104 protein-coding genes and 1 other RNA gene (2 of these 105 cut by a window edge) are annotated in these 114239 nt (G+C 64.5%); 43 read left to right on the top strand and 62 right to left on the bottom strand.

Annotated elements, in window-relative coordinates; genetic code table 11:
* From pabB to grpE, 5 genes are all read right to left on the bottom strand, one after another.
* Positions 1-1295, bottom strand: partial view of an aminodeoxychorismate synthase component I gene (pabB, locus tag LDZ26_RS01895; RefSeq protein ID WP_244847929.1) — the 5' portion only. 505 nt of this gene lie to the left of the window's left edge; 1295 of the gene's 1800 nt are visible here — the first part of the coding sequence; it begins with the start codon at positions 1293-1295; its stop codon lies off the left edge, out of view.
* 22 nt (positions 1296-1317) lie between these two features.
* Positions 1318-2454 (bottom strand): molecular chaperone DnaJ, encoded by a 1137-nt coding sequence (gene dnaJ, locus LDZ26_RS01890; protein ID WP_244847928.1) that lies wholly within the window; start codon positions 2452-2454, stop codon positions 1318-1320.
* Positions 2455-2723: 269 nt separating this feature from the next.
* On the bottom strand, positions 2724-4676 hold the full coding sequence (dnaK, locus tag LDZ26_RS01885) for a molecular chaperone DnaK (RefSeq protein ID WP_244847927.1): 1953 nt from the start codon (positions 4674-4676) through the stop codon (positions 2724-2726).
* A 179-nt stretch (positions 4677-4855) separates the two neighbouring features.
* Positions 4856-5251, bottom strand: a complete 396-nt coding sequence (locus tag LDZ26_RS01880) for a thioredoxin family protein (protein ID WP_244847926.1) — start codon at positions 5249-5251, stop codon at positions 4856-4858.
* Positions 5252-5270: 19 nt separating this feature from the next.
* Positions 5271-5873 carry a nucleotide exchange factor GrpE gene (grpE, locus tag LDZ26_RS01875; protein WP_244847925.1) on the bottom strand — a complete coding sequence of 201 codons (603 nt, stop codon included), beginning with the start codon at positions 5871-5873 and terminating at the stop codon, positions 5271-5273.
* A 361-nt stretch (positions 5874-6234) separates the two neighbouring features.
* On the opposite strand from grpE, the gene LDZ26_RS01870 reads away from it, so the two are divergent.
* Positions 6235-6396: a hypothetical protein gene (locus tag LDZ26_RS01870; protein ID WP_175939501.1), complete on the top strand. Its 162-nt coding sequence runs from the start codon at positions 6235-6237 to the stop codon at positions 6394-6396.
* Here the strand turns inward: LDZ26_RS01870 and LDZ26_RS01865 are convergent.
* From LDZ26_RS01865 to hrcA, 3 genes are all read right to left on the bottom strand, one after another.
* The gene (locus tag LDZ26_RS01865; protein ID WP_175939500.1) at positions 6368-6775 is read right to left on the bottom strand and encodes an RNA-binding S4 domain-containing protein; all 408 of its coding nucleotides are present in this window, start codon (positions 6773-6775) and stop codon (positions 6368-6370) included. The two genes, LDZ26_RS01870 and LDZ26_RS01865, sit on opposite strands and share 29 nt — an antisense overlap.
* A gap of 25 nt (positions 6776-6800) precedes the next feature.
* Entirely contained in the window at positions 6801-7868 is a 1068-nt protein-coding gene (gene hemH / locus LDZ26_RS01860; protein ID WP_244847924.1) for a ferrochelatase, read from the bottom strand.
* 138 nt (positions 7869-8006) lie between these two features.
* A complete protein-coding gene (gene hrcA / locus LDZ26_RS01855; protein WP_244847923.1) occupies positions 8007-9023 on the bottom strand; it encodes a heat-inducible transcriptional repressor HrcA in 1017 nt (338 codons plus the stop codon).
* Positions 9024-9209: 186 nt separating this feature from the next.
* Here hrcA and LDZ26_RS01850 point away from each other — a divergent pair, with 186 nt between their 5' ends.
* Positions 9210-10103, top strand: a complete 894-nt coding sequence (locus LDZ26_RS01850) for an NAD kinase (RefSeq protein WP_244847922.1) — start codon at positions 9210-9212, stop codon at positions 10101-10103.
* Between the two features lie 35 nt (positions 10104-10138).
* Positions 10139-11791 (top strand): DNA repair protein RecN, encoded by a 1653-nt coding sequence (gene recN / locus LDZ26_RS01845; protein WP_244847921.1) that lies wholly within the window; start codon positions 10139-10141, stop codon positions 11789-11791.
* A 466-nt stretch (positions 11792-12257) separates the two neighbouring features.
* On the opposite strand, the gene glnE is transcribed toward recN, so the two are convergent.
* Positions 12258-15050: a bifunctional [glutamate--ammonia ligase]-adenylyl-L-tyrosine phosphorylase/[glutamate--ammonia-ligase] adenylyltransferase gene (gene glnE, locus LDZ26_RS01840; RefSeq protein ID WP_244847920.1), complete on the bottom strand. Its 2793-nt coding sequence runs from the start codon at positions 15048-15050 to the stop codon at positions 12258-12260.
* Between the two features lie 198 nt (positions 15051-15248).
* Between glnE and LDZ26_RS01835 the strand changes: the two genes are divergently transcribed.
* The 3 genes from LDZ26_RS01835 to tldD all read left to right on the top strand — a co-directional run bounded on the left by LDZ26_RS01835 (position 15249) and on the right by tldD (position 22057).
* Complete coding sequence (locus tag LDZ26_RS01835; protein ID WP_244847919.1) at positions 15249-19520, top strand: YhdP family protein; 4272 nt, start codon at positions 15249-15251, stop codon at positions 19518-19520.
* A 60-nt stretch (positions 19521-19580) separates the two neighbouring features.
* The gene (locus LDZ26_RS01830) at positions 19581-20414 is read left to right on the top strand and encodes a carbon-nitrogen hydrolase family protein (RefSeq protein ID WP_244847918.1); all 834 of its coding nucleotides are present in this window, start codon (positions 19581-19583) and stop codon (positions 20412-20414) included.
* 176 nt (positions 20415-20590) lie between these two features.
* Entirely contained in the window at positions 20591-22057 is a 1467-nt protein-coding gene (gene tldD / locus LDZ26_RS01825; RefSeq protein WP_244847917.1) for a metalloprotease TldD, read from the top strand.
* Between the two features lie 7 nt (positions 22058-22064).
* Here the strand turns inward: tldD and LDZ26_RS01820 are convergent, their stop codons facing one another.
* Positions 22065-22388: a hypothetical protein gene (locus LDZ26_RS01820; protein WP_244847916.1), complete on the bottom strand. Its 324-nt coding sequence runs from the start codon at positions 22386-22388 to the stop codon at positions 22065-22067.
* Here LDZ26_RS01820 and aroG point away from each other — a divergent pair.
* On the top strand, positions 22387-23460 hold the full coding sequence (aroG, locus tag LDZ26_RS01815) for a 3-deoxy-7-phosphoheptulonate synthase AroG (RefSeq protein ID WP_244847915.1): 1074 nt from the start codon (positions 22387-22389) through the stop codon (positions 23458-23460). The genes LDZ26_RS01820 and aroG overlap by 2 nt on opposite strands.
* A gap of 143 nt (positions 23461-23603) precedes the next feature.
* Positions 23604-24854, top strand: a complete 1251-nt coding sequence (locus tag LDZ26_RS01810) for an IS256 family transposase (RefSeq protein ID WP_244847445.1) — start codon at positions 23604-23606, stop codon at positions 24852-24854.
* Here the strand turns inward: LDZ26_RS01810 and LDZ26_RS01805 are convergent, their stop codons facing one another.
* Complete coding sequence (locus LDZ26_RS01805; protein WP_244847914.1) at positions 24855-25445, bottom strand: cob(I)yrinic acid a,c-diamide adenosyltransferase; 591 nt, start codon at positions 25443-25445, stop codon at positions 24855-24857.
* 201 nt (positions 25446-25646) lie between these two features.
* On the opposite strand from LDZ26_RS01805, the gene LDZ26_RS01800 reads away from it, so the two are divergent.
* The 6 genes from LDZ26_RS01800 (at position 25647) to proC (ending at position 32791) form a co-directional block, all read left to right on the top strand.
* Positions 25647-27062 carry an FAD-binding oxidoreductase gene (locus LDZ26_RS01800; RefSeq protein WP_244847913.1) on the top strand — a complete coding sequence of 472 codons (1416 nt, stop codon included), beginning with the start codon at positions 25647-25649 and terminating at the stop codon, positions 27060-27062.
* A gap of 122 nt (positions 27063-27184) precedes the next feature.
* Complete coding sequence (locus LDZ26_RS01795) at positions 27185-28750, top strand: FAD-linked oxidase C-terminal domain-containing protein (RefSeq protein WP_244847912.1); 1566 nt, start codon at positions 27185-27187, stop codon at positions 28748-28750.
* 139 nt (positions 28751-28889) lie between these two features.
* Positions 28890-29978: a glycolate oxidase subunit GlcE gene (glcE, locus tag LDZ26_RS01790; protein WP_175939488.1), complete on the top strand. Its 1089-nt coding sequence runs from the start codon at positions 28890-28892 to the stop codon at positions 29976-29978.
* Positions 29979-29997: 19 nt separating this feature from the next.
* Positions 29998-31224 (top strand): glycolate oxidase subunit GlcF, encoded by a 1227-nt coding sequence (gene glcF, locus LDZ26_RS01785; protein ID WP_244847911.1) that lies wholly within the window; start codon positions 29998-30000, stop codon positions 31222-31224.
* A gap of 45 nt (positions 31225-31269) precedes the next feature.
* Positions 31270-31965 carry a YggS family pyridoxal phosphate-dependent enzyme gene (locus LDZ26_RS01780; RefSeq protein ID WP_244847910.1) on the top strand — a complete coding sequence of 232 codons (696 nt, stop codon included), beginning with the start codon at positions 31270-31272 and terminating at the stop codon, positions 31963-31965.
* Between the two features lie 13 nt (positions 31966-31978).
* Positions 31979-32791, top strand: a complete 813-nt coding sequence (proC, locus tag LDZ26_RS01775; RefSeq protein ID WP_244847909.1) for a pyrroline-5-carboxylate reductase — start codon at positions 31979-31981, stop codon at positions 32789-32791.
* A 191-nt stretch (positions 32792-32982) separates the two neighbouring features.
* Here proC and ubiA read toward each other — a convergent pair whose 3' ends face one another.
* The 7 genes from ubiA to recG all read right to left on the bottom strand — a co-directional run bounded on the left by ubiA (position 32983) and on the right by recG (position 40502).
* Positions 32983-33843 (bottom strand): 4-hydroxybenzoate octaprenyltransferase, encoded by an 861-nt coding sequence (gene ubiA / locus LDZ26_RS01770; protein WP_244847908.1) that lies wholly within the window; start codon positions 33841-33843, stop codon positions 32983-32985.
* A 116-nt stretch (positions 33844-33959) separates the two neighbouring features.
* On the bottom strand, positions 33960-34448 hold the full coding sequence (locus LDZ26_RS01765) for a Dps family protein (protein WP_175939482.1): 489 nt from the start codon (positions 34446-34448) through the stop codon (positions 33960-33962).
* Positions 34449-34619: 171 nt separating this feature from the next.
* On the bottom strand, positions 34620-34784 hold the full coding sequence (locus LDZ26_RS01760; RefSeq protein ID WP_244847907.1) for a hypothetical protein: 165 nt from the start codon (positions 34782-34784) through the stop codon (positions 34620-34622).
* Between the two features lie 53 nt (positions 34785-34837).
* Positions 34838-36328 carry a catalase gene (locus LDZ26_RS01755; RefSeq protein ID WP_244847906.1) on the bottom strand — a complete coding sequence of 497 codons (1491 nt, stop codon included), beginning with the start codon at positions 36326-36328 and terminating at the stop codon, positions 34838-34840.
* A 296-nt stretch (positions 36329-36624) separates the two neighbouring features.
* Positions 36625-36996, bottom strand: coding sequence for a DUF805 domain-containing protein (locus LDZ26_RS01750; RefSeq protein ID WP_244847905.1), 372 nt, complete (start codon positions 36994-36996; stop codon positions 36625-36627).
* Between the two features lie 198 nt (positions 36997-37194).
* The gene (locus LDZ26_RS01745; RefSeq protein WP_175939478.1) at positions 37195-38154 is read right to left on the bottom strand and encodes a hydrogen peroxide-inducible genes activator; all 960 of its coding nucleotides are present in this window, start codon (positions 38152-38154) and stop codon (positions 37195-37197) included.
* Positions 38155-38303: 149 nt separating this feature from the next.
* Complete coding sequence (recG, locus tag LDZ26_RS01740) at positions 38304-40502, bottom strand: ATP-dependent DNA helicase RecG (protein WP_244847904.1); 2199 nt, start codon at positions 40500-40502, stop codon at positions 38304-38306.
* 79 nt (positions 40503-40581) lie between these two features.
* Between recG and queA the strand changes: the two genes are divergently transcribed.
* The 5 genes from queA to secF all read left to right on the top strand — a co-directional run bounded on the left by queA (position 40582) and on the right by secF (position 46553).
* Complete coding sequence (gene queA / locus LDZ26_RS01735) at positions 40582-41625, top strand: tRNA preQ1(34) S-adenosylmethionine ribosyltransferase-isomerase QueA (RefSeq protein WP_244847903.1); 1044 nt, start codon at positions 40582-40584, stop codon at positions 41623-41625.
* A 49-nt stretch (positions 41626-41674) separates the two neighbouring features.
* The gene (gene tgt / locus LDZ26_RS01730) at positions 41675-42835 is read left to right on the top strand and encodes a tRNA guanosine(34) transglycosylase Tgt (protein ID WP_244847902.1); all 1161 of its coding nucleotides are present in this window, start codon (positions 41675-41677) and stop codon (positions 42833-42835) included.
* Between the two features lie 206 nt (positions 42836-43041).
* Positions 43042-43371, top strand: coding sequence for a preprotein translocase subunit YajC (gene yajC, locus LDZ26_RS01725; protein ID WP_159835259.1), 330 nt, complete (start codon positions 43042-43044; stop codon positions 43369-43371).
* A gap of 131 nt (positions 43372-43502) precedes the next feature.
* On the top strand, positions 43503-45584 hold the full coding sequence (gene secD, locus LDZ26_RS01720) for a protein translocase subunit SecD (protein WP_244847901.1): 2082 nt from the start codon (positions 43503-43505) through the stop codon (positions 45582-45584).
* An 18-nt stretch (positions 45585-45602) separates the two neighbouring features.
* A complete protein-coding gene (gene secF / locus LDZ26_RS01715; protein ID WP_244847900.1) occupies positions 45603-46553 on the top strand; it encodes a protein translocase subunit SecF in 951 nt (316 codons plus the stop codon).
* Between the two features lie 80 nt (positions 46554-46633).
* Here secF and LDZ26_RS01710 read toward each other — a convergent pair whose 3' ends face one another.
* From LDZ26_RS01710 to LDZ26_RS01700, 3 genes are all read right to left on the bottom strand, one after another.
* Complete coding sequence (locus LDZ26_RS01710) at positions 46634-47197, bottom strand: YceI family protein (RefSeq protein WP_370650657.1); 564 nt, start codon at positions 47195-47197, stop codon at positions 46634-46636.
* A gap of 73 nt (positions 47198-47270) precedes the next feature.
* Positions 47271-47834 carry a YceI family protein gene (locus LDZ26_RS01705; RefSeq protein WP_244847898.1) on the bottom strand — a complete coding sequence of 188 codons (564 nt, stop codon included), beginning with the start codon at positions 47832-47834 and terminating at the stop codon, positions 47271-47273.
* 130 nt (positions 47835-47964) lie between these two features.
* Positions 47965-48534 carry a cytochrome b gene (locus LDZ26_RS01700; RefSeq protein ID WP_244847897.1) on the bottom strand — a complete coding sequence of 190 codons (570 nt, stop codon included), beginning with the start codon at positions 48532-48534 and terminating at the stop codon, positions 47965-47967.
* Positions 48535-48945: 411 nt separating this feature from the next.
* On the opposite strand from LDZ26_RS01700, the gene LDZ26_RS01695 reads away from it, so the two are divergent.
* From LDZ26_RS01695 to LDZ26_RS01675, 5 genes are all read left to right on the top strand, one after another.
* Complete coding sequence (locus tag LDZ26_RS01695) at positions 48946-49605, top strand: paraquat-inducible protein A (protein WP_244847896.1); 660 nt, start codon at positions 48946-48948, stop codon at positions 49603-49605.
* Positions 49602-50291 carry a paraquat-inducible protein A gene (locus LDZ26_RS01690; RefSeq protein ID WP_244847895.1) on the top strand — a complete coding sequence of 230 codons (690 nt, stop codon included), beginning with the start codon at positions 49602-49604 and terminating at the stop codon, positions 50289-50291. The genes LDZ26_RS01695 and LDZ26_RS01690 overlap by 4 nt, the downstream gene beginning before the upstream one ends.
* Positions 50284-51945, top strand: a complete 1662-nt coding sequence (locus LDZ26_RS01685; RefSeq protein WP_244847894.1) for an intermembrane transport protein PqiB — start codon at positions 50284-50286, stop codon at positions 51943-51945. Before LDZ26_RS01690 ends, LDZ26_RS01685 begins: the two co-directional genes overlap by 8 nt.
* Positions 51942-52646 (top strand): membrane integrity-associated transporter subunit PqiC, encoded by a 705-nt coding sequence (locus LDZ26_RS01680; RefSeq protein ID WP_244847893.1) that lies wholly within the window; start codon positions 51942-51944, stop codon positions 52644-52646. Before LDZ26_RS01685 ends, LDZ26_RS01680 begins: the two co-directional genes overlap by 4 nt.
* Positions 52647-52864: 218 nt before the next feature.
* Positions 52865-53476, top strand: coding sequence for a glutathione S-transferase (locus tag LDZ26_RS01675; RefSeq protein ID WP_244847892.1), 612 nt, complete (start codon positions 52865-52867; stop codon positions 53474-53476).
* A gap of 45 nt (positions 53477-53521) precedes the next feature.
* On the opposite strand, the gene LDZ26_RS01670 is transcribed toward LDZ26_RS01675, so the two are convergent.
* From LDZ26_RS01670 to LDZ26_RS01655, 4 genes are all read right to left on the bottom strand, one after another.
* Complete coding sequence (locus LDZ26_RS01670) at positions 53522-54547, bottom strand: alpha/beta hydrolase (protein WP_244847891.1); 1026 nt, start codon at positions 54545-54547, stop codon at positions 53522-53524.
* Positions 54548-54807: 260 nt separating this feature from the next.
* Positions 54808-55365 carry a TetR/AcrR family transcriptional regulator gene (locus tag LDZ26_RS01665; protein ID WP_244848821.1) on the bottom strand — a complete coding sequence of 186 codons (558 nt, stop codon included), beginning with the start codon at positions 55363-55365 and terminating at the stop codon, positions 54808-54810.
* Between the two features lie 153 nt (positions 55366-55518).
* Complete coding sequence (mnmA, locus tag LDZ26_RS01660; protein ID WP_244847890.1) at positions 55519-56652, bottom strand: tRNA 2-thiouridine(34) synthase MnmA; 1134 nt, start codon at positions 56650-56652, stop codon at positions 55519-55521.
* A 31-nt stretch (positions 56653-56683) separates the two neighbouring features.
* Complete coding sequence (locus tag LDZ26_RS01655; RefSeq protein WP_244847889.1) at positions 56684-57166, bottom strand: NUDIX hydrolase; 483 nt, start codon at positions 57164-57166, stop codon at positions 56684-56686.
* A gap of 216 nt (positions 57167-57382) precedes the next feature.
* Between LDZ26_RS01655 and LDZ26_RS01650 the strand changes: the two genes are divergently transcribed.
* From LDZ26_RS01650 to LDZ26_RS01640, 3 genes are read left to right on the top strand one after another with little or no spacing between them, the layout of a single operon-like run.
* A complete protein-coding gene (locus LDZ26_RS01650) occupies positions 57383-58528 on the top strand; it encodes a Re/Si-specific NAD(P)(+) transhydrogenase subunit alpha (RefSeq protein ID WP_244847888.1) in 1146 nt (381 codons plus the stop codon).
* Positions 58529-58541: 13 nt separating this feature from the next.
* Positions 58542-58862, top strand: coding sequence for an NAD(P) transhydrogenase subunit alpha (locus tag LDZ26_RS01645; protein WP_175939459.1), 321 nt, complete (start codon positions 58542-58544; stop codon positions 58860-58862).
* Entirely contained in the window at positions 58863-60305 is a 1443-nt protein-coding gene (locus LDZ26_RS01640; RefSeq protein WP_244847887.1) for an NAD(P)(+) transhydrogenase (Re/Si-specific) subunit beta, read from the top strand.
* A 72-nt stretch (positions 60306-60377) separates the two neighbouring features.
* Here LDZ26_RS01640 and LDZ26_RS01635 read toward each other — a convergent pair whose 3' ends face one another.
* Positions 60378-60695, bottom strand: a complete 318-nt coding sequence (locus tag LDZ26_RS01635) for a hypothetical protein (protein WP_244847886.1) — start codon at positions 60693-60695, stop codon at positions 60378-60380.
* A 380-nt stretch (positions 60696-61075) separates the two neighbouring features.
* On the opposite strand from LDZ26_RS01635, the gene LDZ26_RS01630 reads away from it, so the two are divergent.
* The 10 genes from LDZ26_RS01630 (at position 61076) to LDZ26_RS01585 (ending at position 71555) form a co-directional block, all read left to right on the top strand.
* Complete coding sequence (locus LDZ26_RS01630; protein WP_244847885.1) at positions 61076-62377, top strand: class I SAM-dependent RNA methyltransferase; 1302 nt, start codon at positions 61076-61078, stop codon at positions 62375-62377.
* 115 nt (positions 62378-62492) lie between these two features.
* Complete coding sequence (locus LDZ26_RS01625) at positions 62493-63890, top strand: aminopeptidase P N-terminal domain-containing protein (RefSeq protein ID WP_244847884.1); 1398 nt, start codon at positions 62493-62495, stop codon at positions 63888-63890.
* Between the two features lie 10 nt (positions 63891-63900).
* On the top strand, positions 63901-65100 hold the full coding sequence (locus LDZ26_RS01620; RefSeq protein ID WP_244847883.1) for a UbiH/UbiF/VisC/COQ6 family ubiquinone biosynthesis hydroxylase: 1200 nt from the start codon (positions 63901-63903) through the stop codon (positions 65098-65100).
* A gap of 207 nt (positions 65101-65307) precedes the next feature.
* Entirely contained in the window at positions 65308-66399 is a 1092-nt protein-coding gene (gene dusB, locus LDZ26_RS01615) for a tRNA dihydrouridine synthase DusB (protein WP_244847882.1), read from the top strand.
* Positions 66396-66629 carry a Fis family transcriptional regulator gene (locus LDZ26_RS01610; protein WP_175939453.1) on the top strand — a complete coding sequence of 78 codons (234 nt, stop codon included), beginning with the start codon at positions 66396-66398 and terminating at the stop codon, positions 66627-66629. The genes dusB and LDZ26_RS01610 overlap by 4 nt, the downstream gene beginning before the upstream one ends.
* 64 nt (positions 66630-66693) lie before the next feature.
* Positions 66694-68259, top strand: a complete 1566-nt coding sequence (gene purH / locus LDZ26_RS01605) for a bifunctional phosphoribosylaminoimidazolecarboxamide formyltransferase/IMP cyclohydrolase (protein WP_244847881.1) — start codon at positions 66694-66696, stop codon at positions 68257-68259.
* Positions 68260-68358: 99 nt separating this feature from the next.
* The gene (ruvC, locus tag LDZ26_RS01600) at positions 68359-68901 is read left to right on the top strand and encodes a crossover junction endodeoxyribonuclease RuvC (RefSeq protein WP_244847880.1); all 543 of its coding nucleotides are present in this window, start codon (positions 68359-68361) and stop codon (positions 68899-68901) included.
* Positions 68902-68925: 24 nt separating this feature from the next.
* Positions 68926-69507, top strand: a complete 582-nt coding sequence (gene ruvA / locus LDZ26_RS01595) for a Holliday junction branch migration protein RuvA (protein ID WP_244847879.1) — start codon at positions 68926-68928, stop codon at positions 69505-69507.
* Positions 69508-69587: 80 nt separating this feature from the next.
* Positions 69588-70649, top strand: coding sequence for a Holliday junction branch migration DNA helicase RuvB (ruvB, locus tag LDZ26_RS01590; protein WP_175939449.1), 1062 nt, complete (start codon positions 69588-69590; stop codon positions 70647-70649).
* Between the two features lie 3 nt (positions 70650-70652).
* Entirely contained in the window at positions 70653-71555 is a 903-nt protein-coding gene (locus tag LDZ26_RS01585; RefSeq protein ID WP_244847878.1) for an oxygenase MpaB family protein, read from the top strand.
* Here LDZ26_RS01585 and LDZ26_RS01580 read toward each other — a convergent pair.
* The 3 genes from LDZ26_RS01580 to tyrS are packed head-to-tail and all read right to left on the bottom strand — an operon-like array spanning position 71552 to position 73915.
* Complete coding sequence (locus LDZ26_RS01580) at positions 71552-72199, bottom strand: histidine phosphatase family protein (protein WP_244847877.1); 648 nt, start codon at positions 72197-72199, stop codon at positions 71552-71554. The two genes, LDZ26_RS01585 and LDZ26_RS01580, sit on opposite strands and share 4 nt — an antisense overlap.
* Complete coding sequence (dtd, locus tag LDZ26_RS01575) at positions 72196-72654, bottom strand: D-aminoacyl-tRNA deacylase (protein WP_244847876.1); 459 nt, start codon at positions 72652-72654, stop codon at positions 72196-72198. Before dtd ends, LDZ26_RS01580 begins: the two co-directional genes overlap by 4 nt.
* Before the next feature lie 4 nt (positions 72655-72658).
* Complete coding sequence (gene tyrS / locus LDZ26_RS01570) at positions 72659-73915, bottom strand: tyrosine--tRNA ligase (protein WP_244847875.1); 1257 nt, start codon at positions 73913-73915, stop codon at positions 72659-72661.
* 274 nt (positions 73916-74189) lie between these two features.
* Between tyrS and LDZ26_RS01565 the strand changes: the two genes are divergently transcribed.
* Positions 74190-75320: an anhydro-N-acetylmuramic acid kinase gene (locus LDZ26_RS01565; RefSeq protein ID WP_244848819.1), complete on the top strand. Its 1131-nt coding sequence runs from the start codon at positions 74190-74192 to the stop codon at positions 75318-75320.
* A gap of 70 nt (positions 75321-75390) precedes the next feature.
* Here the strand turns inward: LDZ26_RS01565 and erpA are convergent, their stop codons facing one another.
* The 3 genes from erpA to rplM form a co-directional block, all read right to left on the bottom strand.
* On the bottom strand, positions 75391-75756 hold the full coding sequence (gene erpA / locus LDZ26_RS01560) for an iron-sulfur cluster insertion protein ErpA (RefSeq protein ID WP_175939444.1): 366 nt from the start codon (positions 75754-75756) through the stop codon (positions 75391-75393).
* A 198-nt stretch (positions 75757-75954) separates the two neighbouring features.
* Positions 75955-76347 carry a 30S ribosomal protein S9 gene (gene rpsI / locus LDZ26_RS01555; RefSeq protein ID WP_008351569.1) on the bottom strand — a complete coding sequence of 131 codons (393 nt, stop codon included), beginning with the start codon at positions 76345-76347 and terminating at the stop codon, positions 75955-75957.
* A gap of 10 nt (positions 76348-76357) precedes the next feature.
* Positions 76358-76786 (bottom strand): 50S ribosomal protein L13, encoded by a 429-nt coding sequence (rplM, locus tag LDZ26_RS01550; protein ID WP_159835229.1) that lies wholly within the window; start codon positions 76784-76786, stop codon positions 76358-76360.
* A gap of 577 nt (positions 76787-77363) precedes the next feature.
* On the opposite strand from rplM, the gene LDZ26_RS01545 reads away from it, so the two are divergent.
* A complete protein-coding gene (locus LDZ26_RS01545; protein WP_159835228.1) occupies positions 77364-77786 on the top strand; it encodes an OsmC family protein in 423 nt (140 codons plus the stop codon).
* A gap of 60 nt (positions 77787-77846) precedes the next feature.
* Here LDZ26_RS01545 and rnpB read toward each other — a convergent pair.
* From rnpB to pyrC, 3 genes are all read right to left on the bottom strand, one after another.
* Positions 77847-78260, bottom strand: an RNA gene (gene rnpB, locus LDZ26_RS01540) — RNase P RNA component class A.
* 12 nt (positions 78261-78272) lie between these two features.
* Positions 78273-79112 carry a DUF3025 domain-containing protein gene (locus tag LDZ26_RS01535; protein ID WP_370650624.1) on the bottom strand — a complete coding sequence of 280 codons (840 nt, stop codon included), beginning with the start codon at positions 79110-79112 and terminating at the stop codon, positions 78273-78275.
* Between the two features lie 11 nt (positions 79113-79123).
* The gene (gene pyrC, locus LDZ26_RS01530; protein ID WP_244847874.1) at positions 79124-80206 is read right to left on the bottom strand and encodes a dihydroorotase; all 1083 of its coding nucleotides are present in this window, start codon (positions 80204-80206) and stop codon (positions 79124-79126) included.
* A 217-nt stretch (positions 80207-80423) separates the two neighbouring features.
* Here pyrC and LDZ26_RS01525 point away from each other — a divergent pair, with 217 nt between their 5' ends.
* Complete coding sequence (locus LDZ26_RS01525; RefSeq protein ID WP_370650623.1) at positions 80424-81326, top strand: class II glutamine amidotransferase; 903 nt, start codon at positions 80424-80426, stop codon at positions 81324-81326.
* A 56-nt stretch (positions 81327-81382) separates the two neighbouring features.
* On the opposite strand, the gene LDZ26_RS01520 is transcribed toward LDZ26_RS01525, so the two are convergent.
* The 6 genes from LDZ26_RS01520 to LDZ26_RS01495 all read right to left on the bottom strand — a co-directional run bounded on the left by LDZ26_RS01520 (position 81383) and on the right by LDZ26_RS01495 (position 87120).
* On the bottom strand, positions 81383-82108 hold the full coding sequence (locus tag LDZ26_RS01520; protein WP_244847873.1) for an amino acid ABC transporter ATP-binding protein: 726 nt from the start codon (positions 82106-82108) through the stop codon (positions 81383-81385).
* The gene (gltK, locus tag LDZ26_RS01515; RefSeq protein WP_244847872.1) at positions 82105-82782 is read right to left on the bottom strand and encodes a glutamate/aspartate ABC transporter permease GltK; all 678 of its coding nucleotides are present in this window, start codon (positions 82780-82782) and stop codon (positions 82105-82107) included. Before gltK ends, LDZ26_RS01520 begins: the two co-directional genes overlap by 4 nt.
* Positions 82782-83522 (bottom strand): amino acid ABC transporter permease, encoded by a 741-nt coding sequence (locus LDZ26_RS01510; RefSeq protein WP_206467497.1) that lies wholly within the window; start codon positions 83520-83522, stop codon positions 82782-82784. The genes gltK and LDZ26_RS01510 overlap by 1 nt, the downstream gene beginning before the upstream one ends.
* 69 nt (positions 83523-83591) lie before the next feature.
* Entirely contained in the window at positions 83592-84485 is an 894-nt protein-coding gene (locus LDZ26_RS01505; protein ID WP_206467496.1) for a glutamate/aspartate ABC transporter substrate-binding protein, read from the bottom strand.
* A gap of 261 nt (positions 84486-84746) precedes the next feature.
* Entirely contained in the window at positions 84747-86039 is a 1293-nt protein-coding gene (locus LDZ26_RS01500; protein WP_244847871.1) for a Glu/Leu/Phe/Val dehydrogenase, read from the bottom strand.
* Positions 86040-86148: 109 nt separating this feature from the next.
* Entirely contained in the window at positions 86149-87120 is a 972-nt protein-coding gene (locus LDZ26_RS01495; protein WP_206467495.1) for a LysR substrate-binding domain-containing protein, read from the bottom strand.
* Positions 87121-87399: 279 nt separating this feature from the next.
* On the opposite strand from LDZ26_RS01495, the gene LDZ26_RS01490 reads away from it, so the two are divergent.
* The gene (locus LDZ26_RS01490) at positions 87400-88788 is read left to right on the top strand and encodes an MFS transporter (RefSeq protein ID WP_244847870.1); all 1389 of its coding nucleotides are present in this window, start codon (positions 87400-87402) and stop codon (positions 88786-88788) included.
* Positions 88789-88797: 9 nt separating this feature from the next.
* Here the strand turns inward: LDZ26_RS01490 and LDZ26_RS01485 are convergent, their stop codons facing one another.
* Entirely contained in the window at positions 88798-89001 is a 204-nt protein-coding gene (locus LDZ26_RS01485; RefSeq protein ID WP_244847869.1) for a hypothetical protein, read from the bottom strand.
* A gap of 94 nt (positions 89002-89095) precedes the next feature.
* Entirely contained in the window at positions 89096-90973 is a 1878-nt protein-coding gene (locus tag LDZ26_RS01480; protein ID WP_244847868.1) for an ABC transporter ATP-binding protein/permease, read from the bottom strand.
* Positions 90974-91204: 231 nt separating this feature from the next.
* Here LDZ26_RS01480 and LDZ26_RS01475 point away from each other — a divergent pair, with 231 nt between their 5' ends.
* On the top strand, positions 91205-91600 hold the full coding sequence (locus LDZ26_RS01475) for an acyl-CoA thioesterase (RefSeq protein ID WP_244847867.1): 396 nt from the start codon (positions 91205-91207) through the stop codon (positions 91598-91600).
* Positions 91601-91606: 6 nt separating this feature from the next.
* Here LDZ26_RS01475 and LDZ26_RS01470 read toward each other — a convergent pair whose 3' ends face one another.
* Both LDZ26_RS01470 and LDZ26_RS01465 read right to left on the bottom strand, forming a co-directional pair.
* Positions 91607-94729, bottom strand: coding sequence for an EAL domain-containing protein (locus tag LDZ26_RS01470; protein ID WP_244847866.1), 3123 nt, complete (start codon positions 94727-94729; stop codon positions 91607-91609).
* Between the two features lie 187 nt (positions 94730-94916).
* Entirely contained in the window at positions 94917-95396 is a 480-nt protein-coding gene (locus tag LDZ26_RS01465) for a nitrate reductase associated protein (protein WP_206467491.1), read from the bottom strand.
* Positions 95397-95544: 148 nt separating this feature from the next.
* On the opposite strand from LDZ26_RS01465, the gene fdhD reads away from it, so the two are divergent.
* Positions 95545-96372 carry a formate dehydrogenase accessory sulfurtransferase FdhD gene (gene fdhD, locus LDZ26_RS01460; protein WP_244847865.1) on the top strand — a complete coding sequence of 276 codons (828 nt, stop codon included), beginning with the start codon at positions 95545-95547 and terminating at the stop codon, positions 96370-96372.
* A gap of 21 nt (positions 96373-96393) precedes the next feature.
* Here the strand turns inward: fdhD and LDZ26_RS01455 are convergent, their stop codons facing one another.
* The 17 genes from LDZ26_RS01455 to LDZ26_RS01375 all read right to left on the bottom strand — a co-directional run.
* A complete protein-coding gene (locus LDZ26_RS01455; RefSeq protein WP_244847864.1) occupies positions 96394-96792 on the bottom strand; it encodes a lysozyme inhibitor LprI family protein in 399 nt (132 codons plus the stop codon).
* A gap of 58 nt (positions 96793-96850) precedes the next feature.
* A complete protein-coding gene (locus LDZ26_RS01450) occupies positions 96851-97615 on the bottom strand; it encodes an enoyl-CoA hydratase (protein WP_244847863.1) in 765 nt (254 codons plus the stop codon).
* Positions 97616-97672: 57 nt separating this feature from the next.
* Positions 97673-98872, bottom strand: coding sequence for an acetyl-CoA C-acyltransferase (locus tag LDZ26_RS01445; RefSeq protein ID WP_244847862.1), 1200 nt, complete (start codon positions 98870-98872; stop codon positions 97673-97675).
* A 24-nt stretch (positions 98873-98896) separates the two neighbouring features.
* Positions 98897-101335, bottom strand: coding sequence for a 3-hydroxyacyl-CoA dehydrogenase/enoyl-CoA hydratase family protein (locus LDZ26_RS01440; protein WP_244847861.1), 2439 nt, complete (start codon positions 101333-101335; stop codon positions 98897-98899).
* Between the two features lie 122 nt (positions 101336-101457).
* Positions 101458-103245 (bottom strand): acyl-CoA dehydrogenase C-terminal domain-containing protein, encoded by a 1788-nt coding sequence (locus LDZ26_RS01435; protein WP_244847860.1) that lies wholly within the window; start codon positions 103243-103245, stop codon positions 101458-101460.
* A 69-nt stretch (positions 103246-103314) separates the two neighbouring features.
* Positions 103315-104010, bottom strand: a complete 696-nt coding sequence (locus tag LDZ26_RS01430) for a TetR/AcrR family transcriptional regulator (RefSeq protein WP_244847859.1) — start codon at positions 104008-104010, stop codon at positions 103315-103317.
* Between the two features lie 257 nt (positions 104011-104267).
* Positions 104268-105548 (bottom strand): phosphatidylserine/phosphatidylglycerophosphate/cardiolipin synthase family protein, encoded by a 1281-nt coding sequence (locus LDZ26_RS01425; RefSeq protein ID WP_244847858.1) that lies wholly within the window; start codon positions 105546-105548, stop codon positions 104268-104270.
* Positions 105545-106021 (bottom strand): dihydroneopterin triphosphate diphosphatase, encoded by a 477-nt coding sequence (nudB, locus tag LDZ26_RS01420; protein WP_244847857.1) that lies wholly within the window; start codon positions 106019-106021, stop codon positions 105545-105547. Before nudB ends, LDZ26_RS01425 begins: the two co-directional genes overlap by 4 nt.
* A 102-nt stretch (positions 106022-106123) precedes the next feature.
* On the bottom strand, positions 106124-107926 hold the full coding sequence (gene aspS / locus LDZ26_RS01415; RefSeq protein ID WP_244847856.1) for an aspartate--tRNA ligase: 1803 nt from the start codon (positions 107924-107926) through the stop codon (positions 106124-106126).
* An 88-nt stretch (positions 107927-108014) separates the two neighbouring features.
* A complete protein-coding gene (locus LDZ26_RS01410; RefSeq protein ID WP_175939420.1) occupies positions 108015-108677 on the bottom strand; it encodes a DUF502 domain-containing protein in 663 nt (220 codons plus the stop codon).
* A gap of 133 nt (positions 108678-108810) precedes the next feature.
* Positions 108811-109167 carry an FmdB family zinc ribbon protein gene (locus LDZ26_RS01405; RefSeq protein ID WP_244847855.1) on the bottom strand — a complete coding sequence of 119 codons (357 nt, stop codon included), beginning with the start codon at positions 109165-109167 and terminating at the stop codon, positions 108811-108813.
* Positions 109168-109301: 134 nt separating this feature from the next.
* Positions 109302-109928: a methyltransferase domain-containing protein gene (locus tag LDZ26_RS01400; RefSeq protein ID WP_244847854.1), complete on the bottom strand. Its 627-nt coding sequence runs from the start codon at positions 109926-109928 to the stop codon at positions 109302-109304.
* Positions 109929-109956: 28 nt separating this feature from the next.
* Positions 109957-111531: a ubiquinone biosynthesis regulatory protein kinase UbiB gene (ubiB, locus tag LDZ26_RS01395; RefSeq protein ID WP_206467479.1), complete on the bottom strand. Its 1575-nt coding sequence runs from the start codon at positions 111529-111531 to the stop codon at positions 109957-109959.
* Positions 111532-111553: 22 nt separating this feature from the next.
* Positions 111554-112246 carry an SCP2 domain-containing protein gene (locus LDZ26_RS01390; protein WP_244847853.1) on the bottom strand — a complete coding sequence of 231 codons (693 nt, stop codon included), beginning with the start codon at positions 112244-112246 and terminating at the stop codon, positions 111554-111556.
* 152 nt (positions 112247-112398) lie between these two features.
* On the bottom strand, positions 112399-113388 hold the full coding sequence (locus tag LDZ26_RS01385) for a Tim44 domain-containing protein (protein ID WP_244847852.1): 990 nt from the start codon (positions 113386-113388) through the stop codon (positions 112399-112401).
* 25 nt (positions 113389-113413) lie between these two features.
* Positions 113414-114145 carry a bifunctional demethylmenaquinone methyltransferase/2-methoxy-6-polyprenyl-1,4-benzoquinol methylase UbiE gene (gene ubiE / locus LDZ26_RS01380; RefSeq protein WP_244847851.1) on the bottom strand — a complete coding sequence of 244 codons (732 nt, stop codon included), beginning with the start codon at positions 114143-114145 and terminating at the stop codon, positions 113414-113416.
* Positions 114146-114227: 82 nt separating this feature from the next.
* A protein-coding gene (locus LDZ26_RS01375) for a gamma-butyrobetaine hydroxylase-like domain-containing protein (protein ID WP_175939401.1) crosses the window boundary here: on the bottom strand, positions 114228-114239 show its end. It continues 399 nt past the right edge of the window; the window shows 12 of its 411 coding nt (coding positions 400-411); the start codon falls outside the window, past its right edge; its stop codon occupies positions 114228-114230.

Raw genomic sequence — 114239 nt, 5'->3', positions numbered from 1 at the left:
TGGGCATTCAGAGCGCGCTTGTCGAAGGGGAAGCCCAAATACGCTGCGCTCGCTTCGAGTCGCGCAACGTGACGCGAGTAGTGGCGCACGCCTTCGTCCCGCGTGGCGTACGTCGTCTCGAAGAGTTCGAAGCCAGGGTCCGCGCCGGTCAGGAAGCGCGCCTTCAGAAGACACTCCTCGTACTCGCTCTCGGCGATGCTATCCAGCACGATGCCCGCGCCGATGCCAAGCAAGCCGCGCTGCTGGTCCGCGTCGATCACCAGCGTACGGATGGCGACGGAGAGGCAGAAATCGCCGCTCCTATCGAGCCAGCCGATTGCGCCGGTATAAAGCCCGCGCGGCGTGCTTTCGATCTGATCGATGAGTTGCATCGTGCGGTACTTCGGCGCGCCGGTAATCGATCCGCACGGAAACAGCGCCCGCACGATCGCGGCGAACGACGTGTCGGGCGCCACGCGCGCCTCGACGGTCGAAGTCATCTGCCAGACCGACGCGTACGGCTCCACGGAAAAAAGCGCCGGCACATGCACGGAGCCCGTCGTCGCGACACGCGAGAGGTCGTTGCGCAGCAAGTCGACGATCATCACGTTCTCCGCGCGATTCTTCGGATCGCAGCGCAGCACGGCGGGGTCCGAGTCGCGCGGCGCGGTGCCTTTCATCGGCTTTGCGCGCAGCACGTCGCCATGCTTCTCGACGAAAAGCTCCGGCGAGCACGACACGACCGCGCGCCCATCCGGCAACGCGATGAAAGCGCCGTACCTGACGGGCTGCCGCTCCCGCAGCCGTCGATACAGCGCGAGCGGCGAACCGAAAACATCGAAATTCAGCCGGAACGTGTAGTTGACCTGATACGACTCGCCTTCTTCCAGCGCCTGCTTGATGGCAGCAATCGCGCGGTCGAATTCGTCGCGCGTGATGCTCGGCTGGATGCCGCCCACGCCCGCGACCGAAGGCTCGGCGCTTTCCGCATCCTGCGACGCCAGCCATTCGCTCGCCTCATCGCGTGACAGCAGCGCGCACGAGCGGAACATGAGCACGCGCAGCGCGTGATCGCCGCCGCGCCCGATGCTGCCGAACTGAAGGTTGCGCCCGAACTCGTAATCCGCGACGACGACTGCATGCAGTCCGCTTGTCAGATCGCGTTCGACGGCGGCGCAGACCGCATCGAGTTCGCGCCCGTCCTCGCACACATGCTCGTGCGAAAAGTCCGCGTACAAACGACTCGACCGCCTTTCGGCGGTCGCGTCGCAATCGTCGAGCAGCGCGAACACCGCGCTGCGTGCTTCGATCTTCATGGCAATGCTCGTATCGACTGCATCAGTCGAAGAAGCTCTTCACCCGGTCGAACCAGCTTTTGCTCTGCGGGCTATGCCGCGCGCCGCCTTCCGTCAGCGACTTCTCGAATTGCTTCAGCAGATCGCGCTGCTGATCGGTGAGCTTAACCGGCGTTTCCACCTGCACGTGCACGTAGAGATCGCCCGCGATGCTCGAACGCAAGCCCTTGATGCCCTTGCCGCGCAGGCGGAACGTCTTGCCCGACTGCGTGCCTTCGGGCACGGTGAAGCTCGCGCGTCCCGCGAGCGTCGGCACTTCGATCTCGCCGCCCAGCGCCGCCGTGGTGAACGGAATCGGCATCTGGCAATGCAGGTCGTCGCCGTCGCGCTCGAACACCGGGTGCTGCTTGATGTGGATTTCCACGTACAAGTCGCCGCTCGGTCCGCCGTTGATGCCCGGCTCGCCGTTGCCAGCGGAACGGATGCGCATGCCGTCGTCGATGCCCGCCGGAATCTTCACTTCCAGCGTCTTCGTTTCCTTCACCTTGCCCGCGCCGTGGCAGTTGCCGCACGGGTCGGGAACGTAGGTGCCGCTGCCGTGACACTTCGGGCACGTCTGCTGGATGCTGAAGAAGCCCTGCGACATCCGAACCTGGCCCTGGCCATGACACGTCGGGCAGGTTTCCGGCTTCGTGCCGGGCTTCGCGCCCGAGCCGTGGCAGACGTTGCAGTTGACCCAGCTCGGCACGCGGATCTGCGTGTCGTAACCGTGCGCGGCCTGCTCCAGCGTGATCTCCATGCTGTAGCGCAAGTCCGCGCCGCGATACACCTGCGGACCGCCGCGGCCGCCGCGCGCAGCACCGCCCGCGGCCTGCCCGAAGATGTCGCCGAAGATATCGCCGAACGCATCGGCAAAGCCGCCGAAGCCTTGCGCGCCCGCGCCCGCCATGTTCGGATCGACGCCCGCGTGACCGTACTGATCGTACGCGGCGCGCTTTTGCTGGTCGGAGAGCATCTCGTAGGCTTCCTTCGCCTCCTTGAAGTTCTCTTCCGCCTTCTTGTTGTCCGGGTTGCGGTCAGGGTGATACTTCATCGCGAGCTTGCGATACGCCTTCTTGATCTCGTCGTCGCTCGCGTTCTTCGCAACGCCCAGAACGTCGTAGTAATCCCGTTTCGCCATGTCGGTTCCATGCCGCCGCGGAGTGACCGCGACGGTTCCTCTCGAATGCTTCGGACCAAACGGCCCGCGCGTAACCTCTGACGCCTCGCTGCAAGAACCCGCCTTCAGCAAGACGCCCCAAAAAAACAATGTGCCCGGTCGAGCCGTTCGGCTCGCCAGGCGCGTTTCACGTCAGACGCTCAACGCGTCCTGCCGCCGTCTTCTTCGCGCGAAACTGCCCGCGAAAAGACCGCGAGCGCGTGAACGTTGCCATCCACGCGCTCTGCGGCTTAGTCCTTCTTCACTTCTTTGAAGTCGGCGTCGACGACATCGTCATGCTGCTGGCTCGCGCCAGCCGATGCCGCTTCCGCGCCGGCCGCACCGGCAGCCGCACCCGCCGCGCCTTGCTGCGCCTGCATGTCCGCGTACATCTTTTCGCCGAGCTTCTGCGATGCCGTAGCCAGCGCCTCGATCTTCGCTTCGATCGTCGCCTTGTCGCTCGACGTGTTCTTCAGCGCCTCTTCGAGGTCCTTCAGCGCGGCTTCGATCTTTTCCTTCTCCGAAGCCTCGACCTTGTCGCCGTACTCGGCAACCGCCTTCTTCGTGCTGTGGACCAGCGCGTCGCCCTGGTTGCGGGCATCGGCCAGCTCGCGCAGCTTGTGATCTTCTTCGGCGTTGGCTTCGGCGTCCTTCACCATCTTGTCGATTTCGGCATCCGTCAGACCCGAGTTCGCCTTGATGGTGATCTTGTTTTCCTTGCCGGTCGCCTTGTCCTTCGCGCCGACGTGCAGAATGCCGTTCGCGTCGATATCGAAGGTCACTTCGATCTGCGGCACGCCGCGCGGTGCGGGCGGAATGCCTTCGAGGTTGAACTCGCCGAGCAGCTTGTTGCCTGCGGCCATTTCGCGCTCGCCCTGGAACACCTTGATCGTCACGGCGCTCTGGTTGTCGTCCGCCGTCGAATACACCTGCGAGTGCTTCGTCGGGATCGTGGTGTTCTTGTTGATCATCTTCGTCATCACGCCGCCGAGCGTCTCGATGCCGAGCGAGAGCGGAGTCACGTCGAGCAGCAGCACGTCCTTGCGGTCGCCCGACAGAACCTGACCTTGAATCGCGGCGCCCACGGCCACGGCTTCGTCCGGGTTCACGTCACGGCGCGGTTCCTTGCCGAAGAACTCCTTCACCTTTTCCTGCACCTTCGGCATGCGCGTCATGCCGCCGACGAGAATCACGTCGTCGATTTCACCGACCTTCACGCCAGCATCCTTGATGGCGATGCGGCACGGTTCGATCGTGCGCTCGATCAGGTCTTCCACGAGCGCTTCGAGCTTCGCGCGGGTGATCTTCAGGTTCAAGTGCTTCGGACCGGACGCGTCCGCCGTGATGTACGGCAGGTTGATTTCGGTCTGCGCCGTGGACGACAGTTCGATCTTCGCCTTCTCAGCGGCTTCCTTCAGGCGTTGCAGCGCGAGCACGTCCTTCGACAGATCGACGCCCTGCTCCTTCTTGAACTCGCCGATGATGTAATCGATGATGCGCTGGTCGAAGTCTTCGCCGCCCAGGAACGTGTCGCCGTTCGTGGAGAGCACTTCGAACTGCATTTCGCCGTCCACATCCGCGATTTCGATGATCGAGATGTCGAACGTGCCGCCGCCCAGGTCGAACACGGCGATCTTGCGGTCGCCCTTTTCAGCCTTGTCGAGGCCGAACGCGAGCGCGGCTGCCGTCGGTTCGTTGATGATGCGCTTGACTTCCAGACCGGCGATGCGGCCCGCGTCCTTGGTTGCCTGACGCTGGCTGTCGTTGAAGTACGCCGGAACCGTGATGACGGCTTCCGTCACCGGCTCGCCGAGGTAGTCTTCAGCGGTCTTCTTCATCTTGCGCAGCACTTCCGCCGAGATTTGCGGCGGCGCGAGCTTCTGGCCGTGCGCTTCGACCCATGCGTCGCCGTTGTCGGCCTTGACGATCTTGTAGGGCATCAGGCCGATGTCCTTCTGCACTTCCTTCTCTTCGAAGCGGCGGCCGATCAGGCGCTTGACTGCGTACAGCGTGTTGCGCGGATTCGTGACCGACTGACGCTTGGCAGGCGCGCCGACGAGGATCTCGTTGTCATCCATATACGCGATGATCGACGGCGTGGTGCGCGCGCCTTCCGAGTTCTCGATGACCTTGACCTGATTGCCTTCCATCAGCGCCACGCACGAGTTCGTGGTGCCGAGGTCGATGCCGATGATTTTGCCCATTTTTATACTCTCCTAGCTTTGATCGCTTTGGCGCTGCGGCCGGGGAACGCCGGCTTTTGCGGCCGATTCAACGGGCCGAACGCCCAAAATTCATACCTATACGCAAGATAAGAGCGCCGGTTTCGTTTTCAAGACCCTGAATGCAATGCGGTCTATAACTTTTTGCGCTCCGGCTCGCGTCATTCCTTTGCTGCCGCCGCGCGGATTTTCTCGCGCGCCGCCGCGACCGCCGCCTCGAACTGCGCGAGACCGTGCCAGCCGGTTGCGCGGCCGAGCCGCTTGCCGCGGTGAAAGAAGAACCACGTCGGCACGCCGTGCAACATGAACCGGCGGCCTAGCTCGCGATGCTCGTACACATTGCTGTGAAACCACTTCAGTCCGAGCGCGCGAATGGCGTCGGGCTGGGCGAGCATCGCTTTTTTCGCGATCTCGCAGTTGAAGCAGTCGAGGCCCCAGAAGAACACGACGGCCAGTTCGTCGCCCGCCGACGCCAGCCCGGCGTCGAAGCCGGCGGCGTCCAGTTCCTGCATCTCGAAGACGGAGAAAGCGGTCGAATCGACGGGCACGTTGGCCATGATCGCGAACCTCGCGGGCTTACTTCGGCGCAGCGACGGTGACGAGCGCCGGACGCAGCACGCGGTCGGCGATGATGTAGCCCTTCTGCAGCACTGCAACGATGGTGTTCGGCTCCTGATCCGCCGGCACCATGGAGATGGCCTGATGACGATGCGGGTCGAACTTCTCGCCGACCGGATTCAGCGCGACGACGCGGCCCTTTTCCAGCGCGCCCGTCAACTGGCGCAGCGTCAGTTCGACGCCTTCGCGCACCTTGGCGAGATCCGTGGACTGGTCCGCGAGCGCGGCTTCGAGGCTGTCGAGCACCGGCAGCAGATTTTCGGCGAAGTTTTCGATGGCGAACTTGTGCGCCTTCGCCACATCTTCCTGGCCGCGGCGGCGTACGTTCTCCGTTTCCGCCTTCGCCCGCAGGAACTCTTCCTGCAGCGCGGCCACGCGGGCTTGCGCTTCGGCCAGTGCAGTTTCGGTGGCGTTCGTGCTGTTCGCGGCGGCTTCCGGCGCGGCAGTGCCGTCTGCCGAGGCGGCCTGCGTTGCTGCCTGATTGGAGTCGGCGGCCTGGCGCGCGTTTTCGTCGGCGGGCGTGGGGTTCTGGCTCGCTGAATTCTCTTGCGTGTTTTCCATGTCGCTGAGTGTCATTACCGTGATTGGATGGATCGGGAATGCCGCCGGCCATCGACGGCCGGCGCGCTTCCTCGCGCTAGCTGCCGAAATTGGGGCAGCGGAAAAGTTTTCAAGGCTTTGTCAGATCAAAATTGAACGTCAGTGTGCCAGTACGGCCGTGCGCGCAATAAGCGGTAACGGACGTTTTGCCGCATCGCGTAAATTGAGATTGAGGGAATGCAGCGGCTCACCTACACTTCGATCAAGCACCGCAGGACGCACGTTAACCCTAATCCTACGATTGCTTCAAACCGCTTGCGCGTCGCCAATTTCCTGATTCTCGCGCGGTCGTCCAGCCGCCGTTCCCGTTTCCGGGGGTACCATGAAACTGACCTTTGCCATCGCGGTGGTCGCCCTGGTACTCGTCGCGGGGACCACGACCATCTGCATGTCCGGCGCCCTGACCGCGCGCACCACCGAGTACGGCGGCGTTCACGCGACGGTCGAAGAATTCTTCAATCCGAACCTGAAAATCTGTCGATGATGCGGCGGTCGCGCTTCGTCGGCCTGCCCTGCATGCCGGCTGCCGGCTCACGAAACGTCTTGCGCCGTTCCGCTTCCGCCAGCCGCTTGGTCCGGCCTTCGTCCGTCTCGGCATAGAGCGTCTGCGCCACCGGCGCGGGCCCGCGCACGTCGCAGAGGCCCAGCACCTGCACCTGCCACACGATCCGCTCGATATCGATCTCGACGATATCGCCCACACGCACGTCCTTCGACGGCTTCACGTTCGCGCCGCCGATCCTCACGCGGCCTTTCTCCACTGCGTCGCTCGCGAGCGAGCGCGTCTTGAAGAAACGCGCGGCCCACAGCCATTTGTCGATGCGCAGGCGCGCGCCCGGTTCCGTCGTGATCTTGTAATTCATGGTGATTCTCGTGCGATGAGCGGTTTCAGGCCGCCACCGTCACCGGTTGCGTGGCCTGTACAGGCCATCCTTGCAGATGTTGTGCCGCGATCTCGCCTAGCGCCTTGATCCACGCCGGCGACGCGTTCAGGCAGGCAATGCGATGGAACTCCTTGCCGCCCGCCTGCAGAAACTCGTCGCGCACTTCGATGCCGATTTCCTCGATCGTTTCCAGGCAGTCCGCCGTGAAGCCGGGGCAGAACACGTCCACGCGCTTCACGCCGGCCGCGCCCAGTTCCGCGAGCGTCGGCGCGGTGTACGGCTGCAGCCACTCCGCGCGGCCGAAGCGCGACTGGAACGTCACGCGGCATTCCACGGGCGTGAGCCCCAGCGCGGAGGCGAGCAGCGAGCCGGTCAACTGGCATTGGTCGTGGTACGGGTCGCCGAGGTCCATGGTCCGCTTCGGCACGCCGTGAAAACTCAGCACGAGCTTGTCGCCCGAGGCGAAGTCCGGCTGGCCGTGCAGCCGCCAGTAGTCACGCACCTGCTCGGCGAGCGCCGCGATATACGCGGGATGGTCCGCGTAATGGCGAATGGTGCGGATCTCCGGCTGATTGCGCACGCGCTTGAGCGCGGTAAAGGCGTCGTCGAAAGCGGTGGCCGTGGTCGACGACGAATACTGCGGATACATCGGCACGAGCAGAATGCGATCGGCGCCTTCCAGCTTCAGCTGATTGAGCATGGCGCCGATGCCCGGCGTGCCGTAGCGCATCGCGTAATCGACGATGACGTGATAGTCGTTCGCCGCAAAAAGCCGCCGCAAGCCTTCGACCTGCCGCTCCGTATAGACGCGCAACGGCGAGCCTTCGGGCATCCACACCTGCGCGTATTTTTTCGCCGATGCGCGCCCGCGAAACGGCAGTATGATGCCGCGCAGAATGATTTGCCAGATGAACGCGGGAATTTCGACGACGCGCGGATCGCTCAGAAACTGCGCGAGATATTTGCGCACCGCTCGCGGCGTGGGCGCGTCCGGCGTGCCGAGATTGATCAGCAGCACCGCGACGCGATGCGAGGCGCTGGGCTGCGAGGGCAACTCGAGGTCGAAACGCATAGGGCAAGGCGGCCGAAAGTCATCGAAAGGTGACGGCCATTATAGCGGCGCGTTCCAGCACGCTGCATCGGCCGAACGGCCTAGTGGCGGCGCGTTCGACGGCGCGGCAAGATGACCGCAAAGGCGCGCTATTGCTGGCTATTGCTGGCTGAGCGACATCGACAGCAGGCGCGCCGTGATATCGACAATGGGAATCACGCGGTTGTAGGCCATGCGGGTCGGGCCGATCACGCCGAGCGTGCCGACGATCTTGCCGTTCACTTCGTACGGCGCGGTCACGACGCTCATCTCCTCGATCGGCACGAGATTCGATTCCCCGCCGATGAAAATCTGCACGCCCTGCGCGTGACTCGATACATCCAGCAATTGCAGGAGGCTCGTCTTTTGGTCGAAGAGGTCGAAGAGTTTGCGCAGCCGCGCCATGTCGGACGAAAGGTCCGCGACTTCGAGCAGGTTGCGCTCGCCGGAAATCAGCACGGTCTCGCCGGGATCGGTCTCGGCCGTGCTCGCGACGACCGCCGCTTGCATCAGCGTGGTCATGTCGCCGCGCAACTGGTCGATTTCCTCGCGCAGCCGGCGGCGCACTTCGTCGAAGGACAGGCCCGCGAAATGCGCGTTGATGTAATTGGAGGCTTCCGTGAGTTGCGAGGGCGAGTAGTCGCGCTGCGTGGCCATCATGCGGTTCTGCACGTCGCCTTCCGGCGTCACGATGATGAGCAGAATGCGCTTGTCCGACAGCCGCATGAACTCGATCTGCTTGAACATGTGGCTGCGGCGCGGCGTGAGGATCACGCCTGCAAACGAGGACAGACTGGACAACACGCTCGCCGCCGCCGCGACGATCTTCTGCGGCTCCTGGCCTTGCAGGCGCGTCTTGACGGCCGTGGTCATCGCCTCGTCCTGCGGGGCTTCGACCGTGAGCATGGTGTCGACGAACAGGCGGTAGCCGCGCGGCGTGGGAATGCGCCCCGCCGACGTATGCGGACTGGCGACGAGGCCCAAGTCCTCGAGGTCCGACATCACGTTGCGGATGGTGGCGGGACTCAGTTCGAGGCCGGAGTGCCGTGATAACGTGCGCGAACCGACCGGCTGACCTTCGGCGATGTAACGCTCGATCAACGTTTTCAGGAGGGTTTGTGCACGTGGGTCTAGCATGGGCAAATTTTAACGCAACGTGTCAAAGCGCGGCGACGGCTGCCGCCGCGGGCTCGCGCCGCTTCGCGGTGCGTTCGGCGGCGCGCCGATCGTTCAATGTCCGCTCCATTCTAGCGACAAACCGGACGCGTCAGAGACCGCGCGGCTCCGGTTCTTTTCGCCTTCGACCTATGGTGTAATGCCGGCATGGAAATTGGCCAATTCAAGACGGTCGCCCTGGTCGGGCGAACCAACACGCCCGGCATCGAGGCGCCGCTGCGATCGCTCGCGGAGCACATTGCGAACCAGGGCTTCGACGTGGTGTTCGAAGCCGGCACCGCGAAGGATGTCGGCGTGACCGACTATCCCGCGCTGTCCATCGCGGAGATCGGCGCGCGTGCGGATGTGGCCGTCGTTCTCGGCGGCGACGGCACCATGCTCGGCGTGGGCCGTCAGCTTGCGCCGTACAGAACGCCGCTCATCGGCGTGAATCACGGGCGGCTCGGCTTCATCACCGACATCCCGCTCAAGGAAATGCACGAACGCGTGCCGCAAATGCTCGCCGGGCAGTTCGAGCGCGAAGAGCGCAGCCTGCTGGAAGCGCGCATCGTGCGCAACGACAAGCCCATCTACCACGCGCTCGCGTTCAACGACGTGGTCGTGAATCGCAGCGGCTTCTCGGGCATGGCGGAACTGCGCGTGTCGGTGGACGGCCACTTCATGTACAACCAGCGCTCCGACGGGCTGATCGTCGCGACGCCGACCGGCTCCACGGCGTACGCGCTGTCTTCCGCCGGGCCGATTCTGCATCCGCAGCTGCAAGGCTTCGTGCTCGTGCCGATCGCCCCGCACTCGCTTTCGAACCGTCCGATCGTGCTGCCGGACGACTCGAAGGTCACCATTCAGATCATCGGCGGGCGCGACGTGAACGTGAACTTCGACATGCAGTCGTTCACCGCCGTCGAACTGAACGACGCCATCGAGGTGCGGCGCTCCCGGCATACCGTGCCGGTGCTGCATCCGGTCGGCTACAGCACGTACGCCACGCTGCGCAAGAAACTGCACTGGAACGAGCATCCTTCGCAGGACTCGTCTGTCTGACCGCACATCTTTGCCGAACCCTTCCCGAAGCGTCCATGCTCCGTCATCTCTCCATTCGAGACTTCGTCATCGTCGCCGCGCTCGACATCGAATTCGATTCGGGCTTCACGGTTTTTTCGGGTGAAACCGGCGCGGGCAAGTCGATTCTGATCGACGCCCTCGCCCTCACGCTCGGCGCCCGCGCCGATGCGAGCGTCGTGCGCACCGGCGAGCCGCGCGCGGACATCACCGCCGAGTTCGGCACGCACCCGCAAGTGGTTCGCTGGCTCGACGAGCACGCGCTCTCGCAGGACGGCGACTCGGTGATGCTGCGCCGCGTGATCGATTCGAGCGGCCGCTCGCGCGCATTCATCAACGGCACGCCGGCGACGCTCACGCAATTGCGCGAAGTCGGCGAAATGCTCGTGGATATCCACGGCCAGCACGCGCATCAATTATTGATGCGTCCCGACGCGCAGCGCGAGCTGTTCGACACGCACGCCGGCCTGGTCGATACGGCCGCCGCCGTGAATCGCGCGTGGCGGGCCTGGCGCGAAGCGCAGCAGGCCGTCGATGCCGCGCAAAGCCGCGACCGCGAACTGCAACTGGAGCGCGAACGCCTCGCCTGGCAACTCAGCGAGTTCGACAAGCTCGCGCCCCAGTCCGGCGAATGGGAGGAAGTGAGCGCGGAGCATCATCGGCTGTCGCACTCGGCGAGTCTGATCGACGGCGTGCAGAACGCGCTCGGCGCGCTGTCCGAATCCGATGACGCGATGATCTCCCAGCTCGGCGCCATCATTTCGAAGCTGCGCTCTCTCGCCGACATCGACCCGGCGCTCAACGACGTGCTCGCTTCACTCGAACCGGCCGAAATCCAGTTGCAGGAGGCGGCCTACTCGCTGTCGCACTATGCGCAGCGGCTGGAGCTCGACCCGGACCGGCTCGCGCAAGTCGAAAAGCGCATGGATCAGCTTCATTCGACGGCGCGCAAGTTCCGCCTTCAGCCCGAAGCGCTGCCGGAAGAACACGAAACGCGCCGCCGTCAGCTTGCCGAACTCGACGCCGCCGCCGATCTCGACGCGCTGAACGCCGCCGCCGCGAAAGCGAAAGACGCGTATCTCGCCGAAGCGAACGTGCTTTCGAAGGCGCGCGCGAAGGCCGCGAAGTCGCTCTCGAAAGCGGTCACCGAAGGCATGCAGGAATTGTCGATGGCGGGCGGCAGCTTCGAAGTCGCGCTCGTGCCGCTTGCGGAAGGCGGCGCGAATGGGCTGGAGCAGATCGAGTTCCGCGTTGCCGGTCACGCGGGCGTCGCGTTGCGGCCGCTCGCGAAGGTCGCGTCGGGCGGCGAACTGGCGCGTATCAGCCTCGCGCTCGCCGTCATCGCGAGTACCGCGAGCCCGACGCCGACGCTCATTTTCGACGAAGTGGACACGGGCATCGGCGGCGGCGTCGCGGAAGTCGTCGGGCGGCTCCTGCATCAACTCGGGCGCGACCGTCAGGTGCTGTGCGTCACGCACTTGCCGCAAGTGGCCGCGCGCGGGGATCAGCATTTTCAGGTGGCGAAGTCGTCCGACGATGCGGGCGGCACCGTCAGCACCGTGACGCCGCTCGACAAGGCAAAGCGCATCGAGGAAGTGGCGCGGATGCTCGGCGGTATCGAAATAACCGCGACGACGCGCAAACACGCGAAGGAGATGCTGGCGGCGTGAGTCTAGCAAGCGGCAGCGCGCTTTTCGCCTGCCGCTCACGCGCCGCCCGCGCGCTAGGCACGCGCGGCGCACGTCGCGCCGCCACTCGCCCGCCGCACGCACGCCTCTTAGTGTCAAGCAGGCGCTCCTCGCGCGCCTCTCTCGTGCCAAGCACGGGCCCCAACTTACGGTCGCCGAACACGCGCGGCGGACGTCGCCGGCATTCACCGCTGAACGAGTCCGGACGCGCGCCAACGAGGCGCCCCTCACATCGCGTCGCCGAACACACGCCGCTAGGCGCCGTCACCGCTTCATGCAGTACGCCCACGCCGGTCAGGTCGACGCGGGGTTTCTGCATGCGTTCGAGCCGCGGCGTGCGCTCCTACTTCCGGCCACGCCGGACCCGGGCCCCGCACGCGCCGCCCGCATCGCGTCACGCATGCGCCGTCCACATCGCGCCACCTCTCACGCGCCAAACACCCGCCGCTCACATCCCATCGCCAAACACGCGCCGCCAGAGGCCCGTCACCGCTTCGCGCTCCACGCGCACGACAGCCGGATCGACGCGCGCCTTCTCCATGCCGTCGAGCCGCAGCGTGTGCTGGAGCTTCCGGTAATACCGGTACGCCGCGCCGATCGTCTCCGCATCCGGCTCCGAAATGAGGCCGCTCTGCGCCGCGATCTTCAAGAGCGTGATATTCCCCGCGTTGCGCAAAAACGCGCGATGCGTCCGCGTGTGCAGGAGCACCCAGTACTGCACGATGAACTCGATATCGACCATGCCGCCGCGATCGTGCTTCAGGTCGAACAAATCGCTGCGATTGGGATGCCCCGCCGCCACGCGTTCCCGCATCGCGACGATTTCGAGCGCGAGCGCCGCCGCATCGCGCTCCATCACGAGCACGTCGGCGCGGATCGCTTCGAACTGCGCGCCGATGTCGGCATCGCCCGCGCTGAACCGCGCCCGCGACAGCGCCTGATGCTCCCACACCCACGCGGTATTGGCCGCGTCGCCCTCGCGTAGCTGATAGCGGCGAAACGAATCGAGGCTAGTGACCAAGAGGCCGGACTCGCCGTTCGGCCGCAGCCGCAAGTCCACGTCGAAGAGCGTGCCCGCGCCCGTCGCCGCCGTGAGCCACGTAATCAGGCGGCGCGCGAACATCGCGTAGATGTCGGAGGCGGCATCGTCGGGGTCGTCGTAGAGAAAGATCAGATCGAGATCCGACGCGTAACCCAGTTCCTTGCCGCCCAGCTTCCCATACGCGATGACCGAAAACCGCGGCGTCTCGCGATGCCGCTTCGGGAACTGCTTCCACACGGTTTCGACGGTCACGTCGAGCACCGCGTCCGCGAGTTCGGACAAGCGGTCGCTCACGTGCTCGACCGTCAGCCGCCCGGCCAGATCCAGCAGCAGAATGCGGAACACTTCGGCCTGATGCGCGTGGCGCAGCAAGTCCATCTGATGCTCGGCGTCCTCGGCGGCGGCGAGACGCGCATTCAGCGCGCGCCGGAATTCGGGCCAGTCGAACGGGCTGGAAATCGCTTCGTCGTCGAGCAATTCGTCGAGCAATTGCGGATGGCGGATCAGATAGCCCGCCGCCCAGCGCGACCCCGACAGCACCGAGAGCACGCGGTCGAGCGCCGCCGGATATTCGGTGAGCAACGCGAGGTACGCGCCGCGCTTCGCCGTGGCTTCGAGCAGATCGAAGAGACGCGCGATGGTATCCACGCGGCGCGCCGCGTCGATGGACTGCACGGCTTCCAGCGCGCGCTGCACGACGATGTCGAACCGGCCACGGCTTTGTTCCGGCAGCCCGGCATAGCGCGACGAGTTCCAGACGCCCGTCAGCCGCGCGAGCACCGGCGCCGGGTCCGCGAAGCCCAGTTCCATGAGACGCGCGGTGAGTTCGTCCTGGGCGGATTCGTCGGCGAGCGCGCCGCTCCAGATCCACGACGCCGCCGAATCTTCCGCCACGCCGCAGCCATGCTCGCCGCTTACCTTGTCGGCGAAGATCGCGTCGAACTGCTGCTCGACGAATTCGCGGTGAGCGTCGAGCTTCTTCATCAACGCGGCGTAATCCGCGAAGCCGAGCGACGACGCCAGCAGCGCGCGCTCCTCGTCGGCCACGGGCATGGCGTGCGTCTGCGCGTCGTTGCGATACTGCAGACGATGCTCGACCGTGCGCAGGAAGAGATACGCCTCGGTGAGCGCATGGCGCACATGTGGGGCGATGAGCCCGTTGGCCGCCGCGCGTTCGAGCACGGCGAGCGTCGGCCGGATACGAAAATCCGCTGCCTGCCCGCCGCGAATCAACTGAAACACTTGCGCGCTGAACTCGATCTCGCGGATGCCGCCGCGCCCGAGCTTGATGTCGTCGGCCTTGTCGGGTCGCATGGACGCGCGCCGTCGCGCTTCTTGCCGAATCTGCTGATGCAGCGAGCGAATCGCCGCGATCACGCCGTAATCGAGGTAGCGGCGGTAGACGAACGGCGTGGCGATCGCGTCGAGTTGCTTCGCGAGCCGCTGCGCGGACTCGCTTTCGCGCTCGGACACGAGCCGCGCCTTGATCCACGCGTAGCGCTCCCACTCGCGGCCTTGCACGTAGAAGTACTCTTCGAGCATGCCGAGACTGCACACGAGCGGTCCGGAATCGCCGTTCGGACGCAGCCGCATGTCGACGCGAAACAGGTAGCCGTCCTGCGTGATTTCCGCGAGCGCGCCGATCAGCCGCCGTCCGAGCCGCGTGAAGAATTCTTGCGTCGCGAGCGGCGCGCGCGTGCCGCCGGCGGTTTCGCCGTCGTCTTCGTAGACAAAGATCAGATCGATATCCGATGACGCGTTCAGCTCGCGCCCGCCGAGCTTGCCCATGCCGACGACGCCGAGCGTGAGCCGCTCGCCATTCGGCCCGCGCGGCTCGCCGAACAGCGTTTCGAGGTCCGCCGTCAGCACGGCGAGCGCTCGCTGGATGGTGACTTCGGCGAGATCGGTCATTGCGCCGGTGACTTCGGCGACATCGGCCGCGCCGCGCAGATCGCGCTCCATCACCGTGCAGAACACGTCCACGCGAAGGCGCCGCAGCGCGGTCTTGAGCGCGGCTTCGTCGAGCGCGCCGTTAGACGAAGCGCGCGCGCAGTGCGCATCGAGACGCGCTTCGATCCACTCGCGCGTAACGGGCGACTGCGCCCACTCCGCTACGTTCGACGCCAGTTCGGCGCGCGCGGCATACGCGCGGGCTGCATAAGTGGAGTAGCCGGAACTGCGCAGAGTCACATCGGTCATGAAGGGTTAGGCTCGCAGGTTGCTTTGCGTCGAGTGTTTCGGTGCGCGGGCGGACGCAGGCGGCACCGCCCGAAAGGCTCGCGCGGCGGGCCTTTGCGGGCGGTCCGGCGCGCGCGCGCCGCGAATGTCCGCGCCTTGCCCTGTGTTACATTTCAGCGTCGAACACGCAAAACTACCATATCGCCGAACAGCCGCAGCATGTCCGACAGCAGACGATCCGTCGACCCGACCGAAGTTGGACAAGCCGAGCCCAGCGGCAACGCCGAGCGCGTTCTGTCGCGCGTTCTCAAAGTCGTCCTCGTCATCGCCGCCGTGCTGTATTTTGCGGTCGCGTGCATCTATCTCGGCCTGCGCTATGTCGTGCTGCCGCAGATCGATTCGTTCAGGCCGCGCATCGAAGAAGCCGTCTCCACGCGCATGCACGCGCAATTGCGCATCGGCCGGCTGTCCGCGCGATGGTCGGGCATGCAGCCGACCATCGACATCGACAATCTTCGCATCGACGCCGCCGACGGCTCGCCGGGGCTCGCGGTGCCGCACGCGAGCGCGAGTATCGCGTGGCGCTCGCTCGTGCAGCTCAAGCCGAAACTGGCGGATCTGACCGTCGATGGCCCCGACGTGATCGCCGCGCGCAACGCGAAAGGCGAAGTCACGGTCGCGGGCGTTCCGATTCCGACGCATCGCACGGGCTCCAACGCGTTCACCACATGGCTGCTCGGCCAACAGCACATTCTGCTGCGCGACGGCACGCTGCGCTGGCGCGACGCCCAGCGCGGCGCGCCCGAGATAGCGTTCAAGCGGCTGCGGCTCACCGTGTTGAACGACGGCCTGCGTCATCGCGTGGCGCTCGCCGCGCCGCCCGACGGCGACGTGCTGCACGGTCCGCTCGACCTGCGCGCGGACTTCCGCCACGAGCCGTTCAGCGCGATGGGCGCGCCCGCGAACTGGACCGGCCGCGTGTACGTGTCGACCGGTCCGCTCGATCTGCCGACGCTCGCGCGCTACGTGAAGATGCCGTTCGCCATCTACGACGGCCGCGTGGAGAACCGCATCTGGGTCAACTTCGCGCGCGGGGAGTTGCAGAGCGCGAACGGCGACCTCGCGGGCGGCAACATCGCGCTGCGCGTGCGGGCGACGCAGCCGCGACTCGATCTTCCGGTGGCGCGCTTCGGCTGGACCGTCGACAAGAAGGACGGCGCGTACACGCTCAATCTGTCCGACCTGCGCGCCGAACTCGGCCAGCCCGCGCTGGAAGACGGCACGCCGGTCGCGCGCCTTCTGACCTCGCGCACGCTCAGCGCGACATATCGCCCGGCGGCGGTCAACGTCGGCCTGCTTTTCCGTATAACGGGCGATGAAGCCGATCTCGGCATCCTCGCTGAATTCACGCGCGCGCTGCCGGTTCCGGCGCGCGTGCTCAACGAACTCGTGCGCTTCAATCCGCGCGGGCAGATTGCCAATTTCACGATCTACACGGAACGCGCGCCGCCGCGCAGCGAGGAAGAAGTGAAGCGCCAGCGCGAAAAAGGCGACGCGAAGCTGCTGCACTATGCGTTCAAGGGCGAGTTGCAGGGCATCAGCGTGCAGGCGCAGGAGCCGCCGCCGGGACTGACCGCGAACAATCACCCGCGCGCCGGCATTCCGGGCATCGAAAACCTGTGGGGCGCGGTCGACGCGAACGAGTCGCAAGGCACCATCAGCATCGATACGAAGAACGCGGCCGTGACGATTCCCGGCGCGTTCGACGACCCGCGTCTCATCTTCGATTCGCTGCAGGGCCACGCCACCTGGACCGTCGCGGATGCCATCGCGCCGGGCGAGCTGCGCCGCGCGTTCACCATTCATCTGGACACGCTGCGCGTGAAGAACGCCGACGCCGAGGGCGAAGTCACCGCCGCGTACTGGAATCAGGGGCACGGCCGCGGCAATCTCGACCTGAAGGCGAAGGTCGCACACCTGAACGCGACGCACCTGGTGCGCTATCTGCCGACGAGCCTGAACGAACGCGTGCGCGTCTACCTCGGCCATGCGTTGCAGGCGGGCGTCGCGCGCAACGCGACGCTCGAAGTGCACGGCGATCTCACGCGCTTTCCGTACGCGAAGTTTCCGGATGCCGGCGTATTTCGCATCGAAGCGCCGTTCACCGGCGGCAAGTTCGATCCGACGCCGTTCCCGCCGCGCAAGATGGCCAACGGCTTGCCGAATTTCTGGCCGGCGTTCGAAGGCATCGACGGCACCTTCACGCTCGCGCAGAACAAGCTCGGCTTCGACATTCATCGCGGGCATTACAAGGGCGTCGCCGTGTCGCGCGTGATCGGACGTATCGACGATACGGGCAACCGCGAAACGAAGCTGTGGATCGACGGCCAGGCGCGCGGCCCGCTCGCCGACATGCTGCAATACGTCGATAACAGCTCGCTCGGCCTGATGGCGAAGCACGCGACGCGCAAGCTCGACGCGAAGGGCAACGCGTCGCTCGCGCTCACGCTCGGCATTCCGCGCTTCCGCCCGCCGCCGCCGCTGCCGCCGCTGCGCACGGAGTACAAAGGCTCGCTGACCTTTGCCGACAATGAAGTCGCGTATGCCAATCTGCCGCCGCTCACGCATTTGCGCGGCCGCGCGGACTTCGCGGCGAAGACCGTCGCGCTCGATTCGCTCACGGCGCAACTGCTCGGCGGCGACGTGCGCGCGGCAGGCGGCGTGCGGCCCGACGGCAGCTATGCGTTCGATGTGAACGGGCGCATCGGCACCGACGCCGCCGCGCGCTTCAACGGCCGCATGACGCCGCAGGTCACGCAGCTTCTGACGCGCATCGACGGCGCCGCGCCGTATGAACTGCACGTGCGCGGCGCGAAGAACGCGTTGCCCGACGTGCAGGCGAAAGCGGATCTCACGGGCGTCGGCATCGACTTGCCCGCGCCGTTCGGCAAGGCGAAGGGCGCGCCGATGCCCTTCGCGTTCAGCTTCGCGCCCGCGCCCGGCGTCGCATCGGATCTGCACGACGCGCGGCTCACGCTCGGGCCGCTCGCGGCGCATTACCAGTTGCGGCGGATCGGCCGGGCGGAAGTGAAGATCGACACCGAAAGCCCGGCCGCGCCGATGAACATGCGCGCGACCTTGCAGGCCGTGCGCGGCGCGATCGCCGTGAACAAGCCCGCCGACTTGCCGGCAGAAGGCGTGGCCGCCGACGTGGACCTGAATACGCTCGACGCCGATGCGTGGCGCAAGGTGTTCGCGGACGCGACGGCGGCACAAACGACGCCCTCCCCGCCCGCTTCGCCCATGAGCGACACCGCCCGCCAGTTCGTGCCGACGCGCGCCGCGCTGCACATCGGCACGCTGAAGCTCCTCGACCGGCGCTGGGAGAACATCGCCATCGACGCGCGCGAGGAGTCGAGCGATCGCAAGTGGCTCGCGAACATCGCATCGGATCAGGTGACGGGCAGCGTCGCGTTCACGCCCGGCGCGGTCAAAGGCGGCCCCGGCGCGGTGCAGGCGCGGCTCGACAAAGTGGCGATTCCCGACAAAGCGGACAACGCGCCCGCCGAGAAAGCGATGAGCAGGCCGCCGCGCAACATGCCGTCCATCGATGTGATCGTGAATCAACTTCTTCTGCGCGGCCGCGATCTGGGCCGGCTCGAAGTGAATGCGCACAACGAAGCCGTCGCCGATGAGCCGATCTGGACGCTCGACAAGTTGCAGCTCGCCAACCCGGACGCGACCTTCACCGCGAACGCCATCTGGCGCGCGCTGCCGGGCGCGCAGCCGCGACGCGGCGACGATGCCGCGCCCCGGCGCACGTCGGTCGATTTCAGGCTGGACGTGAACAACGGCGGGCAGTTCCTGGACCGCTTCGGTCTGCCGCATTCGGTCAATGGCGCGACCGGTTCGGTATCCGGTCACGCGGGCTGGAACGGTGGTCCGACCGCGGTCGATCTGCCCACGCTCGACGGCACGGTGGCGGTCGATTTGCGGCACGGGCAGATTCTGCGCGCGCCGGCCGCCGCAAAGTGGCTCGGCATTCTGAGCCTGCGCAGCCTCGCCAATCTGCTCACGCTGCATTTCGAGGATGTGGTCGGCAAGGGGCTGCCGTTCGAGAAGCTCACGGGCAATGCGCGCATCGCGAAGGGCATCGGCCGCACCGACGATCTTTCGATGATCACGCCGCCCGCGCGCGTGCAGGCGCACGGCTCAGTCGATCTGCCGAAGAAGACGCAGGATCTTCGCGTCAAGGTGATTCCGACGGTCGGCGCGGGCGCGGTGGCGCTCGGCGCGGCGGTCATCAATCCGCTGCTCGGTCTCGGCGCGCTCGCGGCCGACCTCGCGCTGTCGCAGTCGATCAAGAAAGCCTTCGCGGCCGACTATTCGATCACCGGATCGTGGACCAAGCCGGTCATTCAGCGCCTGCATGGCGATCAGGGTAAGATCGAATCACCCGCTGCCGTCGCGCGTCCGTCAGCCGCTCAATAAAAGCGGGGCGCCCGTCGAAACGTGCGGACGTCCTCTTTCGACCAACCCAGCGCCACGAACATGACCGAACAATCGAGCGAAAGCACCGTGCGGCCGTTCCAGGTCGCCGCGCTGCAAATGGTGAGCACGCCGGATCGCGACCGCAATCTGGCCGAGGCCGGGCGGCTCATTGCCGAGGCCGCGCAAGGCGGCGCGCAACTGGTGCTGCTGCCCGAGTACTTCTGCTTCATGGGTTTCAAGGACACGGACAAGCTCGCGATCCGCGAAACGCCCGGCGACGGCCCCATTCAGCAGTTTCTCTCGGACGCCGCGCGCAAACATGGCGTGTGGGTCATCGGCGGGACGCTGCCGCTGAAGTCGCCGGAAGCGTCGCGCGTGCTGAATACGTCGCTCGTCTTCGGTCCAGACGGCGAGCAGGTCGCGCGCTACGACAAGATTCATCTGTTCAATTTCGAAAAGGGCGAGGAATCGTTCGACGAAGCGCGCAGCATCGTGCCCGGCGCGGACGTGCGCACCTTCGAAGCGCCGTTCGGGCGCGTGGGCCTCTCCGTCTGCTACGACCTGCGCTTTCCCGAGCTGTATCGGAAGATGGGCGACTGCGCGCTGATCGTCGTGCCGTCCGCGTTCACGTACACGACCGGCAAAGCGCACTGGGAGACGCTCCTGAAGGCGCGGGCGATCGAGAACCAGTGCTACGTGCTCGCCGCCGCGCAAGGCGGCAAGCACGAAAACGGTCGCCGCACGTGGGGGCATAGCATGCTGATCGACCCTTGGGGCGAAATCGTCGCCGTGCGCGAGGAAGGCGCGGGCGTCGTCGCGGGCGCGATCGATCCCGAACGCATCGCGAGCGTGCGGCAGAGTTTGCCGGCGTATCGGCATCGGGTGATCGCGTAGGCGTTCCTGCGCCACGTCCCGATGTCCCGACGTGGCGCTGACGCGCCGCATCTCGAAAATAGGCTTTTTGACGGCCTTGAACGCGCGGAAGTGGTCCCGCACATGGCCTGAACGACGCGGACAGTAGGATTGTCCGAAATTCACCGAACACGCTGCATCAACGCAATAGGCACCGCATGAACATCATCGAACCCGGCATCCGCAACCTGGTCACGGCGAAGGACGTTCTCCTGACGCCGTACGGCCTCGACGAGGGTCTCATCACGCGCACGCTCGCGGAGATTTTCACGCATCGCGTCGATTACGCGGATCTGTACTTCCAGTCCACGCGCAGCGAAGCGTGGAGTCTGGAGGAAGGCATCGTCAAATCGGGCAGCTTCAGCATCGATCAAGGCGTCGGCGTGCGCGCCGTCTCGGGCGAGCGCACGGCGTTCGCCTATTCCGACGATCTTTCGCCCGATTCCATCCGTCAGGCCGCGCTCGCCACGCGCGCGATCGCGAAGGCGGGCGGCGGCAGGCACAAGATCAAGCCGGCGAGCACGCTCACCGGCGTCTCGGGCCGCGACCTGTACGTGCCCGCCGATCCGCTCCATTCGCTCGATGCCAACGCCAAGGTCAGGCTGCTCGAGCGCGTCGAACAGATGGCGCGCGGCCGCGATCCGCGCATCACGCAAGTGATGGCCGGGCTCGCGGGCGAATACGACGTCGTGCTCGTCGCGCGCAGCGACGGCGCGCTGGCGGCGGACGTGCGGCCGCTCGTGCGCGTCTCGGTGACGGTGATCGCCGAGCAGAACGGCCGGCGCGAGATCGGCACGGGCGGCGGCGGCGGACGCTTCGATTACGGCTATTTCACGGACGATATCTTGTCGAAGTACGTCGATGACGCCGTGCATGCGGCGCTCGTCAACCTGGAAGCGCGCCCTGCTCCGGCCGGTGCGATGACGGTCGTGCTCGGGCCGGGCTGGCCCGGCGTGCTGCTGCACGAAGCCGTCGGGCACGGGCTGGAGGGCGATTTCAACCGCAAGGGATCGTCGGCGTTCGCCGGCCGCATCGGCGAGCAGGTGGCGGCGAAGGGCGTGACGGTCGTGGACGACGGCACGCTGCCGAATCGCCGCGGCTCGCTCAACATCGACGACGAAGGCAACCCGACGCAGTGCACGACGCTGATCGAAGACGGCATTCTCAAGGGCTACATTCAGGATTCGCTCAACGCGCGCCTGATGAAGATGCCGGTGACGGGCAACGCGCGCCGCGAGTCGTACGCCGCGCTGCCGATGCCGCGCATGACGAACACGTACATGCTCAACGGCGACAAGGACCCGCAGGAAATTCTCGCGTCGGTGAAGAACGGCCTGTACGCGGTGAATTTCGGCGGCGGCCAGGTGGATATCACCAACGGCAAGTTCGTCTTCTCGGCGTCCGAGGCGTACATGATCGAGAACGGCAAGATCACGTACCCGGTGAAGGGCGCGACGCTGATCGGCAGCGGTCCGGAATCGCTCAAATACGTGACGATGATCGGCAACGACATGTCGCTCGACAGCGGCGTGGGCGTGTGCGGCAAGGAAGGCCAGAGCGTGCCGGTGGGCGTCGGTCAGCCGACTTTGCGCATCGAAAAGATGACGGTGGGCGGCACGATCTGATGCCGTTTTACCGCATCGGCGGCGGCGCGTTCGGAATGGTTCGCACCCGCCGATGCGGATTTCCCGCGTTCGACGCGTGGCCGCTTGTCAGCGCCGCCCGTTTGAGGTTATAAAGACGGTCACCCTTTTTGCAATGCGCCCTGTGCTCACCATGTCCGCCAAGTTTTATTTTTATTTCTTTTGGCATCTCAAGCCGCTGGCGGATCGAGAGGGGTGAGTCGTAGGTTGCAGATACGCAAAACCGAATTCCCGAAAAACCGCCAGCCAAGTCTGGCGGTTTTTTTTCGCCTTCCATTTTTTGCACAGAACATTGCCGTTGGAGAATCGCCATGCCCCCGCACAATACCGATGACGTTCGTATCCGCGAGTTGAAGGAGCTCGTCCCGCCCGCGCATTTGATCCGCGAATTTCCGTGCACGGAGCCGGTGTCCGATCTCATCTTCAACGCGCGGCAATCGATGCATCGGATTCTGCACGGCATGGATGACCGGTTGATCGTCATCATTGGGCCGTGTTCGATTCACGACCCGAAGGCGGCGCTGGAATATGCGGGGCGCTTGATCGAGCAGCGCAAGCGGTTCGCGGGCGAACTGGAAATCGTGATGCGCGTGTATTTCGAAAAACCGCGTACGACAGTCGGCTGGAAAGGGCTGATCAACGATCCGTACATGGACAACAGCTTCAAGATCAACGACGGATTGCGCGCCGCGCGAGAATTGCTCATGCATGTCAACGAGCTCGGGCTGCCGGCGGGGACGGAATATCTCGACATGATCAGCCCGCAATACATCGCGGACTTGATTTCGTGGGGCGCGATCGGCGCGCGGACGACCGAATCGCAAGTGCATCGGGAATTGGCTTCGGGGCTTTCGTGTCCGGTCGGATTCAAGAATGGCACTGATGGCAACGTGAAAATCGCGGTGGATGCGATAAAGGCCGCTTCGCAGCCGCATCATTTTCTTTCTGTGACGAAGGGCGGGCATTCGGCGATCGTTTCGACTGCTGGCAATGAGGACTGCCATATCATCTTGCGCGGCGGTAAAGCGCCGAACTTCGATGCGGCTTCGGTCGATGCCGCGTGCAGCGATATCGGCAAGGCGGGATTAGCGGCGCGGCTGATGATCGACGCGAGCCATGCGAATAGTTCGAAGAAGCATGAGAATCAGATTCCGGTTTGCGCGGATATCGGGCGTCAGTTGGCGGCTGGCGATGAGCGCATCGTCGGGGTAATGGTGGAATCGCATCTTGTCGCCGGGCGGCAGGATTTGAAGGAAGGGTGTGAGCTTACTTACGGGCAAAGCGTTACTGATGCTTGTATTGGGTGGGAGGAAAGCGTCGGGGTGCTCGAAGGATTGGCGGAAGCGGTAAAGCAGCGGCGACTGAAGAGAGTTGGCGGCAATTGATAACTAGCAGAGTCGGCACCGCTTCTCAATCGGTGCCGACTCTGCCGAGGTCCTAAGCCAGCTTCGCTTGTGCGATCTCAATCTCTTGCGGGGCCTGTCAGGAATTTTGTGTTTAAGGCATAACATGCTCCCAAGGAGAGTTTATGCCTCGCAAACCGAAAGCCCAGCCGGCGGCTCTGCCGGCGATTCCGGCCGAACTGCTTGAGCAGTTCGGCAACGGTCCGATGACGGCTGAAGCCATCAATGCCGCGACGCTGGCGCTCAAGAAGGCGCTGATCGAACGGGCGCTGGGCGGCGAGATGAACCATCATCTCGGCTACCCTCCCGGTGCTGCCAAGCCGGTCAACGCCACGAATCAGCGCAACGGCAAAGGGGCCAAGACGGTTCTGACCGAAGACGGTCCGATCCGCATCGAGGTGCCGCGTGACCGCGACGGCAGCTTCGAACCGATCCTGATTCCCAAGCACGAACGGCGCTTCACGGGCTTCGACGACAAGATCGTCGCCATGTATGCCCGAGGCATGACCGTACGTGAGATCCAGGGCTTCCTGCTGGAACAGTACGGCACCGATGTCTCGCCCGACTTCATCAGCTCGGTCACCGACGAAGTCATGGCCGAAGTAACCGCATGGCAGGCCCGGCCGCTCGAGCCGATGTATCCGGTCGTGTTTTTCGACGCACTGCGGGTCAAGATTCGCGAAGACGCCGTCGTGCGCAACAAGGCGGTGTACCTGGCGCTGGGCGTGCTGCCCGACGGCACGCGCGAGATCCTGGGCCTGTGGATCGAGAATACCGAGGGGGCCAAATTCTGGATGAAGGTATTCAACGATCTGAAGACGCGCGGTGTTCACGACATCCTGATCGCCGTCACCGACGGTCTGAAGGGCATGCCCGAAGCATTGGCGGCGGTGTTTCCGGCCACCACACTGCAAACCTGTATCGTCCATCTGATCCGCAACAGCCTCGATTACGCCAGTTGGAAAGACCGCCGAGGGTTGGCTGCCGCGATCAAACCGATCTATGCCGCGCCCAGCGCGGAAGCGGCCCAGGCCGAACTCGATGCGTTTGCTGATGGGCCGTGGGGCCAGAAATTCCCGACCGTCAGCAGCGCGTGGCGCAACGCCTGGGATCGCGTAATCCCGTTCTTTGCGTTTCCGCCGGGTGTGCGCAAGATCATCTACACGACGAACGCGATTGAAAATATCAACTCGCAGTTGCGCAAGATCATCAAGACCCGTGGTCACTTCCCGAGCGACGAGGCCGCCACCAAACTCATCTGGCTGGCCTTGCGCAACATCACCGCGAATTGGGGAAGTGCCGCGCATGACTGGAAGACGGCCATGAACCAGTTCGCTATCCTTTACGCAGATCGATTCGTTCGGCCCTCCGTGTAATTACTCAACCTGCCTTAGAACACGGAAATCCTGACACCCCCCTCTTGCGTGATTCCAGAGAATATCCTCCCCCCCATCCGCCCGATTCAAAACCCGCGCCAACACAAACAGCAAATCCGACAGCCGATTGACATACCTTCGCGGCGCGTCATTAACCCCATCAGCTTCGATACGCCCTAGAGCAACAATCGCCCGCTCCGCCCTTCGACACACCGTGCGGCAAACATGCGCCAAAGCCGCCGCCCTCGACCCGCCCGGCAGAATAAACTCCTTAAGCGGCGGCAAAGTCGAGTTGTAATCCGCGAGCCACGCATCCAACCGCTCTAAATGCGAATCCGAAATCATCGAATGCCCCGGAATCGACAACTCACCGCCCAGATCGAATAAATCGTTCTGAATCTGCGTGAGCGCATTGCGCACATCCGGCGGTAAAGCCTCGCACAACAACACGCCCAACGAAGAATTCAGTTCATCGACATCGCCGATCGCCGCAATGCGCGCATCGTCTTTCGAAACCCGGCGGCCATCGCCGAGTCCGGTGGTGCCATCGTCGCCGGTGCGCGTCGCGATCTTGCTGAGGCGGTTACCCATCACTGCTCCTGTGTCATCCAGAATCCAAAATGCGCCGAAAAGCCGCCGAAGCATTATAGGCAGCGCCCCTCGCTTACCCTGCGACGCCGCGCGCCGCGAGCGTCCCGCGCGTAAAATAAGACGGCGCCCTGCCGTGCGACCGTCGAACAGCACGCATGCCGCCCGAAGCACGAAATCGACAAAAATCCGCCGGAGACGCCCGTGAACCACCCCGCCTTGCCGCATGCCATCCGCCGGCCGTTTCCCGCCGCCCTGCTCGACGCGCTCAAGCAACACTTCGCCGAGCGAGTCAGCACGAGCCAGGCCGTGCGGGAACATCACGGCCGCGACGAATCCCCGTTCGATCCGCAATTGCCCGACGCCGTCGTGTTCGCGCGCAGCACGCAAGAGGTCCAGGCAATCGTCCGGCTGTGCGCCGAGCACGACGTGCCGATCATCCCGTACGGCAACGGATCGTCGCTCGAAGGGCATCTGCTCGCGGTGCACGGCGGCGTGTCGATCGACTTGTCGGAGATGAACAGCGTCGTCTCGATCAACGCCGAAGACCTGACCGCCACCGTGCAGCCCGGCATTTCCCGCAAGCAGCTGAACGAAGCGCTGAAGGACACCGGCCTCTTCTTTCCGATCGATCCCGGCGCGGACGCGAGCATCGGCGGCATGTCGGCGACGCGCGCGTCGGGCACCAACGCCGTGCGCTACGGCTCGATGCGCGAAAACGTCCTCGCGCTGACCGTCGTGCTCGCCGACGGGCGCGTCATCCATACCGGCACGCGCGCCCGCAAATCGTCGGCGGGCTACGACCTGACGCGGCTTTTCGTCGGCTCCGAAGGGACGCTCGGCGTCATCACCGAGATCACGGTGCGGCTCTACCCGCAGCCCGAGGCCATCTCGGCGGCCGTCTGCGCGTTTCCGTCGATGGGCGACGCGGTGCGCGCCGTCATCGAAACGATCCAGATGGGCGTGCCGATCGCCCGCGTCGAGTTCGTCGATAAGCTCGCCGTGCGCGCCATCAATCGCCATTCGAACCTGACGCTGCGCGAATCGCCGATGCTGTTCTTCGAATTTCAAGGCACCGAAGCCGGCGTGAAGGAGCAGGCGCAGACCGTGCAGGAGATCACCGCGCAGAACCACGGCACCGACTTCGAATGGGCGACGCGTCCCGAAGACCGCAGCCGCCTCTGGACCGCGCGCCACAACGCCTATTTCGCGATGCTGCAACTGAAGCCCGGCTGCCGCGCCGTGACCACCGACGTCTGCGTGCCGATTTCGCGTCTGGCCGAATGCGTCGAAGAAACGGAGAAGGACCTGCTGGGCTCGTCGCTGCCCTGCCCGATCGTCGGACATGTGGGCGACGGCAATTTCCACGTCGCGATGCTGCTCGATCCCGCGAAGCCGGAGGAACGCGATGAAGCCGAGCGCCTGAACCGGCGCATCGTCGAGCGCGCGCTGAAAGTCGGCGGCACATGCACGGGCGAGCACGGCGTCGGGCTGCATAAGATGGACTTCATGCTCGACGAGCACGGCGAAGACGGCATCGACGTGATGCGGTCCATCAAGCGCGCGCTCGATCCGAAGAACCTGATGAATCCGGGCAAGATCTTCGCGTTCACGCGGTAGGCGCGCCGCTCTATCCCGCGCGCCCGGTGGACGAAGAAGCCACGAGCGCGCAACATGGGGTGTCGCCGCGTCAGAGACTTTTATCGAATACGCGCCGCCACGTGCAGGCGCCGGGAGGAGACATGAACGCACCCGACGAACTCAAGCCCGAGTTCTCCGACGCCGCCGCGCCGGAATTCTCGCCGAATCTTCCGCACGAAGACGCACCCGCGCTCACGGAAGAACAACTGGCCGAGCGTCAGCGCGAAGTCGTGCAGGCGCTCATGGCCGTGCTGCCCACGCACTGCCTGCTGTTTCGCGACGAGGACACGTCCGTCTACGAATGCGACGGTCTCGCCGCCTACCGGCGTCTGCCGCTCGCGGTCGTGCTGCCCGAGACTGAAGCGCAGGTGCAGCGCGTCGTGCAGATCTGCGCGCGGCTCGGCGTGCCGATCGTGCCGCGCGGCGCGGGCACCGGGCTCTCCGGCGGGGCGATGCCGATTCGACACGGCATCGTGCTGTCGCTCGCGCGCTTTCGCCGGATCATCGAAGTGGATTCGTACGCGCGCACGGCCACCGTGCAGCCCGGCGTGCGCAATCTCGCCATCTCGGAAGCCGCCGCGCCCTACGGGCTGTACTACGCGCCGGACCCGTCGTCGCAGATTGCCTGCACCATCGGCGGCAACGTCTCCGAAAATTCGGGCGGCGTGCACTGCCTGAAATACGGCCTCACCGTGCATAACGTGCTGCGCGTGCGCGCGGTGACGATGGAAGGCGATATCGTGGAATTCGGCTCGCTCGCGCCGGATGCGCCGGGGCTCGATCTGCTCGCGGTGCTGATCGGCAGCGAGGGCATGTTCGCCGTCGTCACCGAAGTCACCGTCAAGCTGATTCCGAAGCCGCAGACCGCGCAAGTCATCATGGCGAGCTTCGACGACGTGGTGAAAGGCGGCAACGCGGTCGCGGCGATCATCGCGGCGGGCATCATCCCGGCCGGCCTCGAAATGATGGACAAGCCCGCGACGCGCGCCGTCGAGGAGTTCGTCAACGCCGGCTACGATCTCGACGCGGCCGCCATTCTGCTGTGCGAATCCGACGGCACCTACGACGAAGTCGCCGAGGAAATGGTGCGCATGACCGCCGTGCTGCGCGAGCACGGCGCGACGCGCATCCAGATATCGCGTTCGGAAGCCGAGCGGCTCAAGTTCTGGTCCGGCCGCAAGAACGCGTTTCCCGCCGCGGGTCGCATTTCGCCCGACTATTACTGCATGGACGGTACGGTTCCGCGCCGCGCCATCGGGCCGCTGCTCGCGCGCATCGAGGAGATGGAGAAGAAGTACGCGCTTCGCTGCATCAACGTGTTCCATGCGGGCGACGGCAACATGCATCCGCTGATTCTCTTCAACGGCAACGATCTCGACGAATGGCATCGCGCGGAAGCGTTCGGTTCCGACATTCTCGAAACCTGCGTGGAACTGGGCGGCACGGTGACGGGCGAACATGGCGTGGGCATCGAGAAGATCAATTCGATGTGCGTGCAGTTTTCGCCGGAAGAGCGCGACGCGTTTCACGCGGTCAAACGCGCGTTCGATCCGCTGCGCCTGCTCAATCCGGACAAGGCCATTCCCACGCGCGCGCGCTGCGCCGAGTACGGCAAGATGCACATTCGCGGCGGCCTCCTGCCGCATCCCGAACTGCCGCGCTTCTGACCGGCCGCCGCGCTCGCCGCGCTCGCCGGGCGTTCCGCTATCCACGTTTGTCCGGGTACGGCTGCGTTAAGCGGCCGGTACAATCGACCGGACAGGCGCAGCAAGCCAAACGAAAAGCCGATTACAAGAGCGGGACACCATGGAACAGGACGACATCGTCGCCGCCTGGTCGGAGCGGATCGCCCGGGCCAGCGAGACCGGCGCGCCGCTGCGCATTCGCGGCGGCGGCACGAAAGACTGGTACGGCCAGACGCTCCAGGGAGAAATACTCGACACGCGCGCCTATCGCGGGATCATTTCGTACGATCCGGCGGAACTGGTCATCACCGCGAAAAGCGGAACGCCGCTTGCTGAAATCGAGGCTGCGTTAAGAGAACATGGTCAGATGCTGCCCTTCGAGCCTCCTCACTTCGGCCGCAATGCAACGCTCGGCGGCTGCATCGCAGCGGGCCTTGCCGGTCCGCGCCGCGCGTGGACCGGCGCGGCGCGCGACTTCGTGCTCGGCGCGGCCGTGATGAACGGGCGCGGGCAAGTGCTGCGCTTCGGCGGGCAAGTGGTGAAGAACGTCGCGGGCTACGACGTCGCGCGGCTGCTCGCGGGATCGCTCGGCACCCTCGGACTGATTCTCGAACTCTCGGTGAAGGTGCTGCCGCGACCCGTCGCCGAAGCCACGCTCAAATTCGACATGCACGCCACCGACGGCGTGCGCAAGCTCAACGAATGGGGCGGCCATCCTCTGCCGATCAGCGGCAGCGCGTGGCGCGACGGCACGCTCGCGCTGCGTCTCGCGGGCGCGGAAGCGGCCGTGAAGACCGCGCGCAATTCGCTCGGCGGCGAAGTGGTGGATGCGGTCGAAGCCGACCGCTTCTGGGTCGGCCTGCGCGAACAGACGGACCCGTTTTTCGCCGTGATCGAACCGCGCTCGGCGCTGTGGCGGCTCGCGCTGCCGTCGATTGCGGAGCCGCTGCATCTGCCGGGCGCGCAGCTCATGGAATGGGGCGGCGCCCAACGCTGGTGGATCACCGACACCGATCCGCAGACCGTGCGCATCAGCGCGAAGCAGGCCGGCGGCCACGCGACGATCTTTCGCGCGGGCTCCGCCTACGACCGCAACGCGGGCGTGTTCACGCCGCTGCCCGCGCCGCTCATGAAGATTCACCGCGGGTTGAAGGCCGCGTTCGATCCGGCGCGCATCTTCAACCGCGCCCGGCTTTATCCCGATTTTTAGGCGAACCGAGCAACGCGCAATGCAAACCAATCTCGCCGATTTCATCCGCGGCACCGCCGATGGCGACGAAGCCGACGCGATTCTCCGCAAGTGCGTCCACTGCGGCTTCTGCACGGCGACTTGCCCGACGTATCAACTGCTCGGCGACGAACTCGACGGACCGCGCGGGCGCATCTATCTGATGAAGCAGATGTTCGAGGGCGCGCCCCCCACGCGCAGCACGCAGACGCATCTGGACCGGTGCCTCACGTGCCGCAACTGCGAGACCACGTGTCCGTCGGGCGTGCAGTACGGCAAGCTCGTCGAGATCGGGCGCAAGGTCGTCGAGCAGAAAGTCGAGCGGCCGATGCGTCAGCGCATCCAGCGCCGCTTTCTCGCGAGCTTTCTGCCGAACAGCACGCTCTTCACGCCCGCGATGAAGCTCGGGCAGCAAGTGCGCGGCGTGCTTCCGCGCACCCTGCGCTCGAAGATTCCGGTGCCCGAAAGGCCGCTCGCGCCGCCCACGCGCAAGCACGCGCGCAAGATGCTGATGCTCGCCGGCTGCGTGCAGCCCGCGATGATGCCGAACGTCAACACGGCGACGGCGCGCGTGTTCGATGCGCTCGGCATCGAGATCGTGACCGCGCCGAGTGCCGGCTGCTGCGGCGCGATTCGTCTGCATCTCGGCTACAACGACGACGCGCTCGACGACGTGCGCAACAACATCGACGCGTGGTGGCCGTATGTCGAAAGCGGCGTCGAGGCGATCGTGATGAACGCGTCGGGCTGCGGCGCGACGGTCAAGGAGTATGCGCACCTGCTGCGCAACGATCCGGCGTATGCGGACAGGGCGCGGCGCATTGTCGATCTGACGCGCGATCTCGCCGAGATTCTGCCGGCGTTCGAAGAAGAACTCGTCGGGCTGGCGCGACGGCGCGCCGTGCATACGGTGGCGTTTCATCCGCCGTGCACGTTGCAGCACGGGCAGCAGATTCGCGGGCGCGTCGAGCATCTTCTGACGGCGCTCGGTCTCGAAGTGCGCCTGCCCGCGGACGCGCACATCTGCTGCGGATCGGCCGGAACGTATTCGGTGCTGCAACCGAAGATGGCTTACGCGCTGCGCAACCAGAAGCTCGACCGGCTGGAAAAGACCGAGCCGCAGATGATCGTGTCGGCGAACGTCGGCTGCATCTCGCATCTGCAAAGCGGCACATCCACGCCGGTGACGCACTGGATTCAGCTTCTGGAGCATCTGCTGTACGGCTAGGCGGATTCGTATAATGGCCCGATCCGCCATGAATGTCGCTCGCGCATGTCCATCGCTCAACATCTGGAAGAAGTCCGTCAACGGATCGCGCAGGCCGCCGAACGCGCGTCGCGCGATCCGGCGTCCGTCAAGCTGCTCGCCGTATCCAAGACCTTCCCCGCCGACGACGTGCGCGCCGCGTTCGATGCTGGCCAGCGCGCGTTCGGCGAGAACTACGTGCAGGAAGGCATCGCGAAGATCGCCGCCCTCGCCGACTTGCGCAGCCACATCGAATGGCATTTCATCGGGCCGCTGCAATCGAACAAGACGAAGCTCGTCGCGGAGCAGTTCGACTGGGTGCATTCCGTCGACCGCCTGAAGATCGCGGAACGCCTTTCCGCGCAGCGTCCCGAAGGCGCGACGCCGCTCAATGTATGCGTGCAGGTGAACGTGAGCGGCGAGGCATCGAAAAGCGGCGTAGAGCCGCACGACGCCGCGGCGCTCGCGCATGCGGTGGCCAAGCTGCCCGGCCTGCGTCTGCGCGGGCTGATGTCGATTCCCGAGCCCGCCGACACGCTCGACGCCCAGCGCGCCCCGCACGCGCGCCTGCGCGATCTGATGGATGCGCTGCGCGCCGACGGCCTCGAACTCGACACGCTCTCGATGGGCATGTCCGCCGATCTCGAAGCCGCCGTGCTCGAAGGCGCGACCATCGTGCGCATCGGCACCGCGATCTTCGGCAAGCGCACTTATAACCACTGACTCATCACTCATCATGAAAATCGCATTCATCGGCGGCGGCAACATGGCCGCGGCGCTCATCGGCGGTCTCATCAAGCGCGGCGTCGCGCCTGCGGATATCTACGCCATCGACATCAACGACGAAGCCCGCTCGCGCACCGCGAAGCAATTCGGCATAAAGACGGGCGCGGCCATCGACGCGACACTCGCCGACTACGACGCCATCCTGCTCGCGGTGAAGCCGCAGGTGCTCAAAGGCGTCGCCGAGGCGCTCGCGCCGCATCTGGCGCGGCAGACGGTCATCAGCATCGCGGCGGGCATCCGCGCGGCGGACCTCTCTCGGTGGCTCGGCGGCTACGCGAACGTGGTGCGCACCATGCCGAACACGCCCGCGCTCATCGGCATGGGCGTGACCGGGCTCGCCGCATTGCCGGGCGTGAGCGACGAGGCGAAGGCGCTTGCATCGCACGTATTGGAAGCGGTCGGCGCGACCGTCTGGTTCGACGACGAAGCGAAGATCGACGCCGTCACCGCCATCTCGGGCAGCGGTCCGGCGTACGTGTTCTATTTCATCGAAGCGATGCAGGAAGCGGCGCGCGCCCTCGGCATGGACGAAGAGCAAGGCCGCGCGCTCGCGGTCGCGACGTTCACGGGCGCGGCGCAGCTCGCGGCGCAGTCGAGCGAACCGGCGAGCGTGCTGCGCGAGCGCGTGACATCGAAGGGCGGCACGACGGCGGCCGCGCTCGCAGCCTTCGATGCGCACGGCGTGAAGGACGCGATCGTGCGCGGGGCGCTGGCGGCGGAAGCGCGGGCCAAGGAAATGGGCGATGAATTCGGCGCGGCGTGAGGGTCTTCAACTCCGCATCTGACGTTGCGCGCGCGGGTTGTTCGATGCATAGCTCGCTGCCGCGCCGCGCGATATCTAACGTGCTCGGAAGTTGGCGCGTGCGCAGTGTGGCCCCGCGTCAACCGTTAAGCAATCAAACACGGCATCCGGACTGTCATCCATCGCCGCACCCGCGAAGTGCCCGCGCGATCTCAGCTTCCGATTGCGTATTGAAGCGCGATGCCCGCGAACAACACACCGCCGAGCCAATTGTTGTGCTTGAACGCGGCGAAGCACGCCATGCGCTCGCGATTTCGAATAAGCGTGTAGTGATACCCCGCGCAGCCGGCGGCGCCGAGCCAGCCGAGCCAGTACGGCCAGCCGAAGTGCAGCGTCATGCCGATGCCCGCATACACCGCGAGCGTCGCCGCATAACACAGCATCACGGCGAGCACGTCATACCGGCCGAACGTGAGTGCGGACGTGCGAATGCCGATCTTGATGTCGTCGTCGCGATCGACCATCGCGTATTCGGTGTCGTACGCGACCGACCAGAACACGTTGGCCGCGAGCATGATCCACGCGAGCATCGGCACATGATCCTGCACGGCGGCGAATGCCATCGGAATGCCGAAGCCGAACGCGATGCCCAGATACGCCTGCGGAATCGCGAAGAATCGCTTAGTGAACGGATACGTGCCCGCGACGAACAGCGCGAAAACCGACAGTTCCTTCGTGAGCGCGTTGAGCGGCAGAATAAGCAGAAACGCGACGAGCGACAGCGCCGCCGCGAGCGCCACCGCTTCCCACGCGCGAATCTTGCCCGACGTGATCGGCCGCTCGGCGGTGCGCTTCACGTAGCGGTCGAAGTCGCGGTCCGCGTAATCGTTGATGGCGCAGCCCGCCGAGCGCATCAAAAGCGTGCCGATTGCGAAGATGACGATCAGCATCGGCGATGGCCGGCCATCCGACGCGATCCATAACGCGTTGAGCGTCGGCCACAAGAGCAGCAGGCTGCCGATGGGCTTGTCCAGGCGCACGAGGCGCATATAGAGCGGGAGACGGGCGAGCATGGAAGGCGGCCGGAACGGAAGAGCAGATATTTTAGTCCAGCGCTGCGCGCCGCTCTGAAAAGCAAAAACCCGTGCAGCACATCGCACGGGCTTCCTAAACCGACAAGAAAACCGCTTTACGCGAGCATCGAGCGCAGCATCCACGCGGTCTTTTCGTGCGTCTGCATGCGCTGCGTGAGCAGGTCGGCGGTCGGCTCGTCGTTGGCGGCTTCGGTCGCCGGGAAGATCTCGCGCGCCGTGCGCACCACCGCTTCCTGGCCTTCGACCAATTGGCGAATCATGTCTTCGGCGTCGGGCACGCCTTCGGCTTCCGGAATCGACGAGAGCTTCGCGAAGTCGCGATAGCTGCCCGGCGCGTGCACGCCGAGCGCGCGAATGCGTTCAGCGATCGAATCGACGGCTGTAGCCAGTTCCGTGTATTGCGTCTCGAACATCAGGTGCAGTGTGTTGAACATCGGCCCCGTGACGTTCCAGTGGAAATTGTGCGTCTTCAGGTACAACGTGTAGGTGTCCGCGAGCAGCCGGGACAGCCCGTCGGCGATCCGCTTGCGGTCTTTGTCGTTGATGCCGATGTTGACGGCAGGTGCAATGCCTTTCTTCGCCATGATGACTCCGTGAAAGAGTGATTCGAACGTGGTGCGCCGCGCGTGACGCATTGTTTCGCCGTGCGGCGTTTCGAGCGATCGACAGTGTATCTTAGAAACGCGGCGGTTTCCTTGTGGAGCAAGGCTTCGAAGCCTTATGCCTTATGCCGCATGCCTGCGCTCCAGATGGTCTCAGGCGAACCCGCCCGCGCCATGCAGCGCGCTCACGACGACGAGTCCGTACGCCGCCGCCACGATTCCGAATGCAGCTGCGACGCGCGCACCGCGCGTTGCCCGGCGGCTCGTCGCTTCCAGGCGCTCCACCGCCTGGCCGATGATGTTCAGTGTCTGGGTCATGGTCTTTCTCCTGCTGTCCCGTTCGACCGTTGCCGCCGCGCCTGTCACGCGAGTCACACAGCGGCCGTATCTTCCTCGTCGATGTCCTTGTTCACGTCGAGCCGCTGCCCGATGCGGGCGAGCGCATCGACGACGCCTTGCGCATAAGCCGGATCGGCGCGGCGGAAGTGCTCGATCTGCCGCGCGACGATCTCGTTCGGCACGCCGTGAATGTGCCGCGCGATGTTGCCGAACAGACGCTCGCGCTGCGCGTCGTCGAACAGGCGGAAGAGCGCGCCCGGCTGGCTGTAGTAGTCGTCGTCCTCGCGATGGTCGTAGCGATCCACCGCGCCCGCCGCGAGCGGCGGCTCGTTCACGCTCGCATCCTGAGCGAAGTCGCCGAAGCGATTCGGCTCGTAGTTCACGCGGCCGCCGAGATTGCCGTCGACGCGCATGCCGCCATCGCGATGAAACGGATTCGCCACCGGCGTGCGCGGCGCGTTCACCGGAATCTGATGGTGATTGATGCCGAGGCGATAGCGTTGCGTGTCGCCGTACGAGAAGAGCCGCCCCTGCAACAGCCGGTCCGGCGAAAAGCCGATGCCCGGCACGACGTTCGCCGGCGTGAAGGCCGACTGCTCGACCTCCGCGAAGTAGTTCTGCGCGTTGCGGTTGAGCTCGATCACGCCGACATCGATGAGCGGATAGTCCTTGTGCGGCCACACCTTAGTGATGTCGAACGGATTGAAGCGGTACGTCGCCGCGTCCGCTTCCGGCATGATCTGCACGCGGAAATTCCAGCGCGGGAAGTTGCCACGGTCGATGTTCTCGACCAGATCGCGCTGCGCGCTTTCGCGGTCGGCGGCGATCACGGCGGCCGCTTCGGCATCCGTGAAATTCTCGAGCGGCTGCTGCGACTTGAAGTGGAACTTCACGTAGAAGCGCTCGTTATCCGCGTTGATGAATGAGAAGGTGTGCGAACCGAAGCCGTGCATCTGCCGATAATTCTTCGGGATGCCGCGATCGCTCATCAAAATGGTCACCTGATGCAGCGATTCCGGATGACGCGACCAGAAGTCCCACGCCGCCACGTTGCTGCGCAGGTTGGTGTACGGATCGCGCTTTTGCGTATGGATGAAGTCGGGGAACTTGAGCGGATCGCGAATGAAAAACACCGGCGTGTTATTGCCGACCACGTCCCAGTTGCCCTCTTCGGTGTAGAACTTGATGGAGAAGCCGCGCACGTCGCGCTCGGCGTCGGCCGCGCCGCGCTCGCCGGCTACCGTCGAAAAGCGCATGAAAATGGGCGTTTCCTTGCCGATTTCGTTGAAGAGCTTCGCCTTCGTGTAGCGGGAGATGTCGTGCGTCACGCGCAAGGTACCGAACGCGCCCGAACCCTTCGCATGCACGCGGCGCTCAGGGATGACCTCGCGGTCGAAGTGCGCGAGCTTCTCGATGAGCCAGAAATCCTGCAGCGTCACGGGGCCGCGCGGGCCGGCGGTCTGCGAGTTCTGGTTGTCTCCTACGGGCGCGCCGCTGGCGGTGGTGAGTCGTTGGGTCGTCATCGTGATACTCCGTGGTTTGTGTTGGCTTGGGATGAAGAAGGCGTCACGCGGTGCGGGCGAAGGCGGCAAGAACGTCGAGCGCGACGGCGCGCAGTTCGGACCACGGCGTTGCTGCGGAAGCGGCGCGGGATGCGGCGGGCTGGCGGGAGGTCATCGCTCTGTTCCTCTTGTCTTGTCGGAGCCGGGCGGCTCTCCTGGAACAGAGCTTATCAAAACTATCGGATGGTGCTATTCGATTAATTTTATTTATGCGATAGGTGCGTGCGCCGAGGACGGCGCGAGTGCGCCGTCGAGGATTAAGCGGCGTTAAGCGGATCGGAACCATACCGATTCACGCCCTCCGTGCCGCGCGAACACGTCCAGACGAAGACGAGAATGCCGCCGACGAGCGGCACGAACGCGACGAGGTAAAACCATCCGGACCGGCCGGTGTCGTGCAGTCGTCGAACAGTGACTGCAAGGCTCGGCAGGAAGAGCGCCAGAACGACCACCGTGACAAGCGAAATAACGGGTAGAGAATCTTCGTTCATGCCCATCAGCACCATTGCAACACCCGCGACGATGCCCGCGAAAAGCTGGAAGTACCAATATTCCGAACGGCGAGCACGGCCGTTAAAAATGGCGAATTTCTCGATCAAAGCCACGCGAACTGCTTGGAAAAAGCCCATTCTTATTCTCGTTCCTGTGTTTAAGGCACGACGGACATGCCGCGCCCGGACAGGAATTCTAGGACGAGAGGCATACCGTTTTTATCGTGACAGCGGCAATTGAATAAAAATCACAGAACCGCATAAAAGGCTGGCCACAATAAAAAAACCGCGCCTCTTTCGAGAGCGCGGTTCATCGGATAGGAAAGCCGAAGTCGCTTAATTCACCGCCACCGGCATATCCAGCTTTTTAACGCCCGGCAAATCGCAAGCGGCGATTGCATCGGAGATGGCGTCGATGGCCGGCATCCGCGTGAAACTCTTTCGCCACGCGAGCACCACGCGCCGGTCCGGCACCGGTTCGTCGAACGGAACGTAACTGAGCAGGCCGGAGTCGATGCCCGGCGCGTGCGGCTTCACTTCCATGACCGACATGCGCGGCAGCACCGTGATGCCGACGCCGCTCGCGACCATATGCCGGATCGTTTCCAGCGACGAACCTTCGAACGTCTTCTGAATGCCGTCGGCGTTTTGCGAGAAGCGCATCAGTTCCGGGCAGACGCCGAGCACATGATCGCGGAAGCAATGGCCGCTGCCGAGCAGCAGCATGGTTTCCTGCTTCAGATCGTCCGGGTCGATCTTGCTGCGGTTCTCCCACGCGTGGCCCGACGGCATCGCGACGACGAACGGTTCGTCGTAGAGCGCGCGCACCATCAGCCCGGTTTCGGGAAACGGCAGCGCCATGATGGCGACGTCGATCTCGCCTTGCTTCAGAAGCTCGATCAGCTTGAGCGTGTAATTTTCCTGCAGCATGAGCGGCATCTGCGGGACCGACTTGATCATCTGCTTGACGAGCGTCGGAAGCAGATACGGCCCGATGGTGTAGATGACGCCCAGACGCAGCGGCCCGACGAGCGGATCCTTGCCCTGCTTGGCGATTTCCTTGATCGCGAGCGTCTGTTCGAGCACGCGCTGCGCCTGCGTGACGATCTGCTCGCCGATCGGCGTGACGCTGACCTCGCTCGTGCCGCGCTCGAAGATCTGCACGTTCAGCTCGTCTTCGAGCTTCTTGATTGCCACCGACAGCGTCGGCTGGCTGACGAAGCACGCTTCGGCGGCGCGGCCGAAGTGCCGCTCCCGCGCCACCGCGACGATGTACTTCAATTCAGTGAGCGTCATTGGGGACCAATGGAAGACATGGATTCAATAGGTTTGAGTTATACACCCGCGAATGCCGGTTCGACAACTCGTCGTTGACTCGTCGTTGACCGGCGCGCCGATAACCGCGAATCAAATAGGGACCGACGAAACGCCGGCAAGTTCGCGGCCTATGCCTTCAGATACTGCTCGCGTGCGCCGAGCCAGCGGGCGAGATGCCGTTCGACGGCCTCCGGGAAAGCATCAAGCATCTGTTGGGCCGCTTCGCGCGCAGGCTCGATCAGCCAGCCGTCCTGCTCCAGACTTGCGAAGCGCAGCATCGCCTCGCCCGACTGACGCGCGCCCAGAAATTCGCCGGGACCGCGTATTTCCAGATCGCGCCGCGCGATCTCGAAGCCGTCGGTGGTTTCGCGCATCGTCTGCAAGCGGGCGCGCGCCGTCTGCGAGAGCGGATTCGAATACATCAGCACGCACACGGACGCCGCGCTGCCCCGCCCCACGCGCCCGCGCAACTGATGCAACTGCGCGAGGCCGAAGCGCTCCGCGTGCTCGATCACCATCAGCGACGCGTTCGGGACGTCCACGCCCACTTCGATCACGGTGGTCGCGACGAGCAACTGCACTTCGTTGCGCGAGAAGGCGTCCATGACGGCGGCTTTCTCGGCGGGCGCGAGCCGCCCGTGAACCAGCCCGACGCGCAATTCGGGCAGCGCGGCAACGAGCGTTTCGTACGTCTCGACGGCCGTCTGCAACTGCAAGGTCTCGCTTTCCTCGATCAGCGGACACACCCAGTAGACCTGCCGCCCGGTCAGCGCCGCCTCGCGCACGCGGCCGATGATCTCGTCGCGCCGCCCGTCCGACACGACCTTGGTGAGAATCGGCGTGCGGCCCGGCGGCAGTTCGTCGATGGTGGATACCTCGAGGTCCGCGTAATACGTCATGGCCAGCGTCCGGGGAATGGGCGTGGCGGACATCATCAGTTGATGCGGCTGGAAGTTGCGCGCGCCGTCGGACGCATTTTGGGCCTTCGCCCGCAGCGCGAGCCGCTGCGCGACGCCGAAGCGATGCTGCTCGTCCACGATCACAAGGCCGAGACGCGCGAATTCCACCGTGTCCTGAATGATCGCGTGCGTGCCGATGACGAGTTGCGCCGTGCCGAGCGCCGCCGCCTCGCTCGCGGCGCGCTTTTCCTTTGCCTTCAGACTGCCCGCGAGCCACGCCACCGACACGCCGAGCGGTTCCAGCCAGCCGCGCAGCTTGCGCGCGTGCTGTTCCGCGAGGATTTCGGTCGGCGCCATCAGCGCGGCCTGATAACCGGCGTCGATGGCCTGCGCCGCCGCGAGCGCCGCGACGATGGTCTTGCCGCTGCCGACATCGCCCTGAAGCAGCCGCTGCATCGGATGCGCGAGCGTCAGTTCGCCCGCGATTTCCGCGACGACGCGCTCCTGCGCGCCGGTCAGCCTGAACGGCAGCGCATGCAACAGCCGCGCGACGAGCGAATCGGCATCGCTGGCGGTGCGGCGCGGCATCGCGGGCGCGGCGCGCGTGCGGCGCTCGGCGTGCGCGCGCTTGAGCGACAGCTGCTGCGCGAGCAGTTCCTCGAACTTGATGCGCGTCCACGCCGGATGCGTGCCGTCGATGAGCGCGGTTTCGTCCGAATCCGCGCGCGGATGATGCAGCGTCTTCACCGCGTCGAGCAGGCCCGGCAGATTCAGCGGCGCGAGATGCGCGCGCGCCACCGGGTCCGGCAATAACTCAGGCAACGAGACGCGAGTAAGCGCGTTGTCGATCGCCTTGCGCAGATACGCCTGCGAAATGCCCGCCGTCGACGGATAAACAGGCGTGAGCGCTTGCGGCAGCGGCGTATCGCCATCGACAGGGCGCACCGCCGGATGCACCATCTCCAGCCCGAAGAAGCCGCCTCGCACGTCGCCGCGCACGCGCAGCCGCGTGCCGATGGCCATCTGCTTGACTTGTGAGCCGTAGAAGTTGAGAAAGCGCAGCGTGAGTTCGTCGCCGGCGTCGTCGTGAATCTTGACGAGCAACTGCCTTCGCGGCCGATACGCAATCTCGTTGTCGAACACGATGCCTTCCGTCTGCGCGATGTCGCCGGGAATCAGTTCGGCGATCGGCGTGAGCGAGGTTTCGTCTTCGTAGCGCATCGGCAGATGCAACACGAGGTCGATGTCCGACTTGAGGCCGAGCTTGGCGAGCTTGTCCGCCGTCTTGACGACGGGCTTCGCCTTCTTGGCCGCGTCGTCGCCGGTTTTCGCGCGCTTGGCCGCCGGCGCGGCTGCGAGCGCGGCGCCAGGTTCGGCGCTGGAAAGCGCATCGGCCGGGGATGACAGGCGACGGTCGGACAAGGGCATCTAATCTCTTCGCAAGTACAATGTGAGGTTTGTTCGGCGCTGGTGCCTGTTTTCAGCTTCGTTCGCACGACTTCAAGCCATGTTCACGCTTTCCGATTTCGATTTTAATCTGCCGCCCGAGCTGATCGCGCAGAGCGCGCTCGCCGAGCGCAGCGCGAGCCGCCTGCTCGAAGTGGACAACCGCGCCTTGCCGGCCACGCTCATCGACCGGCGCTTTTCCGAACTGCCCGACCTGATTCAGCCGGGCGACCTGCTCGTCTTCAACGATACCAAAGTCCTGAAGGCGCGGTTCTTCGGCCAGAAGGCCAGTGGCGGACGCGTGGAAGTGCTGATCGAGCGCCTCACCGGTTCGACGACCGCGCTCGCACAGATTCGCGCGAGCAAGAGTCCGACGGCGGGCAGCACGATCAAGCTCGCGGACGCATTCGACGTCACTGTCGGCGAGCGCGTCGAGCCGTTTTACACGCTGCATTTTCCGGCCGATTGCCTGACGCTCATCGAGCAATACGGGCGCTTGCCGCTGCCGCCGTACATCGAGCACGACGCCGACGCCTACGACGAATCGCGCTACCAGACCGTCTACGCCGCGAATCCCGGCGCGGTGGCCGCGCCGACGGCCGGCCTGCATTTCGACGACGCCCTTTTCGCCCGGCTGGATGCGCGCGGCGTCGAACGCGCGACGCTCACGCTGCACGTCGGCGCGGGCACGTTCCAGCCGGTGCGCGTCGACAACATCGCCGAGCACAAGATGCATAGCGAGTGGTACGCGCTGCCGCAGTCGCTCGTGGATCGCATCGCGGCCGTGAAGGCGCGCGGCAATCGCGTGATCGCGGTCGGCACGACGTCGATGCGCGCGCTCGAAGCCGCCGCCCGCGACGCCGCCGAGGCCGGCCGCCCGCTTGCCGCGACCAGCGCGGAAACCGATATCTTCATCACGCCGGGCTACGAATTCCGCATCGTCGACCGGCTGATCACCAACTTCCATTTGCCGAAATCGACGCTGATGATGCTCGTCTCCGCGTTCGCCGGCATGGAGACGATCCGCGAGGCGTACCGTCACGCGATCGAGGCGCGTTACCGCTTTTTCAGCTACGGCGACGCGATGCTGCTCACGCGCGCCTGATTTCTCAACCCGACGCGCCGGACTGTTCTCCGGTAGCACAGGAATCTACATGACCGAGAATCACACCCCGCCGGACAACGGCCTCAAGTTCGAACTGCTGACGACCGACGGCCAGGCGCGCCGCGGCCGCCTGACGCTTAATCACGGCGTGATCGAAACGCCGATCTTCATGCCGGTCGGCACGTACGGCACCGTGAAGGCGATTCAGCCGCGCGAGCTCGAAGAAATTCGCGCGCAGATCATTCTCGGCAACACGTTTCACCTCTGGCTGCGCCCGGGACTGGAGACGATCGGCGCGCACGGCGGCCTGCATCGCTTCATGGGCTGGGACCGGCCGATTCTCACGGATTCCGGCGGCTTCCAGGTGTTCTCGCTAGGCGATCTGCGCAAGATCACCGAAGATGGCGTCACGTTCGCGTCGCCGATCAACGGCGACCGGCTGTTCCTGTCGCCCGAAGTGTCGATGCAGATCCAGAAGGTGCTGAACTCGGACATCGTCATGCAGTTCGACGAATGCACGCCGTATGCGACCAACGGCGTGCCGACCTCGCACCAGGAAGCCGCCGATTCCATGCGCATGTCGATGCGCTGGGCCAAGCGTTCCATCGACGAATTCACGCGGCTCGGCAACCCGAATGCGCTTTTCGGCATCGTGCAGGGCGGCATGTTCGAAGACCTGCGCGACGAATCGCTGGCGGGACTCGCGGACATCGGCTTTCACGGCTTTGCCATCGGCGGGCTGTCGGTCGGGGAGCCCAAGGAAGACATGATGCGCGTCTTGAACCACATCGGACCGAAACTGCCTGCCGACAAGCCGCATTACCTGATGGGCGTCGGCACGCCGGAGGATCTCGTGGCGGGCGTGGCGGCGGGCGTCGACATGTTCGATTGCGTGATGCCCACGCGCAACGCGCGCAACGGCTGGCTTTTCACGCGCTTCGGCGATCTGAAGATCAAGAACGCGACGCACAAGAATTCGATGAAACCGCTCGACGAAAGCTGCGGCTGCTACACCTGCCGCAACTTCACGCGGGCGTATCTGCATCATCTGCATCGCGTGGGCGAAATTCTCGGCGCGCAGTTGAACACCATCCACAACCTGCACTACTACCTGCAATTGATCGGCGAAGTGCGCGAGTCGATCGAAAATCACAGCTTCGAGGCGTTCCGCAAGACGTTCGCGGAAAACCGGGCGCGCGGGGTCGACTAACTTACGCCAGCCGTCGCGCCGCTCGCATTACAATCACCTTTCTAACGCTCGCCCGAACGGCCCGCGCGCGGGCCTAACGGCTTGATGCCAAAGCGCATTCCGGCGTCTTGCCGGCATGGGCGAGTGGTAGAATGTCGGGCTAATTTCCAAGCCGGTTTTTGAATCGCAATTTCGACGTATTTTCGACGTATAACGGAGAGACCAACGTGTCGTTCATTTCGAATGCCTTTGCACAAGGCGCCACCGCGGGCAGCGCGGAATCGAGCCTGATGAGCTTCCTGCCCCTGATCCTGATGTTCGCGGTGCTGTATTTCATCATGATCCGTCCGCAGATGAAGCGTCAGAAGGAGCATCGCAACATGCTGGCCGCCATGGCCAAGGGCGACGAAGTGGTGACCAACGGCGGCATCGTCGGCAAGGTGACGAAGGTGTCGGAAGCGTATGTCGGCGTCGAAATCGCCGAAGGCACGGAAATCACCGTGCAGAAGGCCTCCGTCACGACTATTCTCCCGAAGGGCACCATCAAGTCGCTGTAAGGCCAGATTCTTTCGCGTCCGGCGCGGCCTCGCTCCGAGCCCTCCGAGTCACACGAGTCACTCAAGCGGCTCGTCGCGCATAACGCCGGACGCCCTCTCCCCCGAAGCCAACTTTCTGTTCGGCCATCCCCATGAATCGTTATCCCCTTTGGAAGTATGTCGTGATGCTGGTGGCGCTCGTCATCGGTCTCGTGTACACGCTTCCCAATTTCTTCGGCGAAGCGCCCGCCGTGCAGGTGTCGAGCGGCAAGGCGACCGTCAAGCTGGATTCGTCCACGCTCGCGAATGTGGAAGGCGCGCTCGCCGCGAGCCACATCACGGCGGACGAAGTCACGTTCGACAATTCGCAGACCAACGCGAACATTCGCGTGCGCCTGAAGGACACCGACACGCAGTTGCGCGTGAAGGACCTGCTGACCAAAACGCTCAACAGCGACCCGACCGATCCGCAATACATTGTCGCGCTGAATCTGCAGAGCGCCTCGCCGCGCTGGCTGACGGCCCTGCACGCGCTGCCGATGTACCTCGGTCTCGACTTGCGCGGCGGCGTGCACTTCCTGCTTCAGGTGGACATGGCCGGCGCGCTGAACAAGAAGCTCGATTCGGACGCAGCCGACGCCCGCACTTTTCTGCGCGATCGCAACATTCGCGATGGCGGCGTGAATCGCGTGGGGCAATCGGTCGTCGTGAATTTCTCGGATCAGGCGGTCGCGGACAACGCGCGCAACCTGCTTTCCACGGGCGTCTCCGAGTTGCAATGGACGACGCGCCAGAGCGGCGACGGCGTTCAGGTGGTCGGCACCTTCTCGGCGGGCACGCAGAAGACGGTGGAGGACGGCGCGCTCAAGCAGAACATCACGACGCTGCATAACCGCGTGAACGAGCTCGGCGTCGCCGAGCCGGTGATTCAGCAACAAGGCGCGGACCGCATCGTGGTCGAGCTGCCGGGCGTGCAGGACACGGCGAAGGCGAAGGACATCATCGGCCGCACGGCGACGCTCGAAGCGCGCCTCGCGGACCCGGTCAACACCTACGCCTCGGGCCCGAACGACGCCGTTCCTCCCGGCGACGAAGCGTTCAAGCAAGGCGACCGCACCGTGTTTCTGCGCAAGCAGGTGATCTTCACGGGCGACCGCATCATCGACGCGTCCGCAGGCTTCGACGATCATCAGCGTCCGTCCGTGAACATCCGTCTCGATTCGGCAGGCGGACGCGCGGTGGGCGCGGTCTCGCGCGACAACATCGGCAAGCCGATGGCGATGGTGCTCTTCGAAAAGGGCAAGGGCGAAGTGCTGACGGTCGCGACCATCCAGTCCGAACTGGGCGACCGCTTCCAGATCACCGGTCAGCCGACGCCGCAGGCCGCCACCGACCTCGCGCTGCTCCTGCGCGCCGGCTCGCTCGCGGCGCCGATGGACATCATCGAGGAACGCACCGTCGGCCCGAGCCTCGGCGCGGACAACATCAAGAAGGGCTTCGATTCGGTCACGTACGGTTTCGCCGCGATCGCCGTCTTCATGATCGTGTACTACCTGCTGTTCGGCCTGATCTCCATGCTCTCGCTGTCGGTGAACCTGCTGCTGCTCGTCGCGATTCTCTCGATGCTTCAGGCCACGCTGACGCTGCCGGGCATCGCCGCTATCGCGCTCGCGCTCGGGATGGCGATCGACGCGAACGTGCTGATCAACGAGCGTATCCGCGAAGAACTGCGCAACGGCGCGCCGCCGCAGACCGCGATTCAGGAAGGCTTCAAGCACGCCTGGGCGACCATTCTCGATTCGAACGTCACCACGCTGATCGCCGGTCTCGCGCTGCTCGCGTTCGGCTCGGGTCCGGTGCGCGGCTTCGCGGTCGTGCACTGCATCGGCATTTTGACCTCCATGTTCTCGGCCGTGTTCTTCTCGCGCGGTCTCGTGAACCTGTGGTACGGCGGCAAGAAGAAGCTGAAGTCGCTGGCTATCGGTCAAGTGTGGCGTCCGGAAGGCGCGAGCGCCGAATCCGCCGCTGCGGCGTATCTGGCCGCGCAGCAGGACGACGAAGCGGTCGTCGAAGAAGTCGTTCCGGCCGCCCGCAGCAAGGCCAAGGCGCGCGCCGCAGCGGCCGCGCCGCGCGCAAGCGCTCAGACGGCCCCGCGCACCGGCAAGCCGACCGTGCGCCGCCGCTCGGGCCCCGGCATCGATCAACAGAAACCGGGCCAGTCGGTTAAGCCCTGAGCCCCGGAGAAACGAAACATGGAATTCTTCCGCATTCGCCGCGACTTGCCGCTGATGCAGCGCGCGTTGATCTTCAACGCGATCTCGCTCATCACGTTCCTCGCGGCCGTCTTTTTCCTCGTGCATCGCGGGCTGCATCTGTCGGTCGAGTTCACCGGCGGCACGGTCATCGAAGTGCAGTATCCGCAGGCCGTGCCGCTCGAACCGGTGCGCGCCACCATGGCGAAGCTCGGTTACGGCGACGCGCAAGTGCAGAACTTCGGCACCTCGCGCGACGTGCTGATCCGCCTGCCGCTCAAGCAGGGCCTGACCTCCGCGCAGCAGAGCGATCAGGTGATGAGCGCGCTCAAGTCGAACGACGCGCAAGTCAGCTTGCAGCGCGTGGAGTTCGTCGGGCCGCAGGTCGGCAAGGAGCTCGTGACCAACGGGCTCGCCGCGCTGGCGTGCGTCGTGATCGGCATCGTGATCTACCTGTCGTTCCGCTTCGAATGGAAGTACGCGGTGGCCGGCATCATCGCTAACCTGCACGACGTGGTGATCATTCTCGGCTTCTTCGCCTACTTCCAGTGGGAGTTCTCGCTCTCGGTGCTCGCGGCGATTCTCGCGGTGCTCGGCTATTCGGTGAACGAGTCGGTCGTTATCTTCGACCGGATTCGCGAGACCTTCCGCAAGCAGCGCAAGATGACGGTGATCGAAGTCATCAACCATGCCATTACCAGCACGATGTCGCGGACCATCATCACGCACGGCTGTACCGAAATGATGGTGCTCTCGATGTTCTTCTTCGGCGGTCCGACGCTGCACTACTTCGCGCTCGCGCTGACCGTGGGTATTCTGTTCGGTATCTATTCGTCGGTGTTCGTTGCCGCCGCGCTCGCCATGTGGTTCGGCGTCAAGCGTGAAGATCTGATCAAGGAAAAGAAGGACAAGTACGATCCGAACGACCCGAACGCGGGCGCTCAGGTTTAACGCTTCTTTCCAGCGCAAAAGCAAAAGGGCCGGTCTCGATGACCGGCCCTTTTCGTTTCTCTCGCGCGATGCGCCGAGACTTACTGCTTCACGCCTTCAGCCTGGATATGCAGCACCGTCTTCAGGCTGAAGCCGTACGACTTGCCGTAGTCCACGCCGAAGTCGCCGCGATCGAACGTCCCCGTCGCTTCCGTGCCGCAGACTTCCTTCTTCATCATCGGGTTCACGAAGCACTTGAAGCTTTCGATCTTCAGGTTCAGCGGCTTCGTCACGCCGTGCATCGTAAGCGTGCCGACGACTTCGGACGGCTTGTCGCCGTCGAACTTGATCGACGTGCCCTTGTACACGGCCGTCGGGTACTTGGCGGCGTCGAAGAATTCCGGCTTCTGCAGATGCTCGTCGAGCTTGGCGTTGCCCGTGTTGACCGACGACATGTCGATCGTGACGTCCACCGTGCCGGTCTTCGCGGCGCGGTCGAGCACGACAGTGCCGCTGCTCTTGTTGAACTTGCCGCGCCACGTCGACACGCCGCCGAAGTGGTCTGCCTCGAAGCTCGGATACGTGTGGTTCGGGTCGAGCTGATACGTGTCAGCGGCCATCGCGCTGAAGGACAGGCCGGCTGCGAGCATGCCGGCGGCGATCATCGAAAGCTTGTTCAAGTGCTTCTCCTGACTGAATGAACGTTGAATTTACGTTGTTGAACGAAACGGCCGCCGCTTACTTCTTCGCGGCGACGATATGAAACTTGATGACGACATCGTCCGCGACCACCGACGTGTCCTTCCACTCGCCCGTGCCCACATCGAACTGCGAGCGCTTGATCGGCAAGGAGCCGTCGAAGGTTTCGGTCGCGCCCTGCTGCGTGACGGTGACAGGCACCGTGACCGTCTGCGATTTGCCCTTGATCGTGATCTTGCCCGTGACCTTGTACTGATTGCCGCCCGCCGGCGCAATGGCGCTCGAAACGAACGTGGCGGTCGGATACGTCGCGCTGTCGAACCATTCCTTGCCGCGCACCTGCTTGTTGTAGTCGTCGTCGCCGAGGTCGTAGCTGCCGGTGTCGATGGTGATGTTCGCGCTGCCCGCCGCAGGCTTGGCCGGATCGAACGAAATCTGCGCGTTGAACTTGTTGAACTTGCCGTCGGTGGGCACGTTCATTTGCTTGGACGTGGCGATGACCGAGCTCTTCGCCATATCCACTTGCGCCTGTGCGCCCGCCGCCGTGGCGAGCGATGCCGCGGCCACCGCCGCCAGCATCCAACCATTGAGTTTCATTTTCATGTGTGCCTTTTGTGCCTTTTTAGACGTATCGACGAGCAACCGGTATTGGAAATCAAAAGCATGCGGGAACCAACAATGAGCCGGACATGCCTTGCCAACGGCGAGGAAACAATCGAACGTTGCGCCTCGATCACTTGATGAAGGGCAGCATGCGGCCGAGCAAGCCGTCGCGATCGACGAAATGATGCTTGAGCGCCGCGAGCACATGCATCGCGACCAGCACGAGCAGGCCGTAGTTCAGCGCCACATGGACGATGCGCAGCGTGGCCTTGAGTGCCTTGTCGGGGCCAATGATCGTCGGCAGCGGCAGCACGCCGAGATAGACGACCTGCAAGCCCGCCGCCGAGCTGTACAGATAACCGGATGCGGGAATCACGATCATCAGCACGTAAAGCAAGATATGCGTGACGTGCGCCGCGCCCTGCTGCCAGCGCGGCATGCCGGCCGGCATGGCCGGCGCGCGATGCGTCATGCGCCACACGAGCCGCAGCGCCGCGAGCACGAACACGGTCACGCCAATCCACTTGTGCCACGAAAAGTACTTGAGCTTGGTCGGGGTGAAGCCGGGAATATCGGTCATGATCCAACCGAGATAGAACCCGCCGACGATCAAGAGCGCGATGAGCCAATGAAACGCGATTGCCGTCGCGCCGTATCGCTCGGTCGTAGTGGCTTGTGAGATGCCGACACTGCTTTCCATGATGCTGATGTCCTGAATGTGCGTAATATGCGTCTGGCCGATGCATGCGCCGCCATGCTACCCGAACAGCGGCGAAATGCCATCACACGCGCCGGAACATGCCGCCCAGGCTCCGGGCCAGCACTGGCGCGGCTTTGCGGCCGTTTTGCAGCGATGTACTGCATCCATGCAACGAACTATTCCGCGCATGCAACGGTCGACGCCTGCGGGCGCGGCCAGAAGTGAACGGAACCGTCGGCCGGTTTATTCCGCGCCGGTCCCACTTGCGCTTCCAGCGTGCCGTATCGTCGCGCGTCATCGGTCTTTGATACCATGCTGCTACCGTGCGCGCTGGCCCGGGACTTGCTCTTACTGCCCCGGGCCGATCTTGCGGCGCCCCACGAACACGCATGAGAAGGCCCGGCATCGACTATGAATGTGAACGATTCAGAAGAACTGATCGCATGTCATGAATGCGACGCGCTCTCCAGAAAGCGCGCGCTGCCCGAACATAGCACCGCGAACTGTCCGCGCTGCGGCGCGCGACTCTACCGCGGCATGACATCCAACCTCGACCGCATCTGCGCGACGACGCTCGCCGCGCTCATCACCTTCGTCATCGCGCAGGCGTTTCCCATCGTCGAGCTCGACGCGAACGGCATTACCTCGCAGACGACGCTCATCGGCGCGATCATCGCGCTGTGGGGCGAGCATATGGAATTTGTCGCGGTGCTCGTGTTTTGCGCGACCATCCTGTTTCCGCTTTGCGAACTGACCGCGCTGCTCTACGTGCTGATGCCCGTGCGCGCTGGTTACGTGCCGCCGGGCTTTCACCTCACCTTGCGCGCGATTCAGTTCGTGCGGCCGTGGGGCATGATCGAAGTGTTCATGCTCGGCGTGCTCGTCACGCTCGTGAAGATGCTGAGCGTCGCGCGCGTGATTCCGGAGGCCGCGCTTTTCGCGTTCGGCGCGCTCACGCTGATGGTGGCGGTCGTCGTCAGTTTCGATCCGCGCTCGCTCTGGGATCTCGCGGGTCAGCTTCCCCTGCGCGAGCGTGCAGCCGTCGCGCCGCCCGCGAGGCAGAAATCGTGACCGACGCGCCGCGCAACACCGACTCGCCCGCGCCCGGCGCCGAACCGCCCACGCTTTTCACGACGGCCTCGCGCGAGCGCGTAGTCGGCTGCCACGCCTGCGGCCTCGTGCAGCCGCTCGCGCGCACAGTCGAAAAGCAGCGCTGCACGCGCTGCGGCGCGGCCGTGCACCGGCGCAATCCGGACAGCATTGCGCGCACGTGGGCGCTGCTCATCAGCGCGGCGATCCTCTACATTCCCGCGAACGTCTATCCGATGCTGCACACGTCGTCGATTCTCGGCGCGGAAGACGACACCATCATGAGCGGCGTCGCGTTGTTCTGGAACGATGGCGACTATCCGCTCGCCGTGGTCATTTTCGTGGCGAGCATTCTCGTGCCGATGCTGAAGCTGCTGTCGCTCGCGTTTCTGCTCGTGAGCGTGCAGCGGCGCTCGACGTGGCGTCCGCGTCAGCGCACGACGCTCTATCGCATCGTCGAAGGCATCGGCCGATGGTCGATGCTCGATATCTTCGTCGTCACGCTCACCGTCGCGCTGGTGCGCTTCAAGTCGGTCGCGGTCATTACGGCGGGGCCGGCCGCGCTCGCGTTCGCGTCCGTCGTCGTCCTGACGATGATCGCGTCCATGCAGTTCGACCCGCGTCTGATATGGGACAACATAGAACCGTCAGGAAAGAAATATGACTAGTGCCCAAGGTCCGAATGGGCCGGATACGCCTAAGCCTCCCGAGGAAACGAGCGGCGACGGCCTGCCGCCGAGACTGCCCGAGCCGGTGATCGAGCCGCGCAGCCGCTGGCTGCCGTCGCTCGTGTGGGTCATTCCGATCGTCGCGGCGCTGATCGGCGTGTTTCTGGTCGTGAAGACGGTGTCGAGCCGCGGCCCGACCGTGACCATCAGTTTCGTAAGCGCCGAGGGCCTGGAGCCCGGCAAGACCAAGGTCAAGTTCAAGGACGTGGACATCGGCACGGTCAAGACCATCACGCTGTCGAAGGATCATTCGCGCGTGCTCGTCGATGTGCAGCTCACGAAGGAAGCCACCGATTTCGCCGTGAAGGACACGCGCTTCTGGGTCGTGCGCCCGCGCGTGGCGGCAAGCGGCGTCACCGGCCTTTCCACGCTGCTTTCCGGCGCGTACATCGGCGCGGACGCGGGGAAATCGACCGAGGACCAGACCTACTTCGTCGGTCTGGAGACGCCGCCTGCCGTCACCGGCGACCAGAAAGGACACACGTTCACGCTGCACGGCGAATCGCTCGGCTCGCTGGACATCGGCTCGCCGGTGTACTACCGGCGCGTGCAGGTCGGGCAGGTGACGGCGTTTTCGCTCGATAAAGACGGCACCGGCGTCACCATGCAGGTCTTCGTGAACGCGCCGTACGACCAGTACGTCGGCACGAACTCGCGCTGGTGGCACGCGAGCGGCGTCGATCTGCGGCTGGATTCGAGCGGCTTCACGCTCAACACGCAGTCGCTCGCCACCGTCGTGCTCGGCGGCATCGCGTTTCAGACGCCGCCGAATCAGCAGGCCGGCGCGCAAGCGAAGGAGAACGCAACCTTCCGCCTCGCCTCGGATCAGGCCGACGCGATGCGCGACCCCGATGGCGATCCCGTGCATGTGGTGATGAACTTCAATCAGTCGTTGCGCGGCTTGTCGGTCGGCGCGCCGGTCGATTTCCGCGGCATCGTGCTCGGGCAGGTGACGGGCATCGGCGTGCGATACGACCAGCAGACGCATTCGTTCATGATGCCCGTGACCATCGATCTTTATCCGGACCGGCTCGGCCGCCGCGCGAAAGCCGCGCTGCCCGAACAGGGAACGGAGCAGAGCCACGACATGCTCGAGTTGCTCGTCAAGCGTGGCCTGCGCGGACAGTTGCGCACCGGCAATCTGCTGACGAGCCAGCTTTACGTCGCGCTCGACTTCTTCCCGAAAGCCGCGCCCGCGAAGGTGAACGTCGCGAGCGATCCGATCGAACTGCCGACAGTGCCGAACACGCTCGACGAACTGCAACTGCAGATTGCCGACATCGCGCGCAAGCTGGACAAGATTCCGTTCGACCAGATCGGCACGAATCTCAACGGGTCGCTGAAGAACGCCAATACACTCTTCGACCAGCTCAACAAGGAAGTCATGCCGGAAATGCGCGACACGCTCACGCAGGCGAAGAAAACCTTCGGCGCGGCGCAATCGACGCTGCAGCAGGACTCGCCGCTTCAGTCCGACGTGCATCAGGCGATGCAGGAACTGACGCGGACGCTTCAATCGCTCAATGCGCTGGCGGATTATCTGGAACGTCATCCGGAATCGCTCTTGCGCGGGAAACCGGAGGACAAACCATGAGGTTCGGCGCGTTGTTGTTGACCGTGGGCGCGGCGGGCGCGCTGTGCGCGTGCGCGTCCTCGCCGTCGAGCCGGTTCTATACCCTGGGCGGCGCGGCGCAGACGCCGGCTGCGGTGTCGTCCTCTGCGGCGGCGTTCTATTTCCAGCTCGCGCCGGTGGACATGCCGGAGCAGGTTTCGCGCAATCAGCTGGTCGTGCAGACGAGTCCCGCGCAGGTGAGCGTGCTGGAACAGGAACGCTGGGCCTCGCTGCCCGGCGACGAAGTGCGGCGCGCGCTGTCGAGCGATCTGTCGCAGCAGTTGAATGCGATCGATGTCTACGGCACGCCGTATCCGGAGTCCGCGCCGGTGTATCGCGTGACGGTGAAGGTGCAGCGGTTCGAGTCGTGGCCGGGCTCGCGGGCCGTGCTCGATGCGGTCTGGAGCGTGCGCGCCGCCGGTTCGCAGACGGTCATGACCTGTCGAACGGTCGAGGCCGAGCCTGTCGGCGAAGGCTACGGCGCGCTGGTCGACGGGCATCGCAAAGCGGTGAATGCGCTCGCCACGGCGATTTCGGCAGGCGTGCGAAGTCTCGCTGCGCTGCCGCCCGCTGTGGCGGCGCCATCGTCCGCCAAGGGCAAGGCGGCGGCGGCCAGCGCGCGCCCCGCGCCGGTTTTGCCGTGCCCGGCGTCGGATGGCGCGACGACGGCCAGCGCGCAGTAAGTTCGGCGCGTTGCATGCGCCGAACGCATAGGAACCCGATATTTCCGTCTGCTTCGCACCGTGTTTCGTCTGCTGATGAGCAGCACTGAGCGTCTTGTCGCAACGGCATGTTGTCGCCAGACGACACCGGCCTGCGCCGCATCTCGAAAATGCGGTTGGCGCAGGCGCGCCCGGTTAAGATCGACCTCCGCTTTATCCGAAACGAACGCGAAGAATAGATGATGAAACTGATCGGTTCGCACACGAGTCCATTCGTCCGCAAGGTGCGGATCGTGATGGCGGAAAAGAAGATCGACTGCGAACTGGTGCTCGAAGACGTCTGGGCATCCGATTCCAAGATCCACGACTTCAACCCGCTCGGCAAAGTGCCGTGTCTGATTCTGGACGGCGGCGAGGCGGTGTTCGATTCGCGCGTGATCTGCGAATACGTGGACACGCTGACGCCCGTGGGCAAGCTGTTGCCGCAGGAACGGCGCGAGCGCACCGAAGTGCGCTGCTGGGAAGCGCTCGCGGACGGCATGCTCGACGCCGCCGTTCTGATTCGCCTGGAAGGCGTGCTGCGCGACGAAGCACAGCGCAGCGAGAAGTGGATTGCGCGGCAGCGGCACAAGATCGAGGATGCTCTGCGCGCGATGGCGCGTGGTCTCGACGCGAAACAGTGGTGCTCCGCGAACCGCTTCACGCTCGCCGACATCGCGTGCGGCTGCGCGCTCGGCTATCTCGACTTCCGCATGCCGGACCTCGACTGGCGCGAGGCGCACCCGGCGCTCGACAAGTTCTACGCGCGGCTCGCGCAACGGCAATCGTTCATCGATACCGAGCCGCGCTGAGCGCCGCGCTCCCGCGCAAGGCGGGAGCGGCCCGGCATTGGCGCATCACTTCTTCAGCGCGGCCTTGAGCGTCGCGTTGGCCTGCGCGATCGCGGCGCGCGTGGCGGGCGTCTCGGCCAGCGCGTTCAGCATCACGAAATCGTGGATCGTGCCGTTGTAGCGGACGGACGTCACCGGTACACCGGCTTCGGTCAGCTTGCGGGCGTAGGCTTCGCCTTCGTCGCGCAGCACGTCGTTTTCGTCGGTGATGACGAGCGCCGGCGGCAATCCCTTCAATTCATCGATGCTTGCGCGCAGCGGCGACGCCGTGACCTTCGCGCGATCCGCCGCGTTCGGCGCGTAGGCGTCCCAGAACCACTTCATCGCGTCGCGCGTGAGCCATGGGCCGTTGGCGAACTCGTTGTACGAGCCGTCGTCGAAGTTCGCGTCCGTCACCGGATAGAACAGGACTTGCGCGCGCAGCGCCGGGCCGCCCCGCTCCTTCGCGAGCAGCGTCACGGCCGCGGCCATGTTGCCGCCGACGCTATCGCCGGCCACCGCGATGCGCGACGCATCGACGTTGAACTCGCGGGCGTGGTCCGCCACATAGCGCGTCGCCGCGTACGCTTCTTCGATCGGCACCGGATACTTCGTCTCCGGCGACCGGTCGTAGTCGACGAACACGACTTCGGCCTCGGCGCCGTTGGCAATCTCGCGCACCAGCCGGTCGTGCGTGTTCTTGTCGCCGAGCACCCAGCCGCCGCCGTGGAAATACATGATGACCGGCAGCGTGCCCTTCGCATGCGCCGGCCGGACGATGCGCAGCGCGATCTTGCCTGTCGGACCGGCTTCTATCACGCGGTCTTCGATTTTCGCGGCTTCCTTCTTCACCGGCTGTGCTTGCGCGCCTGCGAGCACGTTGCGCGCGTCCGCCGGAGAAAGCGTGTAGATCGGCGGGCCGTTCTTCGCGGCGAGCGTGTCGATAAATTGCTGCGTCGTCGGTTCGAGCACCGGCGCGGCGTCGGCTGCGGTATGCGACAGGACGGCGGTGGCAACGGCGGTGGCGAGCAACGTGGCTTTCAGCTTTTTCATGGTGTTCTCCGGTCGGTAAAAAGGAAACGAACGTTTTACGTAAATCTACTACTAGATAGACACATCGGCGGATTCGCCAGCTTTATGCACTGCGCGGCAAGAGCGCGGCTGACGCCAACCCGCAGCCGGGCGCGCCATTCAAAGGCGAACGACGCTGCACTGCGCCCAGACGGCTTCAGTTACGCCAAAATCTACCTATCAAACGATAGACAAAGGCACGAGGGAAAACGGGTTTTTCACAGACTTATCCACAGGGTTATCTACCGCCGCACGGTTGCGGCGACTTCGTCCAGACGCGCCCGCGTCTGAAACAATCGGCACGCGAGCAGACTGCCTTGAAATGCGGCATAGAGGGCGCGCGCCGCCGCCTCGGGCTTGCCTCCGGCATCGAGCGTGTCCTGCGCCTCGCCTTCCGCGAGGACCTTTGCCAGCCAGTTTTCGTTGGCGCGAAAGAACGCCTGAATGGCATGCCGCACTTTCTCCGGCAGCGACTCAATGTCCGCCGCCAGCATGCCGCAGAGGCAGACTTGCGTTCCGTCGCCGATGATGCGTCCAAAGAGCTTCGTGTAGCGGTCGAGCTTCTTGTCGGCGGAGGCCGAACTGTCGATGGCATAGACCGAGGACATGACGTCCGCGCTATAGGCGTTCACCGCTTCGAGCGCGAGGTCTTCCTTCGTCGGGAAGTAGTAGTGGATGCTCGACGTCTTCACGCCGACGAGGTCCGACAAGTCGCGATAACTGAAGCCGTTGTAGCCGCGCTTCATCATGACCGTCTGCGCGTGATCCAGCAGCGCCTCGCGTACCGTGTACTTGTCCATCGCGTGATTCACCGTTCATCCGATGTCGATGGGCGTACTTTATCTACCAATAGGTAGATAGTCAAGCGATTGTATCAAATGACTTTTTATCGAGACGATAGCCGATGGCTTCCGATGCGCGCCCCGGAACACGCGCGTCCGGGGCACGCGACGTCAGCTTGCGGCAGCCGCCACCGCGCGCGGCGCGGGCGATGCCACGTCCGCCGCCGCGCTCTCGATGATCCCGCCGCCGAGACACACGTCGCCCTGATACAGCACCGCCGACTGTCCCGGCGTCACCGCCCACTGCGCGTCGTCGAAGTTCAACTGGAAATGACCGTCGTCCGCAGCGGCGAAGCGGCACGCGGCGTCCTGCTGCCGATAGCGCGTCTTCGCCGCGCACGCCGTGCCGTTCTCGGGCGCGAAACCCGCGACCCAGCTCTTGTTCCCCGCGACGAGCGTCTGCGACAGAAGCCACGGATGGTCGTGGCCCTGCACGACATAGAGCGTGTTGCTCGCCATGTCCTTGCCCGCGACGAACCACGGCTCGCCGCTGCCGTCCTTCGCGCCGCCGATGCCGATGCCCTTGCGCTGTCCGAACGTGTAGAACGCGAGTCCGATGTGCTCGCCGACGACTTTCCCTTCGGCCGTCTTCATCGGGCCGGGTTGCGTCGGCAGATAGCGGTTCAGGAAATCGCGAAACGGCCGTTCGCCGATAAAGCAGATGCCGGTCGAATCCTTCTTCTTCGCGTTCGGCAGGCCGATCTGCGCGGCGATCTCCCGCACCTTCGTCTTCGGAATTTCGCCGAGCGGGAAGAGCGTCTTCGAAAGCTGCTGCTGATTCAGCCGATGCAGGAAGTACGACTGGTCCTTCGTCGAATCCGTGGCCTTCAGCAACTGGAAGAGGCCATCGTGCTCGCGCACGCGGGCGTAGTGGCCGGTCGCGATGGTTTCCGCGCCGAGCGACATCGCGTGATCGAGGAACGCCTTGAACTTGATCTCGGCGTTGCACAGCACGTCCGGATTTGGCGTGCGGCCGGCCGAGTACTCACGCAGGAATTCGGCGAACACGCGGTCCTTGTATTCGGCGGCGAAGTTGACCGCTTCGACGTCGATGCCGATCAGGTCCGCCACCGACACCACGTCGATCCAGTCCTGCCGCGTCGAGCAGTATTCGCCGTCGTCGTCGTCTTCCCAGTTCTTCATGAACAGGCCGACCACGTCGTAGCCCTGCTCTTTCAGCAGCCACGCCGTCACCGACGAATCCACGCCGCCCGACATGCCCACCACTACTCTTCGCTTGCTCATAGGATTACCGCGTTGTTGGCGCGCGAGCGCGTCAGGAGCGCACCACCGGCGCGACCGAATGCGTATGGATGAAATCGAGTGGCACGCGCCGCCCGGCCAGATAGTCGTCCACGCACTGCATGACGAGCGGCGTGCGATGCTGCGCGGCCGTCGCGCGCAGTTCGTCGGGCGTGAGCCACATCGTGCGAACGATGCCTTTGTCCAGCGCGCGCCCCGCCACTTCGCCCGCAGACTTGCCGCAGAACGTGAAGCGCAGATACGTCACGTCGCGCCCCGGACGCTGAAAGTGCGTCATGTACGCGCCGACGAGCGCCTCGGGCTCGAAGCGATGCGCCGTTTCTTCCAGCGTCTCGCGAACGACCGCCTCGACGAGCGTTTCGCCCGCTTCGAGATGACCGGCCGGTTGGTTGATTCGCAGCCCTGCGGACGTGTGTTCCTCGATGACGAGGAAGCGCCCGTCCTGCTCGACGACCGCCGCGACCGTAACGTGAGGAGCCCAAGTATCTGATTTCATGGCCGACATTTTACCGTCACCCGTCCGATCACGTGCGCGCGGCCTAAGGGTTAGCGCGGGGTGCGATCGCGCCCCGGATTGCATGTTGGGCGCATATTCTTCAGTTAGAGTTGAGAAGTCGTCCGTCAGCATCTGAAACTCGAAAACAGCCTTGGTCTCTCCCTCGTGCGTGGCCGCGCGCGAAGGGCAAGAAAAGAAAAGACAGGAGGATTCAACATGCATATCGGAGTGCCTGCCGAGACGCGGGCGAACGAGGCGCGCGTCGCCGCCACGCCGGAGACGGTCAAAAAGCTCGTTGCGCAAGGACACCGCCTTTCGGTGCAGAGCGGCGCGGGCGAGCGGGCAAGCTATATCGACGACGCGTTCGCGCAAGCGGGCGCGGATATCGTCGATGCCGCCACCGCGCTCTCAGCCGACATCGTGCTCAAGGTTCAGTCGCCGTCCGCCGAAGAACTCGCGACGATCAAGCCGGGCGCCGTGCTCATCGGCATGCTCGATCCGTTCAACACCGAGAACACCGCGCGGCTCGCAGCAGCGAACATCACCGCGTTCGCGCTCGAAGCCGCGCCGCGCACGACGCGCGCGCAGAGCCTCGACGTGCTGTCGTCGCAGGCGAACATCGCCGGGTACAAGGCCGTGCTGATGGCCTGTCAGTACTACCAGCGATTCATGCCGATGCTCATGACCGCCGCCGGCACGGTGAAGGCGGCGCGCGTGCTCGTGCTGGGCGCGGGCGTCGCGGGCCTCCAGGCAATCGCGACGGCGAAGCGCCTCGGCGCCGTGGTCGAAGCGTCGGACGTGCGGCCGGCCGTGAAGGAGCAGATCGAATCGCTCGGCGCGAAGTTCGTCGACGTGCCCTTCGAAACCGACGAGGAACGCGAGGCGGCGCAAGGCGTCGGCGGCTACGCGCGGCCCATGCCGCCGAGCTGGCTCGCGCGACAGTCGGCGCTCGTGCACGAACGCGCGAAGGCGGCCGACATCGTGATTTCCACCGCGCTGATTCCCGGCCGTCCCGCGCCGACGCTCATCTCGGTCGAAACGGTGAAGCACATGAAACCGGGCTCGGTGATCGTGGACCTCGCCGCCGGACGCGGCCCCGAGTTCGAAGGCAGAAAAGGCGGCAATTGCCCGCTCACCGAAGTCGATCAGGTGGTGACGAAGCACGGCGTGCATATCGTCGGCCACACGAATCTGGCCTCGATGGTCGCCGCCGACGCCTCCGCGCTCTACGCCCGCAATCTGCTCGACTTCCTGAAGCTCATCCTGACGAAGGAAGGCACGCTCAACATCGACCTCGCGGACGACATCGTCGCGGCCACGCTCCAGTGCCGCGACGGACAGCTTGCCCGCGCGACCGCCTGACACGGAGACGAACATGGACGTCATCAACCATACGGTGATCAACCTCATCATCTTCGTGCTGGCGATCTACGTCGGCTATCACGTGGTCTGGAACGTGACGCCCGCGCTGCATACGCCGCTCATGGCCGTCACGAACGCCATTTCGGCGATCGTGATCGTCGGCGCGATGCTCGCGGTCGGTCTCACGGTCGGCGGCACCGGCAAGTTCTTCGGCGCGCTCGCGGTGCTGCTCGCGGCGGTGAACGTGTTCGGCGGCTTTCTCGTCACGCGGCGCATGCTCGAAATGTTCAAGAAGAAGGAGCCGAGAAAGCTGACCAGCAAGGAGGGCGCGTAAATGAGCATGAACGTCGTCACTCTGCTGTATCTGATCGCTTCGGTGTGCTTCATTCAGGCGCTCAAGGGCCTGTCGAATCCGAAGACCGCGCGCATCGGCAATACGTTCGGCATGGCGGGCATGGCCATCGCCATTTTCACGACGCTCGCGCTGATCGCGAAACAGGCCGCTTATCTCGGGTCCAATCTCTCGCTCGGGCTGTCGCTTCTGTTCGCCGCGTTGATTATCGGCGGCGCGGCGGGCGCGTATATCGCGGCGAAAGTCGAGATGACGAAGATGCCCGAGCTCGTCGCCGCGATGCACTCGCTGATCGGTCTCGCGGCCGTGTGCATCGCGTATGCGGTGGTTGCGGAGCCGTCCGCGTTCGGACTCGCGCCGCTGGGCTATCTGATTCCGTACGGCAATCGCGTCGAGTTGTTCATCGGCACGTTCGTCGGCGCGATCACGTTTTCGGGATCGGTCATCGCGTTCGGCAAGCTCTCGGGCAAGTACAAGTTCCGGCTTTTTCAGGGCGCGCCGGTGGTGTACTCCGGGCAGCATCTGATCAACTTGCTGCTGGCTGTGGCGATGATCGGCTTCGGCATCATCTTCATGGTGACGCAGTCGTGGCTGCCGTTCGTCATCATGACGCTGATCGCGTTTGCGCTCGGGGTGCTCATCATCATTCCGATCGGCGGCGCGGACATGCCTGTGGTCGTCTCCATGCTCAATTCGTACTCCGGCTGGGCGGCGGCGGGCATCGGCTTTTCGCTCAACAATCCGATGCTGATCATCGCGGGGTCGCTTGTCGGTTCGTCCGGCGCGATTCTCTCGTACATCATGTGCCGCGCCATGAACCGCTCGTTCTTCAACGTGATTCTGGGCGGCTTCGGCGGCGAGGCGGGCGGCGCGGCGGCGGGCGGCGCACAGGAACAGCGGCCGGTGAAATCCGGTTCCGCCGATGACGCCGCGTTCATGCTCGGCAACGCCGAAAGCGTGGTGATCGTGCCGGGCTATGGGCTGGCCGTCGCGCGCGCGCAGCATGCGCTGAAGGAGCTGACGGACAAGCTCGTGGAGAAAGGCATCGACGTGCGTTACGCGATTCATCCGGTCGCGGGACGGATGCCGGGGCATATGAACGTGCTGCTCGCGGAAGCCGAAGTGCCGTACGAGATGGTGCAGGAGATGGAGGACATCAACAGCGAATTCGGGCAGACCGACGTGGTGCTCGTGCTCGGGGCCAACGACGTGGTGAACCCGGCTGCGAAGACGGACCCGAAATCGCCTATCGCGGGGATGCCTATCCTCGAAGCGTACAAGGCGCGGACGATCATCGTGAACAAGCGGTCGATGGCGGCGGGCTACGCCGGGCTCGATAACGAACTGTTCTATATGGACAAGACAATGATGGTGTTCGGGGATGCGAAGAAGGTGGTGGAGGAGATGATGAAGGCGGTGGAGTGAGGGTTGACGACTGAGAAGAACCGCGCTCGTTCGCCAGTCGTGACGAGCGCGTAAAGTCATGCCACTTACCATTCAATAGCCAACGATCAAGATACCCTTCAGAGGAAGCCGCATTCGGTTGCTCGCAAAGAGGGTGTCGAAGAACGTGACGACGCGCTCGAAGTCCGGATTCGTCACGCCCGCGGCAACGTAGACGTTCCGGACCGCAATCGCCAGATAGTCGACGTCATCCATCATGCACGCTTGGAAGAGGTCTTTGAGGAACTGGTTGTTGGCCACTCCACGTCCGGCCTCGACTTCGACAACGAACCGTTCGTCCGCGTGATAGGCATCCGCTTCGAATGCCTTGGCGACTCGTCCGTTGTTTTCATATAAGACGGGGACGCGCATCTTGTCCGCGTGCTTTTTCCCTGCCTCGACGGCGAAGCCGAGTTTTACAAGAGGCGCAGCAACGTGGGCCAGAACACCGTTGCTCGGAAGGGCATGTCTATCCGAAGCAATCGACGAATGACTTCTTCGAACGCCTGGACAACGCCGACGGCAAGACGCGTCGCTTTGTCGGATCTTGGGGAATTTGTTTCTCGGACGGACTAACACGTTGCGAATGAACGACCACCGCACTCACTGCACGTCTGGTCCGAAGCAAAGCGAGACGTTGCCATCTGCTTGGCCGGCGCGGCCCGGAAACGACGCCGCGGCAGATTCTAGCGCACAGCCTTTCGAAGTTCGCCCGCGTACAATACCGCCTTTGAACCCCGCAACCGCCCCACATGTCCTCCCCTCTCTTCGACTGGTTTGTCCCCTGCCCGCGCGGCCTCGAAGCGCCGCTCGCCGCCGAGCTTGCCGAGATCGGGGAGCGACACGTCAGCACCGCGCCGCTCTCGGGAAGCGGTCCGCTCACCGTCGGCGCGCAAGTGCCGGGCGGCGTGCACTTCCGGGGCGGCTGGGTCGCGGGCATGGCGGCGAACCTGCACTCGCGCATCGCGAGCCGCGTGTTGCTGAAGATCGCGCACGGCCCGTATCGCAATGAGCACGATATCTACGAACTGACGCATCGGCAGCGATGGGAACAGTGGTTCACGCCGAGCCAGACCATGCGCGTCGATCTGACAGCGATCAAATCGCCGCTCAAAAGCCTCGAATTCACCACGCTGCGCGTGAAAGACGCCGTGTGCGACCGCCTGCGCGACTTGAGCGGCGCACGCCCGAGCATCGATACGGCGCAGCCCGACGTGCGCGTGTTCGCGTTCGTCACCATGAACGAGTGCACGCTCTATCTCGACACCTCCGGCGAACCGCTCTTCAAGCGCGGCTGGCGGCTCGACAAGGGCGCGGCGCCCCTTCGCGAAAATCTTGCCGCCGGCATCCTGCGCCTCACCGGCTGGACGCCCGGCACGCCCCTTTTCGATCCGATGTGCGGCAGCGGCACGTTCCTCGCCGAGGCCGCGCAGACCGCGCTCAACATCGCGCCGGGCAGCGAGCGGCGCTTCGGCTTCGAGAAGCTCAAGCCGTTCCATCCGGGCATGTGGCAAAAGCTCAAGAACGCCGCGATGGAAGCGAAGCGCGCCGCGCGCGCCAACGCGAAGGACATCAACATCTTCGGCAGCGACATCTCCGGCGACATGCTCGACAAGGCGCGCGCGAACCTGAGCCGCGCCGGCGTGCCGGAACTCTCGCTCAAGCAGGTGGACGCCCGCAACATGACGCCGCCCACCGACGCGCCCGGCATCCTCGTCGCGAATCCGCCGTATGGCGAACGCATCGAAGTGCGCGGACGCGGCCCGCGCGGCGAAATCCGCGACACGGCTCGGTCGCGCCGCGAGGACGACGACGCATTCGCCCGCGCCCAGCCCGATCCCGCCGACACCGAGTTCTTCGTCTCATTCGGCAACGCGCTCAAGCAGCGCTTCCCCGGGTGGCGCGCCTATGTGCTGACGTCCGACCGCAAGCTGCCCGGCATGCTCCGGCTGCGCGAATCGACCAAGACGCCGCTATTCAACGGCGCGCTCGAATGCCGGCTGTTCCGCTTCGACCTCGTGGCGGGCAGCGTGCGCAACCGGGCGGACGAGTAGACGCGCGGTAACAAGCTCGACCGCTTTCGGGCGAGTATGCCCCGCCGTGTGACATGCGACCACTAGGCCGAATGGCCTATTCGCGCAGCTTGTAGGCCGGCGCTACAATCGGCGCATGAACTCACTTACCGAAGATGTCAGCCCGATCGCCGTCGATGTCTACCGCAGCCGCCGCGAGCGCGTGCTCGCGCAGTTGCGCGCGCAGGGCGGCGGGCTCGCCGTCCTTTCGACCGCGCCGGAAGTCATGCGCAATCGCGACACCGACTATCCGTTCCGCCACGACAGCTACTTCTATTACCTGACGGGCTTCAGCGAACCCGAGGCGACGCTCGTGCTGAACGCGAGCGCGCCGGATGGCGATCCTGCGTCGGTCCTGTTCTGTCGGGAGAAGAACGCCGAACGGGAGACATGGGAAGGCTTTCGCTACGGCCCGGAAGCCGCCGCCAAGGCGTTCGGTTTCGATGCCGCCTTTGCCATCGGCGCGCTCGACGAACACATGCCGCGCCTCCTCGCCGATCAGCCCGCGCTCTTTTACGCGCTCGGAACGTCGGCTGAACTCGACGCCAAGGTTCGCGGCTGGCTCGACGCCGTGCGGGCGCAAAGCCGCAGCGGCGTGCGCGCGCCGACGCGGGCGCAGCATCTATTGCCGATCATCGATGAAATGCGGATGGTGAAGGACGCGCACGAGATCGCGGTCATGCGCCGCGCGGCTTCCATCTCCGCCGAGGCGCACCGCCGCGCGATGCACGCTTGCCGCCCCGGCATGCGCGAATACGAACTCGACGCGGAACTGCTCTACACGTTCCGGCGGCGCGGCGCGCAAGCGCCCGCGTACGGTTCCATCGTGGCCGCAGGCGCGAATGCCTGCGTGCTGCATTACCCGGCGGGCAATGCGATCCTGCGCGACGGCGACCTCGTCCTCATCGACGCCGCGTGCGAGCTGGACGGCTACGCCTCCGACATCACGCGCACGTTCCCGGCAAGCGGCCGTTTCACGCCGGCGCAGCGCGAGCTCTATGACATCGTGCTCGCCGCGCAATCCGCCGCCATCGACGCGACGCGCGCCGGCGTAAGCTTCGACGCGCCGCATCAGGCCGCGCTCGAAGTGCTGTCGCAAGGTCTGCTCGACACCGGCATCCTCGATAAAGCGAAGCTCGGCGGCGTGGAGAACGTCATCGCGGAACGCGCCTACGCGCGCTTCTATATGCATCGCACCGGCCATTGGCTCGGCATGGATGTGCACGACGCGGGCGAATATCGCGAAGCCGACGGGCCCCGCGACGAGCAAGGCGCGCGTCCCTGGCGTACGCTCGTGGCTGACAACGTGCTGACCATCGAGCCGGGCCTGTACGTGCGCGCCGCCGAGGACGTGCCCGAGCGCTTCTGGAACACAGGCATCCGAATCGAAGACGACGCGCTCGTCACGCCCGGCGGCTGCGAGTTGCTGACGCGCGAAGTCCCCGTCGCAGCCGACGAGATCGAGGCGCTCATGCGCGAATCCATCAGCCATTGAATCTCACGACATGAGCGACGCCATCACGCAGCCGCATTTCGATTACGACATCGCCATCGTCGGCGCGGGGCCGGTCGGGCTCGCGCTCGCCGGCTGGCTCGCGCGGCGCAGCGCGACCTCGCGGCTTTCCATCGCGCTGATCGACGCGCGCACGCCCGAAGCCGCCGCCAACGATCCGCGCTCGCTCGCGCTTTCGCACGGCAGCCGCGTCATGCTCCAGCCGCTCGGCTTTCCCGCCGACGTCACGCCGATCCGCCGCATCCACGTTTCGCAGCGCGGGCATTTCGGGCGCACGCTGATCGAGCACGACGAACACGACTTGCCGGAACTCGGTTACGTGGTGCGCTACGGCTCGCTCGTCAGCGCGCTCGCGAAGGCCGTGCGTGCGACTAAGGTCAATTGGCTCACCGATACGTCCGCCCTGCCGCCCTTGCAGGACAACGAAGGCGTGACCTTGCCGCTGCAATCGGGCGGCGTCGAGCGCATGATCCGGGTGCGCGTGCTGGTCAACGCAGAAGGCGGGCTGTATCAGCAAGGTCCGCGCGATGTCGCGGAATCCGCGCAGCGCCGGGCTCGCGATTACGGGCAGACGGCCATCGTCGGCACTGTGAGCGTGTCGGACCCGCAAGCCAACGTCGCGTGGGAACGCTTCACGAATCAAGGGCCGATTGCGCTCTTGCCCTGCGGTGGCCAGCGTCACGCGGACTACTCGCTCGTCTGGTGCTGCTCGCCCGATGAAGCCGCGCGACGCATGCAGCTCGACGATGAGGCCTTCCTTGCCGAACTCGGCGTCGCGTTCGGCTCGCGCATGGGGCGCTTCACGCGCATCGTCGGGCGGGCGGCGTACCCGCTCGGGCTGACCGCGCTCGACACGCTGGTGGACCGGCGCACGGTCGCCATCGGCAACGCGGCGCAGACGCTGCATCCGGTGGCGGGCCAGGGCTTGAACCTCGGGCTGCGCGACGCGCAGGCGCTCTGCGACGCCCTTTCGACCGACGGACCACGCCCGCTCGCGCTCGCGCACTTCGCACAGCGGCGCGCGCTCGACCGGCGCTTCACCATCGGCGCGACGGATACGCTCGCCCGCATCTTCACGGTGGATTTCGCGCCGCTCGCGGCCGCGCGGGGGCTGGCGCTGACCGCGCTCGAATTCCTGCCGCCGCTCAAAACGGCGCTCGCGCGGCAGATGATGTTCGGCCAGCGGCGCTGAACTTGCGCGGCTTGTGTGGCAGACGCGGGACTTATCCTCTATGGCCGCGCCTGCTTTCATAGAAGATTTAAACACTTGCACGCGATTGCTCTTAATTTCAGCACTCGCTTAGCGTTAAAATACGCGTTTCCCTTCCGCATTCCTGCAACCGTCTGACGCGACACGGCGCTCATTGCCGAACGTTCGCCCTCCCGGTGCCCCGACTTCATGCCCATCATCGGTTCACACGTTCTGCGCAATAACCTGTTCGTCGCTCCGATGGCAGGCGTCACCGACCGGCCGTTCCGCCAGTTGTGCAAGCGCATGGGCGCGGGCTACGCGGTGTCGGAGATGGTCGCGTCCAACGCGCAGTTGTGGAAGAGCGAAAAGACCATGCGCCGCGCGAACCATGCGGGCGAGGTCGAGCCGATTGCCGTGCAGATCGCGGGCGCAGACCCCCAGATGCTCGCCGAGGCCGCGCGTCACAACGTCGCGAACGGCGCGCAGATCATCGACATCAACATGGGCTGCCCGGCCAAGAAGGTGTGCAACGTCGCGGCGGGATCGGCGCTCTTGCAGAACGAACCGCTGGTCGCGCGCATTGTCGAGGCGGTCGTGCAGGCGGTCGGCGTCGGCCCGGACGCAGTGCCTGTGACGCTCAAGATCCGCACGGGGTGGAATCGCGAGAACAAGAATGCGCTGACCATCGCGCGCATTGCCGAGAATGCCGGCATCTCCATGCTCACCGTGCACGGACGCACGCGCGCCGACTTGTATAAGGGCGACGCGGAGTACGAGACCATCGCCGCCGTGAAGGCGTCGGTGAAGATCCCGGTCGTCGCGAACGGCGACATCACGACGCCCGAAAAAGCGCGCGACGTGCTCGCGGCAACCGGCGCGGACGCCATCATGATCGGCCGCGCGGCGCAGGGCCGGCCGTGGCTCTTCCGCGAGATCGAACACTTCCTTGCGACGGGCGAGTGCATGCCGCCGCCGCGCATCGACGAGATCCAGCAGGTGATGAACGAGCACCTCGAAGATCACTACGCGTTCTACGGCGAATTCACGGGCGTGCGGACTGCGCGCAAGCACATCGGCTGGTACACTCGCGGCCTTTCCGGCGCCAACACCTTCCGGCACCGGATGAATACGCTCGACACGACCAAAGAACAATTGTTCGCTGTGAACGAATTCTTCGACGCGCAAAAGGCGCTGTCAGACCGTCTCGTCTATGTGGATGAGGCCGCGGACGCAGACGAAGCGGCCGATGAAGAATCGTGCGGCGGACAGAACAACACAGACCGACGAATCGCCGCATGAGCAGACATAACATCGAACAATGCGTCCGCCAGAGCCTCGACAGCTACTTTCAGGACCTGGACGGCTCGAACCCGCACGACGTATACGACATGGTGATTTCGTGCGTGGAAAAACCGATGCTCGAAGTGGTGCTCGCGCAGGCAGGCGGCAATCAGTCGCTCGCCGCCGAGTATCTCGGCATCAACCGCAACACGCTACGCAAGAAACTTCAGCAGCACGGATTGATTTGATTCTTCGGACGAGGCGCGCGCCTCGAGTCCGGCCTGGTTATCCTTTCTGGTTTCAGTGTTCATCATGATCAAGCAAGCGCTCATCTCGGTTTCCGACAAGTCTGGCATCGTCGAATTTGCCCAATCGCTCTCGCAGCTCGGCGTCAGGCTTCTTTCGACCGGCGGCACGGCGAAACTGCTCGCGGACGCGGGACTGCCCGTGACCGAAGTCGCCGACTACACCGGCTTCCCGGAAATGCTGGATGGGCGCGTGAAGACGCTGCATCCCAAGGTGCACGGCGGCATTCTCGCGCGCCGCGATCTGCCCGAGCACATGGCCGCGCTCGACAAGCACGACATTCCAACGATCGACCTGCTCGTCGTCAACCTGTATCCGTTCGTGCAGACGGTGGCGAAGGAACAGTGCTCGCTGGAAGACGCCATCGAGAACATCGACATCGGCGGGCCGACCATGCTGCGCTCGGCGGCGAAGAATCATCGCGATGTGACCGTCATCGTCGATCCGGCCGACTACGCCGCCGTGCTCGATGAAATGCGCGCGAACAACAACAGCGTCGGCTATGCGACGAACTTCCGGCTCGCGACGAAGGTCTTCGCGCACACCGCGCAGTACGACGGCGCGATCACGAACTATCTGACGAGCCTCACCGAAACGCTTCAGCACAGCGAGCGCAACACCTACCCCGCCACGTTCAATCTCGCGTTCGAGAAAGTGCAGGACCTGCGCTACGGCGAAAACCCGCATCAAAGCGCGGCGTTCTACCGCGATCTTTCGGTGCCCGCCGGCGCGCTCGCCAACTACGAGCAGTTGCAGGGCAAGGAACTCTCGTACAACAACATCGCGGATTCGGACGCCGCGTGGGAATGCGTGAAGACTTTCGACGCGCCTGCGTGCGTCATCATCAAGCACGCGAATCCGTGCGGCGTCGCCATCGGCGCGAACGCGCACGAGGCTTATTCGAAGGCGTTCCAGACGGATCCGACCTCGGCGTTCGGCGGCATCATCGCGTTCAATCGCGAAGTGGACGAAGCGGCGGCGCAGGCCGTGGCGAAGCAGTTCGTCGAAGTGCTGATCGCGCCTTCGTTCAGCGAAGCCGCGCGTGCCGTGTTCGCCGCGAAGCAGAACGTGCGCTTGCTGCAGATCGCGCTCGGCGACGGCCACAACGCATTCGACCTGAAGCGCGTGGGCGGCGGTCTGCTGGTCCAGTCGCTCGACTCGAAGAACGTGCAGCCGCATGAACTGCGCGTCGTGACCAAGCGCCATCCGACGCCGAAGGAAATGGACGATCTGATGTTCGCCTGGCGCGTGGCGAAGTACGTGAAGTCGAACGCCATCGTGTTCTGCGGCGGCGGCATGACGCTCGGCGTCGGCGCGGGCCAGATGAGCCGCGTGGATTCGGCGCGCATCGCGGGCATCAAGGCGCAGAACGCGGGGCTCTCGCTCAACGGCTCGGCGGTCGCATCGGATGCGTTTTTCCCGTTCCGCGACGGCCTCGACGTTGTGGTGAACGCGGGCGCGACCTGCGTGATCCAGCCGGGCGGCTCCATGCGCGACGACGAAGTGGTCGCCGCCGCCGACGAGCACAATGTCGCGATGATTCTCACCGGCACGCGCCATTTCCGCCATTAATCGCCATTAATCGCGCCGAGTTCATTTAGTATTGGCCTGTTTGCGCGTCGAGTCGCGCAAGCAGGCCATTTCACTTTGGACGAGCCGCATCGCGAACGAATGAGAATACTAGGCATCGACCCCGGCCTGCGCGTGACGGGCTTCGGCATCATCGACATGGCGGGGCACTCGCTCAACTATGTGACGAGCGGCGTCATCAAGACCGCCGACGCCGACTTGCCTTCGCGCCTGAACACCATCTTCGACGGCATTTCCACGCTGATCCGGCAGCACAATCCGGATCAGGCGGCGATCGAGAAAGTCTTCGTCAACGTCAATCCGCAATCGACGCTGCTGCTCGGGCAGGCGCGCGGCGCGGCCATTTGCGGGCTGGTCGCGAGCGGCGTGCCGGTCGCCGAATACACCGCGCTGCAACTGAAGCAGGCTGTTGTCGGCTACGGCCGCGCGACCAAGGAGCAGATGCAGCAGATGGTCGTGCGCCTGCTGAATCTCACGGGCGTGCCGAGCACCGACGCCGCCGACGCGCTCGGCATGGCCATCTGTCACGCGCATGGCGGCACGGGGCTCGCCACGCTCGGCGGCATTGCGCCGTCGCTCGCGAAGAAGGGCTTGCGCGTGCGGCGCGGCAGGCTCATCGGCTAAATCTCTTCATTCGATAACGCAAACATGATTGGTCGCATCGCCGGCGTTCTGCTGGAAAAAAATCCGCCGCACCTGCTCGTCGACTGCAACGGCGTCGGCTATGAAATCGACGTGCCGATGAGCACGTTCTACAACCTGCCGAACGCGGGCGACAAGGTCGTGCTGCTCACGCAGATGATCGTGCGCGAGGACGCGCATCTGCTCTACGGCTTTCTCACGTCGCAGGAACGCGCGACGTTTCGCGAATTGTTAAAGATCAGCGGCATCGGCGCGCGCATGGCGCTCGCGGTGCTTTCCGGCATGAGCGTGCAGGAACTCGCGCAGACCGTGACGACGCAAGACACCGCGCGCTTGACGCGCGTGCCGGGCATCGGCAAGAAGACGGCCGAACGCCTGCTGCTCGAACTGAAGGGCAAGCTCGGCGCCGATCTCGGCGCAATGGCGAGCGCCGCTTCGCAGTCCGACCATGCGTCCGACATTCTCAATGCGCTGCTCGCGCTCGGCTATTCCGAGAAGGAAGCGCTCGCCGCCATCAAGAACGTGCCGGCCGGAACGGGCGTCTCGGAAGGCATCAAGCTTGCGTTGAAGGCGCTCTCCAAGGCGTGATTCTCCGGGCGCCTGGCGCTGTGCGCCACTAGGCCGTTCGGCCAGGTTCGCGGCGAGAAGGCTCGCTGTACAATCGACCCATGATCGAAACCGACAAACTCGCCGCCGAACGCATCATCTCGGCCACGCCCGTCTCGCCGAACGAAGAAGCCTTCGAGCGCGCGTTGCGACCGCGCCAGCTCGACGAATACGTGGGGCAGGAAAAGGTGCGCGGGCAGCTCGAAATCTTCATCGAAGCGGCCAAGCGGCGTTCCGAAGCGCTGGATCATGTGCTGCTGTTCGGCCCTCCGGGTCTCGGCAAGACCACGCTCGCGCATATCATCGCGCGGGAAATGGGCGTGAATCTGCGGCAGACGTCGGGGCCGGTGCTGGAGCGCGCAGGCGACCTCGCGGCGCTGCTCACCAATCTCGAAGCGAACGACGTGCTCTTCATCGACGAGATTCACCGGCTCTCGCCGGTCGTCGAGGAAATTCTGTACCCGGCGCTCGAGGATTATCAGATCGACATCATGATCGGCGAAGGGCCGGCCGCGCGCAGCGTGAAGCTCGATCTTCAGCCGTTCACGCTCGTCGGCGCGACCACGCGCGCGGGCATGCTGACCAATCCGCTGCGCGACCGCTTCGGTATCGTGTCGCGGCTGGAGTTCTATAACGCGAACGAGCTCGCGCGGATCGTGTCGCGCTCGGCGTCGCTCCTGAAGGCGGACATCGTGCCGGAGGGTGCGCTGGAAATCGCGCGGCGTTCGCGCGGCACGCCGCGTATCGCGAACCGGCTGCTGCGCCGCGTGCGCGACTACGCGGAAGTGAAGGCGAACGGCAGCATCACGGCGGAAGTGGCGGATGCCGCGCTGAAGATGCTGGACGTCGATCCGGTCGGCTTCGACCTGATGGACCGCAAGCTGCTCGAAGCGATCCTGCACAAGTTCGACGGCGGGCCGGTCGGCGTCGATAACCTCGCGGCGGCCATCGGCGAAGAACGCGACACCATCGAAGACGTGCTGGAACCGTATCTGATCCAGCAAGGCTATTTGCAGCGCACGCCGCGCGGGCGCGTCGCGACCTTGCTGACGTATCGGCACTTCGGCATTGCCGCGCCGGATGGCGGCCCGATCCGCGACCTCTGGGACGCGAACAACGGCTAGCGCATGTCGGATCAGGCAACGTTGGTCACGCGCGTGCGGTCGTCGATCGCACGCGGCATCACGAATCTCACGACCGGTAGCGGGCCGACGCTCGATTACTCCTCGCCGCCGGGCGATCCCGGTCTCTTCGGCCCGGACACCATCTGCTGGAAAGTCCACGCCGATTTCACGTCGATGATGACGAGCGGCATCAGCGCGCTGTTGCTCCAGACGCTGCATCCGCTGGCGCTTGCGGGCGTGTGGGATCACTCCACGTTTCGCACGGATATTCTCGGGCGTCTGCGGCGCACGGCGACTTTCATCGCGGGAACCACGTTCGGCAACCGGCACGACGCGCTCGCGCTGATCGAGCGCGTGAAGCGCATTCATATGGGCGTGACGGGCACCGCGCCCGACGGCCGGCCGTATCGCGCGAGCGATGCCGATCTTCTGACATGGGTGCACGTCGCGGAAGTCACGAGCTTTCTGCAAGGCTATGTGCGCTACGTCGACCCAACTCTGTCCGAGGCGGATCAGGACCGCTACTTCGAAGAAACGGCGCTCGTCGCCCGCCTGCTCGGCGCGCGCGACGTGCCGACCACGCGCGCTCAGGTCGACGCTTATCTCGCCGCCATGCGTCCGCATCTGCATGCAAGCGAGCGCACGCAGGAAGTCATTCGCGTGCTCAAGAACGCGCCGACGCCGAGCGCCGTCATGAGGCCGGCGCGCGTGCTCGCGTTCAATGCGGGCGTCGATCTTCTGCCCGACTGGGCGCAGGACACGCTCGGGTTGTCGTCGCTCGCGCCGATGCGGCGGGTCATCGTGCGTCCCTGCGTGCGGGCGATGGCGCCGGTCGTCCGCTGGGCGCTCGTCAACGGCATCTCGAAGCGTGCGCGCTTGCGAGTTGCCGAGAAGAAGAACGACTAGGCTGTCTTGCGCAGGCTGTCGTCGGCGGTGTCGGTGACGAGATGCGACACGTCGCCCCACGACGCCACCGTCGCCTGGCCGCCGTCGTAATCGACCACGTTGAGGCTGCAATTGAGCAGCGGCCAGTTGCGCGGCGCGTCGAGCGGCAGTTTCATCGCGAAACGGTAGATGCAGTCGAGCACGCCGCCGTGCGCCACGCATGCGATGCGCCCGCCCGGATGCGCGGCGACGATCGGCTCCATCGCGTGAATCACGCGGTGAAAAAAGACGCGCAGCGATTCGCCGGCCGGCGGCGTGAAGCCGGGATCGCGCGTCTGCCATTCCACGTACTCGGCTGGAAACCTCTCGCTGATCTCGTCGCTGTCGTGGCCCTGGAACGCGCCGTAGTTGCGTTCGCGCAAGCCTTCGGACAAGCGGAGGTCGAGTCCGAGCGCATCGGCGAACGGGCGGGCGGTCTGTTGGGCGCGCAGAAGATCGCTGGTGTAGACGGCGTCGAGCCGCCCTTCCCGCGCGATGCGCGCGCCCAATTGTTCGGCTTGCAGCACGCCATGCGCGGACAGCGGAATGTCGATATGCCCCTGGATCCGCTTCACGCGGTTCCAGTCGGTCTCGCCGTGGCGGATGAACAAGACTTGCGTCGTCATGGCCGCACCTGCAGCCAGAACGTCACCGGCCCGTCGTTGACGAGCGACACCTGCATCTCGGCGCCGAATTCGCCCGTCTCGACAATCGGATGCTTCGCCCGCGCCTCGCGCACGAAGTAATCGAAGAGCCGCTTGCCTTCGTCGGGCGGCGCGGCCGGCGTGAAGCTCGGGCGCAATCCGCTCGATGTATCGGCGGCAAGCGTGAACTGCGATACCAGCAGCACGCCGCCCGCGCGCCCCGCGCCGTCGATGTTCTGCACGGACAAGTTCATCTTGCCCGCCGCGTCGCTGAACACGCGGTACGCCAGCATCTTCGCGAGCAGCTTGTCGGCTGCGGCCTCGGTGTCGCCGCGTTCGGCGCAGACGAGCGCGAGCAGGCCCGCGTCGATCGCACCGGTCACGCGCTCGCCGACGCGCACGTCGGCGCGCCGCACTCGCTGGATAAGCGCGATCATCCGCTTAGGCCGTCAGCGTGATGCGCGCGAAGCGGCGCTTGCCCACCTGCACGACGAACTCGCCCGGCTCGACCTTCAGGCCCTTGTCGGACACCGTCGCGCCGTCGATCTTCACGCCGCCCTGCTCGATGTTGCGCAGCGCCTCGCTCGTAGACGGCACGAGCCCGGCCTGCTTCAGCAACTGGCCGATGGCAAGCGGCGCGCCCGCGAGCGTCACGGTCGGAATATCGTCTGGCACGCCGCCCTTCGCGCGATGGTTGAAGTCTTCGAGCGCGCGCTCGGCGTCCGCCGGCGAATGGAAACGCGCGACGATTTCCTGCGCCAGCATCACCTTGAAGTCGCGCGGATTGCGGCCGCCTTCCGCTTCCTGCTTGAAGCGCGCGATCTCGTCCATGCTGCGGAACGACAGCAGTTCGAAGTAGCGCCACATGAGCACGTCGGAAATGCTCATCAGCTTGCCGAACATCTCGGTCGGCTTCTCGCTGATGCCGACATAGTTATGCTTCGACTTCGACATCTTTTCGACGCCGTCGAGCCCTTCGAGCAGCGGCATCGTCAGAATGCATTGCTGCTCCTGACCGTATTGCTTCTGCAATTCGCGGCCGACGAGCAGGTTGAACTTCTGATCCGTGCCGCCGAGTTCCAGGTCCGCATTGAGCGCGACGGAGTCGTAGCCCTGCATCAGCGGATAGAGGAATTCGTGAATCGAGATGGGCACGCCGGTCTGGAAACGCTTGGTGAAATCCTCGCGTTCGAGAATGCGCGCGACCGTGTAACGCGAAGCGAGCTTGATCATGCCGTCCGCGCCGAGCGGCATGGACCATTCGCTGTTGTAGCGGATCTCGGTTTTCTCGCGGTCGAGCACCAGCGACGCCTGATCGAAATACGTCTTCGCGTTCATTTCGATCTGCTCGCGCGTGAGCGGCGGGCGCGTGGCGTTGCGGCCGGACGGATCGCCGATCAGCGACGTGAAATCGCCGATCAGGAAGATGACCTGATGCCCGAGGTCCTGCAACTGGCGCATCTTGTTGAGCACCACCGTATGGCCGATATGAATGTCCGGCGCGGTCGGGTCCAGCCCGAGCTTGATGCGCAACGGCTTGCCCGTGGCGGCGCTCCGTGCGAGCTTCTGCGCGAACTCGTCTTCGATCAGCAGTTCGTCGCAGCCGCGCTTGGCGATCGCGAGGGCGGCGCGCACGTCGTCGGTGATCGGAAAGGCCTCGCGCGGCGGCGCGGAAGAAGCGTTGGAGTCAGTGGTCATGCTTGCGGCTTGTGATGTGAGAGAGATGCGATGGCGCCATATGGAACGGCTCGCGCGCTGCGTAATGGCTTGTTCAGGCTCACGATTTTACGCGATGAAGCACGCATTCGGTCCGTTCGGCGGCGCGCGGACATTCGGCGGCGGCGGCGGGCGGCGGCCTCGGTCGGTGGCTGCGTCTTAACGATCGGCGTAGATGCGCGGATAATCCCGCGTTGATGGACAAGCACCGACGAGCATCGACGAGGAGGCGAGCGTGGGGAAAAAAGCCGAAGCAATGGAACCCGGCAAGGCAGACGGCGTGTACTTCGGCCTGATGTCCGGCACGAGCATGGACGGCGTCGACGGCGTCGCGGTGCAGTTCGCGGCGGGCAAACCGCCGGTGGTGCTCGGCGAGGCGCACGTGTCCTTCTCCGAGGGCCTGCGCGAGGCGCTCTTCGCGCTGCAGGCGCCGGGCGACAACGAACTCGAACGCGAGGCGCTCGCCGGCAATGCGCTCGCCACGCGCTACGCCGTCTGCTGCCACGAGTTGCAGAGCGTGAGCGGCTATTCGTCGACGAAGGTGCGCGCGATCGGCGTACACGGTCAAACGGTGCGGCATCGGCCGGAAAAAGGGTACACGCGGCAGATCAACAATCCCGCGTTGCTCGCGGAAATGACCAATATCGACGTGATCGCCGATTTCCGCAGCCGCGACGTCGCCGCCGGCGGGCAGGGCGCGCCGCTCGTGCCGGCGTTCCACGCGACGATTTTCGGCGCGAAGAACGAGACGCGCGTCGTCTGCAATCTCGGCGGCATCAGCAATATCACGGTGCTGGCGGCGAGCGGCGCGGTACGCGGCTTCGATTGCGGCCCGGCGAACGCGTTGCTGGATGAATGGGCGAACCGGCATCTGAACAAACCGTACGACGACGGCGGGAAGTTCGCGGCGCGCGGCGAGGTGAACCGGCCGCTGCTCAATGCGTTGCTGGACGAGCCGTTTTTCGAGGAAGCGCCGCCGAAAAGTACGGGCCGCGATCTGTTCAACCCGTCGTGGCTGGATGCGAAGCTCGCGCCGTTCCCGTCGCTCGCTCCCGCCGACGTGCAAGCGACGCTCACCGCGCTTACGGCCGTGACGGTCGCGCGCGAAATCGAGCGCCACGCGTCCGACGCCCGCGCGGTCTATGTCTGCGGCGGCGGCGCGCGCAATCCGGTGCTCATGCAGATGCTGCAACAGGCGCTCGATGAAACCGGCGTCTCGGGCGTGCCCGTGATGACGACGGATGCGCTCGGCGTGCCGCCGCAGCAAGTCGAAGCGTTCGCGTTCGCGTGGCTCGCGATGCGCTGCGTGGCGCGCGAGCCCGGCAATCTGGCGTCGGTGACAGGCGCGGCCGGCGAGCGCGTGCTGGGCGCGATCTACCCGCGCTGACTCCTTTCGCGAGCGGAAACGAAAAACGGAGCCCGAAGGCTCCGTTCTTCCACAACCGCTCGATCCGCGCTCAGACCGAGAACGACGAACCGCAACCGCAAGTCGTCGTCGCGTTCGGATTCTTGATCACGAACTGCGCGCCGTTGAGATCGTCCTTATAGTCGATTTCCGCGCCGACGAGGTACTGATAGCTCATCGAATCGACGAGCAGCTGCACGCCGCTCTTGTCCATCACGGTGTCGTCTTCGTTGATTTCTTCGTCGAACGTGAAACCGTACTGGAAGCCCGAGCATCCGCCGCCTTGCACGAACACGCGCAGCTTCAGATCCGGATTGCCTTCTTCGTCGATCAATTGCTTGACCTTGTCGGCCGCAGCGTCGGTGAAGACGAAGGGCATCGGCATTTCGGTCGTGGGGGTGTCGCTGACTGCGCTCATTGAACTCTCCAATTTAGCTTCTAGCCGCTATTGTAGGGCTGATCTCAAAATCGTGCCGAAAGCCCATGAAATCAAGAGGCTATATGCAAATTCGACTGATTCGGGCAAATCGCGCCCATAGAAAAAGCCGCCGGCACCTTGCAGTGCGGGCGGCTTTCGCAGCAGCTTCGCCGGCAGAACCAGCGAAACCCGAAGCGATTAACGCTTCGAGAATTGCTTCCTGCGGCGTGCCTTGTGGAAACCGACCTTCTTACGTTCCACTTCACGCGCGTCACGCGTGACGAAGCCGGCGTTCGACAGTTGCGACTTGAGCGTTGCGTCGTAGTCCATCAGCGCACGGGTGATGCCGTGGCGGACCGCGCCTGCCTGACCCGTTTCGCCGCCGCCGTTCACGTTGACCTTGATGTCGAACGTGGTGGCGTGGTTCGTGAGTTCCAGCGGTTGACGCACGATCATCAGCGACGTTTCGCGCGAGAAATAGTCGGCGATGGGTTTGCCGTTGACGATGATCTCGCCCTTGCCCGACTTGATGAAGACACGAGCGACGGCGCTCTTGCGGCGGCCCGTACCGTAGTTCCAGTTACCGATCATGTGGGCTCCCTTAGATCTCGAGCGACTTGGGCTGTTGAGCCGTGTGCGGATGCGTGGCTTCAGCGTAGACCTTCAGCTTCTTGATCATCGCGTAGCCGAGCGGGCCCTTCGGCAGCATGCCCTTCACAGCCTTCTCGAGCGCGCGGCCCGGGAAACGCTCTTGCATCTTGCCGAACGTCGTTTCATAGATGCCGCCCGGGTAGCCCGAGTGACGGTAGTACTTCTTGTCCGTGGTCTTGTTGCCGGTGACCTTCAGCTTGCCGGCATTGACGACGATGATGTAATCACCGGTGTCGACGTGCGGAGTGAATTCAGGCTTATGCTTGCCGCGAAGACGGCGTGCCACTTCGCTGGCGACACGGCCGAGAACCTTATCCGTCGCGTCAATCACGTACCATTCGCGCGTCACCTCTTCGGCTTTTGCGGAAAACGTCTTCATGATCGATCCAAAAATTAATCTGCCCTTTGCTCTTTACCTTGTTCGGTCCTGCTTATATGAGTGCGCTAAATGACTTTCCTTGCGCGTGCAGGCTCTCCCTGACTTCTCTCCGCGGGCGTGTGACGAAGAGAACTTTGAAGTATAGCGGGAAAACGCTCGTCGCGTCAAAGGGTTGCGGCACTCGGCGGCCAACTGCAGCCGGCGCGCGGCTCTTCGAAAGAAAAAAAGCCCGAGCATTTGAGGCTCGGGCTCAATCCACCTAGGAGGAGGTGGAGGAGACGCTGTAGGTACTGCAACAACCAATGGCCTGAGTATAGGCACGGTCATGCTGCAAAGCAAGAAGATTCGCATCATGGGAGTGCATTTCATAATGTGGATTCGGCTTGCCCTGTGGCCACGGCGTTTCGGTCTCGCGGCGGCTGGATTTCCGAGCGTCAGCGTGGCGCGCGCGGTTATGCGGATTCCGGCTTCCCGGCCGCGTCAATCGGAAAATGCGCGAACCCGGTCCGCGATGACCGTTCGATGAACCGCTACAATGAAAGCTGTCTACAACGCGTCAAGCGGGCGGAGCCTCAGCATGGAATGCAAAGTGAGCTGGATGGGACAGGACGGCATGGCGTTCGCCGCCGAAACCGGTAGCGGGCATCTCGTCAACATGGACGGCGCGCCGGAAGGCGGCGGCCGCAATCTCGCGCCGCGCCCGATGGAAATGGTTCTGCTCGGCACGGGCGGCTGCACCGCGTACGACGTCGTGATGATCCTGAAGAAGAGCCGCCAGGAAATCGAAGGCTGCTCGGTGACGCTCAAGGCCGAGCGCGCAAGCGAAGACCCGAAGGTGTTCACCAAGATCCACTTTCACTTCACGGTCACGGGCAAGAATCTGAATCCTGCGACGGTGGAACGCGCCATCAATCTGTCGCACGACAAGTATTGTTCAGCGTCGATCATGCTCGCCAAGACGGCGGAACTCACGCATTCGTTCGATATCGTCGAACGCTAAAGCGCGTCGCAGAAAAAAGAGCCGGCGTCAGAAAAGACGCCGGCTCTCTCTTTTGAATGACGACAAAGCGGGCCGATAAGCCGGATTCTGTGCGCGCGCAGCCCGGAGGCGAACGCGCGTGGCAGCCATTCCTCTAGGCGCGCCATTGCTGACGCGCTCGAGCTTCCTACCCGCAGACGAACGGGGGCACCGTCCTGCATCGCGAAGATGCGCGCCTGCCTATTTGGAATTGCTCCGGGTGGAGGTTACCGTGCCGGCACGTCTCGCGACGGCCGCGGTGCGCTCTTACCGCACCGTTTCACCCTTACCTGATCTTCGGACTTGCGCCCGAAGCCATCGGCGGTTTGCTTTCTGTTGCCCTGTTCCGCGTGTTGCCACGGATGGCCGTTAGCCATCACCCTGCCCTGTGGAGTCCGGACTTTCCTCGCCCTCGACGCCAAAAAGCGCCGAAGCCGCGACTGCCTGGCCTGCTTTGCGGCGTCGATTCTAACATGCGGCTTTCGCGCGCTTCGCTGCGCCTGCCGCGCTGCGCCGGCCGGGACGGAAGACAGCCGTGTCGTCATAGAACGCGGCGTCCGCGTTCGCGTCGCACCAGCCGGGCACGCCCAGCACCGGCAGCGGCGCGAACGCGCGGCTCGCGGGCGGCTCGGCCATCAGGCTGCGCGAAACGAGATCGTCGAGCATGGAGCGGCGGACTGCATCGTCCGATGAGAAATAGGCGGGCGGCACGTCCACGATCCACGCGTGCCCCGTGCACGCCTTGTATGGCGCGACGAGCTTTTCGAGCAACGCGTGGCCGAAAATGCGCGCCTCGCACCGGCTGCCCCACGACGCGCGGTCCGCGACGAACAACGCGCGCCAGTCGAAGCGGCGCAGCGCATCGGCGAGCGATGGGTCGGCGCACGCGAACAGCACCGCATTTTCGTCGAAGAGCGTAAGCGCATCGCGCACGCCGCCGCGCGTCGGGCCGATGCCGAGCGCGTCGATCTGCTCGGCCTGAGACGCGTTGAGCGCCGCCTTGATGCGCGGATACGCGAACCACATCAGGCCGTTGAAGAAATCGTGCAGATTGTGGCGCGTCGGCACGCAGCCGGTCGTGGCGATATGCGCCTCGTACGACGCGCCCTCCGGCAGCGATTCCTGCGCGACGAACGCGAGCGGCCGGCCGCGCCCGGTGACGAGCGCGGCTTGCGCGGCGTCGTCATTCAGTGCTTCGAGATAGCGCGCGGAACCATCGAGAGCCGCCGCCTGCCACCGTTTGCCGCGCGACGCGAGCGGCGCGAGCCACGGACGCGTCCAGTCGATCTCGTCGAAACGCGCGGACACTGCTGCTACCGTCAGACCGATTCGACGAACCGCCAGCCGATCGACTCGCCGCCGCGCAGCGGGACGATCTGCGTATCGCCCGCGGCGAATTCGGCGGGCAGCGTCCACGACGCGCGTTCGAGCGTCACCGTCTCCGCGCTGCGCGGCAGGCCGTAGAAATCGGCGCCGTGGAAACTCGCGAAGCCTTCGAGCTTGTCGAGCGCGCCGGCCTTGTCGAAGGCTTCGGCATAGAGTTCCAGCGCGTGCAGCGCCGTGTAGCAGCCCGCGCAGCCGCACGCGTGCTCCTTCAGGCCCTTCGGATGCGGCGCGCTGTCCGTGCCGAGGAAAAAGCGCGGATTACCGGACGTTGCCGCCTCGACCAGCGCCACGCGATGCGTCTCGCGCTTGATCACCGGCAAGCAGAAATAGTGCGGGCGAATGCCGCCGACGAGCATCGCGTTCCGGTTGTACAGCAGGTGATGCGCGGTGATCGTCGCGCCGATCGTGCCTTGCGCGTCGCGCACGTAGTCGGCGGCGTCTTTCGTCGTAATGTGCTCGAAGACGATCTTGAGCGCGGGGAAATCGCGGCGCAGCGGCGTCATCACGCGGTCGATGAACACTTTCTCGCGGTCGAACACGTCGATGTCGCTATCCGTCACCTCGCCGTGCGTCAGCAGCGGCATGCCCACTTCCTGCATCGCTTCGAGCGTTTTCGCGCACTTGCCGAGCAGATCCGTCACGCCCGCGTCGGAATTCGTCGTCGCGCCGGCCGGGTACAGCTTCACGCCGTGCACGAAGCCGCTGTCTTTCGCCCGGCGGATTTCGTCGGGCGGCGTGTTGTCGGTGAGATAGAGCGTCATCAGCGGCTCGAAGCGCGCGCCCGCGCCCTCTTTGGGCGATGCCGCCAGAATCCGCTCGCGGTACGCCCCGGCCATTTCGGTGGTCGTCACCGGCGGCTTCAGGTTCGGCATGATGATCGCGCGGCCGAACTGGCGCGCCGTATGCGGGAGCACGGCGGCGAGCGTCGCGCCATCGCGCACGTGCAAGTGCCAGTCGTCGGGGCGCGCCAGGTTGAGCGTAGAGGGCGAATCGGGCGATGCGGAAGTAGCGGACATGGCGTGGTGACGGCGAGAACGTTGAGAGAAAGCAAACCGCAAGCAAAGAACTGCGCAGCCGAGAAGCGCACGGCAGGAAAAAATCGCCGTGGAAATTCCGCAACGGGCCGCCAGCCGGCGACGGCGTTCGATTTTTTCGGGAATGCCCCAGTGATATGCTTGTCGGACGTATTGTAACAACCCGACTTCAGGGCTTCGGCCCGCCGCATCGAGCAACATGTGCCAACTTCTCGGAATGAATTGCGCCGAACCGACCGACGTGACGTTCTCGTTCACCGGCTTCGCGGCGCGCGGCGGAATGACGGATCATCACGCGGATGGCTGGGGCATCGCGTTCTTCGAGGACAAGGCGTGCCGGCTCTTCATCGATCATCAGTCGTCGGCGAGCTCGCCGCTCGCCGAGATGGTCAAGCGGTATCCGATCAAGTCGAAGAACACCATCGCGCATATTCGCAAGGCGACGCAGGGGCATATCCTTCTGGAGAACTGCCACCCGTTCATGCGCGAGTTGTGGGGCCGGCACTGGATTTTCGCGCATAACGGCGATCTGAACGGCCACGCGCCGCAACTCACCGGCGTCTATCAGCCGGTCGGCACCACGGACAGCGAACTCGCGTTTTGCGCGCTGCTGCAAGGCTTGCGCAGCGCCTTTCCGTGCTCGCAGCCGCCGCTCGACGAACTCTTCGAGGCGCTCGCCACGCTCACGCGCGAGATCACGCAGTACGGCGTGTTCAACTTTCTGATGTCGAACGGGCAGGCGCTCTTTTCGCACTGCTCCACGCATCTCTACTATCTCGTGCGCAGCTGGCCGTTTTCGACCGCGCATCTGATCGACGCGGACATGTCGATCGACTTCGCGAAGTACACGACGCCGGAAGACCGCGTCGCCGTCATCGCGACCTCCCCGCTCACCGACAACGAAGTCTGGACGCGCTTCTGTCCCGGCGATCTCGCGATGTTCCAGCAAGGCGCGCTCGCGCGGACGCTGAACATTCCGGTGCCCGAGGCAGTCGCGAAGAAGGCGGCCGAACCGCTTGCGAAGGCGTGCGTCGGCTCCGCGCTGAAAATCGACGAGATCCGCACGACGGCGGCAGTCGAATCGGAACTGGGCATCGAATAAAAAAACGCGGCGCTTCTTCTCAGAAGCGCCGCGTTTCTTTGGAGCGTTGCGAAAGCTCAGTGCAGGATCTTCGCGAGGAAGTCCTTCGCGCGGTCCGACTTCGGGTTCGCGAAGAACGCGTCCTTCTGGTCGTCCTCCACGATCAAGCCACGGTCCATGAAGATCACGCGATGCGCGACCTTCTTCGCAAAGCCCATTTCGTGCGTCACGCACATCATGGTCATGCCTTCCTGCGCGAGCTCCACCATCACGTCGAGCACTTCGTTGATCATCTCCGGATCGAGCGCGGAAGTCGGCTCGTCGAAGAGCATCGCGATCGGGTCCATCGAAAGCGCGCGCGCAATCGCCACGCGCTGCTGCTGACCGCCCGACAACTGGCCGGGATACTTGTCCGCGTGCGCGCGCAAGCCGACGCGATCCAGCAGCTTCAGGCCCTTCTGCGTCGCTTCGTCGTTCGAGCGGCCGAGCACCTTAATCTGCGCGAGCGTCAGGTTCTGCACGATCGACAGATGCGGAAACAGCTCGAAGTGCTGGAACACCATGCCGACCTTCGAGCGCAGCTTCGACAGATTCGTCTTCTTGTCCGTGAGCGACTGGCCGTTGATGCTGATCTCGCCCTTCTGGAACGGCTCCAGGCCGTTGACGGTCTTGATGAGCGTCGACTTGCCCGACCCCGACGGGCCGCACACCACGACGACTTCGCCCTTCTTCACTTCGGTCGTGCAGTCGGTGAGCACCTGGAACTGCCCGTACCACTTCGAAACATTCTTGATAGAGATCATCTTGCGACCTTTTTCTGAAGACTTTTGACGAGCGCCGACGCCACCACGCACACCGCGAAATAACATGCCCCGGCGAACAGCACCATTTCGACGGTCGTGCCGTCGCGGTCGCCGATGTTCGTCGCGGTGCGGAAGAAGTCCGCGAGACTGATCACATAGACGAGCGACGTGTCCTGAAAGAGCACGATCGCCTGCGTGAGCAGAAGCGGCACCATCGCGCGGAAGGCCTGCGGCAGCACGACGAGCTTCATCGCCTGGCCGTAGGTCATGCCGAGCGCGAACGCCGCGTTGACCTGCCCGCGCGGCACCGCCTGAATGCCGGCGCGGATGATTTCCGAATAGTACGCGGCTTCGAACAGCGAGAACGCGACCATCGCCGATGCAAGGCGAATGTCGATATCCGCCGACAGCCCGAGCACGTTCTGCAGCACCTGCGGCACGATCAGGAAGAACCACAGCAGCACCATCACGAGCGGGATGGAGCGGAACAGCGTGACGTAGGCGCCCGCGAACCATTGCAGCGGCTTGATGCCCGAGAGCCGGAACAGCGCGATGACCGTCCCCCACACGATGCCGATCACGATGGCGAGCAGCGTGATCTGCAGCGTGATGATGGCGCCCGTCCACAGCGTAGGCAGCGAGCCGATGACGCCACTCCAGTTGAACTGATGCATTACTTGCCTCCGATGTAGCCAGGCAGCCGCGTTTTCGCTTCGATCCAGCGCATGAGCAGCATCACGATGAGGTTGATGAGCATATACGCGAGCGTCACCGCGATGAACGATTCATAGGTCTGCGCCGTGTAGTCCACGAGCTGACGCGCCTGGGCCGACAGATCGAGCAGACCGATGGTCGAGGCCACCGCCGAATTCTTGAACACGTTCAGAAATTCCGACGTGAGCGGCGGCACGATGATGCGATACGCCACCGGCATCAGCACGTAGCGATACGTCTGCCATTGCGTGAAGCCCATCGCGAGGCCGGCGTTGCGCTGTCCGCGCGGCAACGCGTTGATGCCCGAGCGCACCTGTTCGCACACGCGCGCGCCGGTGAAGAGCCCGAGACAGATGATCGACGACGAAAAGAACTGCGCGGAAGGCGGCAGTTGCTTGAACCAGTTGCCGATGGAAGCCGGCAGCAACTCCGGTATCACGAGATACCAGATGAAGAACTGCACGATCAGCGGAATATTGCGGAAGATCGCGACATAGACGGTGCCGATGCCCGCCAGCGTGCGATTCGGGACCGTGCGCAAGATGCCGAACAACGAGCCGACCACGAGCGCGATGACCCATGCCGCGAGCGACACGGTAATCGTCACCCAGAAGCCTGAGATCAGCCAGCCGAGATACGTGGTGGGCTCGCCGGTGGAAACCGGACTCAGCAGAACGCCCCAGTTCCAGTGATAAGACATGGACTCACTCCAAAAAGAAACGGAAGAAGCAAGGCTCCTTCCGTCTCGTTCGTTCTTTACCCGAACCGGTTAGTCGATTGCCTTGTCATTCGGGCTCTTGAACAGAGCCTTCATGTCTTCGCTTTCCGGGAAGTTCAGGTTGAGCCCCTTCGGAGGAATCGGGCTTTCGAACCACTTCTTGTAGATCTTGTCGGCTTCGCCCGACGTCTCGACCTTCGCGATCGCGTCGTCGACCACCTTCTTGAACTCGGGGTCGTTCTTGCGCATCATGCAGCCGTACGCTTCATGCGATTGCGGCGCGCCGACGATCACGAAATCGCCCGGGTTGTTCGACTTCGCGCGCTCGCCGGCGAGCAGCGCATCGTCCATCATGAACGCGACCGCGCGGCCGGTCGACAGCGTCAGGAACGACTCGCCGTGGTCCTTCGCGCTGATGATGTTCATGCCCATGTTCTTTTCCTGATTCATCTTGCGAAGCAGGCGCTCGGACGTGGTGCCGGCAGTCGTCACGACGGTCTTGCCCTTCAGGTCGGCCCAGTCCTTCACGCCGGAATCCTTCTTGGTCATGAGACGCGTGCCGATCACGAAAATCGTGTTCGAGAAAGCCGCTTGCTGCTGGCGCTCGGCGTTGTTCGTGGTCGAACCGCATTCGATATCGACGGTGCCGTTCTGCACGAGCGGAATGCGGTTCTGCGACGTCACCGGCGTCAGCTTCACCTTCAGGTTCGGCATGTTGAGCTTTTGCTTGACCGCCTCGACGACCTTCAGCGCGAATTCGTTCGAGTAGCCGACGACATTCTGCTTGTCGTCATAGTACGAGAACGGAATGGACGATTCGCGATGCCCCAGCGAGATGACACCCGTATCCTTGATTTTCTTGAGCGTGCCCGCGTCCTGGGCGTATGCGCCCGTGGCGAAAATTCCCAGCGCGGCGACGAGCAGCGCAGCCTTTTTAACCTTCATGTGTTCGATCTCCTGTGGCGAAAAACCGGGCCAAGTTTAGCAGGGTAATCAATCTGAAAGAATGATTGTTAACCGCAGTTCGTCTTATTTTAGAGACGGTTGAGTGCAACCCAGTGCAACTCCGCGTAGGCGCGCATATTACTTGAATTCGATAAAAAAAGTGGCGGCGTCCCGAGGGAACGCCGCCACTTTCATGGGGAGGTGGCGCGGCTGCAACGCCGCGCCTCGCCGCGCTTGCGATGAACGCGCCTTAGCATGCGATCAAGGGTACAGGCCGCGCATTTCGCGCGCCATCAAAATGCGCGTACACGCGACGATAAACGCCGCCGTGCGCACCGAAACCTGCTGCTCGCTCGCCACTTGCCAGACCGCCGCGAACGCTTCGCGCATCACGCGCTCGAGGCGCTGGTTGATCTCGTCTTCGGTCCAGAAGAAGCTGGAGAAGTCCTGCACCCACTCGAAGTACGAAACCGTCACGCCGCCCGCGTTCGCCACGACGTCCGGAATGACGAGCACGCCCTTGTCGTGGAGGATGTCGTCGGCTGCGGTCGTCGTCGGCCCGTTCGCGCCTTCGACGATGATCTTCGTCTTGATCTTCGGCGCATTCTGCTCGGTGATCTGCCCTTCGAGCGCGGCCGGGATCAGGATGTCGCTTTCGATGGTCCAGAACTCGTCCTTCGAGACAGGGTCCGCGCCCGCGAAACCGCCGACGCCGCCGTTCTTCGCGACGTGCTCGGCGAGCGCCACCGTGTTGATGCCCTTCGAGTTATAGAGCGTGCCGGTGTGATCCTGCACCGCGATCACGCGCGCGCCCGCTTCTTCGAAGAGACGCGCCGCGATGCCGCCGACGTTGCCGAAGCCCTGCACCGCGATGCGCGCGCCTTCGATCTCCAGCCCGACGCGCCGCGCCGCTTCGGTGCCGACGACGAACACGCCGCGCCCCGTCGCTTCCTTGCGGCCGAGCGAACCGCCAAGCGAGATCGGCTTGCCGGTCACGACGCCCGTTGCCGTCTGGCCCTGGTTCATGGAGTAGGTGTCCATCATCCACGCCATGATCTGCTCGTTCGTGTTCACGTCCGGCGCGGGAATGTCCGTGTTCGGCCCGATGATGATGCCGATCTCGCTCGTGTAGCGGCGCGTCACGCGCTCCAGTTCGCCACGCGACAGCGTGCGCGGATCGACGCGGATGCCGCCCTTCGCGCCGCCGTACGGCACGTTCACCGCCGCGTTCTTCACCGACATCCATGCGGACAGCGCCATGACTTCCGAAAGCGTCACGTCCTGGTGATACCGCACGCCGCCCTTGCCGGGACCGCGCGACGTGTTGTGCTGCACGCGATAGCCTTCGAAGTGCGCGACCGTGCCGTTATCCAGCTCGATCGGGCAATCGACGATCAGAATGCGCTTCGGACGCTTGAGGGTTTCGAGCCAGCGCGAAAGAGAGCCGAGGTACGGCGCCACGCGATCGACCTGCCGCAGATAGTTCCCCCACGGGCCGAGATCGTCGGCGTGCAAATACGAGGGAATGGCATGGTCAAGCTTCGGAGAGGACATTGATGCTCCAGCGGTTTGTGGAATACGTCAATTGTCGAAAAACGGCGTTTCCAAATCCAATGCCGTTTCCTTATCCGATCATGCGTTTCTTGCATAACCTCCGGAAGCCTTACGCGGCGGGCGTTTCCGCCGATGCCTTCAGCAGTTCTTCACCGACTGCGTCCCATAGCGCACGGACGAGCGCCTGGCGCGGATCGTCGCCTTGCGAAGCCATCTTGTCGCGATAGAGGCGGATCTCCATCGTCAACGTGAACTGACCCGCGGGCGTGCCGCGCGTTCCCCGGTCGAGCCGGATGAGCCGCCCTTCCTCGACCGCATCCTCCACTGCACTATGCGGCAGAAACGCGACGCCGTGCCCCGCGAGCGCCATCGCCTTGAGGCCTTCCGCCATATCCGTTTCATACACTTTGTCGAGATGCAGACGCGCGGGCGCCGTCGCGATGATCACCTCGGTCATGCGGCCGAGGTAAGCGTTGGGCGTGTACGAGAGATACGGCACGGGCGCATCGGCGCTGGCGGGCAGCGTATAGCGCGCGCGTCCTGCCTTGTTCGGCGCGGAGAACGGGCTGATCGGTTCGAGGCCGAGCGTCAGCATGTCGTAGCGGGCGGGATCGAGCGCGACCGGATGGCTCGGATGGTGATAGCCCATCACGAGATCGCAGCCGCCTTCGACGAGCGAGAGCACTGCGTCGTGCACGTTGAGCGCGCGCAGCCGCGTGCGGATGCGTCCGAGCCGCGCCTCGATATGCTGCAGCCAGCGCGGGAAGTAGGTGAGCGAGAGCGTGTGCGGCACCGCGAATTCGATGGTCGCCGCCGGCGCGCCGCCCTGCCCGCGCAACAGCGTGCGCGCTTCGTGGAACTGCGAGAGCATCGCGAGCGCCTGCTCGTAGAACACCTGTCCGGCTTGCGTGAGCCGCGTCGGATAGACGGAACGGTCGATCAGTTCAGTGCCGAGCCACGCTTCGAGCGCCTGGATGCGCCGCGAGAACGCAGGCTGCGTGATATGGCGAAGCTCGGCCGAGCGGCTGAAGCTGCGCGTCTCCGCGAGTGAAACGAAGTCTTCGAGCCATTTGAGTTCCATGCTGGAGTCGCGCCGTGCCGCGCCGGATGCGGGAAGCAGGCATTTTAGCGGGCGCGGCTGTGTCCGATGTATCAAGCGAAGGCTTCCCGCACCACGCGCACGCATGGCGCACGGGCGCGGTGCGGCATTTCTCTTGGCGCGCTCGCTTGTCCTGCCCGCGCTGAGCCGCGCCCGCATTGACGCGCGCGGCATCGACACAAATTGGCATGATGCTTGCAAAAATCCGGGCCGCCGCGAACACAACGCCATAAGCGCGACAGCGCCCCACCCGGAACACTCATGTCCAATCTCATTGCATCGCTCAAGAGCGGCAACTGGCGCTCGCTTCTCGCCTGCTTCCTCTACTTCGATACGGGCTTCACCGTCTGGGTGCTGTATGGGCCGCTTGCGCCGTTCATCGGGCGCGACATCACGATGTCGGCGGCGCAACAGGGCTTTCTCGTCGCGGTGCCGGTGCTGGCCGCCGCGATCCTGCGCGTGACGCTCGGCAATCTGTATCAATCGACCGATGGCCGCCGCGTCGCGCTCATGGGCGTGTTGCTCTCGTCGATTCCGTCGATCGTGCTGCCGCTCGTTCCCGGCGTGCCGTCGTATGCGCTCTTGCTCGTGCTCGGCGTGTTCCTCGGCATGGGCGGCGCGAGCTTCGCCGTCGCCTTGCCGATGGCCGGTAGCAACTATCCGCCGAAGGTGCAAGGGCTCGTGCTGGGCCTCGCCGCCGCCGGCAACATCGGCGCGGTGCTCGACGGCTTCATGTTCCCGCATCTGGCCGATGCCTTCGGCTGGAAGGCATCGACCGCCGCCGCGCTGCCGCTCCTTGCGATCACGGCTGCCGCGCTGTTCGCATGGGCGTCGGATGCGGGCGAAAAGACCGGCAGCACGTTGCGCGCGCTCGCCAGCTTCGCGGTGACGCTCGTGAGCCTCGTCGTGCTCGTGCTCGCGGTGCACGGCGGCGTGTTCGGCGCGGGACGCACGGGCGTCCTGCTGCTGCCGGTGCTCGGCGCGCTCATCGCCATTGCCGTGCTGCCGCGCCGCTATCGTTCGGTGCTGGGCGAACGCGATACGTGGGTCATCATGCTCATCTACAGCATCACGTTCGGCGGCTTCGTCGGCATGTCCTCGTATGTGACGCTGCTGCTGACGTCGCTCTATCAGATGCCGAAGCTCGAAGCCGGGCTCTTCATGTCGCTGCTCGCGTTTCTCGGCGCAATCGTGCGGCCGTTCGGCGGCTATGTCGCGGATCGCGTGACCGGCGTGCGGGCGCTGCTTGTGCTACTCGCCGTTATCGCCGCAGCCGACTTCGCGTTCGCCATCTGGATGCCGCCGGTCGCGGGCGGGCTCGGCCTGCTCGTGTGCCTGTACATCGCGTTCGGGCTCGGCAACGGCTCGACGTTCCAGCTCGTGCCGCATCGCTGGAAGGGAAAGACCGGGCTGCTGTCCGGCATCGTCGGCGCGGCGGGCGGCATCGGCGGCTTCTATCTGCCGGTGATCATGGGCATCGCGAAGGAAAGCACCGGCAGCTATCAGATGGGATTCGCGACGTTCGGCGTGCTCGCGACCTGCGCATTCGGCGCGCTATTCCTGCTGCGTTCGCAATGGCTGCGGTGGTCGCCAACGTCCTCGCAAGGACACGACGCCGTTGCGATCAACGGCGCACACGCGATGGAGTGATGCGGCAATTCATGGCCGGCGATCGCTTTCGATTGCCGGCCAGCGCGCGAAGGCGAAGACCCACAGCATGACCAGGTTCACGATGGGCAGCAGTCCGGTGAGCACCCACCAGCCGGAGTGTCCGGTGCGCTTCACAATGCGCACGTACGGGTAGATGGTCACCACGCAAAAGAAGATAACGATCAGCCAGTGCCAAATGCTTAAACTTTCCATGCTTGTTCCACAGTACGCCTAATTAATTCAGCGAGACTATATATCAGCCTCGGATAGCCGCGGTCCGTTCGACCGCGACTTTCAGAATCTTCCTTCAAACCTTCGCCGCATCGTCCCGTTCGACGGCAGGCTCGACCGTCCGCTGCTGCTGCAAAGCCCACATCTGCGCAAAGAGTCCGCCCGCCCGGAGCAACTCCGCATGCGTGCCGCGCTCGACCACGCGCCCATGATCCATCACGATGATCTGCTCGGCATGCACGACCGTCGAGAGCCGGTGCGCAATGATGAGCGTCGTCCGCTCGCGGGCGATGGAATCGAGTTCGCGCTGAATGGCGCGCTCCGACTTCGAATCCAGCGCGGATGTCGCTTCGTCGAAGATGAGGATCGGCGGGTTCTTCAACAGCGTGCGCGCAATCGCCACGCGCTGCTTCTCGCCGCCCGACAGCTTCAGTCCGCGCTCGCCGACAGTCGTGTCGTAACCCGCGGGCAACGCCTCGATGAAGTCGTGGATATGTGCTGCGCGCGCCGCCGCCATCACTTCCTCGCGGCTCGCGGAAGGCCGTCCATACGCGATGTTGTAGTAGATCGAATCATTGAAGAGCACGGTGTCCTGCGGCACGATGCCGATGGACGCGCGCAGCGAATCCTGCGTCACATCGCGAATGTCCTGCCCGTCGATGACGATGCGCCCGCCCGTCGCGCGGTCCAGATCGTAGAAGCGGAAGAGCAGCCGCCCGAGCGTGGATTTGCCCGAGCCGCTATGGCCGACGACAGCGGTCGTCGTGCCCGCCGCGATGGTGAAATCGACGTTATGCAGAATCTGCCGCGCGGCTTCATACGAGAAGCTCACGTTCTCGAAACGCACCTCGCCGCCTGTCACTTCGAGCGGCGGGGCATTGGGCGCATCCGGCACTTCGCGGCCCGCGCCGAGCAGCGTGAACATGCGGTCCATATCGGTCAGCGCCTGCTTCAACTCGCGATACACCACGCCGAGAAAATTCAGCGGAATATACAGCTGCAACATGAACGTGTTTATGAGCACGAGATCGCCCAGCGTGAGCCGCCCCGCCATCACGCCCTGCGTCGCGCGCCAGAGAATGAACACGAGCCCGAGGCCGATGATCGTCTGCTGCCCGAAGTTCAGCATCGAAAGCGACCGCTGCGACTTGATCGCGGCTGCGCGGTAACGCTGCAGATTCTCGTCGTAGCGGCGCGTTTCCCATTCTTCGTTGCCGAAGTACTTCACCGTCTCGTAGTTGAGCAGCGAATCGATGGCGCGCGAATTGGCCTTCGAATCGAGCTCGTTCATCGTGCGTCGATAGTGCGTGCGCCACTCCGTCACTTTCACCGTGAACGCGATATACGTGCAGAGCGCGATGAACGTGACGATCGCGTAATACGCCTCGTACTTCGTCACGAAGAACGCGAGCACGAGCCCGACCTCCACGAGCGTCGGCAAGATGCTGTACAGCGAATACGAAACGAGTTGCTGAATGCCGCGCGTGCCGCGCTCGATGTCGCGCGACATGCCGCCCGTCTGCCGCTCCAGATGAAAGCGCAGCGACAGCGAATGCAGATGGCGAAACACCTTCAGCGCGAGTTGCCGCACGGCGCTTTCGGTCACTTTGGCGAAGAGCAGTTCGCGCAGTTCCGTGAAGAGCGAAGTCGACAGCCGCACGCCCGCATAGGCGATCACGAGCAGCCCGATGCCGCCGATGAGCACGATGCCCGGCGCGTCGTGCGCGCGGCCGAGCGCAGTGAGATGCTGCACCGAGGCGAGGCTATCGACGATGCGCTTCATCACGATCGGCACGCCGAGATTGGCGACCTTCGCGCCGATCAGGCACGTCAGCGCGAATGCGACGCGCCATTTGTAAGTGGTGAGATAAGGCAGCAGCGAGCGGATCGTCTGCCAGTCGTTGCGCGGACCTTGTGCGACCGGACCGGGCTCGGTGTTGGAATAGCGGCGCATGTATTCGAGTGGAGAAGGCGCTTCGCGCGCGGCGCGGGGACGCCTTTTGCTAGTCTTTAAGCGGGCGCACGCGGGAGCGTGCTTCCCGTACAATTTGCCGAAGGCCGGGGCGCCCAAGGGGCGGGCTATCCTTCGGCCTATTCTTATAACTCATGCATTGTCGCAGAAGGATCAGGGCCACGCTCACGGCCACCCTCTGCACGCAACGACGACGTCAACCGGGACCCTCTCATGCCGCAAGATTCCAAGCTACCTCAGAAACCCGTCGCGCTGCGCGTGGTGCCGCAACCCGCCGACGCGAACATGCACGGCGACGTCTTCGGCGGGTGGATCATGGCGCAAGTCGACATCGCCGGCTCCATCCCGGCGAGCCGGCGCGCGAACGGCCGCGTCGCGACCATCGCGGTCAATTCGTTTCTCTTCAAGCAGCCGGTATTCGTTGGAGATCTGTTGAGCTTCTACGCGGATATCGTGAAGACCGGCAATACGTCGATCACCATTTCCGTCGAAGTCTTCGCGCAGCGCATGAGTCTCGCGGAGGAAGTCGTCAAGGTGACGGAAGCGACGCTCACCTATGTCGCCACCGACCACGACCGCCGCCCGCGCGCCCTGCCTCCGCTCGACTGAACGCGCTCAGTTCACCAGCACGCCGTGCCGCAGCAAGCCGGGAATGGCTTCCTGCGGCATCGGACGCGAGAACAGAAAGCCCTGCATCTCGTCGCAATCGCGCTCGCGCAGGAATTCGTGCTGCGCCGGCGTCTCGACGCCTTCCGCGATCACCTGCAATTCCAGCGAATGCGCGAGCGCGATGATCGCGGAGGTGATCGTTTCGTCGTCGTCCGACGAGCCGATATCCGCGACGAAAGAGCGGTCGATCTTCAGCCGATGCACCGGAAACCGCTTGAGATACGACAGGCTCGAATAACCGGTGCCGAAGTCGTCGATGGCAATGCCGATGCCGAGCGCCGATAGCTCGGAGAGCATCATCACGGCGTCCTCGGCGTTGCGCATGATCGCGCTTTCGGTCAGTTCCAGTTCCAGATAATGCGGCGCAAGCCCCGTTTCGGCGAGCACGGACGTGACGAGCGTCGCGATATCGCGCTGCTGGAAATGCCGCGCGGACAGATTCACCGACACGCGCGCGGGCGGCAGCCCGGCGTCCTGCCACGCCTTGTTCTGACGGCACGCCTCGCGCAACACCCATTCCGACAGCGGCCCGATCAGCCCGCACTCTTCCGCGACCGGAATGAAGGCGGCCGGCGACACGAGCCCTTGCTCCGGATCGCGCCAGCGCACCAGCGCCTCGATGCCGACGATCGCGCCCGTCGCCATATCGACTTGCGGCTGATAGTGCAGCAGGAATTCGCCGTCGCGCAGCCCGCGCCGCAGTCGCCGCTCCATATCCAGCCGCGCGCCGACGCTCGCGTTCATCTCCGGCTGGTAGAACTGATACGTGTTGCGGCCCATGTCCTTCGCGCGATACATCGCGAGATCGGCTTTCTTCAGCACGGTTTCGGCGTCGTCGCCGTCTTGCGGGAAGACGCTCGCGCCCATGCTGCAACCGACGTAAAGCTCGGTTTCATCGAGCCATATCGGCTCGGAGATCGTCGCGCGCGTGCGCTCCATCCACGCGGTGAGCGCGGCTTCGTCGGCCAGATCCGGCAGCACGATCACGAACTCGTCGCCGCCATGACGCGCCACCGTATCGCCCGAACGCGCCGAGCGCGCGAGCCGCTCGCCGATCACCGCGAGCAGTCTGTCGCCGACGCTGTGTCCCAGGCTGTCGTTCACGTTCTTGAAGCCGTCGAGGTCCATGAACACGACCGCGATCCGCGAGTTGCGCCGCCGCGCCTCATCGATCGCACGTTGCAGGCGGTCGCGCAGCAGGTTGCGGTTGGGCAGGCGCGTGAGCGTGTCGTAATTCGCCTGATATTCGAGCTGCTCCTGATAGTTCATCAGGTCCGTCACGTCGTTGATGATGCCGATGTGATGCGTCGTGTGCCCTTGCGCGTTAGGCACGGGCGCGACGAACAACTGATTCCAGAAAAGCCCGCCGTCCTTGCGATAGTTGCGCAGCACGACGCTCGCTTCAGCGTTCACGGCGAGCGCGCGACGAATGGACGTGAGGCCTTCCTGCTCGCCGTCCGGGCCATGCAGGAAGCGGCAATCGCGGCCGATGACTTCGCTCGGGTCATAGCCCGTGATGCGCTTGAACGCCGGATTCGCATACTCGATCACGTGCGCGCCGTTCACGACGCCGGTGATCAGAATGGCGTTCACGCTCGCATCCAGCGCGCGGCTTTGCAGACGCAACGCGAGTTCGGCGCGCTTGCGGTCGGTTACGTCGTGATAGGAGCCGAGCACGCCGATCGTCGCGCCTTCGCCGTCCATCAGCGGCAGCTTGCTGATGACGACCGTATGCAGCGTGTCGCCGACGAGCACGTCGTGCTCGTGGTGCATCTTCGGAACGGTGGTCAGAACCACTTCCTGATCGTCGGCGCGGATCACGTCGGCCGCGGCGCTCCACGGCAGTTCGTAATCCGTCTTGCCGACGATCTGCTCGTTGTACGCGAGCCCCGCGTCGCGGGCGAACGCGTTGTTGCAGCCGAGATAGCGCAGATCGCGGTCCTTCCAGAACACGCGCTGCGGAATGTTGTCGATGATCGTCTCTAGCATCTCGTTCGAGCGGCGCGCCTCGGCTTCCGCGTTGATGCGGTCGGTCACGTCGTTCGCCAGCATGAAGAGGCCGGGCCGGTTCGAATACGTGAGCGCGTGATGCGAGACGTCCGCGCTGATGGTCGCGCCATCGCGACGCCGGTAACGCCACACGCCGCCCGAACGCTGGCCGCGCGCCGCGCGCTCTCCCGCTTCGCCCGTCTCGCCTTCGCTGCGCGCGAGCCGCGCGGCGAAACGGTCGAAGTCGTCGGCGACGTGCAGATCGCGCAGCGTCATCTCCATGAACTCGGCTTCCGAGTAGCCGAAATGCTCGCGCGCCGCCGGGTTCACGGCGACGAAGCGCATGGTCTCGCGATCGACGATCCACATCGGCACCGGATGCGCCTCGAACATGCTGCGAAAACGCTCGTTGCTGCGATGCTTCGCCCGCGCGAGCCCGATCTTCTCGCGCGCCGAACGCTCGTGAGTCAGGAAGAGCGTGATGAGCGCGCCGCTGCCGAGCAGCATCGTGAACGCGAGCAGCAGCATCGCGCCGCCCGATGCCTGCGCGGAGCGGTCGAGCGCCGCCGTGGTCGCCGTGTCGATGCGGTCTCGCAGCGCGGCGAGCGCATCGTCGAGCGCCTGCTGGTCTTCGGAGAGCAGCACGAACGCGGTGTCGGCCCAGGCGCGCGATTCATCGGCGCTTGCGCGACGCGTGCGCTCGTCGGCCAGACTCGCGTCGGAGCGCATCGCGGCGGCGCGCGCGGCGAGCGCATCGAAGGCGTCGCCTGCGCCGGGTTGCATTGCGATTTGCGCGCGCAGCCCGCTTTCGAGCGCGTCGAGATGCTTCTCGCGTGCTTCGTGCTGCGCGGCCGGCTCGGCGATGCCCGTCGCCTCGAAGCGGCTCAGTTGCGTGAGCGCCTCGCCGAGCGCCCCGCGATACGCGGCGAGGTCGCGCATCAGGCTCATCGAGCGGAGCGTGCTCGCGTTGGTCGCGCGCAGATCGACGATTCGCTGACACGCGACGAATGCATTCGCGCCGAGCGCGGCCAGCACGACGGCGACGTTCACGAGGAATCGCCCGGAGAGGAAACGAGTCATGAGCGGCAAGCGGTTCCTTTGCTGCGGTGGCCGCGCCGCGAGCGTCATGCCCGGCGCGCGCCCACGCAAAAGCGCGGCGCGAACCGGCAGGCTCGCACCGCGATTGATGGATAACGCGGATAACGGCAGCTTTTGCGCGGGCTTGAGGGCTGCCCGTGAAAATCAGCCGCTCATGACGCGCATACGCTCATTCGGCCAGACCGAATTCGCGCATGGCGGGCAGGAAGTCGTGATTGAGTTTGTCGGTGTTGCGCGAGAGCTTGGCGAGCGCGTAACGCTGAAATCGGTCGAGCGCGGCCCAGCGCGAAAGGCTCGGCGCGCTCAGGCCCGCCAAGCTGCTCTGGCGGATGACGGCTTCGGGCACGGCGTCGGCGTGGGCCCAGACCGGATCGGCGTCGCGCTCGATCTTTTCCGGCGCGGCATTCGCGTGCGTCTTCAGCATTTCTTCGAGCGCGAGATCGAAGTTCTTCTCCAGTTCGATATCGTCTTCGACCGGAAAACGCGCGAGCAGCACGCGATCGTCATACGGAAGCATCTGCCATTGATCGAGCGTGATGCGCATGCCGAAGCGGTCGAGATTGAAGCGCACCGAGAGCGGAATGAAGCGCAGATTGTCCGAGGATTCGACCTCGAACCCGAAGAGACGAGCGGTATCGTAAAGTCCCATGGCGTAGCCTCATTGGAGTGAGGGGCGCGCGCCGGCGCGCATCGCCCGCTTAAGTTATTGTAGGGCTTGGTACTGGGCTGAAACCGTGCAAGCAGCAGGTTGAGTCAGCAATGCTTATACCCGGACCATGCAGTGTAGGGAGAACAAGGTGGACCCACTGGAAACTGAAGAGCAGCCGGGCTATGTCGAACGGCGCGTGCGGCGGCATCGCGGCGGAGAAAGCGCCGTCGCAAACGATAACGTCGGACAGGAATGGCCCGTTGCGCTGGTCTACAACGGCATCTCGCACGCGGTGATGATGTGCACGCCGCGCGATCTCGAAGCGTTCGCCGTGGGCTTCTCGTTGACCGAAGGCATTGTCGAGCGTGGCAGCGATATTCACGACATCGAAGTCTATTACCGCGACGACGGTCACGCGCTGCCGCATGCCGAAGTGCATCTGCAAGTCGTGCAGCAGGCATTCGCGTCGCTGAAGGACAAGCGTCGCGCGCTCGCGGGGCGCACCGGCTGCGGCGTGTGCGGCATCGAGAGCATCGACTTGCTCGATCTTCAGCCGGAGCGCGTGCCGGATACGGGCTTTCTGGCGCGCGTCGCGCCGGATGCCATCGAGCGGGCGGCTCGCGAACTGCCGGCGCATCAGCGGTTGACGAAGCTCACCGGCGGACTGCACGCCGCCGCTTGGTGCGATGAAACCGGCGCGGTGCGGTACGCGTTCGAAGACGTCGGCCGACATAACGCGCTGGACAAGCTCATCGGAGAACTCGTGCTGCGGCGCGAGAACACGACGCAAGGCTTCGTGTTTCTGTCGAGCCGCGCGAGCTATGAACTCGTGCGCAAGTCCGCGCGCGTCGGCGTGCCGATGGTCGCGACTATCTCCGCGCCGACGTCGCTCGCTATTGCCATCGCGAAGCAGGCGGGGTTGCGGCTCGTGAGTTTTGCGCGGGAGGCGGGGTTCGTGGAGTATGAGGTGGAGTAAGAGCTGGAGTGAAGGCGGCGCTCACTGACCGCCGCACGACACGTCGCCTTCCTTGCAGTGCAACTGCGCAGCGAGATGCGCCGTCTGGGCTTGCGTCAGCTTTTCGACGCACAGGGCGTTTTCCATCGAATTGATGCTTCCGCCGCGCGTGCCCATGGTGTCGAACGTGCATTGCGCGTCGCGCCATGCGATCCACGCTCGCTGCGCCTTGCGCAATTGCTCCGCGCCGTCTTTGCTCACCTTCGACAGCAGCGTGCGGTATGTGTCGTTGAGCTTTTGATCGGCGGCTTTCAATTCGCGGCCCGCGCACTCGTCCATGGCCATTTGCGTGCTCGCCTTGTCCAAACACGAAGACGAGTCCGCCCACGCGGGCACGGTCGCGCAGACGAGCGTTGCGAGAAGAAGCGGTCTGAGTCGCATGAAACGTGTCTCCGCGTGAACGGCATTGGCTGCGGGCCGCTTCGTCAGCGGCACGGCATTACTGAAACCGGCTGAAATCCGCCTTCCGCTTCTCCAGAAACGCGGCAAACGCCTCGCGCGCCTCCGGCCCTGCAAGCATCCGCGAAAAATGCGCCGCCTCTTCTTCCATGCGCGCGGCAACTTCGTTGCGTTGGTCGTTCTTCATCAGCGCCTTCGTCGTTTTGAGCGATGACGCCGGCAGCGCCGCCAACCGTCTCGCTCGCTCGAACGCATACGCATCGAGTTCTGCGGCATCGATCGCGCCGTTGACGAAGCCCATGCTGATCGCTTCATTCACGTCGAACGCCTCGCCCAGCAGCAGCTTCTCCGCCGCCCGCTGATAACCCGCGATGCGCGGCAAGAGCAGACTCGACGCCGCTTCCGGACACAGCCCGAGCTGCACGAACGGCAGCGAGAACTTGGCGTTCTTCGCGGCGTAGACGATATCGCAATGCGAAAGCATCGTCGTGCCGATGCCGACCGCCACGCCCGCCACCGCCGCGACGATAGGCTTCGGCATGCCGCTCAGGCGTCGCAGGAACTGGAACACGGGCGCGTCGAGACCCTTCGGCGGATCGTTCAGGAAGTCTTCCAGATCGTTGCCCGCGCTGAACGCGCCGCCGTTGCCGCGCAGCAGAACCGCGCGCACCGTCGGGTCGTTTTCCGCTTCGTACAGACCGTCGGCCATTTCCTGATACATGGCCGCCGTAATGGCGTTCTTCTTCTCGGCGCGATTCAAGACGATGCTCAACACGCCTTGCGCTCGTTCGATGACGATATCCATGCGGCGTCTCCTCCTGTTGTTGGCCCGCGAGCGAAGCCGCGCCCGCGGGCCGCCCGATTACATCCGCTCGAAAATGCCCGCTGCGCCCATGCCGGTGCCGACGCACATCGTCACCATGCCGTACTTCAGATTGCGGCGGCGCAGGCCGTGGATCACCGTCGCGGAACGGATCGCGCCCGTCGCGCCGAGCGGATGCCCGAGCGCGATCGCGCCGCCGAGCGGGTTCAGCTTCGACGTGTCGAGGCCGAGGTCGTTGATCACCGCGAGCGATTGCGCCGCGAACGCTTCGTTCAGTTCGATCCAGTCGAGATCGTCCTGCGTCAGACCCGCGTTCTTCAGCGCGGCCGGAATCGCTTCCTTCGGCCCGATGCCCATGATTTCCGGCGGCACGCCGCGCACCGCAAAGCTCACGAAGCGCGCAAGCGGCGTCAGATTGAACTGCTTCAGGATCTTCTCCGACACCACGATCAGCGCGCCCGCGCCGTCCGACGTCTGCGAGCTGTTGCCCGCCGTCACCGATCCCTTGTTGGCGAACACCGGGCGCAGTTTCGCGAGCGTGTCGAGCGACGTGTCCGCGCGCGGGCCTTCGTCGAACGCGACCTCGCGCGCATTCACGCGCACTTCGCCGGATGCGAGGTCCGGGAAGCGTTCGTCGAGCGTGTAGGCTGTGATCTCATCGGCGAATTCGCCCGACTGCTGCGCGGCCAGCGCCTTGCGATGCGACTCCACGGCGAACGCGTCCTGCGCCTCGCGGCTCACTTTCCAGCGTTCCGCGACGCGCTCTGCGGTGAGGCCCATGCCGTATGCAATGCCGATGTCCTCGCTGCGCTCGAAGATATGCGGCGACAGCGACGGCTTGTTGCCCATCATCGGCACCATGCTCATCGACTCGCAACCGCCCGCGAGAATCGCATCGGCCTCGCCGACGCGAATGCGGTCCGCCGCCATCGCGAGCGCGGTGAGACCCGACGCGCAGAAGCGGTTCACCGTGACACCGCCGACCGTCTGCGGCAGCCCGGCGAGCAGCGCGCCCATGCGCGCGACGTTCAGGCCCTGCTCGGCTTCGGGAATCGCGCAGCCGACGATCGCGTCTTCGATCACGCCGGTATCCAGCCCCGGCACCTGCGCGACCGCAGATCTGATCGCGTGGACGAGCAGCTCATCCGGGCGCGTGTTCCTGAACACGCCGCGCGGCGCCTTGCCGATCGGCGTGCGGCTCGCGGCAACGATATATGCTTCCTGCAATTGTTTGCTCATAACCAGCTCCGATAGTCCGCGCGCTCAGTTGCGAACCGGCTTGCCGGTCTGCAACATGCCCATGATCCGTTCCTGCGTCTTTTGCGTGCCGAGCAGTTCGATGAACGCGCGGCGCTCCAGCCCAAGCAGCCATTCCTCGTCGACGAGACTGCCGCCTTCCACGTCGCCGCCGCACACCACTTCCGCGATACGGCTCGCAATCAGGAAGTCGTGATCGCTGATGAAGCGGCCGTCGCGCATGTTGACGAGCGATGCCTTGATGGTCGACAGCGCCGAGCGGCCCGCGACCGGAATCTGCTTCGCGCGCAGCGGCGCGCGGTAGCCGGAATCCGCAAGCGCGCGCGCTTCCTTCTTCGCGATGTCGAGCAACTCGTGGACGTTGAAGACGATGGTGTCCGAGGGCTTCAGATAACCCATCGCGCGTGCTTCGAGCGCCGAGCCGGAGACCTTCGCCATCGCCGCGTTTTCGAACGGCTTTTGCAGGAACTTCAACAGATCGCTCGTCGCGTTGACGGCGCTCGCGGCTTCGGCCGCGCGCAACGCGGCTTCCTTCAACCCGCCGCCCGCCGGCACGAGACCCACGCCCACTTCCACCAGTCCGATATAGCTTTCGACATGCGCGACGCGCTTAGCCGAATGCAGCATCAGTTCGCAGCCGCCGCCGAGCGCAATGCCCGACACCGCGCAGACCACCGGCACGTTCGCGTACTTCACGCGCATCATGCTGTCCTGGAACTTCTTGACGAACGGCTCGATGCCCTTCGCGCCGCCCATCATGAACGCGGGCATCGCCTCTTCGAGATTCGCGCCCGCCGAGAACGGACCGCCCGGCGCGCCGAGCGTGAGCGAAGTCGGCTGCCAGATCACGACGCCGCGATACTCCTTCTCTGCGAGTTCGATGGCTTGCGTGAGGCCGTCGAGCACGCCGGGACCGATGGTGTTCATCTTCGTCTTGAACGAGACGATGACCACGTCACCGTCGTCGCCGTCGTCGCGGTCGAGCCAGGCGCGCACGCTGTCGGTTTCGAAGAGCGTCTTGCCGAAGGTCTTCGGGTCGGCGCCGCTTTCACCGACGAGCGGCGCGCGGAACACTTGCTTCTGGTAGACCGGCAGCGTCGAACGCGCGACGAAACGGCGAGCCTGCGGCGACCACGAGCCTTCGTTCGTGTGCACGCCGCCCTTCTCGGCGACGGGGCCGTCGAGCACCCAGGCGGGCAGCGGCGCTTTGGAGAGCGCCTTGCCGGCTTCGATGTCTTCCTGCACCCATTGCGCGACTTGCTGCCAGCCCGCCGCCTGCCAGCTTTCGAACGGGCCCTGGTTCCATCCGAAGCCCCAGCGGATCGCGAGATCGACATCGCGCGCGTTATCCGCGATCGATTCCAGATGCACCGCGATGTAATGGAACACGTCGCGGAAAATCGCCCAGAGGAACTGCGCCTGCTTGTTGTCGGTTTCGCGCAAGAGCTTGAGGCGCTCGGCGGGCGGGCGCTTCAGAATGCGGCCGACGAGTTCGTCCGTCTTCGCGCCCGCTTCGACGTATTGCGCCGTCTGCGGGTCGAGCACCTTGATCGCCTTGCCTTCCTTGCGATAGAAACCCGCGCCCGTCTTCTGCCCGAGCGCGCCGTTCTTCACCAGTTCGGCGAGCACGGGCGGCGTGGCGTAGACCGGGAAGAACGGATCGTCCGGCAAGTTGTCCTGCATCGTCTTGATGACGTGCGCCATCGTGTCGAGACCGACGACATCCGCCGTGCGGAACGTCGCGGACTTCGCGCGGCCGAGGCGCGCGCCGGTCAGGTCGTCCACTTCGTCGAAACGCAGGCCGAACTTCTGGCTCTCGGCGATCACCGCGAGAATCGAGAACACGCCCACGCGATTCGCGATGAAGTTCGGCGTGTCTTTGGCGCGCACGACGCCCTTGCCGATGGCGCTCGTCAGAAAGGTTTCGAGCTGGTCGAGAATCTCCGGCTTGGTCGATGCGGTCGGAATGAGTTCGACCAGATGCATGTAGCGCGGCGGATTGAAGAAGTGCACGCCGCAGAAACGCGCCTTGAGTTCATCGGAGAAACCGTGCGACAACTCGGTGATCGACAAGCCCGAGGTATTGCTCGCGAAGATGGCGTGCGGCGCGATGTGCGGCGAGACCTTCTTGTAGAGGTCGTGCTTCCAGTCCATGCGCTCGGCGATGGCTTCGATCACGAGATCGCATTGCGCAAGACGCGCGATGTCGTCTTCGTAGTTCGCGGGCTCGATGTACTGCGCGTCGTCCTTCATGCCGAGCGGCGCGGGCGAGAGCTTCTTCAGATTCTCGATGGCCTTGAGCGCGATGCCGTTCTTCGGGCCTTCCTTCGCGGGAAGATCGAAGAGCAGCACGGGCACGCGCGCGTTGATGAGGTGCGCGGCGATCTGCGCGCCCATCACGCCTGCGCCGAGCACGGCGACTTTGCGGATGTTCAGGGTGCTCACGGGAAAGCCTCCGTATGAGTGGTGCTTGTCTGCCCGCAGCGCAGTCGAAGTCGATTGCGCCGCGAGCCGTTTGATCGGGGTGTCGCGGTTCGGAGAGCCGAACCGTCGCGTTGCGCTTGTGTTCAGAACAAGGCTTCGTCGTAGTCCATCATCGGCTTCGCGCCCGCGCGCGCGGCGCGGATGGTCGAAGCCGTTTCGGGCAGGAGCTTCGCGAAGTAGAAGCGCGCGGTGGCGAGCTTCGCCTTGTAGAACGCGTCGCCTGATGCGGCATTGTCGAGCGCCACGCGCGCCATGCGCGCCCAGAAGTACGAGAACACCAGATGCCCGACCGTGCGCAGATACGGCACGGCTGCGGCCCCCACTTCGTCCGGGTTCTGCATCGCCTTCATGCCGATTTCCATCGTGAGCTTCTGCACCTTCTCGCCGATATCCGCGAGCGGGTTGATGAACTCCTGCATCTCCGGCTTCACGCCTTCTTCTTCGACGAAATCCGTTACGAGCTTGCCGAAGCGCTTCAGCTTCGCGCCCATGTCGCCGAGAATCTTGCGGCCGAGCAGGTCGAGCGCCTGAATGGAGTTCGTGCCCTCGTAGATCATGTTGATGCGCGCGTCGCGCACGTACTGCTCCATGCCCCACTCGGAGATGAAGCCGTGGCCGCCGTAGATCTGCATGGCGAGGTTCGTGCCTTCGAACGCGTTGTCGGTCAGGAACGCCTTGATGACCGGCGTGAGCAGCGCGACGAAATCGGCGGCTTCGCGGCGCGAGGCTTCGTCTTCGTGCGAGAGTTCCTTGTCGATGTTGAGCGCGGCCCAGTACGCGAACGCGCGGCCCGCTTCGGCGTACGCCTTCTGCGTGAGCAGCATGCGGCGCACATCCGGATGCACGATGATCGGATCAGCGGGTTTGTCCGGCGCTTTCGGGCCGGTGAGCGAGCGCATTTGCAGGCGCTCTTTCGCGTAGACGAGCGAGTTCTGATACGCGACTTCCGTGAGTCCCAGGCCCTGCATGCCGACGCCCAGACGCGCCGCGTTCATCATCACGAACATGGCGTTCAAGCCCTTGTTCGCTTCGCCGACGAGCCAGCCCTTCGCGCCGTCCAGATTCATCACGCAGGTCGCGTTGCCGTGAATGCCCATCTTGTGCTCGATCGAGCCGCACTTGATGCCGTTGCGCTCACCCGGCGCGCCGCTCGCGTCCGGGATGAACTTCGGCACGATGAAGAGCGAAATGCCCTTCGTGCCGGCCGGCGCGCCGGGCAGCCGTGCGAGCACCAGATGGACGATGTTCTCGGCCATATCGTGTTCGCCGCTCGAGATAAAGATCTTCGTGCCGGTCAGCGCGTACGAACCGTCGTTATTCGGCTCGGCTTTCGTGCGCAGGATGCCGAGGTCGGTTCCGCAATGCGGTTCGGTCAGGCACATCGTGCCGGTCCACTCGCCGGAGACGAGCTTCGAGAGATACGTCGACTTCTGCTCCGGCGTGCCGTGCGCGTGCAGGCATTCATACGCGCCGTGCGAGAGGCCCGGATACATGGTCCACGCCTGATTCGCCGAGTTGAGCATTTCGTAGAGCGCGTTATTGACGAACGCGGGCAGCCCCTGGCCGCCATATTCGGGATCGCAGCCGAGCGCGGGCCAGCCCGCCTCGACATACTGGCGATACGCCTCCTTGAAGCCCGCAGGCGTCGTAACGACGCCGTCGCCCTCGTAGGTGCAACCTTCGCGGTCGCCGCTCTGGTTCAGCGGAAACACGACTTCGGAGCAGAACTTGCCGGCCTCTTCGAGCACCTGGTTAATGGTGTCCGCGTCCAGGTCGGCATGCTTCGGCATGCGCTTCAGTTCGGCTTCGACGTTCAGCAGTTCGTGCAGCACGAACTGCATGTCGCGCAAGGGGGCGGCGTACTGTCCCATGAGTCTCTCCAGTTTCTAGAAGCTTGCGTCGTGCGCCGCCGAACCCTTGGGACGATTCGATCGGCGCCGCTAACGGCTGTCCGGTTGATGCGAAGTTAGATTCGTCGCCGCGCTCGTGGCTGCGTGGGCGGCCGGCTCGCTGGTTTCGCGGCCGCCGCCATCGGCAGACGAGTGCGACGTCTGATATGAAACGATCGTCTTTTCCAGCGCGTCCCGCGTCAGTTGCACCGCTTCCGGCAGATGCAGGAAACGCGCGTCGTGATGCAGGCCGAGCGTGAAGCTGTACAACTCGAAGAGCATCAGCTTCGGGTCCGTCTCCGGCTTCAGATGCCCTTCTTCCTTCGACTGGCGAATGGCCCGCAACAGCGCCTCGCGCCACGTCGTCACACTGTGGACGAGCTGCTCGCGCACCGCGCTCGCCGCGCGATCGTCGTATTCCACCGCGCCGCTGATATAGATGCAGCCGGTGGTGACCTCCTCGATGCGCTTCTCCATCCAGCGGCTCATCATCGCGCGCAGTCGCGGCAAGCCGCGCGGTTCACGCAAGCTCGGGAAAAACACTTCGTCTTCGAACCGGCGGTGGTACTCGCGCACCACTTCCACCTGCAGATCCTCGCGCGAACCGAAGTGCGCGAACACTCCGCTCTTGCTCATCTGCATCCGCTCGGCCAGAAGACCGATGGTGAGTCCCTCCAGTCCGTCCCTGCTCGCCAGATCCAACGCTGCGTCGAGAATCGCGGCCCGCGTCTGTTCGCCTTTTCGCATGATCCCACCGTCCTCTCGTGACCCCATTGAAAACGAACGGCCGTTCTATTATTGTGGCCGATCGCTGCTGAAACAAGCAAAATTTTAGAAAGCGGTTTCTAACTGCCGCATCAATCAATAGGGTAAGTCCTATATTTGCCCGCCCTATTGTCCTTTTTTGTGTGCGGACTGCCTCTAAGTGACTGCCCGACTTCCCATTTGCTGGGAGCATGTTGCCGGTTGGCAGTTACATTGTCGAATCAGCAGTAATTGGGCCGTCAATCGTACTGCCCGATGGTGATGAGTTTCATCGTCATGCGGTAGGTGTTGTACGCGAGCCAGCTCAGGAGTCGCTCGCCTACCGGGCGCGACGCGTAGTGTTTTTCGTCGATGCGGCTGCCTTCGTCGAACGCCTGGAGGATGGCGTCGTGCAGGCCCGCGATCTCTGCGTGGTTGACGAGCACCATGTTGGCTTCGTTGTTCAGCACGAGCGAGAGCGCGTCGAGATTGGACGAGCCGATGGTCGCCCAGTCGGCGTCCACGACCGCGACCTTGCCGTGCAGGATCGTCTTCTCGTATTCGGCGATGCGCACGCCATTCTTCAGCAGATTGCCGTAGAGGAACGGCGTGGCGTAGTCGAGCGCGACGAACTCCTTGCGCCCGATCACGAGCGACACGCGCACCCCGCGCCGCGCCGCGAGCACGAGCGCGCGCCGCAGCTTGCGGCCCGGCATGAAGTACGGATTGGCGAGCAGAACTTCGCGCTCCGCATGGGCGATGGCGCGCAGATACGCCTTTTCGATGGCCCGGCGATTCAGCAGATTGTCGCGCGCCACGAACGCGACGCACGGTTGATCGACCGCATGGATTTCGCCGAGCTGCGCGCGGCGCCTGGCGCGCATCGCGCGCCGCGTATTGCGGCGGTTGTGCTCCGGCTGCGGTTCGCACGACGACGAACGCGGCTCGCGCGGCTTGACGCCGAGGCGGATGCGCTCCCATTGAAGGTCGAACGCGTTGCGCACGTCGGTGACCACCGGCCCTTGCGCCTCCATCGCGAAATCCCAGCGCGGCTCCGGCAAACGCGTGCCGTTCTGGTCGTAATCGTCGACGATATTGATGCCGCCGCAAAACGCGTACGTGTTGTCGATCAGCGCGAGCTTACGGTGCGTGCGCGAAAAGCCGAGCGGCCCGAACAGCAGATGCGGATTGTAGATTCGATGCTCGACGCCGCCCGCCTTCCACTGCTCGAACATCGGCAGCTTGCCGTCGGTGCCGATGCCGTCCGTGATCACGCGCACCGTGACGCCGCGCGCGGCGGCCCGCAAGAGCGCGTCGGAGACGGCGCGGCCGGCGTCGTCGTTCGCGAAGATGTAGGTTTCCAGCGAAACCGTGTTCTGCGCGCCGTCGATCCGCTCGATCAGCGCGGGAAAGAACTGCGCGCCGCTTTTGAAGATGCGAACGTGGTTGCCCGCGGTGAAGCAGAAACGCGGCGGACGTCGCCCGGAGAAGAGCGCCTGGCGCAGTCGCTTGAAACTGCGCCGCGGCCGCAAACCGATCATCGGCTATGCGCCGCGAGGCGCTCGGGCAATTGAAGAATGGCTTCGCGGTTGGACCACGAGAAGCAGCGGTCGGCGGCTTCGCGCAAGGGCAGCCACAGATGCGACGTGTGTTCGCGCGGCGCGAGCGTCACTTCCAGACAATGCGGCACGCAGAGACTGAACTGATGTTCCGTGTTGCGCGTGATGCCTTCGGCGTAACGGTGCCGCCACTGCGGATAGATGTCGTACTGAATGCTGTGATGCCAGTTCAGCAGCGCGCTATGCGGCACGAGCGGACTGCCGACGATGATCCCCGTTTCCTCCTGCACTTCGCGCGCGGCGGTCTCTTCGAGCGGCTCGTCGATGCGGTCTTTCGAGCCCGTCACCGATTGCCAGAAGCCCGGATGATCCGCCCGCTCGATGATGAGCACGTCGAGGTCGGGCGTATGAATCACGACCAGCACGGATTCGGGGATTTTCGGTGGCTTCTGCATGACCATGTGAACGTGCGCGTTGTCTCGTATCCGGCAAAGACTGTAGCGCAAAAAACGAAAAAGGCGCACTCGGCGCCTTTTTCGTCACAACATCAACAATGCTTATTGCGTCTTTTGTTCGGGTTGCCGCAGACGGATGTGCAACTCGCGCAACTGGCGCTCGTCCACTTCGCTCGGCGCTTGCGTGAGCAGGTCCTGCGCGCGCTGCGTCTTCGGGAACGCGATCACGTCGCGGATCGAATCGGCGCCGGACATCAACGTCACGATGCGGTCCAGACCGAACGCGATACCGCCGTGCGGCGGCGCGCCGTATTGCAGCGCGTCGAGCAGGAAGCCGAACTTCAGACGCGCTTCTTCCGCGCCGATCTTCAGCGCGCGGAACACCTTGCTCTGTACGTCTTCCTGGAAGATTCGCACCGAACCGCCGCCGATTTCCCAGCCGTTCAGCACCATGTCGTACGCCTTCGCGAGACAGCGGCCCGGATCGGTTTCGAGATATTCGAGGTGCTCGTCCTTCGGGCTCGTGAACGGATGGTGCGCGGCCACGTAGCGGTTTTCTTCCTCGTCGTATTCGAACATCGGGAAGTCGATCACCCACAGCGGCTTCCAGCCGGATTCGAGCAGGCCGGTCGCCTTGCCGAATTCCGAATGGCCGATTTTCAGGCGCAGCGCGCCCAGGCTGTCGTTCACGACCTTCGTGCGGTCCGCCGCGAAGAAGATGATGTCGCCGTCTTCCGCGCCCGTGCGCTCCATGATGGCGGCGAGCGCCGCGTCATGCAGATTCTTGACGATCGGGCTTTGCAGACCGTCGCGGCCCTTGGTCTTGTCGTTGACCTTGATCCACGCGAGGCCCTTCGCGCCGTAAATGCGCACGAATTCCGTGTAACCGTCGATATCGCCGCGCGACAGTTCGCCGCCCTTCGGCACGCGCAAGGCAGCGACGCGGCCGTCCTTCGAATTGGCCGGCATGCTGAACACCTTGAAATCGACGTCCCTGACCGCGTCGGTCAGATCGGCGAATTCGAGCTTCACGCGCAGGTCCGGCTTGTCCGAGCCGAAACGGCGCATCGCTTCCGAGTACAACATGACCGGAAATTTCTCCGGCAGCGCGACGTCCATCGTCTCCTTGAAGACGTGGCGGATCATGTTTTCGAACAGATCGCGGATTTCCTGCTCGTTCAGGAACGACGTTTCGCAGTCGATCTGCGTGAATTCCGGCTGACGGTCCGCGCGCAGGTCTTCGTCGCGGAAGCACTTGGTGATCTGGTAGTAGCGGTCGAAGTTCGCGACCATCAGCAATTGCTTGAACAATTGCGGCGATTGCGGCAGCGCGAAGAACTGTCCCGCGTTCACGCGCGACGGCACGAGATAGTCTCGGGCGCCTTCCGGCGTGCTCTTGGTCAGCATCGGCGTTTCGATGTCGATGAAGCCTTGCGCGTCCAGATACTTGCGCACTTCGATCGCCACGCGATAGCGCAGGCGCAGGTTCTTCTGCATCTGCGGACGGCGCAGGTCCAGCACGCGATGCGTGAGACGCGTGGTCTCCGACAGGTTGTCGTCGTCGAGCTGGAACGGCGGCGTCACCGACGCGTTCAGCACGTTCAGTTCATGACACAGCACTTCGATCTTGCCGCTCGTCAGATTGGCGTTGACCGTACCTTCCGGACGGTTGCGCACGACGCCCTTCACCTGCACGCAGAACTCGTTGCGCACGCCTTCGGCCACCTTGAACATCTCGGCCCGATCCGGATCGCAGACGACCTGGACGAGCCCTTCGCGATCGCGCAAGTCGATGAAGATAACGCCCCCGTGGTCGCGGCGGCGATGCACCCAGCCGCACAGCGAGACGGTTTGGCCCAGCAGGGCTTCGGTCACCAGACCGCAGTATTCAGATCGCATCGACATGATGTTGTGTCTTTCGTTGTTCGTTGATGAACGGCTCGCGTGCGGATCGCGCTCTTCGTCGGCTCGATTCGCGGCACGCGCGCCGGCATTACATCGGCGGCTCGGTGGGGCGGCGGGCGGGCGCGACCGACAGCGGCGCGCTCGGCGCGGGGGCGACCACGCCCATCGAGACGATGTACTTCAGTGCGGCGTCGACGGTCATATCCAGTTCGACGACCTCGCTTTTCGGCATCATCAGGAAGAAGCCGGACGTGGGGTTCGGCGTGGTAGGCACGTAGACGCTCACGTGATCTTCCTTCAGATGATTGAGCACGTCGCCGCCGGGAATGCCGGTCAAAAACCCGATGGTGTACGAGCCCTTGCGCGGATATTCGACCAGCAGCGCTTTGCGAAATGCATTGCCGCTCGACGAGAGCAGCGTGTCCGAAACCTGTTTCACGCTCGTGTAGAGCGGGCCGACGACCGGAATGTGGCGAAGAATGGCGTCCCACCAGCCGACGAGTTTCTGCCCGACGAAGTTCTGCGTAAAGAGGCCGACGACGAAGATGAAGGCGAGCGTGAGCAGCGCGCCGAGTCCCGGCAGATGGAACCCGAAGACACGCTCCGGCTGCCACGCGGCCGGCAAAAGGAGCAGCGTCTGATCCATGGTCCCGATCACGAGGCCGAGCACCCACAGCGTGATGGCGAGCGGCACCAGCACCAGGAGGCCGGTGAGGAACACGGTTTTCAGCGTAGTCTTTTTCGTGGTCACGTTGTTGTCGCTAGGGTGACGGGCGTCGGGTTGGCCGCGATCCGCGCGCGCTCAGGGCGCGCGCTCTGACAGGCGGTACGGGACGGAATGCGCAGCCGGCGCGAAGCTCGCGCCGTGCGTGACGTATGCGCTTTTAGGCTGCGCCCGAAGGCGTCGCGGGCGCTGCGGGCGTCGAACCGCTTGCAGCGGTCGCTGCGCTCGCGGGAGCCGGCGCATCCGACGTTGACGCACTGCCCGCTTTCGCGCTATCGCCGGAATTCGAATTGCCCGCGCTGTCGCCGGACTTCGGCGCAGCAGAACCGTTGCTGCTGCCGCGGAAATCGGTGACATACCAGCCGGAGCCTTTCAACTGGAACCCTGCCGCGGTCACTTGCTTGGAAAACGCGTCCTGTCCGCAGGCGGGACATTGCGTGAGCGGTGCGTCGCTCAACTTCTGAAGCACGTCTTTTTCGTGGCCGCAGGATGCGCAGCGGTATGCGTAAATCGGCATGGCACTCTTCCTACAATGATCTGTCGACGCTTGCAAAGCCTTGAATTATAGCCGCAAACCCGCTTTCGGCCGCCATTTTCGGCCGGCCTCGCGCCGTGCGGCTTCGTCCGGAGATGGGGGCGAAGACGAATAATTCAAGCGCGCCGCCACGTCAGCCAGCGTTCACGGCCGGCAAAGACCGGTATCGAGCCGCTGACTTCGTGATCGTCGATCAATTCGAAGTGGGGAGTGAGCAGCGCGTCGAGTTCATTGCGCTCGATGCCGAACGGCGGTCCTTTCGGCGTCGCGCCGATGAAAAAGAAGCCCGCGAGCCGCGCGCCGGGGCGCGCGATCGCCGCCATGCGCTTTGCGTAATCGGTCCAGCGGTCTTTCGGCAGCGCGCACAGAAAGGCGCGCTCGTAGATCCAGTCGGGCGCGAACGGCGGCTCATAGGCGAAGAAATCGGCCTCTTCGACGACGCCCGCGTGCGCGCCCAACTGAGCGCGCGCCGCCGCGACCGCGCTCGGCGAGAAATCGATGGCGCGCACGGTCATGCCTCGCTCGGCGAGATACGCGGCCTCGTAAGCGTTGCCGCAGCCGGGAATCAGCACGCGCGTGGCTTCGGGCGCGGCCAACGCGGACACGAACGTGCGGAACGCATCGGGCACGCCTGCCTGATCCCACGGCATGAAGCGGCGATCGAACCGTTCGTCCCAGAAACCGGGCGAATTCGGGTCGCGGTTCTCGAAGGACGGAACCTCCGCGCTGCTCGAATTGCTCATCGAATCTCCTCGCGCCGGCTCGCCGTAATCAAGGATGGCCCATCCAGAATTGCGCGATGACCACGCCCGCGCCCGCAATGACGCCCAGCCCGACGACGAGCAATGTCGTCAGCAGCCGGTTCGTGCGCTTTTGCTCCGCGAGCAATTGGCGCATGGTTTCGTCGTTATTCCCGCGCGGCGCGTCGTGCCGTTCCGCGAGCAAGTGATGAATCAGCCGCGGCAGTTGCGGAATGGTCTTGCTCCACTGCGGCGCTTCCATTTGCAGACGTTCGTACCAGCCGCGCCAGCCGATCTGCTCGTTCATCCAGCGTTCGAGGTAGGGCTTCGCGGTCTTCCACAAGTCGAGTTCCGGATCGAGCGATCGGCCCAGCCCTTCCACGTTCAGCATCGTCTTTTGCAGCAGCACGAGTTGCGGCTGAATCTCGACGTTGAAGCGGCGCGAGGTCGAAAAGAGCCGCATCAACACCTGTCCGAGCGAAATGTCCTTGAGCGCACGGTCGAAATAGGGCTCGCACACGGCGCGAATCGCGCTCTCCAGTTCCTCGACGCGCGTGCTCGGCGGCACCCAGCCGGATTCGAGATGCAGCGTCGCCACGCGGTGGTAATCGCGCTTGAAGAACGCGAGGAAGTTCTGCGCAAGGTAGTTCTTATCGAAGTCCGAGAGCGCCCCGACGATCCCGAAGTCGAGCGCAATGTAGCGGCCGAAGGTCGCCGGATCGAGGCTCACCTGAATGTTGCCGGGGTGCATGTCCGCGTGAAAGAAGCCGTCGCGGAACACCTGCGTGAAGAAAATCTCGACGCCTTCGCGCGCGAGCTTCGGAATATCGACACCGGCCGCGCGCAGCGTTTCGACTTGCGAGATCGGCACTCCGACCATGCGCTCCATCACGAGCACCGTGGGCGCGGACAAATCCCAGTACATCTCCGGCACGAGCAGCAGATCGAGGCCCTGGAAATTGCGGCGCAACTGGCTGCCGTTGGCGGCCTCGCGCATGAGGTCGAGTTCGTCGTGCAGATATTTGTCGAATTCCGCGACGACTTCACGCGGCTTCAGCCGCCTGCCGTCCGGCCACAGACGCTCGGCCCAGATCGCGATATCGCGCAGAAGCGCGAGGTCCGAATCGATCACGGGCAACATGCCCGGCCGCAACACCTTCACGGCGACAGGTTTGCCGGCGTGCTCGCCATGCCGGATCTTCGCGAAATGCACCTGCGCGATCGACGCGCTCGCCACCGGCACGCGCTCGAAGTCGTCGAAGAGTGCGTCGATCGGCGCGCCGAGCGCCTTCTCGATGATCGAAACCGCGACGTTCGAATCGAACGGCGGCACGCGATCCTGCAACTTCGCGAGTTCGTTGGCGATATCGACGGGCAACAGATCGCGCCGCGTCGACAACACTTGACCGAATTTGACGAAGATCGGTCCGAGGCTTTCCAGCGCGAGGCGCAACCGGATGCCGCGCTCGACATCGAAGCGGCGGCCGAACGTCGTCACGCGCATGAGGTAGCGCACGCGGCGGTCGTTGATGCCGCTCATGACCAGTTCGTCCAGGCCGAAGCGGACAATCGTGAAGAAAATCTTGAGGAAACGCAGAAAACGCATGGTCGGTGTTCGCTTCAGCTCGTTATTTGCGGGAGTCGCGCCCGGACTCGCCGCCGGTCCGCGCTGAAGCGCCGCGCGCCGACTCTCGTTGTTCGATCCGCTCGATGCGCTTTTCCACACGCGCGAGCGCGTCGCGCGCCTGCGACAACTCGGCGTTGAACGCATCCAGCGCGCTCTTGCGCACGAGTTGCGGGCGCTCATCCAGCAAATACTCGGCCACGGAGTCAAGAAGATTGCGGCCCGTGCGCTGCGCCTGCGTCTGCATCGTCCTCGCGATCATGCCGATGCGATGCGCGGGCGCATCGCCGATCACGCGGGACAAGTCTTCCTCCGGGTCCCAGCGCAGGTGCTCCGCGAGCTTGGCAAGCGTCTGCGCGAACTCGGCATCGCCTTCTATGCGCACGTGCTTCATCACCGCCGCCTGACCGCCTTGCAGGAACGCGGGAAGCGCATCGAACGGAACGGCGATGCTGACGTCGAAATGGCCGGCTTGCGCCTCGCTCGTCGCGACGAAAAGCCCGTCCGCCTGCGCGACGAGCGCGATCACGAACGGCGCGCACGAGAGCCGGACGGACTTGCCGGCGTACGGCTGGAGGCGCTCGCGCGCCCACGGCTCGCGGGCGAGAAGATGATTCACGACAGCCGCGAACGCACCGGACGCGGTCTTGACGGCAGGATCTACAAGGGAGCGGGAAGGTTCGTGTGCGTTCGTCATCGGCTCTGAGATGAAAAAACCCGCGCAAGCGGTCGCTCGCGCGGGTTCTATTCTACGGTGTAGGCAAACTCCGCGAACGCGGAGCCGCTTCTCGACGCGCCCCGCTGCCGACGAGCGGCGCGATGCCGCCGCGCCGGCGTGCGGGGACGCGCTCAACTGACCTGCTGAATGCCGGCCAGCAGCCAGCCTTCGTTGCCGGACTTCTGCTTCGACAGATTCCAGATTTCGACAAACGGCTCGGCCGCCGCCCCTTCCGATTCGCGGATCAGACCGTGGAAGCGCACGCTCGCCAGATACTCGGACGCGCGATCTTCCACGCCGAGCACGTCGGCGTTGAGCTGAACCACGTCCGTGCGATTCGGCGCGCCGCCGCGTGCATCGATGTCGAGCTTCACTTCGGCGAACATCTCCGGCGTGGTGAACTCGCGAATGTCGTTGACGTTGCCGCGGTCCCACGCGTCCTGCAGGCGCACGAAGTACACCTTCGCGTTACGCAGGAACGCTTCGGTGTCGAAGCCTGCGGGAACGTTGACCGGCGCGGCCTGCGTCGCCGGCGAATCGATATAGTCCGCGCCGAAGCCCGCGGGCTGCGACATGCGCGGCGGCTCCTGATTCAGGCCGCTGCGCGCCGACGCGCCATAGGGCGACGCGCCCGCGCCGGCATACGCCGGCGTCGATGCGCCGTGCCGTTTGCGCATGAAGAAGCGGAACAGCATGACGGCCGCGAGCACGATCAGCGCGATCATGATCATGTTGGCCATGGCGCCGGCGAACGCGCCGCCGAGCCCGAAATGCGACAGCAGCGCCGCGATGCCCAGACCAGCCGCAAGGCCGGCGATCGGCCCGAGCCAGCGGTTACGCGCCGGTTGAGCGGCGGGCGGTGCGGCGGGCGCGGGCTGCGCGCGCTGCGGTTGCGCGGACTGGCTCGGCTGCATGGACTGCGACGGCGGCGTTGCTTGGTGCTGCTGCGTGGCCGTCGCCGACTGGCGGCCCATGCTGCGGCCACCGCCCATGCGACGCGCCTCGGCGTCGTCCGCGAAGATTGCGCCAGCCGTAATAACGCCAGCGAGCGCCAAGATTCCGGCCTTCCTGAACATCGAGTTCAGAAAACCCCGGGATTGGGGTGTGCGCGAATCGGACATATCGAATCCTTTAGAGAGTGGAACATCAAAATTTCGTCCCGACGTGTAACGCTACCACGCCACCTGACAAATTGTAATATTCGACTCGATCCAGTCCTGCTTGTTCCATCATCGTCTTCAATGTTTCCTGATCCGGGTGCATGCGGATGGACTCGGCCAGATAGCGATAGCTGTCCGCGTCCTTTGCCACCTTATCGCCGAGCCAGGGCAGAATCTTGAAGCTGTAAATGTCGTACGGCTTCTTGAGCGGTTCCCACACTTTCGAGAATTCCAGCACGAGCAGACGGCCGCCCGGCTTGAGCACGCGGTACATTTCGGCCAGCGCGCGCTCCTTGTGCGTCATGTTGCGCAGCCCGAAAGCCACCGTCACCACGTCGAAATAGTTGTCGGGAAACGGAATCTTCTCCGCGTCGCACAGGAGCGTCGGCGTGATGACGCCCTTGTCCAGCAGACGATCGCGTCCCACGCGCAGCATCGATTCGTTGATGTCCGTGTGCCAGACTTCGCCCGTTGCGCCGGCCTGCCTGGCGAACGCCATCGCGAGGTCGCCGGTGCCGCCCGCGATGTCCAGCACCTTGTAACCCGCGCGCACCTTCGCCTGCCCGATCGTGAAATGCTTCCATATGCGATGCAGCCCGCCGGACATCAGGTCGTTCATCAGGTCGTAATTGCTCGCGACGGAGTGGAACACGCCCGCCACCTTGCTCGCCTTCTCCTGCTCGTCGACCGTTTCGTATCCGAAGTGGGTCTTGCTCATTGCGCTCTTTCCTCGCATGTTGTTCGTATCTGCCTGCGCAATCGTCGCGCCGGCCCGCGGCGTTATGCCGCGCATATTTCGTTCAGTGACAGTG

The sequence above is a fragment of the Caballeronia sp. SL2Y3 genome (assembly GCF_022879575.1).
Lineage (GTDB): Bacteria > Pseudomonadota > Gammaproteobacteria > Burkholderiales > Burkholderiaceae > Caballeronia.
Note: the sequence above shows the minus strand (reverse complement) of the source record. Positions and strands in the feature narration are given on the sequence as shown.

Coding starts and splice junctions, on each gene's coding strand:
- dnaJ (WP_244847928.1), bottom strand. CDS start 2,454: ATGGCGAAACGGGATTACTACGACGTTCTGGGCGTTGCGAAGAACGCG.
- dnaK (WP_244847927.1), bottom strand. CDS start 4,676: ATGGGCAAAATCATCGGCATCGACCTCGGCACCACGAACTCGTGCGTG.
- LDZ26_RS01880 (WP_244847926.1), bottom strand. CDS start 5,251: ATGGCCAACGTGCCCGTCGATTCGACCGCTTTCTCCGTCTTCGAGATG.
- grpE (WP_244847925.1), bottom strand. CDS start 5,873: ATGGAAAACACGCAAGAGAATTCAGCGAGCCAGAACCCCACGCCCGCC.
- LDZ26_RS01870 (WP_175939501.1), top strand. CDS start 6,235: ATGAAACTGACCTTTGCCATCGCGGTGGTCGCCCTGGTACTCGTCGCG.
- LDZ26_RS01865 (WP_175939500.1), bottom strand. CDS start 6,775: ATGAATTACAAGATCACGACGGAACCGGGCGCGCGCCTGCGCATCGAC.
- hemH (WP_244847924.1), bottom strand. CDS start 7,868: ATGCGTTTCGACCTCGAGTTGCCCTCGCAGCCCAGCGCCTCGCATCGC.
- hrcA (WP_244847923.1), bottom strand. CDS start 9,023: ATGCTAGACCCACGTGCACAAACCCTCCTGAAAACGTTGATCGAGCGT.
- LDZ26_RS01850 (WP_244847922.1), top strand. CDS start 9,210: ATGGAAATTGGCCAATTCAAGACGGTCGCCCTGGTCGGGCGAACCAAC.
- recN (WP_244847921.1), top strand. CDS start 10,139: ATGCTCCGTCATCTCTCCATTCGAGACTTCGTCATCGTCGCCGCGCTC.
- glnE (WP_244847920.1), bottom strand. CDS start 15,050: ATGACCGATGTGACTCTGCGCAGTTCCGGCTACTCCACTTATGCAGCC.
- LDZ26_RS01835 (WP_244847919.1), top strand. CDS start 15,249: ATGTCCGACAGCAGACGATCCGTCGACCCGACCGAAGTTGGACAAGCC.
- LDZ26_RS01830 (WP_244847918.1), top strand. CDS start 19,581: ATGACCGAACAATCGAGCGAAAGCACCGTGCGGCCGTTCCAGGTCGCC.
- tldD (WP_244847917.1), top strand. CDS start 20,591: ATGAACATCATCGAACCCGGCATCCGCAACCTGGTCACGGCGAAGGAC.
- aroG (WP_244847915.1), top strand. CDS start 22,387: ATGCCCCCGCACAATACCGATGACGTTCGTATCCGCGAGTTGAAGGAG.
- LDZ26_RS01820 (WP_244847916.1), bottom strand. CDS start 22,388: ATGGCGATTCTCCAACGGCAATGTTCTGTGCAAAAAATGGAAGGCGAA.
- LDZ26_RS01810 (WP_244847445.1), top strand. CDS start 23,604: ATGCCTCGCAAACCGAAAGCCCAGCCGGCGGCTCTGCCGGCGATTCCG.
- LDZ26_RS01805 (WP_244847914.1), bottom strand. CDS start 25,445: ATGGGTAACCGCCTCAGCAAGATCGCGACGCGCACCGGCGACGATGGC.
- LDZ26_RS01795 (WP_244847912.1), top strand. CDS start 27,185: ATGAACGCACCCGACGAACTCAAGCCCGAGTTCTCCGACGCCGCCGCG.
- glcE (WP_175939488.1), top strand. CDS start 28,890: ATGGAACAGGACGACATCGTCGCCGCCTGGTCGGAGCGGATCGCCCGG.
- glcF (WP_244847911.1), top strand. CDS start 29,998: ATGCAAACCAATCTCGCCGATTTCATCCGCGGCACCGCCGATGGCGAC.
- LDZ26_RS01780 (WP_244847910.1), top strand. CDS start 31,270: ATGTCCATCGCTCAACATCTGGAAGAAGTCCGTCAACGGATCGCGCAG.
- proC (WP_244847909.1), top strand. CDS start 31,979: ATGAAAATCGCATTCATCGGCGGCGGCAACATGGCCGCGGCGCTCATC.
- ubiA (WP_244847908.1), bottom strand. CDS start 33,843: ATGCTCGCCCGTCTCCCGCTCTATATGCGCCTCGTGCGCCTGGACAAG.
- LDZ26_RS01765 (WP_175939482.1), bottom strand. CDS start 34,448: ATGGCGAAGAAAGGCATTGCACCTGCCGTCAACATCGGCATCAACGAC.
- LDZ26_RS01760 (WP_244847907.1), bottom strand. CDS start 34,784: ATGACCCAGACACTGAACATCATCGGCCAGGCGGTGGAGCGCCTGGAA.
- LDZ26_RS01755 (WP_244847906.1), bottom strand. CDS start 36,328: ATGACGACCCAACGACTCACCACCGCCAGCGGCGCGCCCGTAGGAGAC.
- LDZ26_RS01750 (WP_244847905.1), bottom strand. CDS start 36,996: ATGGGCTTTTTCCAAGCAGTTCGCGTGGCTTTGATCGAGAAATTCGCC.
- LDZ26_RS01745 (WP_175939478.1), bottom strand. CDS start 38,154: ATGACGCTCACTGAATTGAAGTACATCGTCGCGGTGGCGCGGGAGCGG.
- recG (WP_244847904.1), bottom strand. CDS start 40,502: ATGCCCTTGTCCGACCGTCGCCTGTCATCCCCGGCCGATGCGCTTTCC.
- queA (WP_244847903.1), top strand. CDS start 40,582: ATGTTCACGCTTTCCGATTTCGATTTTAATCTGCCGCCCGAGCTGATC.
- tgt (WP_244847902.1), top strand. CDS start 41,675: ATGACCGAGAATCACACCCCGCCGGACAACGGCCTCAAGTTCGAACTG.
- secD (WP_244847901.1), top strand. CDS start 43,503: ATGAATCGTTATCCCCTTTGGAAGTATGTCGTGATGCTGGTGGCGCTC.
- secF (WP_244847900.1), top strand. CDS start 45,603: ATGGAATTCTTCCGCATTCGCCGCGACTTGCCGCTGATGCAGCGCGCG.
- LDZ26_RS01710 (WP_370650657.1), bottom strand. CDS start 47,197: ATGATCGCCGCCGGCATGCTCGCAGCCGGCCTGTCCTTCAGCGCGATG.
- LDZ26_RS01705 (WP_244847898.1), bottom strand. CDS start 47,834: ATGAAAATGAAACTCAATGGTTGGATGCTGGCGGCGGTGGCCGCGGCA.
- LDZ26_RS01700 (WP_244847897.1), bottom strand. CDS start 48,534: ATGGAAAGCAGTGTCGGCATCTCACAAGCCACTACGACCGAGCGATAC.
- LDZ26_RS01695 (WP_244847896.1), top strand. CDS start 48,946: ATGAATGTGAACGATTCAGAAGAACTGATCGCATGTCATGAATGCGAC.
- LDZ26_RS01685 (WP_244847894.1), top strand. CDS start 50,284: ATGACTAGTGCCCAAGGTCCGAATGGGCCGGATACGCCTAAGCCTCCC.
- LDZ26_RS01680 (WP_244847893.1), top strand. CDS start 51,942: ATGAGGTTCGGCGCGTTGTTGTTGACCGTGGGCGCGGCGGGCGCGCTG.
- LDZ26_RS01675 (WP_244847892.1), top strand. CDS start 52,865: ATGATGAAACTGATCGGTTCGCACACGAGTCCATTCGTCCGCAAGGTG.
- LDZ26_RS01670 (WP_244847891.1), bottom strand. CDS start 54,547: ATGAAAAAGCTGAAAGCCACGTTGCTCGCCACCGCCGTTGCCACCGCC.
- LDZ26_RS01665 (WP_244848821.1), bottom strand. CDS start 55,365: ATGGACAAGTACACGGTACGCGAGGCGCTGCTGGATCACGCGCAGACG.
- mnmA (WP_244847890.1), bottom strand. CDS start 56,652: ATGAGCAAGCGAAGAGTAGTGGTGGGCATGTCGGGCGGCGTGGATTCG.
- LDZ26_RS01655 (WP_244847889.1), bottom strand. CDS start 57,166: ATGAAATCAGATACTTGGGCTCCTCACGTTACGGTCGCGGCGGTCGTC.
- LDZ26_RS01650 (WP_244847888.1), top strand. CDS start 57,383: ATGCATATCGGAGTGCCTGCCGAGACGCGGGCGAACGAGGCGCGCGTC.
- LDZ26_RS01645 (WP_175939459.1), top strand. CDS start 58,542: ATGGACGTCATCAACCATACGGTGATCAACCTCATCATCTTCGTGCTG.
- LDZ26_RS01640 (WP_244847887.1), top strand. CDS start 58,863: ATGAGCATGAACGTCGTCACTCTGCTGTATCTGATCGCTTCGGTGTGC.
- LDZ26_RS01635 (WP_244847886.1), bottom strand. CDS start 60,695: ATGCGCGTCCCCGTCTTATATGAAAACAACGGACGAGTCGCCAAGGCA.
- LDZ26_RS01630 (WP_244847885.1), top strand. CDS start 61,076: ATGTCCTCCCCTCTCTTCGACTGGTTTGTCCCCTGCCCGCGCGGCCTC.
- LDZ26_RS01625 (WP_244847884.1), top strand. CDS start 62,493: ATGAACTCACTTACCGAAGATGTCAGCCCGATCGCCGTCGATGTCTAC.
- LDZ26_RS01620 (WP_244847883.1), top strand. CDS start 63,901: ATGAGCGACGCCATCACGCAGCCGCATTTCGATTACGACATCGCCATC.
- dusB (WP_244847882.1), top strand. CDS start 65,308: ATGCCCATCATCGGTTCACACGTTCTGCGCAATAACCTGTTCGTCGCT.
- LDZ26_RS01610 (WP_175939453.1), top strand. CDS start 66,396: ATGAGCAGACATAACATCGAACAATGCGTCCGCCAGAGCCTCGACAGC.
- purH (WP_244847881.1), top strand. CDS start 66,694: ATGATCAAGCAAGCGCTCATCTCGGTTTCCGACAAGTCTGGCATCGTC.
- ruvC (WP_244847880.1), top strand. CDS start 68,359: ATGAGAATACTAGGCATCGACCCCGGCCTGCGCGTGACGGGCTTCGGC.
- ruvA (WP_244847879.1), top strand. CDS start 68,926: ATGATTGGTCGCATCGCCGGCGTTCTGCTGGAAAAAAATCCGCCGCAC.
- ruvB (WP_175939449.1), top strand. CDS start 69,588: ATGATCGAAACCGACAAACTCGCCGCCGAACGCATCATCTCGGCCACG.
- LDZ26_RS01585 (WP_244847878.1), top strand. CDS start 70,653: ATGTCGGATCAGGCAACGTTGGTCACGCGCGTGCGGTCGTCGATCGCA.
- LDZ26_RS01580 (WP_244847877.1), bottom strand. CDS start 72,199: ATGACGACGCAAGTCTTGTTCATCCGCCACGGCGAGACCGACTGGAAC.
- dtd (WP_244847876.1), bottom strand. CDS start 72,654: ATGATCGCGCTTATCCAGCGAGTGCGGCGCGCCGACGTGCGCGTCGGC.
- tyrS (WP_244847875.1), bottom strand. CDS start 73,915: ATGACCACTGACTCCAACGCTTCTTCCGCGCCGCCGCGCGAGGCCTTT.
- LDZ26_RS01565 (WP_244848819.1), top strand. CDS start 74,190: ATGGAACCCGGCAAGGCAGACGGCGTGTACTTCGGCCTGATGTCCGGC.
- erpA (WP_175939444.1), bottom strand. CDS start 75,756: ATGAGCGCAGTCAGCGACACCCCCACGACCGAAATGCCGATGCCCTTC.
- rpsI (WP_008351569.1), bottom strand. CDS start 76,347: ATGATCGGTAACTGGAACTACGGTACGGGCCGCCGCAAGAGCGCCGTC.
- rplM (WP_159835229.1), bottom strand. CDS start 76,786: ATGAAGACGTTTTCCGCAAAAGCCGAAGAGGTGACGCGCGAATGGTAC.
- LDZ26_RS01545 (WP_159835228.1), top strand. CDS start 77,364: ATGGAATGCAAAGTGAGCTGGATGGGACAGGACGGCATGGCGTTCGCC.
- pyrC (WP_244847874.1), bottom strand. CDS start 80,206: ATGTCCGCTACTTCCGCATCGCCCGATTCGCCCTCTACGCTCAACCTG.
- LDZ26_RS01525 (WP_370650623.1), top strand. CDS start 80,424: ATGTGCCAACTTCTCGGAATGAATTGCGCCGAACCGACCGACGTGACG.
- LDZ26_RS01520 (WP_244847873.1), bottom strand. CDS start 82,108: ATGATCTCTATCAAGAATGTTTCGAAGTGGTACGGGCAGTTCCAGGTG.
- gltK (WP_244847872.1), bottom strand. CDS start 82,782: ATGCATCAGTTCAACTGGAGTGGCGTCATCGGCTCGCTGCCTACGCTG.
- LDZ26_RS01510 (WP_206467497.1), bottom strand. CDS start 83,522: ATGTCTTATCACTGGAACTGGGGCGTTCTGCTGAGTCCGGTTTCCACC.
- LDZ26_RS01505 (WP_206467496.1), bottom strand. CDS start 84,485: ATGAAGGTTAAAAAGGCTGCGCTGCTCGTCGCCGCGCTGGGAATTTTC.
- LDZ26_RS01500 (WP_244847871.1), bottom strand. CDS start 86,039: ATGTCCTCTCCGAAGCTTGACCATGCCATTCCCTCGTATTTGCACGCC.
- LDZ26_RS01495 (WP_206467495.1), bottom strand. CDS start 87,120: ATGGAACTCAAATGGCTCGAAGACTTCGTTTCACTCGCGGAGACGCGC.
- LDZ26_RS01490 (WP_244847870.1), top strand. CDS start 87,400: ATGTCCAATCTCATTGCATCGCTCAAGAGCGGCAACTGGCGCTCGCTT.
- LDZ26_RS01485 (WP_244847869.1), bottom strand. CDS start 89,001: ATGGAAAGTTTAAGCATTTGGCACTGGCTGATCGTTATCTTCTTTTGC.
- LDZ26_RS01480 (WP_244847868.1), bottom strand. CDS start 90,973: ATGCGCCGCTATTCCAACACCGAGCCCGGTCCGGTCGCACAAGGTCCG.
- LDZ26_RS01475 (WP_244847867.1), top strand. CDS start 91,205: ATGCCGCAAGATTCCAAGCTACCTCAGAAACCCGTCGCGCTGCGCGTG.
- LDZ26_RS01470 (WP_244847866.1), bottom strand. CDS start 94,729: ATGACTCGTTTCCTCTCCGGGCGATTCCTCGTGAACGTCGCCGTCGTG.
- LDZ26_RS01465 (WP_206467491.1), bottom strand. CDS start 95,396: ATGGGACTTTACGATACCGCTCGTCTCTTCGGGTTCGAGGTCGAATCC.
- LDZ26_RS01455 (WP_244847864.1), bottom strand. CDS start 96,792: ATGCGACTCAGACCGCTTCTTCTCGCAACGCTCGTCTGCGCGACCGTG.
- LDZ26_RS01450 (WP_244847863.1), bottom strand. CDS start 97,615: ATGGATATCGTCATCGAACGAGCGCAAGGCGTGTTGAGCATCGTCTTG.
- LDZ26_RS01445 (WP_244847862.1), bottom strand. CDS start 98,872: ATGAGCAAACAATTGCAGGAAGCATATATCGTTGCCGCGAGCCGCACG.
- LDZ26_RS01435 (WP_244847860.1), bottom strand. CDS start 103,245: ATGGGACAGTACGCCGCCCCCTTGCGCGACATGCAGTTCGTGCTGCAC.
- LDZ26_RS01430 (WP_244847859.1), bottom strand. CDS start 104,010: ATGCGAAAAGGCGAACAGACGCGGGCCGCGATTCTCGACGCAGCGTTG.
- LDZ26_RS01425 (WP_244847858.1), bottom strand. CDS start 105,548: ATGATCGGTTTGCGGCCGCGGCGCAGTTTCAAGCGACTGCGCCAGGCG.
- nudB (WP_244847857.1), bottom strand. CDS start 106,021: ATGCAGAAGCCACCGAAAATCCCCGAATCCGTGCTGGTCGTGATTCAT.
- aspS (WP_244847856.1), bottom strand. CDS start 107,926: ATGTCGATGCGATCTGAATACTGCGGTCTGGTGACCGAAGCCCTGCTG.
- LDZ26_RS01405 (WP_244847855.1), bottom strand. CDS start 109,167: ATGCCGATTTACGCATACCGCTGCGCATCCTGCGGCCACGAAAAAGAC.
- LDZ26_RS01400 (WP_244847854.1), bottom strand. CDS start 109,928: ATGAGCAATTCGAGCAGCGCGGAGGTTCCGTCCTTCGAGAACCGCGAC.
- ubiB (WP_206467479.1), bottom strand. CDS start 111,531: ATGCGTTTTCTGCGTTTCCTCAAGATTTTCTTCACGATTGTCCGCTTC.
- LDZ26_RS01390 (WP_244847853.1), bottom strand. CDS start 112,246: ATGACGAACGCACACGAACCTTCCCGCTCCCTTGTAGATCCTGCCGTC.
- LDZ26_RS01385 (WP_244847852.1), bottom strand. CDS start 113,388: ATGTCCGATTCGCGCACACCCCAATCCCGGGGTTTTCTGAACTCGATG.
- ubiE (WP_244847851.1), bottom strand. CDS start 114,145: ATGAGCAAGACCCACTTCGGATACGAAACGGTCGACGAGCAGGAGAAG.